This is a genomic window from Streptomyces zagrosensis, assembly GCF_014203645.1.
GTDB lineage: Bacteria > Actinomycetota > Actinomycetes > Streptomycetales > Streptomycetaceae > Streptomyces > Streptomyces zagrosensis.
This window is the reverse complement of the sequence record NZ_JACHJL010000004.1, coordinates 1-115,343: the sequence shown is the minus strand read 5'-3', so window position 1 is coordinate 115,343 and position 115,343 is coordinate 1. Positions and strand designations below refer to the sequence as shown.

The 115,343-nt window shown below is 69.1% G+C and carries 79 protein-coding genes, 2 tRNA genes and 4 pseudogenes (1 of these 85 running past the window's edge); 48 read left to right on the top strand and 37 right to left on the bottom strand.

From position 1 onward, the window contains the following. From FHS42_RS39355 to FHS42_RS39490, 5 genes and pseudogenes are all read right to left on the bottom strand, one after another. Positions 1 to 1,615, bottom strand: the 5' portion of a protein-coding gene (locus FHS42_RS39355) for an FHA domain-containing protein (protein ID WP_184570976.1). Its footprint begins 431 nt before the window's first position; 1,615 of the gene's 2,046 nt are visible here — the first part of the coding sequence; it begins with the start codon at positions 1,613 to 1,615; its stop codon lies off the left edge, out of view. A 200-nt stretch (positions 1,616 to 1,815) separates the two neighbouring features. After that, complete coding sequence (locus FHS42_RS09515; protein WP_184570974.1) at positions 1,816 to 3,174, bottom strand: vWA domain-containing protein; 1,359 nt, start codon at positions 3,172 to 3,174, stop codon at positions 1,816 to 1,818. A 340-nt stretch (positions 3,175 to 3,514) separates the two neighbouring features. Continuing rightward, positions 3,515 to 4,888 (bottom strand): PP2C family protein-serine/threonine phosphatase, encoded by a 1,374-nt coding sequence (locus FHS42_RS09510; protein WP_446696877.1) that lies wholly within the window; start codon positions 4,886 to 4,888, stop codon positions 3,515 to 3,517. A 309-nt stretch (positions 4,889 to 5,197) separates the two neighbouring features. Continuing rightward, positions 5,198 to 7,312, bottom strand: a complete 2,115-nt coding sequence (locus tag FHS42_RS09505; RefSeq protein ID WP_512700939.1) for a serine/threonine protein kinase — start codon at positions 7,310 to 7,312, stop codon at positions 5,198 to 5,200. 45 nt (positions 7,313 to 7,357) lie between these two features. Then, positions 7,358 to 7,588: pseudogene (locus FHS42_RS39490) on the bottom strand (serine/threonine protein kinase); the annotation flags it as partial. On the opposite strand from FHS42_RS39490, the gene FHS42_RS39350 reads away from it, so the two are divergent. Further along, positions 7,578 to 7,907 carry a hypothetical protein gene (locus tag FHS42_RS39350; protein WP_446696875.1) on the top strand — a complete coding sequence of 110 codons (330 nt, stop codon included), beginning with the start codon at positions 7,578 to 7,580 and terminating at the stop codon, positions 7,905 to 7,907. The pseudogene FHS42_RS39490 and the gene FHS42_RS39350 overlap by 11 nt on opposite strands. Positions 7,908 to 7,941: 34 nt before the next feature. On the opposite strand, the gene FHS42_RS09500 is transcribed toward FHS42_RS39350, so the two are convergent. The 11 genes from FHS42_RS09500 to FHS42_RS09450 form a co-directional block, all read right to left on the bottom strand. Continuing rightward, entirely contained in the window at positions 7,942 to 9,348 is a 1,407-nt protein-coding gene (locus FHS42_RS09500) for a coiled-coil domain-containing protein (protein ID WP_246494438.1), read from the bottom strand. 25 nt (positions 9,349 to 9,373) lie between these two features. Then, the gene (locus FHS42_RS09495) at positions 9,374 to 10,543 is read right to left on the bottom strand and encodes a glutamate ABC transporter substrate-binding protein (protein WP_184570960.1); all 1,170 of its coding nucleotides are present in this window, start codon (positions 10,541 to 10,543) and stop codon (positions 9,374 to 9,376) included. A gap of 14 nt (positions 10,544 to 10,557) precedes the next feature. Next, positions 10,558 to 12,075 (bottom strand): GlnX family signal transduction membrane protein, encoded by a 1,518-nt coding sequence (locus FHS42_RS09490; RefSeq protein WP_312866800.1) that lies wholly within the window; start codon positions 12,073 to 12,075, stop codon positions 10,558 to 10,560. 492 nt (positions 12,076 to 12,567) lie between these two features. Next, positions 12,568 to 13,641, bottom strand: coding sequence for a hypothetical protein (locus FHS42_RS09485; protein ID WP_184570959.1), 1,074 nt, complete (start codon positions 13,639 to 13,641; stop codon positions 12,568 to 12,570). Continuing rightward, entirely contained in the window at positions 13,634 to 13,900 is a 267-nt protein-coding gene (locus tag FHS42_RS09480) for a hypothetical protein (RefSeq protein ID WP_184570957.1), read from the bottom strand. The genes FHS42_RS09485 and FHS42_RS09480 overlap by 8 nt, the downstream gene beginning before the upstream one ends. Before the next feature lie 250 nt (positions 13,901 to 14,150). Then, on the bottom strand, positions 14,151 to 15,179 hold the full coding sequence (locus FHS42_RS09475; RefSeq protein WP_184570955.1) for an N-acetylglucosamine kinase: 1,029 nt from the start codon (positions 15,177 to 15,179) through the stop codon (positions 14,151 to 14,153). Next, positions 15,170 to 16,453: a 6-phospho-beta-glucosidase gene (locus FHS42_RS09470; protein WP_184570953.1), complete on the bottom strand. Its 1,284-nt coding sequence runs from the start codon at positions 16,451 to 16,453 to the stop codon at positions 15,170 to 15,172. Before FHS42_RS09470 ends, FHS42_RS09475 begins: the two co-directional genes overlap by 10 nt. A gap of 6 nt (positions 16,454 to 16,459) precedes the next feature. Next, the gene (locus FHS42_RS09465) at positions 16,460 to 17,368 is read right to left on the bottom strand and encodes a carbohydrate ABC transporter permease (RefSeq protein WP_184570951.1); all 909 of its coding nucleotides are present in this window, start codon (positions 17,366 to 17,368) and stop codon (positions 16,460 to 16,462) included. A 3-nt stretch (positions 17,369 to 17,371) separates the two neighbouring features. Beyond that, the gene (locus FHS42_RS09460; RefSeq protein ID WP_184570949.1) at positions 17,372 to 18,361 is read right to left on the bottom strand and encodes a carbohydrate ABC transporter permease; all 990 of its coding nucleotides are present in this window, start codon (positions 18,359 to 18,361) and stop codon (positions 17,372 to 17,374) included. Between the two features lie 12 nt (positions 18,362 to 18,373). Beyond that, complete coding sequence (locus FHS42_RS09455; RefSeq protein ID WP_184570947.1) at positions 18,374 to 19,723, bottom strand: ABC transporter substrate-binding protein; 1,350 nt, start codon at positions 19,721 to 19,723, stop codon at positions 18,374 to 18,376. 101 nt (positions 19,724 to 19,824) lie between these two features. After that, on the bottom strand, positions 19,825 to 20,979 hold the full coding sequence (locus FHS42_RS09450) for an ROK family transcriptional regulator (RefSeq protein ID WP_184570945.1): 1,155 nt from the start codon (positions 20,977 to 20,979) through the stop codon (positions 19,825 to 19,827). A gap of 694 nt (positions 20,980 to 21,673) precedes the next feature. On the opposite strand from FHS42_RS09450, the gene FHS42_RS36785 reads away from it, so the two are divergent. Then, positions 21,674 to 23,683 carry a S8 family peptidase gene (locus FHS42_RS36785; protein ID WP_246494437.1) on the top strand — a complete coding sequence of 670 codons (2,010 nt, stop codon included), beginning with the start codon at positions 21,674 to 21,676 and terminating at the stop codon, positions 23,681 to 23,683. A 293-nt stretch (positions 23,684 to 23,976) separates the two neighbouring features. Here the strand turns inward: FHS42_RS36785 and FHS42_RS09440 are convergent, their stop codons facing one another. Further along, entirely contained in the window at positions 23,977 to 25,065 is a 1,089-nt protein-coding gene (locus tag FHS42_RS09440; RefSeq protein WP_184570943.1) for a mechanosensitive ion channel family protein, read from the bottom strand. Between the two features lie 231 nt (positions 25,066 to 25,296). On the opposite strand from FHS42_RS09440, the gene FHS42_RS09435 reads away from it, so the two are divergent. Further along, positions 25,297 to 25,833, top strand: a complete 537-nt coding sequence (locus FHS42_RS09435; RefSeq protein ID WP_184570941.1) for an HNH endonuclease — start codon at positions 25,297 to 25,299, stop codon at positions 25,831 to 25,833. Between the two features lie 224 nt (positions 25,834 to 26,057). On the opposite strand, the gene FHS42_RS09430 is transcribed toward FHS42_RS09435, so the two are convergent. Then, positions 26,058 to 29,540: a beta-N-acetylglucosaminidase domain-containing protein gene (locus FHS42_RS09430; protein ID WP_184571595.1), complete on the bottom strand. Its 3,483-nt coding sequence runs from the start codon at positions 29,538 to 29,540 to the stop codon at positions 26,058 to 26,060. A 641-nt stretch (positions 29,541 to 30,181) separates the two neighbouring features. Here FHS42_RS09430 and FHS42_RS09425 point away from each other — a divergent pair. The 5 genes and pseudogenes from FHS42_RS09425 (at position 30,182) to FHS42_RS09405 (ending at position 36,382) form a co-directional block, all read left to right on the top strand. After that, a complete protein-coding gene (locus FHS42_RS09425) occupies positions 30,182 to 30,457 on the top strand; it encodes a hypothetical protein (RefSeq protein ID WP_184570939.1) in 276 nt (91 codons plus the stop codon). 61 nt (positions 30,458 to 30,518) lie between these two features. Continuing rightward, positions 30,519 to 33,050 carry a 4-alpha-glucanotransferase gene (gene malQ / locus FHS42_RS09420; RefSeq protein WP_184570937.1) on the top strand — a complete coding sequence of 844 codons (2,532 nt, stop codon included), beginning with the start codon at positions 30,519 to 30,521 and terminating at the stop codon, positions 33,048 to 33,050. Between the two features lie 208 nt (positions 33,051 to 33,258). Continuing rightward, positions 33,259 to 33,501 carry a hypothetical protein gene (locus FHS42_RS09415; protein ID WP_184570935.1) on the top strand — a complete coding sequence of 81 codons (243 nt, stop codon included), beginning with the start codon at positions 33,259 to 33,261 and terminating at the stop codon, positions 33,499 to 33,501. A gap of 592 nt (positions 33,502 to 34,093) precedes the next feature. Then, positions 34,094 to 35,220: pseudogene (alc, locus tag FHS42_RS09410) on the top strand (allantoicase); the annotation flags it as partial. 193 nt (positions 35,221 to 35,413) lie between these two features. Further along, complete coding sequence (locus FHS42_RS09405; RefSeq protein WP_184570933.1) at positions 35,414 to 36,382, top strand: acyl-ACP desaturase; 969 nt, start codon at positions 35,414 to 35,416, stop codon at positions 36,380 to 36,382. Positions 36,383 to 36,520: 138 nt separating this feature from the next. On the opposite strand, the gene pepN (FHS42_RS09400) is transcribed toward FHS42_RS09405, so the two are convergent. Then, entirely contained in the window at positions 36,521 to 39,136 is a 2,616-nt protein-coding gene (pepN, locus tag FHS42_RS09400) for an aminopeptidase N (protein WP_184570932.1), read from the bottom strand. Between the two features lie 382 nt (positions 39,137 to 39,518). Continuing rightward, positions 39,519 to 42,839, bottom strand: coding sequence for a S8 family serine peptidase (locus FHS42_RS09395; protein WP_184570930.1), 3,321 nt, complete (start codon positions 42,837 to 42,839; stop codon positions 39,519 to 39,521). Between the two features lie 748 nt (positions 42,840 to 43,587). Here FHS42_RS09395 and FHS42_RS09390 point away from each other — a divergent pair. The 3 genes and pseudogenes from FHS42_RS09390 (at position 43,588) to FHS42_RS09380 (ending at position 47,258) form a co-directional block, all read left to right on the top strand. Then, entirely contained in the window at positions 43,588 to 45,366 is a 1,779-nt protein-coding gene (locus FHS42_RS09390) for a TIGR03767 family metallophosphoesterase (RefSeq protein ID WP_184570929.1), read from the top strand. Between the two features lie 89 nt (positions 45,367 to 45,455). Continuing rightward, a pseudogene (locus FHS42_RS09385) lies at positions 45,456 to 45,752 on the top strand (GNAT family N-acetyltransferase); the annotation flags it as partial. A 225-nt stretch (positions 45,753 to 45,977) separates the two neighbouring features. Then, positions 45,978 to 47,258 carry a serine hydrolase domain-containing protein gene (locus FHS42_RS09380; protein WP_184570925.1) on the top strand — a complete coding sequence of 427 codons (1,281 nt, stop codon included), beginning with the start codon at positions 45,978 to 45,980 and terminating at the stop codon, positions 47,256 to 47,258. Here the strand turns inward: FHS42_RS09380 and FHS42_RS09375 are convergent. The 5 genes from FHS42_RS09375 to FHS42_RS09355 form a co-directional block, all read right to left on the bottom strand. Next, entirely contained in the window at positions 47,242 to 48,261 is a 1,020-nt protein-coding gene (locus FHS42_RS09375) for a hypothetical protein (protein ID WP_184570923.1), read from the bottom strand. The genes FHS42_RS09380 and FHS42_RS09375 overlap by 17 nt on opposite strands. Positions 48,262 to 48,537: 276 nt before the next feature. After that, positions 48,538 to 51,138: an aminopeptidase N gene (gene pepN, locus FHS42_RS09370; protein ID WP_184570921.1), complete on the bottom strand. Its 2,601-nt coding sequence runs from the start codon at positions 51,136 to 51,138 to the stop codon at positions 48,538 to 48,540. A 330-nt stretch (positions 51,139 to 51,468) separates the two neighbouring features. Continuing rightward, on the bottom strand, positions 51,469 to 52,110 hold the full coding sequence (locus tag FHS42_RS09365) for a superoxide dismutase (RefSeq protein ID WP_184570919.1): 642 nt from the start codon (positions 52,108 to 52,110) through the stop codon (positions 51,469 to 51,471). Between the two features lie 268 nt (positions 52,111 to 52,378). Next, positions 52,379 to 53,863 (bottom strand): amino acid permease, encoded by a 1,485-nt coding sequence (locus tag FHS42_RS09360; protein WP_184570917.1) that lies wholly within the window; start codon positions 53,861 to 53,863, stop codon positions 52,379 to 52,381. A gap of 141 nt (positions 53,864 to 54,004) precedes the next feature. After that, complete coding sequence (locus FHS42_RS09355) at positions 54,005 to 55,447, bottom strand: amino acid permease (protein WP_184570915.1); 1,443 nt, start codon at positions 55,445 to 55,447, stop codon at positions 54,005 to 54,007. A gap of 274 nt (positions 55,448 to 55,721) precedes the next feature. Here FHS42_RS09355 and FHS42_RS09350 point away from each other — a divergent pair, with 274 nt between their 5' ends. Next, the gene (locus FHS42_RS09350; RefSeq protein ID WP_184570913.1) at positions 55,722 to 56,351 is read left to right on the top strand and encodes a biotin transporter BioY; all 630 of its coding nucleotides are present in this window, start codon (positions 55,722 to 55,724) and stop codon (positions 56,349 to 56,351) included. Between the two features lie 164 nt (positions 56,352 to 56,515). On the opposite strand, the gene FHS42_RS09345 is transcribed toward FHS42_RS09350, so the two are convergent. After that, positions 56,516 to 57,964, bottom strand: a complete 1,449-nt coding sequence (locus tag FHS42_RS09345; protein ID WP_184570911.1) for an amino acid permease — start codon at positions 57,962 to 57,964, stop codon at positions 56,516 to 56,518. A gap of 156 nt (positions 57,965 to 58,120) precedes the next feature. On the opposite strand from FHS42_RS09345, the gene FHS42_RS09340 reads away from it, so the two are divergent. The 5 genes from FHS42_RS09340 (at position 58,121) to FHS42_RS09320 (ending at position 61,332) form a co-directional block, all read left to right on the top strand. Continuing rightward, a complete protein-coding gene (locus FHS42_RS09340) occupies positions 58,121 to 58,606 on the top strand; it encodes a ribose-5-phosphate isomerase (protein ID WP_184570909.1) in 486 nt (161 codons plus the stop codon). A gap of 184 nt (positions 58,607 to 58,790) precedes the next feature. Next, the gene (locus tag FHS42_RS09335) at positions 58,791 to 59,642 is read left to right on the top strand and encodes an Fpg/Nei family DNA glycosylase (RefSeq protein WP_184570907.1); all 852 of its coding nucleotides are present in this window, start codon (positions 58,791 to 58,793) and stop codon (positions 59,640 to 59,642) included. Positions 59,643 to 59,758: 116 nt separating this feature from the next. Further along, a complete protein-coding gene (locus FHS42_RS09330; RefSeq protein ID WP_221476324.1) occupies positions 59,759 to 60,118 on the top strand; it encodes a helix-turn-helix domain-containing protein in 360 nt (119 codons plus the stop codon). Between the two features lie 81 nt (positions 60,119 to 60,199). Next, the gene (locus tag FHS42_RS09325; RefSeq protein WP_184570903.1) at positions 60,200 to 60,610 is read left to right on the top strand and encodes a VOC family protein; all 411 of its coding nucleotides are present in this window, start codon (positions 60,200 to 60,202) and stop codon (positions 60,608 to 60,610) included. 134 nt (positions 60,611 to 60,744) lie between these two features. Continuing rightward, complete coding sequence (locus FHS42_RS09320; RefSeq protein WP_246494436.1) at positions 60,745 to 61,332, top strand: hypothetical protein; 588 nt, start codon at positions 60,745 to 60,747, stop codon at positions 61,330 to 61,332. Between the two features lie 6 nt (positions 61,333 to 61,338). Here the strand turns inward: FHS42_RS09320 and FHS42_RS09315 are convergent, their stop codons facing one another. Continuing rightward, entirely contained in the window at positions 61,339 to 62,568 is a 1,230-nt protein-coding gene (locus tag FHS42_RS09315) for a GNAT family N-acetyltransferase (protein ID WP_184570901.1), read from the bottom strand. A 173-nt stretch (positions 62,569 to 62,741) separates the two neighbouring features. Between FHS42_RS09315 and FHS42_RS09310 the strand changes: the two genes are divergently transcribed. Together FHS42_RS09310 and FHS42_RS38145 are read left to right on the top strand one after the other, a co-directional pair. Continuing rightward, positions 62,742 to 63,878, top strand: a complete 1,137-nt coding sequence (locus tag FHS42_RS09310; protein ID WP_184570899.1) for a PP2C family protein-serine/threonine phosphatase — start codon at positions 62,742 to 62,744, stop codon at positions 63,876 to 63,878. Between the two features lie 279 nt (positions 63,879 to 64,157). Next, entirely contained in the window at positions 64,158 to 64,778 is a 621-nt protein-coding gene (locus tag FHS42_RS38145) for a hypothetical protein (RefSeq protein ID WP_184570897.1), read from the top strand. Positions 64,779 to 64,893: 115 nt separating this feature from the next. On the opposite strand, the gene aac(3) is transcribed toward FHS42_RS38145, so the two are convergent. After that, the gene (gene aac(3), locus FHS42_RS09300; protein ID WP_184570895.1) at positions 64,894 to 65,748 is read right to left on the bottom strand and encodes an aminoglycoside 3-N-acetyltransferase; all 855 of its coding nucleotides are present in this window, start codon (positions 65,746 to 65,748) and stop codon (positions 64,894 to 64,896) included. Positions 65,749 to 66,098: 350 nt separating this feature from the next. After that, on the bottom strand, positions 66,099 to 67,304 hold the full coding sequence (locus FHS42_RS09295) for a cation:proton antiporter (protein WP_184570893.1): 1,206 nt from the start codon (positions 67,302 to 67,304) through the stop codon (positions 66,099 to 66,101). A 425-nt stretch (positions 67,305 to 67,729) separates the two neighbouring features. Between FHS42_RS09295 and FHS42_RS09290 the strand changes: the two genes are divergently transcribed. The 4 genes from FHS42_RS09290 to FHS42_RS09275 all read left to right on the top strand — a co-directional run bounded on the left by FHS42_RS09290 (position 67,730) and on the right by FHS42_RS09275 (position 72,692). Then, positions 67,730 to 68,605, top strand: coding sequence for an ABC transporter ATP-binding protein (locus tag FHS42_RS09290; RefSeq protein WP_184570891.1), 876 nt, complete (start codon positions 67,730 to 67,732; stop codon positions 68,603 to 68,605). Beyond that, a complete protein-coding gene (locus FHS42_RS09285) occupies positions 68,602 to 71,148 on the top strand; it encodes an ABC transporter permease (RefSeq protein WP_184570889.1) in 2,547 nt (848 codons plus the stop codon). Before FHS42_RS09290 ends, FHS42_RS09285 begins: the two co-directional genes overlap by 4 nt. A 198-nt stretch (positions 71,149 to 71,346) precedes the next feature. Further along, positions 71,347 to 71,802: an HD domain-containing protein gene (locus FHS42_RS09280; protein ID WP_184570887.1), complete on the top strand. Its 456-nt coding sequence runs from the start codon at positions 71,347 to 71,349 to the stop codon at positions 71,800 to 71,802. A 695-nt stretch (positions 71,803 to 72,497) separates the two neighbouring features. Next, a complete protein-coding gene (locus FHS42_RS09275) occupies positions 72,498 to 72,692 on the top strand; it encodes a hypothetical protein (RefSeq protein WP_184571591.1) in 195 nt (64 codons plus the stop codon). 506 nt (positions 72,693 to 73,198) lie between these two features. On the opposite strand, the gene FHS42_RS09270 is transcribed toward FHS42_RS09275, so the two are convergent. Continuing rightward, a tRNA-Gly gene (locus FHS42_RS09270) sits at positions 73,199 to 73,272 on the bottom strand. A gap of 218 nt (positions 73,273 to 73,490) precedes the next feature. Between FHS42_RS09270 and FHS42_RS09265 the strand changes: the two genes are divergently transcribed. From FHS42_RS09265 to clpX, 5 genes are all read left to right on the top strand, one after another. After that, a tRNA-Pro gene (locus FHS42_RS09265) sits at positions 73,491 to 73,567 on the top strand. A 342-nt stretch (positions 73,568 to 73,909) separates the two neighbouring features. Then, a complete protein-coding gene (gene tig / locus FHS42_RS09260; RefSeq protein WP_184570885.1) occupies positions 73,910 to 75,370 on the top strand; it encodes a trigger factor in 1,461 nt (486 codons plus the stop codon). Positions 75,371 to 75,871: 501 nt separating this feature from the next. Continuing rightward, complete coding sequence (locus FHS42_RS09255) at positions 75,872 to 76,486, top strand: ATP-dependent Clp protease proteolytic subunit (RefSeq protein ID WP_312866797.1); 615 nt, start codon at positions 75,872 to 75,874, stop codon at positions 76,484 to 76,486. 47 nt (positions 76,487 to 76,533) lie between these two features. Then, positions 76,534 to 77,199 (top strand): ATP-dependent Clp protease proteolytic subunit, encoded by a 666-nt coding sequence (locus tag FHS42_RS09250; protein WP_312866825.1) that lies wholly within the window; start codon positions 76,534 to 76,536, stop codon positions 77,197 to 77,199. A gap of 165 nt (positions 77,200 to 77,364) precedes the next feature. After that, positions 77,365 to 78,651, top strand: coding sequence for an ATP-dependent Clp protease ATP-binding subunit ClpX (gene clpX, locus FHS42_RS09245; protein WP_184570881.1), 1,287 nt, complete (start codon positions 77,365 to 77,367; stop codon positions 78,649 to 78,651). Positions 78,652 to 78,731: 80 nt separating this feature from the next. Here clpX and FHS42_RS09240 read toward each other — a convergent pair whose 3' ends face one another. Then, positions 78,732 to 79,787: a hypothetical protein gene (locus FHS42_RS09240; RefSeq protein ID WP_184570879.1), complete on the bottom strand. Its 1,056-nt coding sequence runs from the start codon at positions 79,785 to 79,787 to the stop codon at positions 78,732 to 78,734. A gap of 138 nt (positions 79,788 to 79,925) precedes the next feature. After that, entirely contained in the window at positions 79,926 to 81,050 is a 1,125-nt protein-coding gene (locus tag FHS42_RS09235) for a hypothetical protein (RefSeq protein ID WP_184570877.1), read from the bottom strand. 142 nt (positions 81,051 to 81,192) lie between these two features. Between FHS42_RS09235 and FHS42_RS09230 the strand changes: the two genes are divergently transcribed. After that, the gene (locus tag FHS42_RS09230) at positions 81,193 to 83,826 is read left to right on the top strand and encodes a valine--tRNA ligase (protein WP_184570875.1); all 2,634 of its coding nucleotides are present in this window, start codon (positions 81,193 to 81,195) and stop codon (positions 83,824 to 83,826) included. Between the two features lie 125 nt (positions 83,827 to 83,951). Here FHS42_RS09230 and FHS42_RS09225 read toward each other — a convergent pair whose 3' ends face one another. Together FHS42_RS09225 and wecB are read right to left on the bottom strand one after the other, a co-directional pair. Further along, positions 83,952 to 85,310 carry an XrtP-associated glycosyltransferase gene (locus FHS42_RS09225; protein WP_184570867.1) on the bottom strand — a complete coding sequence of 453 codons (1,359 nt, stop codon included), beginning with the start codon at positions 85,308 to 85,310 and terminating at the stop codon, positions 83,952 to 83,954. A gap of 190 nt (positions 85,311 to 85,500) precedes the next feature. Continuing rightward, the gene (gene wecB / locus FHS42_RS09220; protein WP_246494435.1) at positions 85,501 to 86,871 is read right to left on the bottom strand and encodes a non-hydrolyzing UDP-N-acetylglucosamine 2-epimerase; all 1,371 of its coding nucleotides are present in this window, start codon (positions 86,869 to 86,871) and stop codon (positions 85,501 to 85,503) included. A 374-nt stretch (positions 86,872 to 87,245) separates the two neighbouring features. On the opposite strand from wecB, the gene folC reads away from it, so the two are divergent. The 8 genes and pseudogenes from folC to rodA all read left to right on the top strand — a co-directional run bounded on the left by folC (position 87,246) and on the right by rodA (position 97,023). Beyond that, the gene (gene folC / locus FHS42_RS09215; protein WP_184570865.1) at positions 87,246 to 88,790 is read left to right on the top strand and encodes a bifunctional tetrahydrofolate synthase/dihydrofolate synthase; all 1,545 of its coding nucleotides are present in this window, start codon (positions 87,246 to 87,248) and stop codon (positions 88,788 to 88,790) included. Positions 88,791 to 88,801: 11 nt separating this feature from the next. Continuing rightward, positions 88,802 to 89,155 (top strand): annotated as a pseudogene (locus FHS42_RS36775) (DUF4233 domain-containing protein); the annotation flags it as partial. Positions 89,156 to 89,741: 586 nt separating this feature from the next. Continuing rightward, a complete protein-coding gene (gene ndk / locus FHS42_RS09205; RefSeq protein ID WP_184570863.1) occupies positions 89,742 to 90,155 on the top strand; it encodes a nucleoside-diphosphate kinase in 414 nt (137 codons plus the stop codon). Positions 90,156 to 90,475: 320 nt separating this feature from the next. Then, positions 90,476 to 91,495: a rod shape-determining protein gene (locus tag FHS42_RS09200; RefSeq protein WP_184571583.1), complete on the top strand. Its 1,020-nt coding sequence runs from the start codon at positions 90,476 to 90,478 to the stop codon at positions 91,493 to 91,495. Positions 91,496 to 91,777: 282 nt separating this feature from the next. Next, positions 91,778 to 92,716, top strand: a complete 939-nt coding sequence (gene mreC / locus FHS42_RS09195) for a rod shape-determining protein MreC (protein WP_184570861.1) — start codon at positions 91,778 to 91,780, stop codon at positions 92,714 to 92,716. Then, complete coding sequence (mreD, locus tag FHS42_RS09190; RefSeq protein WP_184570859.1) at positions 92,713 to 93,462, top strand: rod shape-determining protein MreD; 750 nt, start codon at positions 92,713 to 92,715, stop codon at positions 93,460 to 93,462. Before mreC ends, mreD begins: the two co-directional genes overlap by 4 nt. A 109-nt stretch (positions 93,463 to 93,571) precedes the next feature. After that, positions 93,572 to 95,827, top strand: coding sequence for a penicillin-binding protein 2 (gene mrdA, locus FHS42_RS09185; protein WP_184570857.1), 2,256 nt, complete (start codon positions 93,572 to 93,574; stop codon positions 95,825 to 95,827). Beyond that, entirely contained in the window at positions 95,824 to 97,023 is a 1,200-nt protein-coding gene (rodA, locus tag FHS42_RS09180; RefSeq protein ID WP_184570855.1) for a rod shape-determining protein RodA, read from the top strand. Before mrdA ends, rodA begins: the two co-directional genes overlap by 4 nt. Before the next feature lie 142 nt (positions 97,024 to 97,165). On the opposite strand, the gene FHS42_RS09175 is transcribed toward rodA, so the two are convergent. Next, positions 97,166 to 99,805: a SpoIIE family protein phosphatase gene (locus FHS42_RS09175; protein ID WP_184570853.1), complete on the bottom strand. Its 2,640-nt coding sequence runs from the start codon at positions 99,803 to 99,805 to the stop codon at positions 97,166 to 97,168. Positions 99,806 to 100,359: 554 nt separating this feature from the next. Here FHS42_RS09175 and FHS42_RS09170 point away from each other — a divergent pair. Further along, positions 100,360 to 102,051 carry a CYTH and CHAD domain-containing protein gene (locus FHS42_RS09170; protein WP_184570851.1) on the top strand — a complete coding sequence of 564 codons (1,692 nt, stop codon included), beginning with the start codon at positions 100,360 to 100,362 and terminating at the stop codon, positions 102,049 to 102,051. Here FHS42_RS09170 and FHS42_RS09165 read toward each other — a convergent pair. Further along, positions 102,048 to 102,653 carry a hypothetical protein gene (locus FHS42_RS09165; RefSeq protein WP_184570849.1) on the bottom strand — a complete coding sequence of 202 codons (606 nt, stop codon included), beginning with the start codon at positions 102,651 to 102,653 and terminating at the stop codon, positions 102,048 to 102,050. The genes FHS42_RS09170 and FHS42_RS09165 overlap by 4 nt on opposite strands. 212 nt (positions 102,654 to 102,865) lie before the next feature. Here FHS42_RS09165 and FHS42_RS36770 point away from each other — a divergent pair, with 212 nt between their 5' ends. Both FHS42_RS36770 and FHS42_RS09155 read left to right on the top strand, forming a co-directional pair. Beyond that, complete coding sequence (locus FHS42_RS36770; protein WP_184570847.1) at positions 102,866 to 105,361, top strand: hypothetical protein; 2,496 nt, start codon at positions 102,866 to 102,868, stop codon at positions 105,359 to 105,361. A 287-nt stretch (positions 105,362 to 105,648) separates the two neighbouring features. Next, positions 105,649 to 107,592 carry a TIGR03960 family B12-binding radical SAM protein gene (locus FHS42_RS09155; protein WP_184570845.1) on the top strand — a complete coding sequence of 648 codons (1,944 nt, stop codon included), beginning with the start codon at positions 105,649 to 105,651 and terminating at the stop codon, positions 107,590 to 107,592. Positions 107,593 to 108,091: 499 nt separating this feature from the next. On the opposite strand, the gene FHS42_RS09150 is transcribed toward FHS42_RS09155, so the two are convergent. Next, a complete protein-coding gene (locus tag FHS42_RS09150) occupies positions 108,092 to 109,327 on the bottom strand; it encodes an NsdA family TPR-like regulatory protein (RefSeq protein ID WP_184570843.1) in 1,236 nt (411 codons plus the stop codon). Positions 109,328 to 109,480: 153 nt separating this feature from the next. Between FHS42_RS09150 and FHS42_RS09145 the strand changes: the two genes are divergently transcribed. From FHS42_RS09145 to FHS42_RS09105, 8 genes are all read left to right on the top strand, one after another. After that, positions 109,481 to 109,714 carry a DUF7848 domain-containing protein gene (locus tag FHS42_RS09145; protein WP_184570841.1) on the top strand — a complete coding sequence of 78 codons (234 nt, stop codon included), beginning with the start codon at positions 109,481 to 109,483 and terminating at the stop codon, positions 109,712 to 109,714. 8 nt (positions 109,715 to 109,722) lie between these two features. Next, positions 109,723 to 110,034: a hypothetical protein gene (locus tag FHS42_RS09140; protein WP_184570839.1), complete on the top strand. Its 312-nt coding sequence runs from the start codon at positions 109,723 to 109,725 to the stop codon at positions 110,032 to 110,034. 77 nt (positions 110,035 to 110,111) lie between these two features. Then, positions 110,112 to 110,321, top strand: coding sequence for a hypothetical protein (locus FHS42_RS09135; protein WP_184570837.1), 210 nt, complete (start codon positions 110,112 to 110,114; stop codon positions 110,319 to 110,321). Between the two features lie 440 nt (positions 110,322 to 110,761). After that, a complete protein-coding gene (locus tag FHS42_RS09130; RefSeq protein WP_184570836.1) occupies positions 110,762 to 111,310 on the top strand; it encodes a sigma-70 family RNA polymerase sigma factor in 549 nt (182 codons plus the stop codon). Then, complete coding sequence (locus tag FHS42_RS09125) at positions 111,307 to 111,819, top strand: NUDIX domain-containing protein (protein ID WP_184570834.1); 513 nt, start codon at positions 111,307 to 111,309, stop codon at positions 111,817 to 111,819. The genes FHS42_RS09130 and FHS42_RS09125 overlap by 4 nt, the downstream gene beginning before the upstream one ends. A gap of 1,107 nt (positions 111,820 to 112,926) precedes the next feature. Next, on the top strand, positions 112,927 to 113,307 hold the full coding sequence (locus FHS42_RS09115) for a hypothetical protein (RefSeq protein ID WP_184570829.1): 381 nt from the start codon (positions 112,927 to 112,929) through the stop codon (positions 113,305 to 113,307). 317 nt (positions 113,308 to 113,624) lie between these two features. Continuing rightward, on the top strand, positions 113,625 to 114,509 hold the full coding sequence (locus FHS42_RS09110; protein ID WP_184570828.1) for an ETX/MTX2 family pore-forming toxin: 885 nt from the start codon (positions 113,625 to 113,627) through the stop codon (positions 114,507 to 114,509). 22 nt (positions 114,510 to 114,531) lie between these two features. After that, positions 114,532 to 114,891, top strand: coding sequence for a hypothetical protein (locus FHS42_RS09105; protein WP_184570819.1), 360 nt, complete (start codon positions 114,532 to 114,534; stop codon positions 114,889 to 114,891). The last annotated feature ends 452 nt before the right edge of the window (positions 114,892 to 115,343 follow it).

The following is a 115,343-nucleotide window of genomic DNA, read 5'->3' as shown; positions in this document are numbered from 1 at the left end:
GACCCTGCTGGTACGCCCCATCCGGCCGGTAGCCACCATCGGGCTGCGGCGGCTGCCCGTGCTGGGACGGGCCGGACGGCGGCTGCCCCTGTTGCCCGGGGAAGGGCGGCGGTCCCGGCTGCGGCGGTGCCGCACCCGGGAAGTCGTCGTCCCCGTGGAAGGGGGGCCGGCCCGAGGGTGCGCCACCGGGGCCCTGACCCGGAGCGTTGGGGAACTGCTGGGGCGGCGCAGGCGCCGAGGCACCGGGGTGCGGCGCTGCGGCCTGAGCCGCAGCCTCCGGGGAACCCGGCGGTGAGAGCATCCAGTCGTCGTTGCCCCCGAAGCCCTGGCCGCTCGGCGGGTCCGCGGGCCGCTCGCCCGGCGCACCGCCGTACTGGCCTCCAGCGTGCGGCGGCTGCGGGGGCAGCGGCTCGGCGGGGCGGTTCACCTGGGACGGCCGAGAGCCCTGGTAGTCCATGCCCTGCGGCGGCCCGAGCGGGCCAGGCGGCTGGGATGACTCCGACCCGTGCGGATGCGGCGGCTGGCCGTGCGGGGGTGGCCCCTGCGGCGGTGGCCCCTGGGGCGGCGGGCCCTGGGGCTGGGGCTGCGGGAAGCCGCCTCGGCCGGGAGCCGGCGCCGGGCTGTACGGCGTGTACGAGGTTGCCGAGTGGGTGATGAAGTTGTAGCGGCACTCCTCGCAGAAGGGCGCCTGCGCCTCGCGCGGCGTGCGGCACTGGGGGCACATCTCGACCCGGAAGGTCGCGTCCGGCTGCTCACCGGGGTAGCCATAACCACCCGGAGCGCCCGGGCCGCCGGGGCCTGACGGCCCACCGTGCCCGCCCGGAGCGTGGAAGGGGCCACCGGGGCCACCGGGGCCGCTCGGTCCGCCGTGGCCACCGGGTCCATCAAAACCGCCAGGAGCCGGTCCGGGGCCGGGGCGGCCAGGGCCGTCGAACCCACCGGGCCTGTCGAACCCGCCAGGTCCACCGGGCCCGCCCGGGCCGCCAGGTCCATCGAAGCCGCCGGGGCCCTGCCCTGGCCCGGGGCGGCCGGAACCGTCGAACCCGCCAGGGCTGCCCGGGCCACCAGGGCGCCCATCGAAACCGCCGGGGCCGCCAAAGCCGCGCGGGCCCCCGGGCTCACCGGGCCCCCCGAACCCCCCGAACCCCCCAGGCTCACCGGGCCCGTTCGGGCGGTGTCCACCGGGTCCTCCGTGTCCTCCGGGTCCTCCGCGTCCGTCAAAGCCGCCAGGACCACCAGGACCGTCGAACCCTCCGGGACCGGGGCCGCCGGGGCCGGGACCGGGGCCGGGCCCCTGAGAGCCGCCTGGACTGTCAGGGCCGCCAGGGCGGCCAGGTCCACCCGGGCCGCCGGGTCCATCGAAGCCGCCGGGGCCCTGCCCGGGCGCGTGCCCGCCCGGTCCGTCGTAACCACCGGGGCGGTCATAGCCGCCGGGTCCTCCGGGCCCGGGCGGACCCGGGTACGCGGGCGGCGGCGGCGGGTGCGGTACGCCCATCATTCCGGGCGGCGGCGGAGGCGGGGGAACGGCGCCGGCGGGTGCGGCCGACATGCGGTGCCCGCATACCTCGCAATAGTCCTCGGCCGACGACTGATGGCCGTTTGGGCAAGTCGGCATGTCGGTGATTCCCCCTCGTGTGCCGTTTCTTGGCGTTGGAGCTGTTCGAGCTGGTGGAACGGATGAAGCTGGATGGAACGGGTGAAACAGGTGGAGTTCGGAACCGGGCCGATCTGGCGCCGGTCAGGCCCCGATATGCAGCGGTGCGCGCGGCCGTCTGTGCGGCCACGCGGCGCGTTGTTTCTTGATGCGAACGCTCTTCATTTCTTGACGCGAACGGTCTTCGTCGAGCGCGTTTCGAGCGTCATCTCGTCCGCGTCCGCGACCTTCGCCTTCAGTCGCACAGTACCCGTCACCGCGTCTACGACGTCCACCACCTTTGACAGCAGCTTCGCCGTATCGGCGTTCCCCGAGGCGTTCGCGAGTTGCACCGCGCGGCCCAGTTTCGCGGTCGCTCCGTCCCAGTCGCCCGACTTGCGCGCGTCGAGTCCCTGCTGGATCGCCTGGGCCAGTTCTGCCTGTCCCGTGTAGTGCGCGACCTGCGGATTTATGGAAGTGGAAGCCGCCATGTCGTCCGTCCACACGGCGCGCACGAGGCCCTGCGCCAGCGTCTGTGGTGGGCCGCCGTCCGGGCTTGGAAGGACCAGTGCCACCCGTGCTGCCAGCATCTCCTGGCCCACCGAAGCGATCGGCACCCGCACCGCGAGGTGATAGTCGCGGGACTCGTCGCCCCAGGAGCCCGTTGGATAGTCGCCGGAGCGTGGACCTGCGTCGGCGCGACGGTCGGTGAGGTCCTCGACGGTGGGCGCGACCTGTTTCATGAATGTGACGTCCGTGTCCTGCGGAGTCCATATACGCAAGGCGACATCTGCGACTTCCTTCCCCATAGCGGTCTCCATCATCCGCATGAAGTCGATCGCCAATTCGGAAGGGTTTGCCACGATATCGGCTGTGCCGAGGAGGGCCGAGGCGATGCCTGTGACCTCTTTCACCTCCCAGTCGGTACCCACGCCGCGGGCGTCGCACGTGAAGCGGCCCGCGCAGGCGTCCAGGGCCGCCCGCAACGCCTCTGGCTTCTCGTGCTCGTTGCGGCCGTCGGTGAGCAAGATGCCGTGCCGGATCGTCACATCCGCCGAGTACAGCAAGCGCTCCGCGAGCCGCAGCCAGCTCCCGATCGCGGTGCCGCCGCCCGCGTTCAGTCTGCGCAGCGCGTCCTTGGCCTGCGCGCGGGTGCTGGCGTCGGCGACGGCCAGCCTGCCAGCGCCGGGGTAGACCTCGGCCGCCTTGTGCGTACCGGCGACCACGGCGAAGGCGACTCCGTCGCGCAGCGTGTCGATCGCCGCAGCCGTCGCCTCGCGCGCATTGCGCATCTTCGTGGGCGGATAGTCCATCGAACCGGAACAATCCACCATGATGACCACCGCTGCGTCAGAGCCCGGCCCCCGCAGACCCGCATGGCGGGGATCGAGCGAGGGGAGCGGCAGGCCGCCGGTGGTGCCGCCGCCGGTGGCGGTGACGGTGACGATCGCGCTGACGTCCCGCCCACCTTCCGAGAGGTATTCGTTTTGGTAGACCTCTACCGAGAACTGCGGCACATTCGACTTGGAGAAGTTGGCCATCGGTTCCCCTCCTTGACGTCCTTGACGTCTTTGGCGCTCCGTGTGAACACATCGACACATCGACACATGGGCGGATGGGGACGCGATCGCTGACGGCTCGTTGACTGCTCGCGCGTGCCCTGAGATCCCCCGTGGCCTCGGGAGGCTCCTGCCCCCGTGGCCTTGCGCGTTCCCGTACCGTGCCGTGCTCGGCGCCGAGTCGTACCGGGCCGGGATCGCGTCTCTTCCTCATGGCCCCGCCGCAATCCACCACGGATTGCGGCGCCAGCCCCCGTATGTGGCGCCCCCCGGCGCCGCTCGGCCGTCGCGGGCCGCTGTTCGTCAGGGCCCGCTCCCGCCGTTAGGCCGATCCTGCCCGCCCCGGCGGCACCGGGAACGGCAGCACCGCCACTGTTACGTTGTCGTGGCCCCCGCCCTCCAGTGCGTAACCGACCAGTGTCCGTGCGCTGTCCATCGGCCGGGCCCTGGCATCCGAGGGGACGGCCGCCGCCATCTCGGGGGCCGATTCGGCGTAGTTCCACAGCCCGTCCGTGCACACCACCACCACGCCGGGCCGATCGGGCTTGAATGCGGCGGTGTGCGGCTCGATTTCGTACGCGTCCGCCCCCAGCCAGCCCGTGATCGCGTGCGCGCGTTCGTCCGCGTACGCCTCCGCCTCCGACAACAGTCCGGCCGCCACCATCTGCGCCGCCCACGAGTCGTCCTCGGTGAGCCGCGCGGCCGGTGTGGCGCGGTCATCGGGAACCCAGTACGCACGGCTGTCGCCGATCCAGCCCACCGTGAGAATGCCGGAGGCGATGATGGCGCTGACGATCGTGCAGGCCGGGGCGTTCTCGTGCCGCTGTGGGGCCTGCCGGGCCGGGCCCGGCTCGCGCGCCAGCGCATTGACCGCGTCGGCGGCGGCGACGATCGCCTCGTGCATGGCCTGCTGCGGGTGGGTGCCGAGAGGGAGCGCGGTCAGCAGCCGCTCGCCCGCCACGCGTGCCGCGGCAGCGGACGCGTCGTCGGGACGGGTCGCGGAGGACACCCCGTCACATACGACGGCGACAACGGCGGGCGAACCGTCTGGCAGTTCGGCCTCGGAGAGGGCGAACGAGTCCTCGTTACGGCGGTGCCGCAGCCCGCGGTCGCTGGCGGCGGCGACGAACGCCAGTTCCTCTTCCATGTGGTCCCGTTCCCGAGGTTGAGCGTGCCCGCAGTTCTCGCAGTATCCGTCGTCATCGATGGCACCGGCCCGGCACTCGGCGCACTGGCGCGGCGCCCCGGCACCCGGCGTGCCATCCGCTGGCGCGGCACCAGGCGCACCGCCAGCCGGCGGGCTGCCGGCCGCTGCGTTTCGGTCGGTGCGGCCGTACTCATCGACCACGCCGGCGCCGCTACAGATCACCAGCGTGGGGTCATCCACCCCGGCCGGGGCGTCGAGCGCAGTCGCCTCCCGCGGATCGGGCGGCGCGCCTGCCTCGCCGCCGAGGGGGCCGGCTGTGGCATCGGGAGCCGGCTGCCGCCCGGCTTGCCCTGGCTGTGTTGGCTGGCTTTGCCGACCGTGCGGCCCACCGCTGGCCGGTACGGCCCCGGCCTCGCCGCCCGGGGCAGGGCCATAGCCGGGTGCCGACACCGAGCCGGTGCCCGCGACGGTGCGCGCGATCGGCGTCAGCGAGGGAAACGCCGGCGCCGGCTCCGCAGTGCCTGCGGCCTGCGGCACGCCCGCTGGCATGGGTGGCACGGGCGGCGGCTCGAAAGGCCCCGCTGCGGGCGGCATCTCAGGCCCCCCCGGTGCTACGGGCGGTACCGGCGGCGCCACGGGAGGAGCTGGCGGCATCGGGCCAGGCTGCGGTGCGGGCCCGGGCCCGACCGCGCCGTGCGGGCCGCCAGGCCCGGGTCCAGCGGGCCCGCGGGCGGCTGGCGTCGCCATTGCTGGCGCGACGGCGACGCTGGCCCCGCATGCGCCGCAGAAGTTGTCCGCCGAGTCAAGCGGCTCCGCACAGCTCGGGCAGGCTGACAGCCGAGGCTTCTGCGACATCGATCACACCCACGTCCTTGGGCGGAGGCGGTTAGCCCGCTCCACCAGTTCGATCCTTTCCTCGCCGCGCTGCGCGAGCCTGGCGAGTACCCGGTACGACCGTTCCAGACCGAAGCGCAGCCCGCGCTCGTCTAGACGGTTGCCGAGCAGCGCGGGCCGGGCTCCCGTCGCCGCCTCGGGTCTGGCGGTCTGCGGAATTACGCTGCCGCTGGAGAGTATCCAGTCCAGCGCGCTGCCGAGTACCTCGGTGCTCAGCCGCTCGCGCCGCACGGCGTCAAGCCCGAAGCCCGCGAGCCGCTCCACCTGGTCCGCCGCGGCCGTCAGATCGGCGAGTCGCTCCGTGTCCGCGCCCGGCTTCAGGCCCCCGGCAGGCGGTGGGCCAAGGCGCAATCGGGCCCGTACGGCCGCCACTCGGGCCGCCGTGTAGTGGATGGACGCCTCCGGCACGGACTCCAAGGCGGCGACCGAGCCGGCCCTGTCGCCGGCAGCGAACCGCACACGGGCGAGCCCGAACGCGGCACTGACGAAACTCGGGTCGGTAGCCCACACGAGGTGGTAGTAATCGGCGGCGTTGTCGAGTTGACCCAGCATCTCCGCACACACGCCGAGCGCCAGCTTGGGAGCGGGCTCGCCGGGGAACGCGTCGTACACCGCGTCGAAGGAGAGCGCCGCCGTCTCCCGGTCGCCGGTGACCAGCGCATGCAAGCCGCGATACCAAACGATCCGCCAGTCGTCGGGGTGCAGTGCCCCCAGCGCGTCCAGGCTCTGCCCGGCGAGCGGGTCGTAGCCCAGCTCCAGGTCGGCTCGCACCCGGCGCAACCGCAGCTCGGCGGAGTCGGCAGGGGCGGCGCGGAGGGCGCTGTTCAGCTCGGCGGGGGCCGCGGTGAGCAGTCCGGCGAGGAAGCCGGCGTTGGGGTCGCTCGGGTCGATGCGCGGTACCGGCAGCGCCAACGCGGCGGCCCGGGCGTCCAGCCGCAGGGTCGCCTGACCCAGGCCCGTTGCCGCCGCCGGCTGTGCTGTGCCTGCTGGGCTGGCCGTGACTGCTGGGCTGGCCGGCCCCGAAAGCGGTACCCGTCCTCGCTGGTGTGGAAGCTGCCCGGTGCCCGTGCCTATACCGGTGCCCGCTGCCGCGTGGGGCGTCTCTGGCGCCGTCAGCGACGCACTCGCCGAGCCTTCCGCCGTCACCCCGGGGCGCCGTCTGCGCCGTGCGCCGTTGCCCGCGCCCCGTTGTGCGGGCTCCGCGTGGTCCTCGTCGAACAACTGAGTGTCTACGATGCGCAGTTCAGGACCGAAGAGGGTGGAAAGCGCGGGGCGCGGGTGTCCCGACTGGATGGCGACCACTTCGCGTAGCACGCCTGTGAGCTGGTCGGCCATCTCCTCGGCGGAGGCGAACCGGCGTCCCGGGTCCGGGTCGGTGGCCCGTACCAGCAGGCGGTAGAAGGATTCGTAGCGGCGGAATACCTCGATATTGCTGGGGTCGGGGAGGCTGTCGGCGAAGACGTTGGTGTAACCCTGGAAATCGAAGGTGAGCACGGCCAGGGTGCGGGCCACCGTATACAGATCGGAGGCCACGGACGGGCCGTGCTCGGCGACCTCGGGGGCCTGGTAGCCGACGGTGCCGTAGATCGCGCTGTCCTCGTCGTCCATCCGCCGGACCGCGCCCATGTCGATGAGCTTGAGCTGGTCTCCCTGCTGGATGGCGTTATCGACCTTGAAGTCGCAGTACAGCAGGTTGCGGCTGTGTAGATGGCCGAGTGCCTCCAGCGCCTCGATGCCGTACGCGCACGCCCGCTCCACCGGCAGCGGGTCGCGTCGCCCATCGGCCGCGCGCCGGTCGTTGGCCAATTCCTTGAGCGACTTGCCACCCACGTACTCCATGACGATGTAGCCGTCGAGGCTGCCGGTGCGTTGATCGAGGTGTTCGACGAAGTTGTAGATCCGCACGATGTTGGAGTGCTCGATCTCGGCGAGGAACCGACGCTCGGACAGCGCGACGGCCAACGCGTCCTCGTCGCCGGTGTCGAGCAGGCCCTTGAGCACCACCCAGCGGTCGGACACCGCACGGTCGATGGCGAGGTAGATCCAGCCGAGGCCGCCGTGCGCGAGGCAACCGACCACCTCGTACTGCCCATGCACGACGTCCTTGGGGCCCAGCTTCGGCACGAACGAATACGGGTGACCGCACTTGGTGCAAAAACCCTCGGTGCGGCCCGGACCGTCTTTCCGTGCGCGGCCCACCGGCGCGCCGCAGTCGGAGCGGCTACAAAAACGCTTCCGCTCGGGAACCTCCGGGTCGGCGAGCACGGCCGTGCGCGGGTCGGGGCGCGGCACGGCCGGCATGCTCACCAGGCCGGCGCCCAGCCGGTTGCGGCTGGAGGAGGAGGTGGAAGCCATAGAGCTGCGCACCGACACCGAACGGCTGTTGGCACGCCCCGATGACGTCCGGGACAGCTGGCCCGACACCGATCGGCGCGAGCCCGCGGAACGGGACGTCGATGAGCGTGTGGACCGCGATGACTGCGTGGACTGGGAGGAGCGCCCGGAAGCCCTGGCGCTGGCGGCCCGCCCCGAGCCGCCCGCGCGACCGCTCCCCGCGCCGCCCCCGCCGGCCGCCATGCCGGTGGGTGGTGAGGAGAGCAAGCCGCTGGGCGAGACCACGGGGGCCAAGCCGCAGGTGTCGCAGTACAGCTCCCCGCCGCCCATGTCCTCGTAGGTCCCGGCGCAGTCGGGCCGCTGGCATTCGGCGCTCATCCATGGCCCCCTGGCGCTTGGGAGTGTCCCGGCCGGGTCGGCGCATCCCAGTCGCCGTGACCCGACTCGCCCGGCCGCCCCTGCGGCGCCCGGTCTAGCGGCGGCCCGTCCAGCGGCGCCGGCTGCCGGGGGACCAGCGTCTCCGCCGTCGCCTGCTGGTAGCGCAGCACGCACTGTTCCGCGGCACGCAGGTCACACGGCGCGCTCCACAGCAACCGCCTGGCCGCGTCGTACCGCTCCATCAGCAGCGGGTCCTCGGCCATCCCGTGCCGGGCGACCTTTGCCTTGTACGCGTCGAGCCTGCCGCGCAGCTCCGCGCGGATCGCCAGCGGCGCGGTCACCGACGTCAACGACTCGCGGGCGCGCAGCAGTTCGTCCTCTACCCGCTGTTCGAGGCTTTCAAGGAGTGGCGACAGCCGGTGCCACTGGGAGTGCCTGCGGTAGTCGGCGGCCAGCGCGAGTTGCTCGTGCAGCGCGGTGGGCGGGCCGCTGACCGCGGGCACGTCGGATGCGGCGATCTTCGCCAGCACCTCGCCGCGCGCCTGCCTGGCCTCGGTGAGCGTGCGGTCCGCGCGCGAGAGCACATCGCGCAGCAGCATCAGCCGCCGCTCCGCGTCCTGCCGAACGGCCAGCACGGCCTCGATCTCCCGCCGCACTTCCTCCAGGGCGCGCGCCGCCCGGTCGTAGCGCTCGGTGTTCGGACGGCCGCCGCCGGGCGCCGAACTGAGTGATGCGCCGGACCAAAAGGCCAGCGGGTCACAGATCACCTCGGCGCGCAGGGCATGGAGTTCGGTGGTGATCTGCTCCAGGTCGTCCCCGGAGGGGTGCTCACCGGGCCGTACGCCCACCGAGTGCGCCAGCGAGCGGGTGCGCTGCAATTCGGCGGCGAGCATGTCGATACGCGCGGGCAGCGCCGACCAGATGGCGTCCGAGGTGACGACGACGTCGAGCGCCTGTGCGTACCCGCTGTTCATCCGCTCCACGAGGGCGTCCAGGGTGAACCGTTCGCTCAGCCGGGTCGAGCCGGACAGCGCGCCGCCGGGAACGGTGACCCGCTCGCCGCGCAATATCTCGGTGAGCTCGACGAGTTCGCTCTGGCCGGGCCAGCGGCGGCGGGCGCGCAGCTCACGGGCCTTGCCCAGGGCCACGGTGTAGGCGTCGTAGTACGTCCACAGCATGGAGATCGTCTGTTCGGCGGTGGCCCAGCGCACCTTGGTGGTGCCGGTCAGTTCGGCCCCTTCGAGTAGCCTGCGGCCGGCGTGGTCTTGGAGCGCCAGCAGCGAGGTCTCGATCGCCTCGTGCTCGGCGTTCAGCTTCGCCAACGCGCGGTCCACCTCCTCCCGGTCCATGACCGGAACCTGGGGCATCCCCGACGAGCTGGGGGCGGGTCCCGAGGCCGCCATCGATCACCTCTCCTGTGCGTAAGGTTCAGTCCTTGTAGGCGGGTTGCGGCGGTGCCGTGATCCCCTTCAGGTCGTCCTGGAGCCAATAGCGGTATGCCTGCATCCAGGGGCTGTCCTTGCCGCCCTTGCGGTAATCCTCCAGCACCTTGTTCACCCTGCGCACCAGATCGGTGTCTTCCAGGTTCATGGCCACACCGTACGGCTCTTTCGTGAGCGGTACGCCGACTAGTTTCACCGACGGGTCCTGCGCCGCCTGGCCCGCGGCGAGCGCGTTGTCCGTCAAGACGGCGTCCACCTGTCCGAGCTGGAGCCGTACCAGGCAGTCGAGTTGGTTGGGCACGGTCACCTTGGTCGCCCCCAGCGCCCGCGCGCCGCGCTTGCCGTCGTCATCGAGCAGCCCCTCACCCGTCGAGCTCGTGGCCGTACACACCCGCTTGCCGCGCAGCGAGGGGCCGTAGGAGGTGATGGTCGAGTCCTGGGGCACCATCAGTTGCTGTCCGGCCTGGAAGTACGCGGTGGAGAACGCGACCTTCTTGATCCGATCACAGTTGATCGTCATGGTCCGTACGACGATGTCCACCGTGCGTTGTTGCAACGCGGGGATGCGCTGACTAGTGGGAATCGTACGGAAGATGACCGCGTTGCGATCACCGAATATCTCCTGGGCGATGGCCCGCACCAGATCGATGTCGAAGCCGGCGAGTTCGCCGGTGGCCGGGTCGCGGTAGCCCCAGCGGAAGCTGTTCTGGTCCACCCCGGCAATCAGCTTTCCGGGCTTCCGGTTCTTGATCCGGCGCACTGCGTCACCGGTGATGGGCAAGGGGCGCAGGCTCTCCTCCGGGCGCTGGCAGCTCTCGCTCGTCTCGGATGTGCCGTCCCGCGCTGGGGCCACCGCCTGCCGGCTGTGCGCCCGTTGGCCGCTCTGTTCTCTGTGGCTGCTGTGACCGCTGTTGTTGAAGGCGGCCGGGGCCAGCAGCGCGGCCGTCACCGCCAGGGCGCAGCCCGCCACCGACAGGGCCACCGTCCGTCGTCGGCCGGCCGGCCGCTGCCCCGCTCGCAGCGTGCCCGCCGCACCGTACGTGCTCGCCGCAGCATGCTCACCGCCCGGGCTCGCCGTGCCACCCGCGGCCTCTCCGGCTGCTGCGGCCTGTGTGCTGCCTGTGCTGCCTGTGCCGTCCGTGCTGCCCGTGCGCATGTCCCCGCCCCCCGTCACCGGTACTCCGACAGCCTGCGGCCCACGCCGAGCACCGTGCCCACGGCACCGAGCACGGCCAGCACGGCGGCGCCGATCGGCAGGGCGTTCAGCAGGCCGCGCCCATCATCCGCCGCGCGTTTGAACTCGCCCTGCTCGTGGCCGATCGCCCTGGCCAACGCGTCATCCACGCGGTCGAAGGACTCACCCGTGCTGCCCTTGCCGCCGGTGACCTTGGCCAACGCTTGCTCGTAATCGCCCTGGTCGTCGGTCTTCCTGGCCTCGCCGTGCCGCCGCTGCCATTCCCATGCCTCGTCGATCGCCTCGGCTACCGGCCCGCGTCCGCCGTCGTTGTCGGCCAGTGCGTCGGCCCGACCCAGCAGGCTGTCCCGGGTGGCGACCGCAGTTTCGGAGGACGATGCGTCCGGCCCGGATGTGCTGGCCGAGTCCAGCGCTGACGCACCGATGAGGGCCTGCATCCGGTCGTTGTAGCCCACCTCGTAGGCGTCCTTGCCCCGGTCCGGGCCCTTCTCGACCACCACAGCGCCCCGCGCCACCAGCGTCAGGTTCTCATCGCCCCGGGCCTGTAGCACCGCGATGCGCGCCGCGCTCAGCGCCCGCAGCGACCGTGCAGCGTGCTGGTCGGACTTGCTCAACCCAGCGCGCGCCACGCTGTGGCCCACCACGAGCCACAGCACGACGGCCGCTGTTGCCGCGGTGGCGGCCAGCAGGCCGAGGTTGAACACCCGGTTCGTACGGCGGTAGTTACGGCGCTGCGCCCACACCAGTGCGCCAAGAGCCAGGGCGCCCACACCGAGCGCCACCCAAGGCCATGCCTTCGCATCGTCGTAGTCCGCTTGGAGCTGCCCGCTTTGTGCCTCGTACAGTTCGCTCGCCGCCGGCAGCAGGCGCTCGCGCATGGTGTCGTTCGCGTACCGCAGATAGGCGCCGCCCAGAGGCAGCCCCTGCCGTTCGTTGGCGCGCGCCGACTCCACCAGGCCCGTGTAGATCGGCAGCACGCGGTTGAGCTGATCGATGCGCGCGCGGGCCGTGGGCGAACCGCCGCTGTTGGCCGCGGCCTTGACCAGTAGCTTGGAGGCGAGCGCGATGTCCTGGTCGTAACGCTTGCGTATGTGACGTGGCTCGGGCCCATCCGCCAGGAAGCCGCTGGCGACCGTGGTGTCGGCGTCGGCCAGCGAACGATAGATGTCGGCGGCGTCCGCGCTCAGCGGCTGGCTGCGCTCCACGACGGCCTCGGCGGCGTCCGAGCGGTCGGCGACCTGCCAGGCCGTCAGTGCGCCGAACACCACGAGCAGGGCGGCCAGTAGGGCGCCGATGGCCCGCAGCCGACCCGGCTCGGTCACTGCCGCCGCGCGTAACCGGTCGAGGGCCTCGCGCCAGGCCGCGTGCGGCGCGCCGGGCGGCGCAGGCGGCCCGGACAGCGTCGGCGGCGCGGAGGTGTACGCGGTGGCAGCCGGGGCCTCGGGCGCAGGCGCAGCCATGGGCGCGATACCGCCGGTCGGCGGGTGTGACACGAGACCTCCCCCTGGTTCGCTGGCAGTGGACCGGCGCCCGGCGGGCCGGGACGGTGCGCACCCCCGGCAGCAGTATGGCGGCAAGGGCTGACAACCACACCGGTCGTGAACTGATCTTGCAGGAGAAGCCGCCTCGCCGCCGTATCCCCAGGGCTTCGCCCGCGTTCTTGCCTCCCATCACGCCGGGAGGCGGTGTTCGGTTCCGGTACCAGCGCCGTTACCGTACGTTATGCCCTGGTGCCCGGAGTGCGGACGGGTCGCAGAGGCGTGGCGCCCTGGGCGGTTCGTACTGCGCGTACGTGATCCACGGCACGGTGAACGGCGCCTTGGCGGGGCCGAAACGTGAGAGAGCGAGAAAAAGCCGAAGGAACGCATATACGCGTTTTCCAGCCACCTTCCGACTTCGCCCCTGGCGCCCCGTACGGCGGTGGGCCCCGGCCCGCGCCGTCCGCATCCGCCACCCGGGCCGCTGGCAGGCCGTGGTGGGGAGCATCAGCGCCGCGGCGCCCCGTGCTGACCGGGAACGGAGCGGCGGGGCGGCCTGGTCAGGGTGATCTGGCGGACCAGTTGATAAAAACAGGCCAGCGCGGCGAGGGCGGGCAGCGCGGCGACGGCGATGCCGTTGACGGTCCGCGGTGCGTGCGCCACGCAAAGGACGATGGAGAACGCGCTGAACAGCACCACGATCGTCCATGCGTGGGGGGCCCGCCGGTGGTGCACCGCGTGCCGGACGATGGACAGCGAGGCTGCCAGCCACGGACCGTAAATGAGCACTGGCCACCAGATGGCGAGGCGGCGCGCCACGTCGGGTGCGACAACTTGTTGCAGCGGCTGGTGGGCGAACATCCCACCGAGCACGCTGACTACCGCCACGATGACCGCGACCAGCACAGCGAGCAGGAAGCTCAGCACCTGCGCGCGGGTCACTCCCCGGTGGGGTTTGCGCAGCGCCTTTCGCAGCCGCCGAAAGCGGCGGCGGCGATGGGTGGCGTGCGGCTGGGACAGGCGCGGCGCGGGGATGACCGGGGTCGGTACGAAGGGGCTGAGGGATTGTGTCTCGGCCGACTCCCGCAGCAGATTGGCCAGTTCGGCCTCCGAGTCCCAATGCCCGCCAAGTACCGCGAGATCGGGGGCGGTGAGCGGCTGGGCCCCGGCAAAGGAGCCGTCGGCGGGGAACGAGCCACCGGTGGGGAAGGGGCCGTCCGCAGTGAAAGCGGCACCGGTGGGGAAGGGGCCGTCCGCAGTGAAAGCGGCACCAGTGGGGAAGGAGCCGTCTGCACTGAGGTTGGTACCGGCGGAGAAGGAGCCGTCTGTAGGGAAGCCCGTACCGGTGGCAAAGGAGTCGTCAGGGAAGGAGCCGCCAGCGGGGAAGGTGCCGGCGGCAGGGAAGGAACCGCCGGCGGGAAAAGAGCCGTCCGCGGTGAAGCCGGCACCGGCGCCCATGTCGGGACCCCCGCCGAACCCACCCCCACCAGCGCCGGGCCCGCCCCCGCGGTCGGTCCCGACGTCGGGGTGGGGAACGGCCCCCGGGATGCCTAGGCCGTAGGGATCGTAGGGCTCATGCATGGTGGTCCTGCCGCAGATACGAGGAACGTGGCAAGACAGCCCCCGGCTCGTGCGGATGAACCATTTCGGTGGGAGCCCGGCGCAACTCGTCGCAGCCCTGGATGAACTCTGTCTCGATACGCGCCACGGTCGCGGCCAGCTCGACCAACTCGGCCAGGCAATATCGCACCTCGACGCGTTCCACGCCGCGTTGCAGATGAGCGCGGGTGAAGCCTCGTGGGCCGTTGGTGGGCACGGCCGTGAGCACCCAGTCCCCCATGCGGTGAGACTCCGTAAGGGGCGCGGCCGAGTTCATCGGACCGGGATGCGCGGTGGATGAAGTCACGTGGGGTTAAACGAGGGGCTAGCCCGATTGGGCGTGCTCCGACTGGGGGACAATAGATGGGAAGTTCCTATTCATTGCCTTTCGGTGATTAAAACGGACTAGCCGGATAAGACGGGCGCTTGCCGTTCGGTGGTGCGCGCCGGGGCTCCCGCGCCCGAGAGCCGCCGGCGCACATCGGGTCTTCTTACGCGGCAGCCCCGTACGCCCCCCGCAACTGCGCGTACAGCGCGGGCGCCGCTCGGGTGTGGTCAAGACCGAGCAGAGCGGCGCCGAGCACCGGTGGCGCCACCACCACGCGGGGCACGGCCTTGGGGGCGCGCTCGGCGAGGAGTTCGCGTACCCCGTCGTCGAGCAGCCGGTGTTGAGCGGCGAGGACGCCGCCGCCCAGGACCACCGGGGTCTCCTCGCCGAGCAGGTCGAGCTTGCTCAGCGCGACCGTGGCCATGGTGACCACCTCGTCCGCCTGCCGGGCCACGATCGTGCGGGCCACGGCGTCGCCGGCGTCGGCCACCGCGAACAGCACCGGGGTTACCTCATGGCGCCGGCTGCGCGGCACGCTGCCCAGATGCAGCGCGCTGATCAGCTCCAGCATGTCGGACAGCCCGAAGTGCGCGGGGAGTTCGTGGGCGAGCGCGGTGGGTTCGCCGCGGCCGTCCCAGGCCCGTGCCGCCCACCACAGCGCCTCCTCGGACAGGAATCCGCCACCGCCCCAGTCGCCGGAGATCCGGCCGATCGCGGGGAAGCGCGCGGTGCGCCCGCCGGGGGCAAGCCCCGCGCAGTTGATGCCCGCACCGCACACGACGGCGACCCCGGTGGGCTCCCCGCCATCCGGCAGCCCGGAGCGCAGCAGCGCGAAGGTGTCGTTGGTGACGGTGACCGTACGGCCCCAACCGCGGACCGCGATGGCCTCCGTCAGCTGCTCCTCCTCGCTGGGCAGATCGCAGTTGGCCAGGCAGGCGGAGACGTGCTCGGTCAGCGGCGGCGCGCCCGCGGCCAGGGCGTCCGCCTCGGGCGGCCCGGCCACGCCCGCGTCCGCCGCCGCCTGCGCTACGAGTGTGGCCAGGCCCGCGACGGCCCGTTCGGTGCCGACCATCGGCGGCTGGAAACCGCCGCCGCGCGCCCTGCCGAGCACCGTGCCATCCGGGCCGAGCAGGGCCACATCGGTCTTGCTGTTACCCGCGTCGATGGCGAGTACGGAACCGGTCAGGCCCACGCCAGGTGCTCCCGGTTGTGCGCGATCAGGGCATCGGTGAGCTGGTCCGCGTACTCGATCTGGCCGACCAGCGGGTGTGCGAGCAGAGCGTTGAACACCGCGCGCCGCCCCGCCGCAGCCCCGGCGCCCGCACCGAGCAACGCGGCGTCCAGCGCCAGGTGTTCGTACGCGGTGACATGGGCGGTGAGACCGGCGTACAGCGGCTCCAGCGGCGCGACGGGCAGCGGCTTGGCACCGTTCGCCCCGACCGCGGCCGGGACCTCGATCACCGCGTCATCGGGCAAGAAGGGCAGTGTGCCGTTGTTGAAGGCATTGACCACCTGGACGTCGCCCGTGTCGCCGAGCAGCGAGGAGGTCAGCGAGACGGCGGCCTCGGAGTAGAAGGCACCGCCGCGCTTGCTGAGCAGCTCCGGCTTCTCGTCGAGTGCCGGGTCTGCGTACATGTCGAGCAACTCCTGCTCGATGGCGGCGACCTCGGCGGCCCGGGACGGCTTGGACTTCAGCTCCCGTACGACGGCGTCGTGCTCGTAGAAGTAGCGCAGGTAGTACGAGGGGACGACGCCGAGCCGGTCCACGAGGTCCCGCGGCATGTGCAGGTCAGCCGCGATCGCCTCGCCGTGCTCGGCGAGCAGCTTCGGTAGCACATCGTCGCCGGTGGGCCCGCCGATCCGTACCCCACGCTCCCAGGTGAGATGGTTGAGCCCCACGTGGTCCAGGTAGATCTGGTCGGGGGCGACGTCGAGAAGCCGCGCGAACTTGCGCTGGAAGCCGATGGCGACGTTGCACAGTCCGACCGCTTGATGGCCCTCGGTGAGCAGGGCGCGGGTGACGATGCCGACCGGGTTGGTGAAGTCCACGATCCACGCGTCGGGGTTGCGGCGCCGTACCCGCTCCGCGATGTCCAAGACGATGGGCACCGTACGCAGCGCCTTGGCCAGGCCGCCGGCGCCGGTCGTCTCCTGTCCGACGCAGCCGCACTCAAGCGGCCAGGTCTCGTCCTTGTTCCGGGCGGCCTGGCCGCCGACGCGCAGTTGCAGCAGCACGGCGGCGGCGCCGTCCACGCCCGCGTCCAGGTCCGAGGTCCACGACACCTTGCCGGGGTGCCCCTGCTTGGCGAAGATGCGGCGTGCCAGTCCGCCGACCAATTCGAGCCGGTCTGCTGCCGGGTCGATGAGGACCAGTTCCTCCAGGTGCAGCGCATCGCGCAACCGGGCGAATCCATCGATGAGTTCGGGGGTGTAGGTGGAGCCCCCGCCGACCACTGCGAGCTTCATAGCTATTTAGCCCTTTACTCCGGTGAGAGTGACGCCTTCGACGAAGGCCTTCTGTGCGAAGAAGAAGACGATGATGACCGGCGCCATGACGAGCAGCGTCGCGGCCATGGTCAGATTCCAGTTGACGCTGTGCGCGCTCTTGAAGGATTCAAGACCGTAACTCAGCGTCCATGCGCCAGGATTTTGCGCCGCATAGATCTGCGGGCCGAAATAGTCGTTCCAGCAGTAGAAGAACTGGAACAGGGCGATGGCCGCGATGCCAGGCTTGGCCATCGGCACGACGATGGTGAGCAGCGTACGCAGTTCCCCGCAGCCATCGACACGGGCGGACTCCAGATATTCCTTGGGGATGGTCAGCAGGAACTGACGCAGCAGGAAGATGGAGTACGCGTCACCGAATGCCATCGGAATGATGAGTGGCCACAGCGACCCGGAGAGGCCGAACTGCTGAGCCCACACCAGATACATGGGGATGACGATGACCTGCGGCGGCAGCATCATGGTCGAGATGACCAGGATCATGGCGCCGCGCCGGCCGCGGAAGCGGAACTTGGCCAGTGCGTACGCCACCGGTATGGACGAACAGACGGTGAAGAGCGTGCCGAGACCCGCGTACAGCAGCGAATTGCGCCACCAGGTCAAAAAGCCTGGTGTGTTGAACACGTCTGCGTAGTTCGACCAGCGCCATTCGTGCGGCCACAACTCGCCGCTCATCGCCTGGCTGTCGCTCATGACGGAGGTCAAAAAGACGAAGACGAAAGGCAGTAGGAAGAACAGCGCGACGGCCAGCGCGCCGGTGTGCACGGCGATCCAGTGCAGGACGGACTTGCGGCGCGCACGGGACGCGGCCTGTGCGGGCGTCCGCGCGGGGCCAGGCGTGCGGGTGGCGCGCGGTGGGAGTGCGGTGGTGGTCATGGGTCAGTCCTCCGCCGTCAGCAGCCCGGCGCGCTTACGCATCAGCAGGGTGGTCACGGCCATGGCGATGGCGAACAGCACGAGGGAGAGCACGCATGCCGCGCCGGTGTTGAAGTTCTGGAAGCCGAGCGAATAGACGAGTTGCGGCACGGTGAGCGTGGAATGGTCGGGATAACCGGGCTGAATGGTCGAGCCGGGTCCGATGCTCACGCCAGAAGCGAGCTTTCCAGCGACCAGCGCTTGCGTGTAATACTGCATGGTTTGCACGGTCCCGGTGACCACCGCGAACATCACGATGGGCAGGATCGATGGCCAGGTGACATAGCGGAACTTCGCCCAGGAGCCCGCGCCGTCGAGCTCGGCAGCCTCGTACTGTTCCTTGGGCACATCGAGCAGTGCGGCCATGAAGATGACCATCAGGTCGCCAATGCCCCACAGCGACAGCATGACCAGCGACGGCTTGGCCCAGTTGGGATCGTTGAACCAGTTCGGCGCGTCGATGCCGATCGTGCCGAGCATCTCGTTCACCGGGCCGGTGCCCGGGTTGAGCAGAAAGACGAAGGCGACGGTCGCGGCCACGGGCGGCGCGAGGTAGGGCAGGTAGAACGCGGTACGAAAGAAGCCGACACCGGTCTTCAGCTTCGTGATCAGCAGCCCAATGCCGATGCCGAAGGCGACACGCAACGCCACCATCACCACGACCAGCCACAACGTGTTCCACAACGCGGGGCCGAACAACGGCATCTGGTCGAACACGTACTTCCAGTTCCGCCAGCCCACAAAGGTGGCCGGCTCGATCTGGTTGTAGTGCATAAACGAGAAATAGACGGTGGCGATCAGCGGATAGCCGAAGAAAACGGTGAATCCGATGAGCCAAGGAGAGAGGAAGCCAAGCGTACGCAGCCGGTCGTTGCGGTGCTTGCGGCGCAGCGCCTCAGCGTGGCCCGGTATGGCGGGTGGGGCGGCTTCCGATGTGGTGTGTGATCTTGCCATGGCTGGGCTCCGTCAGTTCTGCGCTTGGAGGTTGTCGGCGTCTATCTGGTCGTCGAGTTCTCGCAATCCCTTATCGAGATTGCCGACCTTTCCGGCCTCCGCCGCATATGCGAAGTCCTGGAGGGCCAGGACGTACTGACCACCGTTGATCGAGGGTGGCAGCGCGACACTGTCCCGGTGCCGGGTGATGTCCAAGAAGGTGCGGAACGTGGGGTCGGCGTCGAGCTTCGGTGAGGTGAGTGCCGCCTTGGTGGACGGCACGTTGTGAATGGCATTGGCGAAGGCGACCACCTGGTCGGTGTCCGATGTCAAAAAGCGCACCAGTTCCCACGCGGCGTTTTGGTGCTTGCTGCTGTGGGCGATGCCGGCGACGGTGCCCGTGAGATAGCCGCGGCCATAGGTGTCGGCCTGGTCATCGGGTACCGGCATCGGTGCGGTGTCCCATGCGAAGTCGGCCTTGGCGTCGTTCAGCATGAGGCCACGCCATTCACCATCCATATGCATGGCGAGCTTGCCGGTGAGAAAGGCGTTCTGGGACGACATTTCGTCCCCGAAGGTGGTACGGAACTTCTCCAATGCCCCGTACCCGCCCAGCGCCTTCACCATATTGCGCTGGGTGGTGAAGAACTCCTTGGCGGCCGGCTCCTTGGCCAGCCGGGCCTTGCCGGCGGCGTCGAAGTAGCGCGGGTCCCACTGCGCGAACAGCCGGTCCGGGCTGTTTTGGTACATCCGGAAATTGGGCATGAAGCCGAGCTGTTCATAGCCGCCGCCCTTGGTGCGCTGGGTCAGCTTCACGGCAGTGCGGTGGAACTCCGACATGGTGCGCGGTGCCCGCTTGATGCCCGCTGCTTCGAAGGCGTCCTTGTTGTAATAGAGGCCGAAGGCATCGGCGAGGAGCGGTAGGGCGCATTGCTCGCCTTCGAAGCTCGTGTAGTCAAGGAGCGTCTTGGGGAAGACCTTTTTCTTATCGAGGCCGGTCTTTTTCATGAACGGGTCCAGATCGACCCACATGCCCGATGAGCAGTATTGCCCGACGTTGTTCGTAGTGAAGGAGGACACGACGTCGGGGGCGTCGCCACCGCCCGCGCGCAGCGCTTGGTTCATGGTGGCGTCGGTGACGTTGCCGACGGCCTTCACCTTGATGTTCGGGTGCTGTTCCCGAAAGCGGTCAAGGCTGTCATTGATGGCCTTGACTTCGTTCTTCTCTGCCCAGCCGTGCCAAAACTTCAAGGTCACGGGCTTGGTTGGGTCGTCCTTCGCACTACCGGTGCTGGGGTTGGCACATCCCGCGAGCAGCAGCCCGGTGGTGGCGAGCATGGCGGCGAGGACGGCCGGAGCGCGATGCGTACGCGTTCGCGGCATGGCGGACTTCCTTAACGGCGGGGGACGGGTGAGGGAGGGGCGCGGAAGGGGCGCGGGGAGGGGCGAGTCCGGGGTCGGGGTCGGGTCGGGGCTTGAGGTGCTCAGGCGGTGTCGAAGACGGTGTGACGGGCATCGGCCAGCGCGGTGCGCAACGCGCCGACGAGGATGGGCCTGCCGTCGAGCGCGCTCAGCCGTAGCTGTGGCCGAGGCAGCGCGAGGCCGGTCAACTCATCCTCAACTAGGGCGAGTAACCGCTCTCCGCCCGCTTGTGCCACCTGGCCGGAAAGCACGACCAGGTCCGGATCGATGACGGCGATCACGGAGGCGAGGCCGGTGGCGAGGCGGCGGGCGAGTTCGGCGAGAACGTCGTCGCCCGCGCCGGGAGTGGCGAGCGCATCGGCCAGCGCGCTGGGGGCGTCCGGGGCGCTGAAGCCGTGTGTCTGGGCGAGTGCGACGACGGCCGGTGAGGAGACCAGCCGCTGGAATCCGCCGCCGCCGTCCGGAGCGGCGGTGGCGGCGAGCCCGTGCGCGAGCGGGGCGCCGGGCAGCGGCATATAGCCGATCTCGCCCGCGCCACCGGTGGCGCCGCGCAACAGGGCGCCGCCCAGCACGATCGCGGCGCCGACGCCCTCATCGGCCCACACCAATACGAAGTCGTCGAAGTCCTGGGCGGTGCCCCGATCGTGCTCGGCCAGTGCGACCAAGTTGACGTCGTTCTCGATGTCGACCGAGACCCCGAGCACGGCGCTGAGCTCGGTGCGTAGCGCACGAGATTGCCAGCCGGGCAAGTGCGGTGCGTAGCGCAGGGTCCCGGTGCGCGGGTCGAGGGCGCCGGGGGTGCCGATGACGGCGCGGTGCAGCGCGTCCCGGCCGAGCCCCGCGGCGCGCAGCGCCCCGTCCACGGCCTCGGCGACCAACTCGGGGGTGCGACCGCGTACGTCATCGGCCGTCGCGTCGGCCGCCACGTGCTGTTCGCCGACCACCGTGCCGGCGAGGTCGGCGACGACCGCGGTGATGCCGAACGGGTTGACCTCCAGCGCCGCAACATGCGCGATGGCCGCATTGACCTCGTAGAGCTGCGCATTGGGGCCCGGCCGTCCGGTGGCGGTCCCGGTGGCGCGCACCAGGCCGGCCGCCTCCAGCCGGCTGAGCAACTGGGATGCGGTGGGCTTGGACAGGCCGGTCAGCTCGCCGAGTTGGGTGCGGGTCAGCGGCCCGTGGGCGACCAGAAGGTCCAGGGCCGCCCGGTCGTTCATTGCCCGCAGCACGCGCGGCGTTCCCGGAGTGCCGGCCACGTCTGACCACCCGCCCTTCACCGATCAGACGCCGGGCCCCATTGCCGCGATCATCTGTTAGGAAAGTTTCCTAATGGTGAACAGGAAGGTAGGCGGCCATCGGCGGCTCGTCAATGGTTCGGCCCGGGCGGACACACCCGATCGCCCAAAGTGTTATCGAACATCGCCCCCGCGTGCACCCCGTGCGACCCCTCGTCGGCCCAGCGGGCCCGCTTTCTTCCTCACGGGCATCCTCCCGTCCGTACGGGTCGATCCGGCGCGGCCAAACCCGTGCTCCTTCCATAACGTGCCGGCATAACACGGAAGTTGCCCCTATTTGACAGGGTCGCAGCGCGGAAGTCCCGTTCGTTGACGCCGCCCATGGGCGGTGCGAGGGTTCACCTCACCCGGTCGGGACTCGTCATGGACATGACCTGCGTGTCGTCGGGTCACGTTCCCGGCCGGGCGGGGCTGCGGCTTCGGCCGTGCTCGGTGTTCCCGTCCGCCACGCGGCTGTCCGTCCCGCGCGGCGGACGGGGCACGCGGCGGGCCGGGTGGCGGCACGCCCGGCCGGCGTGACTCCCTCGCACGCCGCCGCGCCCCCGATGGAGGGCGGCCCCCACCCGACGTCATACCCCCTCGTACGACCCACAGTGACGCACAGTGAGGACGATTCATGCAACGAAGATCCGCACGCGTTCGCCGACTTGCGACCACGGGAGCGCTGGTGACGGCGACCGTGACCGCCATGCTCGCCGGCGCCGCCGTGACCGCACCCGCGCAGGCGGCCGGCCCGCCGCAGGGCCGCATACTCGCCGCCGACAGCCCGCACCGCGTTGACGGCAGCTACGTCGTCACCCTCAAGAACACCCCGTCGGTGGCGGCGACCGCCACGAGCCTGGCCGACACCTACGGCGGCGAGGTCACCCGCACCTACTCCACCGCCCTGAAGGGCTTCGCCCTCCGCGCGGACGAGGAGTCCGCACGCAGGCTCGCGGCCGACCCGGCGGTACTCCAGGTCGAGGCCGACCAACGGATGCGCGCCCTGGGCACCCAACCCAATCCGCCGTCGTGGGGCCTGGACCGCGTGGACCAGGAGGAGTTGCCGCTGGACAAGAGCTACACCTACCCGGACACCTCGCAGGGCGTGACCACGTACGTCATCGACACGGGCATCCGCGTCACCCACGAGGACTTCGGCGGGCGCGCCAGCTGGGGGACCAACACCGTCGACAGCGAGAACCGCGACTGCAACGGCCACGGCACCCACGTGGCGGGCACCATGGTCGGCGATGACTTCGGCCTGGCCAAGAAGGCCAAGGTCGTGGCCGTCAAGGTGCTGGATTGCGAGGGGTCGGGCACCACCGCCGGTGTCATCAAGGGCATCGACTGGGTGACCGCCAACGCGGCCAAGCCCGCCGTGGCCAACATGAGCCTGGGCGGCGGCAAGTCCGAGACCTTGGACCGCGCGGTGACCAACTCCATCAACGCCGGCATTCCCTATGCGGTCGCCGCGGGCAACGAGAACGAGGACGCCTGCACCGGATCGCCGTCCGGCGCCCCGGCGGCCATCACGGTTGGCTCCACCACGCGCAGCGACGGCCGCTCCAGCTTCTCCGACTACGGCTCCTGCCTCGACATCTTCGCGCCTGGCAGCGACATCACCTCGGCGTGGATGACCGACGACACCGCGACCAGCACCATCAGCGGCACCTCGATGGCCTCCCCGCACGCCGCCGGCGCCGCGGCCCTGGTGCACGGCGCTCACCCGAACTGGAGCCCGCAGCAGGTCCGCGATGCCCTGGTCCAGCGCGCCACCAGCGGCGTCGTGACAGACCCGCGCCCCGGCTCCCCCAACAAGCTGCTGCGCGTCACGGGCGAGGACATCCCCACCCCCGACAACGACTTCGCGCTGGCCACCGGGCCCGCATCGGGCACGGTCGAGGCCGGCCAGGAGATCGGCACCAAGGTGACCACGTCGGTGGTCAAGGGCGACCCGGAGAACATCACCCTGACCGCATCCGGCCTGCCGAACGGCGCCGAGGCCAGGTTCGACCCCGCCTCGGTGCAGACGGGCCAGTCGGCCGGGCTGGCCATCTCCACCTCGGCCAACACGCCATCGGGGACCTACCAGGTGGCCGTCAAGGGCACCTCGCCGTCCGCCTCGCACACCGCCACGTACACCCTCACGGTGACCGGCGGCGACACCGGCTGTGAGCCGGGCCAGAAGCTGGCCAACCCGGGCTTCGAGTCGGGCGCGACCGGTTGGCAGGCCACGGCCGACGTCATCGGCCAGTGGCGTGAGCAGCCCGCACGCACCGGCAGCTACAACGCCTGGCTCAATGGCCGGGGCCGTACGGCAACGGACAACGCCCGGCAAAACGTGACGCTACCCGCCAACTGCTCCCAATACGCACTGAACTACCACCTTCACATCGACTCGGATGAATCACCGACCAGGGCGTGGGACACGCTCAAGGTGCAGGTACTCGACGCGGGCGGCAGCAGCGTCCTGGCGACCTTGAAAACGCACTCCAACCAACAGGAGAACAGCGGTTACGCCCGGCAGACGGTGGACCTGTCCGCGTACGCGGGCCGGGAGGTTCAGCTTCGCTTCCTGGGCCAGGAGGACGCATCCGTCCAGACATCCTTCGTCCTCGACGACGTCACCGTAGACGTCTCCTGACGCCAACCGGCGCCGCCTGACATGGCCCTGTCGCCGCGGGCCCCGGTCCGTCAGCTGACTGACGCGGGCCGACCCGAGCTGGGCCGATCTGGGCCGAAGTGAGGTGACGGTGAGATGAGGTCCGGGCCCGCTTCGCCCGGGCCGCGCGGGGCGTCCTGCCACGGTGTGGCGGGGCGCCCTTCATCATGCGGCGGGCATTGCCGCGCCTACGGGGTTGCCGGGGCCGTACGGGAAAGCCGAGGTCGCGTGGGGCCTCGGGAGCGCGCGAAGTGTGGGGACCGGGTGGGGCCGGGCTACTTTTGTAGGTTGGTGGGCGGTGGTATCGGTGACGCCGCGACGGATTGGGGCGACGTGGGGAGGGCCAGGGCCGAGGGCGCGGACATGCCCGCGGTCGGGTCGGCCGGGAGCGTGGTGCCGGCGTCCGGTGGCGGACCGCCCACGATCCGAATGCCTTGCGCGTCCAGCGCCCGCTTGATCCGCCAGCGCAGTTCCCGTTCCACGATCAACGCCTTGCCCGGCATGGTCTTCGCCGTGACGCGGATCACCACCGAGTCGAGGTACACCGCGTCCAGGCCGAGCACCGACACCGGCTCCCACAGCGCCTCGTCCCACGGCTGGGACGTCCCCATCTCCGCACCGGCGCCGGCGATCACCTTCCTGACCTTCTCCAGGTCCTCGTCGTAGCGGACCTGGACATCGACGCCCGCTGTGGACCAACCCTGGCTGAGGTTCCCTATGCGCTTGACCTCGCCGTTGCGTACGTACCAGATCTCGCCGTCGTCGCCGCGCAGCTTCGTCACGCGCAGGCCGACCTCGATCACCTCGCCGGAGGCCACGCCCGCATCGATGGAGTCGCCCACCCCGTACTGGTCCTCAAGGATCATGAAGACCCCGGAGAGGAAGTCGGTGACCAGGTTCCTGGCGCCGAAGCCGATCGCCACGCCCGCGACCCCCGCACTCGCCAGGAGCGGCGCGAGGTTGATGTCCAGGGCGGAGAGGATCATTAGCGCCGCCGTGCCCATGATCATGAATGAGGCGACGCTGCGCAGCACCGAGCCGATCGCCTCGGACCGTTGACGCCGACGCTCCGCGTTGACCAGGAGTCCGCCGAGTGCCGTGCCGTCCACGGCCTGGGCGGTGCGGTTCATGCGTGAGATCAACCGGGTGATCGAGCGCCGGATCACCGACCGCAACACGACCGCGATCACCACGATGAGCAGCATGCGCAACCCGAGGCCCAGCCAGTCGGACCAGTTCTCTCCGATCCAGCCCGCGGCGTTCTCCGCGGACTCTTGCGTCTCGTCGAGCGCCGTGGCGCGTGGCGTCGCGTCAGGGGACGGTGCGGCGGACCGGAGCACAGGGGACAACCCTTTCGTGGACATGCCCGGCACTTTGGCGCACGGGCAGACCATCCACACTAACGGGGCGCGGAGGGTGTCTCGTTGTGATGTTCGAGAGACAACAGTGAGCGGCCCGGGCAAGAAGAGGGTGTGGTCGAAAACACTCTTGGTCCGTTACCTGGCGGTGGTGGCGCTCTCACCAGGGGTGCATAGACACTAAGGGGAGATCGTCCCGGCGCGAGCCACGCGCCGCCGGCGTACAGGGAGGCACCCGTGCCGCATGTTCTGGTCCTCAACGCGTCGTACGAGCCACTTGGCGTCGTACCGCTCCGCCGCGCGCTCGTACTCATCCTCAACGAAAAGGCCGTCAGCCTTGAGGAGTCAGGCGCCCTGATGCACAGCGCGACCCGCGTCATACCCGCACCCAGCGTCGTCCGCTTGAAGCGGTTCGTGCGAGTCCCCTTTCGGGCTCCTGTTCCGCTGACCCGCCGTGCCCTGTTCGCCAGGGACGGCGGTCGCTGCGCGTACTGCGGTGGCGTCGCAACCAGCGTCGATCACGTCATCCCGCGCAGCCGGGGCGGTCAGCATGCCTGGGAGAACGTGGTCGCGGCGTGTCGCCGCTGCAACCACGTCAAGGCTGATCGCCATGTCGCGGAACTCGGCTGGCGGCTGCGTCACCAACCAGCTCCACCATCCGGCCTCGCCTGGCGGATCATCGGCACCGGGCATAGGGACCCGCGCTGGCTGCCATACCTACAGCCGTACGGGGCGGACGATGTGATGGCTCGGATCGACGGCGTATCCGCCTGAGAACCGGGCCATCAGCGTGTGTACGCCGCGCCGCGCACCGGGTGCGCGGCGCGCTGAACGCCCGGGGCACAGCGCGAGGCCCGGGGCACAGCGCGAGGCACGGGCGTGCGGGACGCCGGGGCACGGCGTGCGGCTTACGGCGTGCGGCTTATGCCCAACACCGGATGCTTCCGTGACGCGTGCGCCCCGCGGCCTCCCCGGCACCCGCGACCCCTGCGGCGAGGTCAGCCGGCAGCGGACGGCGCTGGTGATGTCTCGGCTGGGGCCGCTGTGCCAGCCGGGTCGGGGGTGCTCCGGATGCGCGGCTGCCCTCCGTCTGTTGCCTCCGCTGGTGTTTGTGTCGCTGCTGGCACGCTTGCTGCCCCCGGTGTCTTCGTCGTCCCGGGCGCTACCGCGTAGACCCGGACCGACCTCAGCGAGTATCCGAAACGCGTCGCCCGCTCCTGCCCCTGGACGCGTACGAAGCGGGTGCCGGGCGCGTCCATGCGGACCGTTTCGCGTCCGCCCGCACTGTCGCGGACCGTGGCCGCCGTGCGCCAGGTGCGCCCGTTGGACGAGACCTGTATTCGGTACCGGGCGGCATGGGCGTCTTGCCAGTGCAGGTCGAGGCGGCCGAGCCGGGTCGGGCCGGCCAGCTCCAACTGCCACCAGGCGTCGTCATCGGCGGGCGAGGACCAACGAGTTGCCGGATCTTCATCGATCGCGGCCGATGCGGGGAAGTCCTTCGTCTCGTCCGCCGACGAGGTCGCGCGCGCGTCCCGCGCCAGGTCCGGGCCGCCGGTTCGCGGATACGCCCGTACGGTCAAGGTGGTCTCCTGTGAACCGAAGCGGATCGGCAGTCGATACGAACCCGGCTTGGTCCCCGCCGGCACTGACACCTCCACCTCTGCCGTCGCCGTGCCCCCGCGCGGAGCTGTGATCTGGGACGGAGCCGTGACCTTTAGCCCGTCCTTGGTACGCACCGTGAGATCGCCGCGAACGTCACCGGGCCGCCGGCCGACCAGCGAGACCGTCACCCGAGCCGGAGGGCCGCCGATCTCCGCGTCCGCCTCCGTACGCGACACGCGCAGCTCCGCAACCGGCCCATCGGCGAACCAGGGGGTGATCTCCTGCACGGCCGGCGGTCGCACGCCCGCTGCCCAGCGCAGCCGCACCGCGTCGGCGTGCACGCCCTTGCCCGGTGCCTGGGTCCACCCGCTGGCTGATAGCTCGCCGAGCCGCCGCCAACCGTGCCCGGGCACCCGCGCCTCCACGGTCCCGATCGCGCCGGTGGGCCGCTTGGCGTCCTTGCCCGTGGCCGCTTGGGTCAGCACCGTGACGGCGCTGAGCGGTCGGCGGTCGCCGAAGGCCACCGTCACCGGATCGGCCAGACTCGTCCCGCCGCCTGGGTCGCTGCCCGAGTCGCCGCCGGAGCTGCCCTCTGGGGCACCGGCCGCCCCCGGCGCGCTCGGCCAAAACGCCGTCATCGGATCGCCGTCGCTCGCCTGCTCAGCGCCCTCGTCCGGTGTGAGGGTCTTCGCCCGCTCCTTGCCGCCTGCGGCGTCCAGGCCCCACCACGCGTCGGATTCGGTGATCGCGCGGGTGAGGAAGTCGGGCAGCACTCCCTTGCCGACCGTGGCCGGACTGGCGGCACTTTGCGCGCGCAGCGTGCGCAGCTCGCGCTGGGCCCGCCAGGCGGTCGCGCCGTCGCCGCGCCCCTGTGCGGTCAGTGCGGCAACGGCGCGCTCACCGGCCGCGCCATAGCGGCCCAACTGCTCCAACCATGGCGTGACCTCACCGTCGAAGGTGTCGCCCAGCAGCTTGGGCGCATCGCGCAGGGTGCGGAACTCGACGCGCAGCCGCTCCGCCGCCCTGGCGAACCGTCGCTCGCCAGGGCGGCTCATGGTGCCGGTGCCGGTGCCGGTGCCAGTGCCGGTGCCAGTGCCGTCACCACCGCTCGTGCCAGTGCCATCGCCCGTGCCGCTCGCCCCAGTCGCGCTGCCACCATCGCCCCCACGGTTCGCACCGGTTGCGCCGCTGGAGCCGCCACGTGGAGCGAGGGCGTGGCCGCCGTCTTGGGCCGCCGCCTTGCGTGCCGCCCAGAACTCGTCAAGCAGGGGGCGCAGATACGCGGACTCCGGCACGGTCTGCGCCGGGTCTTGCCCCCAGCCGCCGAGGAGTGAGGAGGCGTCATTGCCCGCGAAGGCCCGCATCGCCGCGCGGGTACGCGCATCATCGCCCGCGAGGTCGTCAATGGCGGCTTGCCAGGACTCCTGCGGCCGATACCTCTTCGGATTCCATGCGAAGTCCGCGGTGGTGAACAGCGGGATGCGGGACGCCGTGGGCTGTTTCATCGCGTTGGCCAGCAGCGCCGCAGAGCCGCTGGCCACGGCCGGGTCGCGACCCGAGTACGGGCCAAGGAAGATCCGGTCTTGCGCATAGTCATTGATCGGGTAGTTGTCCATGGTGACCAGCGGGTGCCGAAACGCCGTGCGGGCCTCGGCCATTTCCCGGCCCGTGATCGTCTTCGGCACCACGCCCACCCCGGTCCAGGCCACCTCGATCTGCGGATCGAGCGCACCGGCCAGCGCCGCACGGAACTCGGTCGCACCCTTTTGGAAATACTCGGTCGGCAGCAGCGACAGCGCCTGCGCCCCGGGGTGCCGCTCCGCCAGATGCGCGGCCAGCGCGTTGGTCACCGTTGCCTGCGCCTTCGCGGCGGCCTCTGGCCCCGAGCCGAAGGCGTCGGCATCCGCATCACAGTGCCATTCGCTGTAACTCACGTCCTGGAACTGGAGCTGGAAGGAGCGCACCCCCAGCGCCCACATCGCATCCACTTTGCGCTTGAGAGCCCGCACATCCTCATCCGATGAGAAGCACAGGTCCTGCCCGGGCGCCACCGCCCAGCCGAGCGTCACATGGTTGCGCCGGGCACGCTCGGACAGCGCGCGGAACTCGGCGCGCTGCTCGGCCGGATAGGGGTCGCGCCAGCGGGCCTGCCGAAAGGTGTCCTCCTCCGGTGCGTAGAGATACCGGTTCTGCTTCGTACGGCCCAGGAAGTCGAGTTGGTCAAGCCGCTCCCGGTGGGTCCACGGCCTTCCGTAGAACCCTTCGGTGAGGCCGCGCGCCGGCGTCGCGGGCCAGTCCCGCACGCTCACCCCGGGCAGCTCCCGGTGCCCAGCGGGCTGCCCGTCGCGGTCGATGACGAGCTGGCGCAGTGTTTGCGCAGCGTGAAAGAGGCCGTCCGGGCCCACGCCGTCCAGGGCGAGCGTGCCGCGTCCGTTCACCACACCGGTCGCCAGCCGATAGCCGCCGCTGGGCAGATCGCCCCGGGCGGGTGCGCGCAAGGCCCGCAGTGCCTCGTCCGCACCCCGCCCGCCCACGTAGACCACGAGCCCCCGCGGCGGCGAAGGCGCGCCCGGACTCGCATCGGTCACCGTACGAGCCCCGGCGGCGCGCAGCACGGAGCGCAGCACCTCCAGCGCGTGCGGGTCGGTGTCCGCATCGGCTACCAGCGTCACCTCGTCGGTGACCGCCAGCGAGGCGCCCGCAGCGCGCATCGACTGTGGGCGCGGCCACACCGATGGCAACCCACTGGCGGCACTTTCGGGAGTTTCGGCGCTCTTGGTGGCCCCGGTGGCGCGACCCGCGTCACCTCCTCCCGGCGCAGGCGTGGCGACGGCGCCCGGCACGGGCCCAAGCAGCCCACCGATGACGGCGGCGACCATGGCGGTCGCCCCTGCGGCGCCTGCGGCCCGCGCCGATCGCGGCTTGTCCCGCCGGATATCCCCCTGGCTGTTCCCCCGGACTCGCACGGCCCCCTCCTTACGTCTTCCAACGCCTCATTCGTCTTCCGCTGTGGACTCCGCCGACGCGGCGGATACAGCGACTGCGGCAGACACAGCGATTGCGGCAGGTACAGCGATTGTGGTGGATGCGGCAGATGTCTGCCGGTGCCTGTGGATAACCAGTTGTCGGACAAACGGACAACGCCTGTGTGGGGGTGGATGGCCGACTGTCGCACGCCATGGCTGGCGCCTTAAAGGGGGTGGCGAGCCGCCGCGAGCCGAGCCCACCACCCGGCTGGTCGGGGTGTCAACGGCGGTGACCGAAGTGCCGTGATTGCGGTGTGCGGGACTACCGGGGGCGGGGGACGCGGTCCGGATAACTCCGTAAATCCGTCGTTGGAGCGCTCGGGTGGGCTCACATCTCGCGGTGATCGGCCTCGATGCGCGAGAAATCGTCCGCTGGGAAGAGAATGTGACCTGGAGCACGTTAGAGGATGAGATGCGTCTGCCTCCGCTGGCATTGGGTAGGGCTCGACGTGTCTGACTGCCGACCGACCCCAGACCGACCCCAGGAGGCCCGAGTGGCCGCGTCAGCTCAACTTCTTCCGTCCGCCCTTGCCAAACAGGTGGAGCCTGACCTCTACGAGGGGGTGTCCGATCCCGAGTCGGGGCTAGACGGTTCCGGTTCCTGTGGGTTCGCCGAGCAGCCACTGACCAGCGAACCGCCCCTGTCCGACGCCGCCCCCCTGACAAGCGAGCCACCGCTGGGCGCCGAGCTGCCGCTGACCAGCGAGCCGACCGCCGCTGCCTACCCGGTGGGACGCGCCGACACGGGGCAGGAGCCAGCGGCGTACTGATGACCGCGGCACCATGACCTCAGCGCGTGCGGGAGACCGGGGCGGACAGCGGGGAGGTGGCATGTGCCGCGACCAGAGCAACCAGCGCCAGCACCGGGAGCCAGCCCCCGCACGCACCAAGCCGCGTAGCGCCGGCTGCGGCAGCGAGCGTGGCAACCTGGCGCGGCTCGCCGACCTGCATGGCGTATCCACCTCCTACGCCCCGGCGCCGGGGCGCATCCGGCACGTGCCCGATGACACCGTTGTGGCGGTGCTCGCCGCGCTCGGCGTGGACGCTTCTACGCCGCGCGCCGTGCGAACCGCCCTCGACCAGTACACGCACGACGTATCGCAACTGTTGCTGCCGCCGTACGTGGTGACGCGCCCAGGGCGGCCGGCCCGGCTCAACGTCCCTGACGGGACCGTGCTGCGGGTGGACACCGAGGACGGCGGTGTACGGGGCTGGGGGCCGGAAGCGGACGACGTGGCCGCGGGCCGCGGCACCCGACAAGACCGCGACCAGGACCCCAACTCCAACCGTGACCCAGAGCGGGCCGACCATCGCGACCCGCGCCGTGACCCGAACCGGGTGCGAAGCGCAGAACGCCATGGACAGCAGGAATGGGACAGGGCCCGAAGACACGGGCAGGGCGACGGCCTGGACGCAGCCCTGCCGTTCGGCTGCCATACGCTGCGAGCCCACGCGCCCGGTGGGCGCTCCGCCGTCTCCCGGCTGATCGTGGCCCCGGACCGGATGCCCGAGCGGCCAGGGCGTACGCATGGCTTCCTTGTGCAGCTCTATTCGCTGCTGTCCGCCCGCTCCTGGGGCATGGGCGACCTCGGCGATCTGGCCGATCTCGCCGCCTGGTCAGGCCGCACCATCGGCGCCGGATTCCTCCAGCTCAACCCGCTCCACGCGGCGGTGCCCGGCGCCCCGACCGATCCCTCCCCCTACCGGCCTTCCTCCCGCCGCTTCCCCGACCCCAGTTATCTGCGGGTCGCGGACGTGCCGGAGTACGCGCAGCTTCGCGGCGCCGATCGGGCTCGCGTGGATGAGCTGCTGGTCCGGGCCGACGCGCTGCGCGACGCCGTGCTCGGCAAGGGCGCCCTCATCGACAGGGACGCCACCTGGGACCTTAAGCGGGAGGCCCTAGAGCTGGTCAGAAAGGTTCCACTCAGCCCCGGACGGCGCGCCGCGTACTGCGACTACCTCGCCGAACGCGGTCAGGCGCTCGACGACCACGCCACCTGGTGCGTACTGGCCGAGCGGTACGGGCCCGACTGGCGCTCCTGGCCGAGTGGCCTGTCCGACCCGCGCTCCGGCCGCACCGCGCGGTTTCGGGGCGACCACCTCGACCAGGTGGACTTCCACTGCTGGCTGTCCTGGCTGACCGACGCGCAACTCGCTGCCGCCCAGCGCACGGCGCGCGACGCGGGCATGGGCATCGGCCTCATCCACGACCTGGCCATCGGAGTCCATCCCTTTGGTGCGGACGCCTGGGCACAGCAGCACGTCTTCGCCGCGGGCATGTCCATCGGCGCGCCGCCCGACGCCTTCACCTCCCGCGGCCAGGACTGGGGGCTGCCCCCGTGGCGCCCCGACGCGCTGGCGGCGTCGGCGTATGCCCCGTACCGCGAACTGCTGCGTGGCATGCTCCGGCACGCGGGCGCGCTGCGCATCGACCATGTGATGGGCCTGTTCCGGCTGTGGTGGGTGCCGCAGGGCCGGGAGCCGATCGACGGCTGCTACGTCCGCTACGACGCAGAGGCGATGCTCGGCATGCTCGCCCTTGAGGCCCACCGGGCCAACGCGTTGGTCATCGGCGAGGACCTGGGCACGGTCGAACCGGGCATACGCGAGACGCTCGCCGAGCGCGGTGTGCTGGGCACGTCGGTGCTGTGGTTCGAGCGGGCGTACGCACAAGGTGCCGTGGCACGGGATGGTGCGGCACACGACGACGGGCCGCTGCCCGACGCGGCGCACGGCGACGTGGCACAGGACGGCGCGGCGCACGGTGGCGCGGTGCTGGCCGGCGCCCGCGCCCCCGAAGCTGCTGCCCCCGAGGCCGCGGCGGGTCGCCGAACGCCGGCGCGCGCTCCCCGGCCGCTCGCGCCGGGGGAGTGGCGTACGGACTGCCTGGCCACGGCGACCACGCATGACCTGCCGAGCACCGCAGCCCGGCTGACCGGCGAGCATGTGCAGTTGCGACACCGGCTGGGCCTCCGCACCAAACCGCTCGCCGACGAGCAAGCCAGGGACGCCGTGGAGACCGCCGAATGGCTGAGCTTGCTGCGCGGCCTCGGCCTGCTGCGGGAGGGGCTCGGTGACGACGAGGCCGCGATCAGGGCGGTCTACCGCTTCTTGGCCAGGACCCCGGCCCGGCTGGTCGGCGTATGGCTGCCCGATGCGGTGGGTGATCGGCGGCCCCAGAACGTGCCCGGTACCTCGGATCAGTACCCGAACTGGCGGCTGCCCATCGCCGACGCCACCGGGCAGCCGATGTCGCTGGAGCAACTCCTCGCGTCACCGCGGCTGCGCGCGCTGCTCGCGGAGGTGCGGACGGAGGTGCGTGCGGAGGCCGCCGCCGAGCGGGCAGCTCACGGGCCGACGTGAGCGCCTACCGAGGCAGGCGCGCGCCGGGCGCCGGCCGGGTGACGGGAGCGCGTCAGCCCGGGCGGCAGGAGCGCAGCGCCGGGCGCGTGGCATCCAGGCGATGGGGCCGGCCGATGGGGTCGGCCGACGGGCTTCGAGGGGCGCGACGCGCGGCGCCTTCCGGCACCCCGGGCGCGCGGCATGTGAGTGGGTTCGGTAAGTTGCTGCCGTGAGCACTAAGGCCAAGAAGAACGCCCTGCGCGCCGGTACGGTCACCGCCGGGCTGACGTTGATGCTGCTGATGTCGTCCCCCGCGTTCGCGATCAGCCGCGACGATGGTGATGACCCGGGTCCGGGCCTGAGTGTCGTGGAGACGCTCGGCCTCTACGTCGTTGCTCCCATCGTCGCGTTCCTCGTGATCGCTGGTCTCGTGATGATCGGCAGCAAGAGCGACAAGCAGACCACGAGCTGATTTTTCGCTCCGCCATGCGCCTACGGCTTCGCGCCGTGGGCGCTTTTGGCGTGGAGAAGCGCGGGTGAGGGCGCAGGCGGGCGCACCCCCCGGGCCGAACGCCCCCGCACTCGCCCCACACGCTGACCGGTGTCGCCCGCTGTCTCGCTCCGTACCCGCCCGGCGTTGCCGCCGGAGTCGCCTTCGCTGGGTAGCTTGCCCCCATGTCCGACTGGGATCTCAGAAAGCTCCGCGTGCTGCGTGCCCTCAGCGAGTGCGTTCGGCCGCTGCGACAGTCGTAGGCAAGCCACTTCGGTGACCAGGAGGGGCCCGCGGCTCAGCACCCCCCAGGCTCCGCACCAGCCCTCGGAACCGGAAATGCAACTCGCCGGACCGCGGACCAGCACCCGCGCGACCCAGCACCGCTACCGAAAGGCGAGGCACGGCCCCTAGCCTCGCCCCGCAGCACCCCGCCCCGCCCCGACGCGCACGGCGAAGACCAGTCCGGCTCAGGCCAGTCCTACTCAGGCCAGCCCGGCTCAAGCCAACCCGGCAGCTCAACGCAGCCCCACGCAGGCGCCACTCCCCACACAGACGGTGACCCCCACGTCATAGCGACCCGCACGCCAACGACACCGCCCCCCACCCAGGCGGCGACCCGTACGCCGACTATCGAAGCGGCGACTTCCCGTTCACCCAGTTGGTCGATCTGGCCGACCGCCAGTTGGGCGCCGGTGTCATCGCCGCCAATGACGAGTTCTTCGCCCAGCGGGAGAATCTGCTGGTGCCTGAGCCGGCCGTGTTCGATCCGCAGGCGTTCGGCCACAAGGGCAAGGTCATGGACGGCTGGGAGACTCGGCGCCGCAGGGGCGCCGATGCCGATCATCCCTTTCCGGCCGATGCCGACCACGACTGGGCGCTGATTCGGCTCGGCGCGCCCGGAATGGTGCGCGGACTGGTCGTGGACACCGCCCACTTTCGGGGGAACTATCCGCAGCGCGTCAGCGTCGAGGCCGCGGCGGTCGAGGGCGCGCCGAGTCCGGAGCATTTGCTGTCGGGCGCGGTGCCCTGGGAGGAGATCGTGCCGCGTACGCCCGTACGGGGCCACGCTGCCAACGGCTTCACTGTCCGCGGTGAGCGGCGCTACACCCATCTGCGCCTCAACCAGCATCCAGACGGCGGCATTGCCCGGCTGCGGGTGTACGGCAAGGTGGTGCCCGCCCCCGAGTGGCTTGGCCTGCTCGGAACCTTCGATCTGGCCTCGGTGCTGCACGGCGGCGCCGTCGAGGACGCGTCTGACTGCTTCTACTCCTCTCCCACCAGCATCATTCGACCCGACCGCGCCCGAAAGACGGACGACGGCTGGGAGAACCGCCGCCGGGTGCGGGAGACCAACGACTGGGTGCGGTTCCGGCTCGCGGGGCACGGTCAAATCCGCGCCTGGAGATCGACACGGCCTACCTCAACAAGGGCAACGCCGCGGGCTGGACCGCGGTCTACGGCTGCGACGCCACCGCCGCCGACCCATACGACGATGCGTCCTGGTTCGAGATCCTGCCCCGCACCACCCTTCAGCCGGACACCCCACACCGATTTCGGCTCGCAGCGCCTGCCATTGCCACGCATCTGCGCCTCGATGCCTTCCCGGATGGGGGCATCGCCCGGCTACGGGCCCATGGCACTCTCTCCGCCGCAGGTCAGGCCCGTCTGCTGGAGCGGTACGCGGCCGTGAGTGACTGACTGACCGGTTGGGGGGTACTCCGGATGCGGGTAAGAGAAGGGCAGTAGCGGGGTAGGAGGGGAGCGGCAGCGAGGTGGGTAAGTGCGGCTTGGCGTTTACAGACGCTTTAACCTACGTTGACGTAACCTACGGAACCGTAGGTCGGACACATCCCCAGGAGTCCGTCACTCCCCGTCCCCAGGAGTTCCCGCTGTGACCACCGCAATACCACGCCCTACGGGAAGGGCCGCGTGGAGCGACAGTCAGTTGTTGTACGCGCTCGAAGAGGTCGTCGAGACAGAGCTGAATCGCCATTTGCACGTTGCCAAGGAATGGATGCCACACGAGTACGTGCCGTGGAGCGACGCACGTAACTTCGACGGCATCATGGGCGGCGACGCCTGGGCCCTGGAGCAGTCCAAGGTCACCCCGGTAGGCCGGGTGGCGCTCGTGGTGAACCTGCTCACCGAGGACAACCTCCCCAGCTATCACCACGAGATCGCCAGTCTCTTCGGCCGTGACGGCGCCTGGGGCACCTGGGTGCACCGCTGGACCGCGGAGGAGGGCCGGCACGGCATCGTCATGCGCGACTACCTGCTCGCCTCGCGCGCCGTGGACCCGGTCGAGCTCGAACGCTTCCGGATGTCGCACATGTCGGAGGGCTTCCAGTCCGACAACGCGCACAGCATGCTGCACTCCGTCGCGTACGTCGCCTTCCAGGAGCTCGCCACCCGCATCTCGCACCGCAACACCGGCCATGAGTCGGGCGACCCGGTGTGTGATCGGATGCTGGCTCGCATCGCCACTGACGAGAACCTGCACATGGTTTTCTACCGGAACCTGCTCGGCAAGGCGTTCGAGCTGGCCCCCGATCAGACGATGTGTGCCGTACGCGATGTGGTCGTGGACTTCCGGATGCCCGGGCACGGCATCCCCGGCTTCGAGCGGGCGGCGGCGCAGATGGCCATCGGTGGCATCTACAACCTGCGCATCCACCACGACGATGTGCTCCAGCCGGTGCTGCGCTACCTCAAGGTGCTCGACATCTCTGCGCTCGGCCCGGACGGGCTCAAGGCGCAGGAGGAGCTCGGCATGTTCATGGGCGGCCTCAATGAGCAGGCCACCCGCTTCGACGAGCGGCGCGAGGCCCTGCTGGCCCGCCGCGCCGCGCGGGGCCGCTAGCCGGCCCGAGTGCCCAGCGGCCGGGACCTACCCGCCCCGGCCGCACCGGCGAGAGCCCCGCTCGGCTCCCGCCAGCACAACCGAACACGGCCCCGTCCGCACACCAGGACGGGGCCGCTGTGTCCCAGCCGCTTGTGCCTAGCCGGCTTGCGCCGCCGCCGCGGCGTCCGCGTCGGCGCGCTGCGCGCGCAGGGCCCGCTCCACGCCCGCGCGGTTCTCCGTCACCACTCGGCGCAGGGCCGCGCTCGGCTCGGCGCTGTCCAGCCAGGCGTCCGCCGCGTCCAAGGTGGCCTGCGAGATCTGGAGCGAGGGGTAGAGGCCCACCGCGATTTGTTGGGCGATCTCGTGGCTGCGGTTGTTCCAAAGGCCCTTGACCACCGCGAAATACTTCTCCGCGTACGGGGCGAGCAGCTCGCGCTGGTCGGTCTGGACGAAGCCGCCGATGGCGGCCTCCTGCATCGCGTTGGGCAGCGTGTCGTCCTCCACGATCGCCGCCCACACCGCGGCCTTGGCCTCCGGCGTCGGGCGTGCCGCCCGGGCGCTGGTCGCGTACTGCTCGCCGGCTGAGGTCTGGTCGCGCTGAAGCTCGGCCGCGATGGCGTCCTCGTCGGCCCGCCCCGTGGCGGCCAGCCGCTGAAGGAGCGCCCAGCGCAGGTCCGTGTCGATGGCCAGGCCCTCGATCGTCTCGCTGCCGTCGAGCAGCGCGGCGAGCAGGTCGAGGTGGGCCTCGATGCGGGCGGTGGCGGCGAACGCGCGGGCCCACGCCAACTGGTGGTCGCTGCCTGGCGCCGCGGCCCGCAGGTGCTCAAGCGCCGCATCGCTCCAGATGGCGAGGCCGCTCTCGCGCCAGCCCGGCGCCGCGTACAGGTCCAGCGCCAGCTTCACCTGGCGGTGCAGCGACTGCACGACGCCGATGTCGGTCTCCTTGCCGATGCCGGAGAGCACCAGCGCCAGATAGTCGCGGGTGGCCAGCTCGCCGTCCCGCGTCATGTCCCACGCCGAGGCCCAGCACAGCGCCCGCGGCAACGACTCGGCGAAGTCGCCCAGGTGCTGGGTGACCACGCGCAGCGACTCCTCGTCGAGCCGCACCTTGGCGTACGACAGGTCGTCGTCGTTGAGCAGCACCACGGCCGGGCGCGGTTTGCCCACGAGCTGCGGCACGGGGGTGAGTTCGCCGTCCACGTCCAGCTCCACCCGCCCCCAGTCCTCGGTCGCGGGGACGCCGGCGCCGCGCACCAGCTTGCCGTTCGCGTCCAGGTCGTAGGCGCCGACCGCGATCCGGTGCGGGCGCAGCGTCGGCTCGCCCTTCGCACCGGTGGGCAGCGCCGGGGCCTCCTGCCGGATGGCGAAGGAGGTGATGATGCCGTTCGCGTCGGTCTCGATCTCGGGGCGCAGCACGTTGATGCCCGCCGTTTCCAGCCATGCCTTCGACCAGGTCTTCAGATCGCGGCCACTGGTCTCCTCCAGCGCGCCGAGCAGGTCGCTCAGCCGCGTGTTCCCGTACGCGTGGCGCTTGAAGTACGCCTGCACGCCGCGGAAGAACTCGTCCATGCCGACGTAGGCGACGAGTTGCTTGAGGACGCTGGCGCCCTTGGCGTAGGTGATGCCGTCAAAGTTGACCAGCACATCGTCCAGGTCGCCGATCTCGGCCATGATCGGGTGAGTGGACGGCAGTTGGTCCTGCCGGTACGCCCAGGTCTTCATCGAGTTGGCGAAGGTGGTCCACGAGTGCGGCCACTTGGAGCCGGGGGCGTAGGCCTGGCAGGCGATGGAGGTGTAGGTGGCGAACGACTCGTTCAGCCACAGGTCGTTCCACCACTCCATGGTCACCAGGTCGCCGAACCACATATGGGCCAGCTCGTGCAGGATGGTCTCGGCCCGCACCTCGTACGCCGCGTCCGTCACCTTGGATCGGAAGACGTACTGGTCGCGAATGGTGACCGCGCCCGCGTTCTCCATGGCGCCCGCGTTGAACTCGGGCACGAAGAGCTGGTCGTACTTGGCGAACGGGTACGCGTAGTCGAACTTCTCCTCGAACCAGTCGAAGCCCTGCCGAGTGACCGCGAAGATCGCGTCGGCGTCCAGGTACTGGGCGAGCGAGGGACGGCAGTAGATGCCCAGCGGCACGGCGCGCCCGTCCTTCTCGTACGAGCTGTGCACGCTGTGGTACGGGCCGACGATCAGCGCGGTGATGTACGAGGAGATGCGCGGCGTCGGCTCGAAGTGCCAGACGTTGTTCTTGGGCTCGGGCGTCGGGGAGTTGGAGACCACCGTCCAGTTGTCGGGGGCCACCACGGTGAACTGGAAGGTTGCCTTCAGGTCCGGCTGCTCGAAGGAGGCGAACACTCGGCGCGCGTCGGGCACCTCGAACTGGGTGTACAGGTAAGCCTGTTGATCCACCGGGTCCACGAACCGATGCAGACCCTCACCGGTGTTGGTGTACTCGCAGTCCGCGACCACCCGCAGTTCATTGCGGCCGGCCAGCAGCCCCGGCAGCGTGATCCGGGAGTCGGCGAAGACCTCACCCGCATCGAGCGCCTCGCCGTTGAGCACCACCTCGTGCACCGCGGGGGCGACCAGATCGATGAACGAGGACACGCCGCTCTCGGCGGAGTCGAACCGCACCGTGGTTACCGAGCGGTAGGTGCCTCCTTCCTGTGCGCCGGCGAGATCGAGTTCGATCGCGTATGCATCGACGGTGAGCAGGCGCGCCCGCTCCTGCGCCTCTTCGCGGGTCAGATTCGTGCCAGGCACCTGGGCATCTCCTTAACGACTTTAGATGTACTGCCATCCTTCCACGCCCCCAGAGACGGCCCCGCTGATTAATCGGGTCCGCGCGAAACGGTGCGGCCCGCGCGGGGGAGCGGCTGGGTCTTGCCGGCGCGCCACCGCAACCGCGAGAACAGGCGCAGCCGCGGCCACAGGCAGAGCTGCGGGCAGGCGCAGCCGCAGCCGCGGACGCAGGCGCGGGAACAACACGGCGGGGCGAGCCGAAGACACCGGCTCGCCCCGCCAAACAGGCACATCCCGTACATCTCGCACATGGCGCATGATTCGCACATGGCACCCGTTGCGTGTGCCTCGTGCACAGCGTGTATCCCGCGCGCAGTACGCGTACTGCGCGCGGGAGTGCGCGTTAGGGGATGACCTTCTCGATCTTCACGCTGCCGCCTCCGGTGCTGGTGCCGGCCTGGTTGACCAGCGACAGCTCACCGAAGAACGTCCGGCCGTCCGGCGCCGGACCTGCGACCACGACATCGGCCGTGACCTGGGCCGACTGACCGTTGGCGAGCTTGACCGGCTTGGCGTCGTCGGCCTTCAACTCACCCAGCGAGGGGGCGAAGAACAGGTCCTGGTAGTCGAAGGCGGTGCTGCCCGCGGGCACCGAGTAGCCGGCGACCTCGATGGTGTACGTGCCCGCCTTGGGCGTACGCAGCGACACCTTCTCATCGGAGCCGGACGACGTGGAGTCGCCCACCACCTGGCCGTTGAACACCACGGCCAGGTCCAGGTCCGACTTGGCGTCGGCGGCGCCACCGATGGTGACGTCGAGACGCGAGGTGCCTTCGGCGACCGTGACCTGCGTCTTGCGGGTCTCACCCTGCTTGATGGTGGGGCGCTCGGTCTTCGCAGAGCCGAGCGGGCCGCCCTTCAGCTTGCCGTCGATGGGGCCGAACCCGTTGGTGACCTTCCACTCCACGGGGGTGGCCTTGCCGACCTTCGCCTCAGCGAGGGTCTGCGTCTCGGGCGCGAACGTGCTGCCCAGCGCGTTCACGGTGAGCTGGTACGGGTTGTCCAGGATCGGCGATGTCCGCCGGGCCTCGACCTCGATCTCCCACACGCCCGGGATCGGGTTGGCGTACGCGCGCCGGTCGGGACGGCAGGTGTTGTTCGGGTTGTTGTAGTTCGGGTAGCAGGCGATCGACGAGGTCGAGTCCACCGGAATCCCGTACGGGTTGATCGCGATGAAGCGCGTCTGGCTCTTGCCCTTCAGTGCGCCGAGCGCCACCTCAAGGGTCTTAGCGCCCTTGGGGACGTTGACGAAGTACGAGGTCGGGGCGCTGCGCTGCACCGAACCCGACTCCTTGACCGTGTACGACGGAGCAGCAAGCGGCTTCGCGACCACGACCGTGTTCAGGATCTGGTGGTCAACGCCCTCGGTCCTGCGGTCGTTGACCTCCAGGATGGCGCTGTGCACGCCCACCGCGCGAGGCTTGGCGGCAATCTTGACGGTGACCGGCTTGTTCAGCGGCAGCGACACAGTGCTGCGGCCGTCGAGCCGGAAGGCACCGCTGTTGTTGCGCCAGTTCAACTGGTGCGACACGGCGCGGTCCGGGCCTGTGGTGCGGGTGATGGTGACGTCGTACGTCTTGGACTGTCCGGCCTTCAGACCGCTCTCGCGGTCGTAGACGCCGGTGCCAAAGCCCGGGGTCTTGAGGTAGTCCGAGAGCGCGGATTTCACCGGCGCCTTGACCGTGTACTCATGCGCCTTGGCGCCCTTGCGAATCGACTTCCAGGCATCGACGATGTCCATCCGGCCAGCGCCCTGCTCGTACGCCTGCACGCCCGGAATCTTGTGAGCGGTGCTGGTCAGCGCCGTGCGCAGAGCGGCGGGGGTGAGCTTGATGCCCTGCTGCTTGGCTGCCGAGAGCAGCAGCGCCGAGGCGCCGGCGGCCTGCGGGGACGCCATCGAGGTGCCTTGCAGCATGCTGTAGCCGACCGGCAGGTCGTATCCGGCCTCAGCTACCGGCGAGCCGGGCAGCCAGGTCTGGGTCGTGTTGATGGACGAACCCGGGGCGACGAGGGTCGGCGTGAAGCCGCCGTCCTCCCGCGGCCCGCGCGAGGAGAACGGGAAGAGGTTGTAGGTCCGCTTCACCTCGGAGCCGTAGTTGGCGGCCCAGGTTTCCTTGGACACGCCCGCGCCGACGCTGATCACCTTGTTGGCGAGCGCCGGGTCACCGATGGTGTTGGCACCCGGACCGCTGTTGCCCGCGGAGATGATGAGCTGCACGCCGTAGGTGTCGATGAGCCGGGTGTACAGCTCGGAGCGCGCGTTGTTGCCGTCGTTCAGCGGCGGCAGGCCGCCGATCGACATGTTGACGACGTTCACGCCGCGCTCGGTGACGAGGTCGATCATGCCCTCGGTCAGCGCCACGTTGGTGCAGCCGCCGCTCCAACTGCACGCACGCGAGGAGACGATCTTGGCGCCGGGGGCGGCGCCGTTCATCTTGCCGCCGAACAGCTTGTTGGCGGCCGTGATGCCCGCGACGTGCGTGCCGTGCTCGGACTCGATGATGCCGACGTTGACGAAGTCGGCCTTCTTGCCGACGTTGCTGCCGCCCAGCGGGTCGAGCGGCACGTTCTTGCGGATCTCCACGACGAACGGGGAGCGCTCCGCGATCGGCGTCTTCGGGTCATCGGTGCCGAAGTAGCCGACCTGGTGCCCGTCCCGATACGGCTTCATCGGCTTGTCGTCCGCGAAGTCGCCGTTGTCGTTGAGGTCCACGCGGACGGTGCCCTTGGCCGCGTCGTACAGCAGGGCCCACGAGTCCGTCTTGTCGCCGTCCCGGTTGACGTCACCGTGGTAGTCGCTGCCGTCAGGGCCGCCGTCGGTGATCTTCTCCTGGAAGACATTCACCTGGTACGAGCCCTCGGGGGCTTTGTAGGTGCGGCCGTTGAAGGAGAAGCTGGGGCCGGCGACGTTGGTCGTCATCGGGCGCCAGGTGCCGTCCTGGTCGGTGATCGGGTCGGTCGCCGTGACCCAGTCCGTGATCTTGCGCTCGCCGGTGGTGGTCTTCTGAAGCGCGGGGTGCGCGAGATCGACACCGGAGTCCAGGACGCCGATGGTCACGCCCCGGCCATCGGCGCGCGGGTTCTTCTTCACGAAGTCCACGGCGCCGGTCTCATGCGCGGGCTGGTACGGGTTCTTGGCGGGGGTCTTCTTGCCCGGAGCCGGGTACGAACCGGCCTTCGCGGACGTGCCGCCGCGCACCGAATCGGCGCCGGGAGTCGGGTCCGGCAGCTTGATCTCGTGCTTGAGGTCGATGCCGTGCACATCGGACAGCTGCTTGGCCTTGCTGATGGCCTGATCGGCCTGTCCGATGGGGACGGTGGCGCGGACGTAGCCGAGCTTGTCGTACGTGCGGCCAACGGACGCGCCCTTGACGGCATCCAGTTCGCTGGCGACGCGGTCGGTCGAACCCGGCTGGGCCGCGACCATCATCGTGATCGTCTTGTCGCCCTCGGCCTTGGCCTCGGCGAGCAGCTTGGCATCGGCCGCACCAAGCTTGTCCTTCGCCGGCTTGGCGGGAACGAGCGGGGCGGGAACGGGGCCGGGCTCATCAGCGAGCACGGGCGCCACCCCGGCAGCGGACAGCGCCGCCACCAGGCCAGCAGCGAGCACGATGCGAGTCGTGCGTCTCTGACGTCGGGATATATCAACAGGTGATCGGGACATGGACATCCTTGTTCGGAATGCGGTGCCAACTGACCGTTCACCTTTGTGTAAGAACACATTGTTTGGGGAGTGCTACCCAAGCCAGATGTAGTGGTTGGCATATTCCCGCCATGCGGCATACCTGACGAATGCGATATAGAGCCCCAAAGGGGGCCGCCCGGGCCGAAGCGAACGGGCGCGGTAGGGCGCGGTGCGGTGCGGTGCGGCGGGGCGCGGTGCGGTGCGATGGGGCGCGAGCGGCCCGCGGGCGGTATGGCGCGGGCAGGGCGGGGCGCCCGGCCGCAGCGGCCGAGCGCGAGCGGCCCAGCGACGGTGATCAAGCTAGTTGCGCGAAGGCTCCGCGGCGCGGGCGGCGCGTCAACCGGGGCTCACAAGCGCCACGTAGCCCGTCCCACTTCACCTGCCGGCACCGGGCCCGGCGCCCCGCACGCGGGGGCCGTGCCGCCAGTGCGTTCCCCTCTTCGGTGAACACGCGGTGGCCGGCAAAGCTCCCGCGGGCGAGCGGTCGATGGCCGTCCCTGGGGCGAGAGATCCACGTGCGGAGATGGGCGTCACACGTTGCTGTCCCGTTTACGCGCAGGCCATTCCCACTGCCAACGATCCAAGTGACGGCGGTGGCCAGCCGCCTGCCGTTGCTCCTACCGGCCCCATCCCTCGTGCTCCCATCACCCGCCCACCACACCCGTCGTGCCCAGCACTCGCCCGTCACGCCCCACTGCTTCCGCGCATTGACTCGGGGAGATCGCGCATGTCCCGTATGGCCCGGTCCCGTATCCGTTCCGCCGCATCGGCCGCCACGTCCACGGTGGCCGCGGTCAATCGCCGCACCCTGCTCGCCGCCGCCGGGGGCACCGGCGCCGCCGTCGGACTCGGCCTGGCCCTCGGCCCCGCCACCGGGTCGGCCACCGCGTCGCCGTCACCGCCGGAGCCCGTACGCGGCGCCGAACGCCGCGTCGCTCCGGCGCCCGCCGCGGCGGCCCGGCCATCGGCCGCGGGTACCACGCTGCAAAGCGTCGCCGCCCCGCGCGGCTCCGGCGCGTATCGACGGCTGGGTGACGGGCCGGGCTGGCCGCGCAAGGTGCGCGGCGAGCTGGCCGCCGCCAAGGCGGGCCGCGCCGACCGGCGCACCACGCTCGCCTCCTTCGTTCAACTCACCGACCTGCATCTGACCGATGTGCAGCACCCGCTGCGGTACGAGTTCATGCGCTCGGGCCGCGTGAACGCCTGGCGCCCGCACGAGGCGCTGTCGGTCGTCGGCGCGGTCTCCCTCATCGAGCGGGTCAACGCGCTACGGCACGGCCCGGTGACCGGCGCACCGCTGTCCTTCGCGATGACCACGGGCGACAACACCGACAACAACGCCAAGGTCGAACTCGACTGGTACCTCACCGCCATGAGCGGCGGCCGGATCTCCCCCAACACCGGTGACCGGCGGCACTACGAGGGTGTCCAGGACAGCGGTCTGCGCGAGTTCTGGCATCCGGAGAGCGCCCTGCGCGACGCGGACAAAAAGCTCGGCTTCCCGCGCCTGGACGGCTTCTTGAAGGCTGCGATGCGCGACGTCAACAGCCCCGGGCTGCGGATGCCCTGGTACTCCACCATCGGCAACCACGACGATCTGTCAGGCGGCGCCTACGCCTTCGGCGGCAGCTACCTCGCCGACGTCGCCACCGGCAAACGGAAGCTCCAGATCATCCCGGCCGCCGAGGCCGAGAAGATGTACCAGGCCGAGCGGAAGGGTGATGACCCCACCGGCAAGCGGATGAAGGAACTGCTGCGCGCGCACTCCAAGCGCATGCGCACCGTCACCCCCGACGAGCGCCGCGCGCCCTTCACCCAGCGCGAGTACCTGGCCGCCCACCTCGCCCCGCAGCACACGGGCCCCGGGCCCATCGGCCACGGTTACACCCGCGCCAACCTCGACGCGGGCACCCTGTACTACACGTTCCGCATCTCCGCTGACGTCGTCGGCATCAGCCTGGACTCCACCGACCCCGGCGGCCACTACACCGGCTCCGTCGGCACCGCTCAACTCCGTTGGCTGGAACGCACCCTCAAGGCGCACCGAGACGAGCACATCATCGTCTTCAGCCACCACTACAGCCGCGGCATGAAGAACATGAACCGTGACCCGGCCCGCCCGAAGGAGGCCCGGCACAGCGGCGCGGAGCTGGTCGCGCTCTTCAACCGCAACCCCAGCGTGCTGGCCTGGATCAATGGCCACAGCCACACGAACGAGATCACCCCGCGCAAGACGTTTTGGGAAATCACCACGGCCTCCCACATCGACTTCCCGCAACTGGCCCGCATCGTCGAGCTGGTGGACAACAACGACGGCACCCTCTCGCTGTTCACCACCCTCATCGAGTCGGCCGCGCCGCACCGTACGGACTACGCCGACCTCTCCCAGACCGGCCTCGCCGCCCTCTACCGCGAGCTGTCGTTCAACGCCCCGGCACGCAGCACAGCACTCGCCGGTGACCCGCACGACCGCAACACCGAACTGCTGCTGCGCAAGCGCCGCTGACCCACCGACTTCCGCATCGCGGCTGTGCTGCGCTGTGCTGCGCTCGACCGAGCGGTCCTGCTGCATACGATCCGGCAATGAACGCTCCCGTCATACTCAAGGCCGCCGCACCCGGCAAGCCGTCTGCCGAGGTCGGCTACTGGACGGCGGCACAGGCTCGCGGGCGAGGCGTGGCCCCACGAGCCCTGCACACCCTCACCGCCTGGTCCTTCGATGCCTTCCAAGCAACTGGTCTGGAACGCCTCGAACTCCTCCATCGAATGGACAACTTGGCATCCTGCCGCGTCGCCGAGAAGAACGGCTACCAGTTCGACAAGATCCTGCCGTCCGCTCCTCCCTCCTACCCGCTCGATGGTCATCTCCCTATACGGCGCGCAGCCGCCTGACCTCGTCCCGTCCCGTCCCCGGCACCGCCCGTGGCCCTGCCCTGGCGAGCGTCCCGTACGAAGCCACGTACGGGTGTCGCAAAAACGATCAACCCGTGCGCCGTGCGCGACGTCCTGTCCCTATGACCGAGGGCCATGACGCGTGGGTCCCTGTGACCAGGGGACGGCGCGCGGACGCATGGCCCAGCGACGCGCGGCAGCGCGCGGAGGAGGGGTTGATCGCAGATGTCGGCACAGGCGATACGGACCGCGGTGGTAGGGGCGACGGTGGTCGCCACACTGGGAGCCGCCGCACTGACGGCACCCACCGCGGGGGCGACCGATGGTGCGGACGGCGCGAGCCGGGACACCGGGCACGCGGCCACCCAGGCCGCCATGGACGCGCAGGTGGCGGATGGTGTGCCGGGCGTGGTGGGCCAGGCCCGCGACAAGCACGGGGTATGGAACGGAAACGCGGGCGTGGCCGACCTGACCACCGGCAAGCCGCGCGGCAAGAACGACCGCTTTCGGGCGGGCAGCATCAACAAGACCTTCACGGCGACCGTGCTGCTTCAGTTGCAGGCCGAGGGAAAGATCGACCTCGACACATCGGTGGACACCTATCTGCCTGGCCTGGTCCGCGGCAACGGCCACGACGGCCGGAAGATCACGGTGCGCCAACTCCTCAACCACACCAGCGGGATCTTCAGCTACACCGCTGATTCGACGTTCCAGCAGAAGTACGCCACCAAGAAATTCCTTGCCCACCGCTACGACACGCTGTCGCCCCAACAGGCGGTGGCCCTCGCCATGCGGCACCTTCCCGACTTTCCGGCGGGCACCGACTGGAACTACTCCAACACCAACTACATGCTCGCCGGCCTCATCATCGAGAAGGTGACCGGCAAGCCGTACGCAGCCGAGGTCCAGCGGCGCATCGTGCAGCCGCTGAAGCTGCGGTCCACCACCTTCCCCGGCACCAACCCGAACGTTCCCGCGCCGAGCGGGCGCGCCTACGGCAAGTTCCAGGGCGACCCGCAGGGCAAGGTCTACGACGTCACCCGGCTCAACCCTTCTTGGGGCTGGGCGGCCGGCGAGATCATTTCCAACTCCGCCGACCTCAACCGCTTCTACGCCGCGCTGCTGCGCGGCAAGCTGCTGCCCCGCGCGGAGCTGGCCGAGATGAAGACCACCGTTTCGACCGGTGCGGGCAGCCCGCTGCGGTACGGCCTTGGCCTGGCCCAGCTGCGGCTCTCTTGCGACAAGGCGGTGTGGGGCCACGACGGCGGCATCCACGGCTCCGCCTCGTTCGCCTTCGCCAGCGAGGACGCCAACCACGCCATCGCGTTCAACCTCAACAGCGACTGGGTCGGCGACGGCGTGGCCGTGGTCGAAGCGGAGTTCTGCGGCCCCACCGACACCACACCGGACAAGGGCCACGACAAGGCCCATCCGAAGGGTGACGACCAGGCGAGGCGTACCGATGTGACCTCGCCCATCAGTGCGTCGGTCAGCGCGGCAGGATAGTGACATAGGCGGGGGGCTCGCGGTCGGCGGACGCCAACAGGGCGGCCCGCACGGCTGCGGCCCGCCGCTCCAAGCTCTCCCGCAGCCGCCGCGCCGTGAGCTGGATGACCGTGATGCCGAGCTCTTCCAGGTGCTCGCGGCGGCGCGCGTCCTGCGGCCAGGGCGTGTCCTCGTCGCCCTGTGGCCCGCGCGCGATCAGCTCGACGGCCACGGCCTGGTCCGGCCAGTAGGCGTCCACGGTGGCCAGGTACGGACCGCCGAGCCGTCGCAAGCCCACGTTCCACAGGGGTTCCGGCAGCCCGTACTCGCGCACCATCCGGTAGAGCAGCCCCTCCGCGACCGCCCGACTCTCGGCCAGCAGCCCCTCGATCGCGCCCCTCACCTGCGGCCGGTCCAGCAACTGGGCCGCCGTCAACTCCCTTACCACCGTGCTGGCTTCACCATGCCCATCGCGTACCGCCTCCAGCAACAAGGCGCGTACGTCGTCGGCATCGCTCAGCGAGCCGACCACATCCGCGAGAGCGCGGGCCACCGGCGCCACCGGGAGCCCGGTGATGTCTCGCGGGCGGGGTAGCGCACCGGTGGACAGTAGTTGGGCAAAGGCGGTCGAACGCGGTCGCTGGAGGGAGCGCGACACCAAGATGTCGATCCGCTCCAGGGCGGCCAGCGGCGGCATCGAGGCGAACCCGTGCAGTGCGAGCGCTGCCGCCCCGGTCACCAGCGCCGCCGGGTGCGCACCGTGGTCGGTGCCCGGTGGCGCCGCGTACAACAGCGCAGCCTGTACGCGTTCGGCTCCGCTGGGCCGGCCCGCATGGAGCAGGTACACGCCCGGCAGCACCTGCTGCCATGGCCCGCCGGGGCGTCCGCGCTCGGCGACCACGGCGGCGGGCACCCCGTGCTCACGCAGCTGGTTGACCGTCATTACCCGGCGCTGGACGGCGGAGAGGTGGCGCAGCGGGAGCGGAGCGGCGACTCCGCGGGGCGCCATGAAGTCATGAGTCATGCTCCGCACGTTCCCGCGCTTGCGCGCCCCCGTATCCGCTGTGACAGAACTGTCGGAAAACCGGGACGATCCCACACTAAAGCATATGAGTTCGACTCCCGATAACGCTCCCGGACGCCGCCGGCAAACACCACCCCGTGAGCCACGCCACCCACACTGAAAGCCAGCAGCCAGCAGCCAGCAGCCGAAAGCCCGCAGCCGGCGGGAGGGCACAGCCTCCCGCCGGCCACCGGTCGGCTATTGCCCCGCTCAGGGGGCGCCACCAAGGGCGAGTGCTTACGCCGCGGGCACCACGTCGCAGGACTGGGCGTGCAGGGCGCGGGCCAGGTCGTCGCGACCCTCCGCGACCAGGCGGCGCAGGGCCGGGGCTGCGTCGGCGTGCTTGGTCAGCCACTCCTCGACGGAGTCGAGCGTGGCCTGGTCGCCCTGGAGGATGGGAAACAGGCCGTTGACGATGGTCAGCGCGATCTCGATGGACCGCTCCTGCCACACTCGCTCCAGCGCCTGAAGGTACGTGGGTGCGAACGGGGCGAGCAGCTCGCGCTGGTGCGGCTGGTTGAGCCCCGCGATGGTGGCCTCCACCAGCGCGTTGGACAGCTCGTCACGGTCCACGATCGACGTCCATGCCTCGGCCTTGACCTCGGCCGATGGGCGCGCCGTCAGGCACCGGACCTGGTGCCGCTTGCCGGACGCGGTGTTGTCGCGGGCCAGTTCGGCATTGATCTGCGCGGCGTCGGCGGCGCCGTACGCGGCGAGCGTGGTCAAGAACGTCCAGCGCAGCTCTTGATCCACCTCCAGACCATCCACCTTCGCGTTGCCGGCGAGCAGCCCGCTCAGTAGCTGAAGGTCGGGTTCGGTGGAGGCGACGCCGGCGAAGAACCGGGCCCAGGTCAGTTGGTGGCCGCTGCCCGGCTCGGCCAGCCGAAGTTCTCGCAGCGCACCCTGGGCCAGGGTCTGCCCGGCCTGCTCGCGGGTTCCCGGCGCGGCGTAGTGGGCCAGCGCGTACCCGGCCCAGGACTGCACCATGTGCAGCACGCCGATGTCCGTCTCCATGCCGCTGAACGCCTCGACCAGGGCGAGGAAGTCGCGCGCTGGCATCAGCCCGTCCCGGGTGAGGTTCCACAGCGCGGACCAGCACAGGGCGCGGGCCATGGGGTCGGCCAGCTCGCCGAGGTGCCCGCGCAAGGTGGCCAGGGACCCCTCGTCGAAGCGGATCTTGCAGTACGTCAGGTCGTCGTCGTTGACGAGGATCAGGTCGGGTCGCTCGGCCCCCGCCAACTCGGCCACCACCGTGCGCGGCCCGGCCACATCCAACTCGGCCCGCGCGTACCGCTTCAACTCTCCGTCCGCGCGCCGGTACAGGCCCACCGCGACTCGGTGCGGGCGCAGCGTCGGGTGGGAGTCGGAGGCCTCCTGGAGCACGGCGAGCTCGGTGATCGTGCCGGCCGCGTCGTAGGTGGCCTGGGGGGTGAGCGCGTTGACGCCGGCGGTCTGGAGCCAGGCGGCGGACCAGGCGGCCATGTCGCGGCCCGAGGTCTCGTGGAGCACCGACAGCAGATCGGCGAGGGTGGTGTTGCCGTAGGCGTGTCGCTTGAAGTAGCGGCGGGCGCCTTCGAGGAACGATTCCTCACCGACGTACGCGACGAGCTGCTTGAGTACCGAGGCGCCCTTGGCGTAGGTGATGCCGTCGAAGTTGAGCTTGGCGTCCTCCAGGTCCCGGATGGTGGCGGTGACCGGGTGGGTGGAGGAGAGTTGGTCGGCGCGGTAGGCCCAGCTCTTGCGGCGGTTGGCGAAGGTGATCCAGCCATCGGTGAAGCGGGTCGCGCCGACCAGTGCGTAGGCACCCATGAAGTCGGCGAAGGACTCCTTGAGCCACAGGTCATCCCACCACTGCATGGTGACCAGATCGCCGAACCACATGTGGGCCATCTCGTGCAACAAGGTGTTGGTGCGGGCCTCGTAGGACGCCTGGGTGACCTTGCCGCGGAAGACGTATTCCTCGCGGAAGGTGACGCAGCCCGGGTTCTCCATGGCGCCGATGTTGTACTCGGGCACGAACGCCTGGTCGTACTTGCCGAACGGGTACGGGAAGTCGAAGCGGTCGTGAAAGAAGTCCAGGCCCTGTTTGGTGACGGTGAAGATGTCGGCCGCATCGAAGTGCTTGGCGAGCCCCTTGCGGCACAGTGCGCCGAGCGGGATGTCGAGCGTGGTGCCGTCCTTGAACGTGCGGCTGTAGTGGTCACGCTCGTAGTGGTAGGGGCCCGCGACGACGGCCGTGATGTACGTGGAGATGGGCTGGGTCGTCACGAAGCGGGTGTGGGTGCCCCCGCCGTCTGCTGCGGTGGGTTCGCTCGCGCGGTCACCGTTGCTCAGGACGGTCCAGCCATCGGGCGCGGTCACCGCGACGGTGAACGGGGCCTTGAGGTCGGGCTGTTCGAAGCTGGTGAAGATGCGCCGAGCGTCGGCGGGCTCGACGTGCGTGTAGAGGTAGACCTCGCTGTCCTCGGGGTCTACGAAGCGATGCAGGCCCTGACCGGTCTTGCTGTAGGCGCACTGGGCGTCCACGGTCAGCACGTTGTCCGCGGCAAGGCCGGTCAGCGCGAGGCGGGAGCCGTCGTAGACCGTGGCCGGGTCGAGGTCGCGCCCGTTGAGCGTGACTGCCGTGATGGAGGGGGCCAGCAGGTCCGCGAAGGAGGAGGCGCCCTCCTCGGCGCAGCGGAACCGGATGGTGGTGGTGGAGCGGAAGGTGCGTGGGCCACCCGCGGGGTCGCGGGGGCCGATCGCGCTGCGCAGGTCGAGCGCGATGTCATACGCGTCCACGGTGAGCAGGTCAGCCCGGCTACGGGCCTCTTCTTGGGTCAGGTTCTCACCGGGCACGACGTGACTCCCTTGTCTGCGTCTCATGTATTGGTCAGCAGGATCATTCCATGCGTCATGCACGGAGGTAATGAAGGGAGGGGATACCAACATCGGGGGGTGGGGGAAACACGGCGGTGTGGTGTCGGAGCGGTGACTGTTACCCCTGGGTCGTGGGAGGGTCGAGCGCAACAAGGCCCCCACGCGCGTTGACCGCGTGGGGGCCTTGTTGTTTTCCACCCGCTTACGTGAAGGGTGAGAAGACGATCACGTCAGCAGGAGGTCGGTGCGGCCGAGGGCCTGGGAAGCGGCGGTGGTCGCCGGTCGGCCTCGCGGCGCGTGCGGCGTCGCTCAGGGAGCGAGCAGCAGGTTCCCGGCGCGCTTGGTCGCCGACCGGTAGCGCTTGGCGACGTCCTGCCAGTTGACGACCTGCCACATCGCCTCGATGAAGTCCACCTTCTGGTTCTTGTACTGGAGATAGAAGGCGTGCTCCCAGGCGTCGAAGACCAGGACCGGCACCGAACCCTGACCGACGTTGCCCTGGTGGTCGTAGACCTGCTCGACCACGAGACGGCCGCTGACCGGCTCGTACGCGAGGACGCCCCAGCCCGAACCCTGGGTGGTGGCCGCGGCCTTGGTGAGGTGAGTCTTGAACTTGGCGAAGGAACCGAAGGACTCGGTGATCGCGTCGGCCAAATCGCCCACGCCGTCCTTGTCCAGCGGCTCGCCGCCGCCCTCACCGGTCATGTTGTGCCAGTAGATGCTGTGCAAAATGTGCCCGGACAAGTGGAAGGCCAGGTTCTTCTCCAGGCCGTTGATCGCGCCCCACTGGTCCTTGTCCCGGGCCTCCGCGAGCTGGTCCATGGTGTCGTTGGCGCCCTTGACGTACGCGGCGTGGTGCTTGTCGTGGTGCAACTCGATGATCTCGGGGCTGATCACCGGGGCGAGCGCCGAGTAGTCGTACGGAAGTTCAGGAAGTGTGTAGATGGCCATGCCGAGCCCTCCGACTGCTTATTGCAATTAACTTGCATGTGCACGCTACCAGCAAGACCATTTCGCGCCACGGACTGGCGCTGACCTGGTCCAAAAGACGGAGGCGGGGTGGTCCCTCCGTCTGAGGAACCACCCCGCCTCCGGGGTGTGCTGGTGTGTCGTCAAGGGCCCGTCGCGCCCACTCGGCCGCTCTCGCCCGCCGTCCGAAGACGCCGTGGGCCTGGCCGGGCCGGGCACGTCGTGGGGGCGCCGCGCCGATCGGGCGTGCTCAGCCGGCCGGTGTGTCCTTGGTCTTCGCGGTGTCATTGGACTGCGGGGCGCTCGCGGCGGCTGCGGTCCGCTGCCGTACGTAGCCGACGATGGCGAAGACCACCGTGAGCCCGGCGGTGAAGAAGAGCTGGGTGCGGGTGTCGTCCTCGCGCAGCATCAGCAGCAGTACGCCGATCGTGCCCGCGAGTGCCACCCAGGTCAGATACGGGAAGAGCCACATCCGCACGATGAGCTTCTCCGGCGCATCGCGCTCCAACTGCCGGCGTACGCTCAGTTGGGTCGCGGCGATGAAGGCCCACACCACGAGCACGGCCGCGCCCACCATGTTCAGCAGCCACTTGAAGATGGTCTCGGGCCACCAGTAGTTGAACAGCACGGCCAGGAAGCCGAACGCGGCCGATGCGATCACTGCGCGGCGCGGCACCCCACCGCTGAGCACGTTGAGGAACCGCGGCCCCTGGCCGCGCGAGACCAGCGAGTAGGCCATGCGCGAGGAGCCGTAGATGTTGGCGTTCATCGCCGAAAGCAGCGCGATCAGCACGATGACGTTCATCGTCTCGCCGGCCGCCGGGATGTCGAGGTGGTTGAGCACCGCCACGTACGGGCCGTCGCCGACGACCGCGGGGTTGTCCCACGGGATGAGGGTGACGATGATCAACATCGAGCCGACGTAGAAGAGGCCGATCCGCCACATCGCGGTACGTACCGCCTTGGCGACGCCCTTGCGCGGGTGCTCCGACTCGGCGGCGGCGATGGTGACCGTCTCCAGGCCGCCGAAGGCGAAGACCGACGCCAGCAGGCCGACGACCAGGCCATCGACGCCGTTGGGCATGAAGCCGCCGTCACCGGTGAGGTTGTCGGTGCCGGGCGCGTCGGAGCCGGGCAGCGCGCCCACGATGGCCAGGACGCCCAGGATCAGGAAGATGGCGATGGCGGCGACCTTCATCGCGGCGAACCAGAACTCGAACTCGCCGAAGTTGCTCACCGCCGCGAGGTTGGTGCCGGTGAAGATCACCATGAACAGGGCGACCCACATCCAGGACTCGGTGTCCGGGAACCAGCCGACCATGATGTCGGCCGCGCCGATCGCCTCCGCGGCCACCGCCACGCACAGCAACAGCCAAAACATCCAGCCCGCCGTGAAGCCGGCCCAGGGGCCGATCGAGCGGTCGGCGTGCACGGAGAAGGAGCCTGATGCGGGGTTGGCGGCGGCCATCTCGCCCAGCATCCGCATGACCAGCATCACCAGCAGGCCGGAGACCGCGTACGCACAGACGATGGAGGGCCCCGCCGCCGCGATGCCCGCGCCCGAGCCGACGAACAGGCCCGCGCCGATCACGCCGCCCAGCGCGATCATCGACAGATGCCGCTGCTTGAGGCCCTGGCCAAGATGGGCGGGGTTGGCAGCGCCGGCTCCGTCGCCGTCCGTTACTTTGTCGGTCGGCTCGCGCTCCGGTGCGGAGGACGCTGGTGTCCGGTTCATGGTGATAGAGGTCCACTCCGTGAGAGCCTAAAGGTGCGCATGAAGGCCCCAGTTTGAGGCGCGTGTCCGCTCAGGACAACAGTTCGGACAGCTCTGTCCGATATCCAGACGCCGATATGACGTTCCGTGCCCGACCGATCGTCAGGTGGGTGATTGTTCACCCGCAGCCCGCCGGGCGAGCCACTCCCGTACCCCCGCGACGGCCAGTACGGCGGCGGTCGCGCCGGCCGACCAGAGCAACTGCGGACGTGCCGCGTCGTCGGTCAGCATCAGCACCAGGACAGCCGCCATCGCGATCAGCGCCCCCCGGGTCAGCCAGGGAAAACCCCACATCCGCAGCGGCAGCGCCGAAACCGCTGCCGGGTCCATGCGGCGCCGCAGCCGAAGCTGTGACGCGGCGATCAGGGCCCAGACGAACAGCAGGACAGCGCCGACCGCGTTCAACAGGTACTGAAAGATCGAATCCGGCCACCGCAGGTTCAGTACCACCGAGGCGAACCCGAAGGCCACCGAGGCGAACACCGCCCGGCGCGGCACCCCGCCCGCCGTCACCCGCAGCAGCGCCCGCGGCGCTTCGCCGCGCTCGGCGAGCGAGAAGATCATTCGTGAGGAGCCGTAGAGATTGGCGTTCAGTGCCGACAGCAGCGCCACGAACACCACGATGTTCATGATCTGCCCGGCCGCCGGAACGCCGATGTGGTCGAGCACCGCCACATACGGGCTCTTGCCGGGCGACATGTCCGTCCACGGCAGCACGGTGACGATCACCAGCATTGAGCCGATGTAGAAGAAGAGGATGCGCCACACGGCGCTGCGCACCGCGCGGCCCACCGCACGCGCCGGGTCGTCCGACTCGGCCGCCGCGATGGTGACCACCTCAAGACCGCCGAAGGCGAAGACCACCGCCAGCACGCCGGAGACCACGCCGCCCCAGCCCTTGGGCACGAAGCCGCCCTCCCCGGTGAGATGGGAGAGCCCGACCGCTTCGGTGTCGGGCAGTACCCCGAAGATCGCCAGCAGTCCCAAGATGAGGAACAGCACGATCGCGCTCACCTTCAGCGCGGCGAACCAGAACTCGAACTCCCCGAAGTTGCTCACCGCGACCAGGTTGGCGGCCGTGAACACCACCATGAACAGCAGCACCCAGGCCCACTGCGGCACCTGGGGCGCCCAGCCATGGGCAATGCCCGCCGCCCCCGTGGCCTCCACCGCCAACACGACCACCAGCAAGAACCAATACAGCCAGCCCACCGAAAACCCGGCCCAGCGCCCCAGGGCACGCTCCGCGTGCACCGAGAACGCCCCGGAGGCCGGCATCGCCGCCGACATCTCGCCCAGCATGCGCATCACCAGCATCGCGAGCCCGCCCGCGATGGCATAGGACAAGACGATGCCGGGCCCGGCCACGGAGATCCCGGCGCCCGAGCCGACGAACAGCCCCGCACCGATCACCCCGCCGAGGCCCAGCATCGTCATGTGACGCTGCTTGAGCCCCCCGGCTAGCGGTTCTGCGGTGCTGGCGCTGCCGGCACCGCTGGCACTGTCGGTGCTGTCGGCGCTGCCGGGTGTGGGTCTGTCATGCATCGCGCTCGTACTCTCGTATTGGTGGGAGCCCACAGTGTTGCCGTCCTATACGGCGGACCGCAAAACGATTCCCCTGACGCCGAGCGCTTCGTGACGAGCATCACGCGACCAGCCGAAACGGCGAATGCGCAGCGTGCTGCGGGTCTTCGGCCCAGGTGCCGAACCCGCCAAGGTGCGGGCAGCGGCTTTGTGAGCAGTTCACGGTGAGTGCGAGATAAGGGCTGAGTTAACGTCGCCCTGTTCCTGCTGTCTGCTTGATCTACGGGGAGAACCGTTGAGCACTGTCACCGCCTCCACCACCAGGACCGATTCGGTCCTCGCCGACCTGCTGCACGCCTCGACCTCCGGCCGCGCCCGGGTCAGGGATGCCGCCCTCATCGTCGGCGGCGCCGCCCTCACCGGCATCGCCGCGCAGATCGCCGTCCCGGTGCCGGGCTCGCCGGTGCCGGTCACCGGCCAAACCTTCGCCGCCCTGCTCGTCGGCGCCTCGCTCGGCGCGGGCCGCGGCCTGCTCTCACTGCTGGTGTACGCACTGGTCGGGATGGCCGGCATGCCGTGGTTCGCCGAGGGTGCATCGGGCGCTGCCGCGCCGTCCTTCGGCTACGTCATCGGCATGATGCTCGCGGCCACCGCCGTAGGCGCGCTGGCGCGGCGCGGCGGGGACCGGGGCATGCTGCGCACCGTGGGGACCATGGCCGTTGGCTCCGCGATCATCTATGCCATCGGCGTGCCGTACCTGGCGCTGGCCGCTGACATGTCGCTGACCGAGGCGGTGGCGGCCGGCCTGACCCCGTTCCTGTTGGGCGACGCGCTCAAGGCGGCCTTGGCGATGGGCCTGCTGCCCGCGGCGTGGCACGTGCTCAACCGCTCCGGTGCGGACAGCGCAGACCGCTCCGGCTCCTGACAGCGCGGGCCGCGGCTGCTGAGCGCCGCAGGCCCGGGGCCTGTTGCTGATGGGCGCCCCGGGCCGCTGCCCGGGGCGCCCGGCCGCACGCTCGCGCGCACCCGCCGTGGCGGTCGGCGCGCACTCACCATGACGGACGGCCGTCCGTGGGCAGGCCCGGCGGATCAGGACGAGCTGGCCGCGCGCTGCCGCTTACGGTCCAACAGCAGACCGGTCACCAGCACCAGCGCCCCCACCACCAGCGAGAGCACCATCTTTTCGCGGCCCTCATCGTCGTAGAGCATGTAGCCGAGGATGAAGATGATCAGCCCGATCGCGGCGTACGTCAGATACGGGTAGAGCCACATCCGCACCGTGTGCCGCTCCGGCATCTCGCGCTCGATGACCGGCCGCATCCGCAACTGCGAGAAGCAGATGACCAGCCACACAAAGAGGGCCACCGCGCCGGAAGAGTTGAGCAGGAACTCGAAGACGGTGTCCGGCGAGGTGTAGTTGAAGATGACGGCGACGAAGCCGAAGGCCACCGACGACCAGATCGCGGCGGCCGGCACGCCCCGCTTGTTCACCCGCGCGAACGCCTTCGGCGCATCGCCGCGCTGACCGAGCGAGAAGGCCATCCGGGACGCCGTGTACAGGCCGGAGTTCAAACAGGACAGCACGGCCGTCACCACGATCACGTCCATGATCGTCCCGGCGTGTGCGATGCCGATCTCATTGAGCGCGGCGACGTAGGGGCCATCGTCCAGCAGAGCCTGGGAGTTCCACGGCAGCAGCATCACCACGAGCGCGATCGAGCCCAGGTAGAAGATGCCGATGCGCCAGATGACGCTGTTGGTCGCCCGGCTGACCATCTTCGCCGGCTCGGCGGACTCGCCCGCTGCCAACGTGACGATTTCGCTGCCCATGAAGGAAAAGACCACCAGAAGCATGCCCGACAGGATCGTGCCGGGGCCGTTGGGTAGGAATCCGCCGTCACCGGTCAAATGCGAGACGCCCACCGCCTCCGTATCGGGCAGCACGCCGAACACCGCGAGCCCGGCGATCACGATGAACGCGGCGATCGCCACGACCTTGATCCCGGCGAACCAGAACTCGAACTCTCCGTAGGAGCCGACCGAGGCCAGGTTGGTGACGGTGAGCACGATCATCACCAGCAGCGCCCAGGCCCATTGCGGAATGGTGGGCACCCACTCGGTGAGGATCGCCGCCGCCGCGGTCGCCTCGACGGCGAGCACCACGACCCAAAAGAACCAGTACAGCCAGCCGATCGTGAAGCCCGCCCAGTGCCCGAGCGACCGGTCCGCGTACGCCGAGAACGACCCCGAGCTCGGATCGGCCGCCGCCATCTCACCCAGCATCCGCATCACCAGGACGACCAGCAGCCCGGCGATGGCATACGAGATCAAGATGCCGGGCCCGGCCTTGGCGATGCCGGCGCCGGAGCCGACGAACAGGCCGGCGCCGATCACCCCGCCGATCGCGATCATCGACAGATGCCGGTTCTTCAGGCCGGCTTTCAGGCCCTCGCCGGCAGGTGCGGCATCCGGGGCTTCGGGCGTGTCCTTGGCCCCTTTCACCGTTTTCACCGTGCCGGGAGGCGGCTGCGTACTCATGCACGATCCTTCGCTTGGGTGGTGCTGTGTGCGGCCCCGGCATTCAAACTCAGGGCGAAGCTGAGCGGAAGATCTGATTCCCAATCGTTGCCTGCTGGGGGCCGCCTTCCGCACCCGCGCGCTCTTACCCGCCTGTGCTCATGCCACACTCAGCACATGCGCGTGTACCTCGGCTCCGACCATGCCGGTTACGAACTCAAAAACCACCTCGTCGAATGGCTTGAGGCCAACGACCACGAGCCCATCGACTGCGGCCCGCACCTCTACGACGCTCAGGACGACTACCCGCCGTTCTGCCTCCGCGCCGCCGAACGCACCGCCGCGGACGACGAGAGCCTGGGCATCGTGATCGGCGGCTCGGGCAACGGCGAGCAGATCGCCGCCAACAAGGTCAAGGGCGTACGCGCCGCACTCGCCTGGAGCGAGGAGACCGCCCGGCTCGGCCGCGAGCACAACAACGCCAACGTCATCAGCGTCGGCGGCCGGATGCACAGCCTGGAGGAGGCCACCCGCTTCGTCGAGGTCTTCTTGGACACCCCGTACTCGGGTGAGGAGCGGCACACGCGCCGCATCGACATGCTCGCCTCGTACGAACTCACGGGCAAGCTTCCCCCCATCCCGGCCCACCACCCGCAGCCCTAACGCCAGCGGCCGACGCACCCGCAGGTCCGGCGGCCCGCAGGTCAGCGACCCGCAGGCCAGCGGCCTGCGTGGTCCCGGCGTGCGACGGCTCGGGCCTGCGACGGCTCGGGAGGTGACGCCCCGGGCCGGCCGGCGGGCGCCCCGCCCGCCGGCCCGGGGCCAGGTTCAGCCCGGAGGAATCAGCGTGCCAGAGGGGCATACGATCCACCGTCTCGCGGCGGACTACCGCGAGCGCTTCGCCGACCGTCCGGTACGTGCGAGTAGCCCCCAGGGCAAGTTCGCGGACGGCGCGGCACTGATCGACAGGCAGCCGCTGACCGACGCCGACGCCCACGGCAAGCACCTCTTCCTCGGCTTCGGCGCCGCCGGCTGGGTCCACATCCACCTCGGCCTGTTCGGCAAGCTCACCTTCGGCGCGGCCCCCGCGCCACCGCCCACCGACACCGTTCGGCTGCGCCTCAGCGGCCCCGACGCGTACGCCGATCTCCGCGGGCCGACGACCTGCGGGCTGATCACCGACGCCGAGAAGCAGGCGATACACGACCGGCTCGGCCCTGACCCGTTGCGCGCGGCCCCCGCGCACGCGAACGCAGCCGGTGCGGCGGGCACCCCGAGCGACGACGGCGAGCCCGCCTGGCAGCGGATCTCCCGCAGCCGGACCACCATCGCCACGCTGCTGATGGACCAAAAGGTGATCGCGGGAGTGGGCAACGTGTACCGCGCCGAGGTGCTCTTCCGGCACGGCATCGACCCGTACCGCGCCGGCCGCGACCTCAACCGCGCCGAATGGGACGCCATCTGGGCCGACTTGATCGCCTTGATGCGCGAAGGAGTCAGAAACAACCGCATCGATACGGTCAGGCCCGAGCATCTACCCGAGGCCATGGGCCGGCCACCGCGCGTGGACGACCATGGGGGAGAGGTCTACGTGTACCGCAGGGCGCGGCAGCCCTGCCATATCTGTGGCGGCGAGATCCGCACCGCCGAACTCGCCGCCCGCAACCTCTTCTGGTGCCCGGGTTGCCAACGCCGCTAGGGACCGTCGCGGTGGGAGAAGGCGGACCGCACCAGGTACCGGGGCCGCCATGGACGACGAGACACTCGTGGGGGGATGGCGTCGTGAGTCACGCCGTAGAAGACAGCAACCGCCGCATGCTCCGGGCGCGGGATGCGATGGACCGCGACTACGCGCAGCCGATGGACGTCCCGGCTCTGGCCGAAATCGCCCATGTGTCCCCGGCGCACTTCGCCCGCACCTTCCGGGCCACGTTCGGCGAGACGCCTCACCGCTACCTGCAACGCCGCCGCGTGGAGCGCGCGATGTTCCTGCTGCGGGAAACCGATCGCAGCGTGACGGACGTGTGCTGTGAAGTCGGCTTCAGCAGCCTGGGGAGCTTCAGCCGCACGTTCCGCGACATCGTCGGCCGGTCGCCGCGGACGTACCGCAAAGAGGCGGTGGCCACGGGCGTACCAACGTGCTTCGCGATGGCTTGGATGCGACCGAGCGCCTGATCGTCCGCACGGCCCGCACTGGCTGTCAACCGAGCAGTTTTGGATAAGTTTTCGGCCGCTGTGCCCAGTAACGTGATGCACATGTTCAACGCCATCACGCAGTCGCAGATATACGTCCTCGATCAGAACGAGGCCCTCGATTTCTATGTAGGAAAGCTCGGTCTGGAGGTCAACGCCGACGTTGACATGGGCTTCATGCGCTGGCTTACGGTCAGCGTCCCCGGCCACCCGGAGCGCCAGATTCTGCTGGAGAAGCCGGGCGCTCCGGCGATGTCCGACGAGACGGCACAGCAGGTCCGTGAGTTGGTGACCAAGGGCGCGATGGGTGGGTGGCTCATTTTCACCACGGACGACTGCCGCACGACGTACGAGACGCTGCTGGGCCGGGGCGTGGAGTTCACCGAGGAGCCCACCGATCGCCCGTACGGAACCGACTGTGGCCTCCGCGACCCCTTCGGCAACCGCATTCGTTTTTCCCAGCCAAGGCGCTGAGGGCCGGTTAGACGCGGCACCGAGCGGGTCCAGCGTCCGCGCTGGTTCGCTCGCCGCCAGATCCGGTGCGCTGAGCAGAGTGAGGGACGCGTGCGCGGCACGTCACGGGCCTGCTCGTCTGGGGTGGCCGAGGGATGAAGGAAGCGATGACACTGCGGCGCGATGTGGCCGAGTTGCTAGCGGGGGCCGGCATCGTCGATGTGGCCATCGACGATGCCGTCGCGGACGAGCACGTGCGATCGTCCGCGTACCAACGCGTTGTCTCGGTGACCGCTTCCTCGCGCAGCCGCGACCGGGACCGCAAGATCGTGGCCACGATCTTGCGCGACCCCAACGAGCTGGGGTCCAAGACGGCGGTGGTCGCCCTCGTGGACGCGATCGCGGTGAAGGTGACCGGTCCTGCCGAGTTCCGGCAGTGGTCGGCCGAACTACTGCCGGAACTTGACCAGCTCCCAGCGGAGGGACACCGCCAGTTCATCCGCCACCGCATCCACGACTGGCTGTTCTACCTGTCCATCAAGGACGGTCACCTGCCGACGCCTGCCGAGTTGGCGGAGGTCTCGAACTGGATGCAGCGCGTCCTCGCCGAAAAGGCGACGTCGCCGGCGGTACTCGCCCTGCTCGCCGAGTCGGCCAACACCAAGAAGACACGAAACATCGCGAAGAACCGATCCGGACTCTCTACTGCAAATGACCGGCTCAAACCCACGCTTGGACGGTAGGGCACATCAGAAGTTGTGGGGCAGCCAGGGCGCCAGCTCATGGCCGAAGGCCACCGCTGCCTCGGAGAGCGCGCCCTTGCGCAGCTCCTGCACCCGGCCCGCTTGCCCGAGCACGGCCAGTGAAACACCGCCCAGATAGGCCGAGCTCAACTCGCGTACGGACAGCGCGAGGTCGGCCGCGTCCGTGGTCCGCGCACACGTGGCGCCCGCGCGGTCGCCACTGAGCCGCCACCGCCCCTCGTTCCACGGGCAAAACGGGTCCGTCACCTCGAAGACCAGCTCGACTGGCGCCGCGTACGTCCTGGCCGCCAGTGCCGCGCCCACCTCGACGAGCCGTACGTACATCCGGTCGGTGATCCGCACACTGCATCGCCGGATGTCCGACACCAGGTGCAACAGGGGATCGTCCACCGGGCGGTTGCGCAGCACGAGCGTCGAGGTCAGGTCGATCTCGCTCAGGAACCGCCACAGCGCCGCGTAGGCCCGCGGGTGCAGCGCCTCGATATCGCGCAGGTGCACGCTGCCCTGTGCGCCCGTCAGTTGCCATTCGAGCTTGATGGCGTAGCGCGCGTACCCCACCGGCTGGCCGTTCTCCTGGACCAGTACGCACTTCAGCGGTGAGGTACCTGCCCGATCCGCCGGCGGGTCGAGCAACGCCAGTCGCTCCCAGCCGGGCCGTCGGGCCAGGCCACCCGGGCGTTGTATGGCTCGCTCGGCGTAAATCGCCTCGCAGATGTCGAGCACCGACTCCGGGGCGGCGAGCCGCAGGGAGAGGGCGTCGGTGCCGTCCGGAACGGACAGCCGTACCTGGGTGAGGTCGATGCTCGCGTACAGGCTCTGCGTCGCGAAGCCGTACCCGAAGCGGCCATAAATGTCCGGTTCTGATGCGGTCAACGCTGCCAGAGGCTCGCCCGCCGCGCGAACGTCATCGAGCTGCCGCCGCATCATCGACCGCAGCACGCCGCGCCGCCGGTGCGTCGGCTGCACGCTCACGAAACTCACACCGGCGGTGGGCACCGCCGCCCCACCGGGCACGGCCAGTTGGAAGCTGAACGCCGTGGCGGTGCCGACGCATTCCGCACCGTCCCAGACGGCGAGAGACCGCTCGGTCTCGGTCAGGTCGTGCCACAGTTGCCGTTTTTCGGGTGCCTCGGTGATCCCGCCGAAAGCGTCTTCCAATTTCGTGTACCACGCGCCCCATTCGGCAGGGCGCAGCACCCGCAAGTCCGTTGTCATATGCCATGCCTAGCAAGGCCGAACCCGCACAGGCGAGCGTATTTCGCTTAGGATTCCCCTCTCGACCGGTGACCCGAGGCGCGCGAGGCGTTGCGCTGGGGGCGGACCATGCGAAGCGTCGGAGACGGTGAAATGTGCGGAGCATGGCGAAGGGTGGATAGGGTCCCGATGCGATGACTGGCGGCGTGGAAAGCCCGACGGCCCGGATGCGCAAGGCTCTGCACCGGGCCCGCACCGGTGTGCGCAAGGCCGGGGTTGACTACTTCCGCGGTGACGGCTCCGACTGGCTGGTCCTGGTGACCCTGCTGGTCTCGGTGCCGGCCATCGCGGCGGGCACCGTCGCCCAGCCTGACTGGTGCGACCCGGCCGCGCTCGTGTTGCCGATCGTCGCGGGCGGGCTGCTGCTGCGCCCCGCCAGCCTGCTCGGGCTGTACGCGGCGTCGGCGGCGGCCTTGATCGTGGAGGCCGCGGTCCTTGGCCCGTACACCGGTGGCGAGGACCGGGTGACCGCCGGCACCATTTTGGTGGTTGCGGCGGTCGGGTTCTTCGGCTTGCTGATCGCGCAGTTTCGCAGCCGGGTCGGAGTGCCCTGGCGCGGTGGCGGGACCATGCTCTTCGACCTGCGCGAACGCATCCGGGTGCAGAGCAAGTTGCCCGGTCTGCCGCGAGGCTGGCACCGCGAGATGTCCCTGCGCCCGGCGGGCGGCCAGTCGTTTTCGGGTGACTTCGTGGTCGCGGCCCGTACCGGCGGCGGGCGCACCCTTGAGGTCGTACTCACCGATGTGTCGGGCAAGGGCATGGACGCGGCGTCGCGTGCGCTGCTGCTCTCCGGCGCGTTCGGCGGGCTGCTCGGCTCGCTGCCCCCGCACGGCTTCTTGCCCGCGGCCAACGGCTATCTGCTGCGCCAGGACTGGGACGAGGGCTTCGCCACCTCGATCCATCTCGTACTCGACCTCGACAGCGGCGACTACGAGCTGTACTCGGCAGGCCATCCGCCCGCGCTCCACCTCAACGCGGGCTCGGGGCGCTGGGACGAGATGGCGGCCGAGGGCCCGCTGCTCGGTGTGTACGACGGGGCGCAGTTCGATCCGATCAAGGGCAGCCTGCGCTCCGGTGACGTGCTGATGCTGTTCACCGATGGCCTGGTGGAGACCGCCGAACGTGACATCACCGATGGCATCGACCGCCTCACGGGCGAGGCGGACCGCTATGTCGCCAGCGGCTTCCACGGCGCGGCGTGGCATCTGATCGAGTCGGTGGCCAAGGACGTCAACGACGACCGGGCGCTGCTGCTGATCTGCCGAGACTAGGCGCAGGGTGCAGGATTGCCGCGTTCAAGGGGCCTGCCCCGATGCCGTGGTGACGGACGTACGCCGTCGAACTCCTGGGCTCCGGCGAGGCATCGGCAACATCCTCACCAAGCTGGGCCTGCCTTCGAGGATGCGGATTACTTACCGGCCAATTTCTAGTTAATTTGGCGTTTTAAGACATTTGATCATTATGTAGCGTGCGGTGTAGATAATTCATACTTAGGGTGAATGTTGTCAGTCGGGGTATTCCTTCGACTGAACAACCGAAAGGCGTACCTCATGCGCTTCACGCGCAGCACCGCCGCCACCACCCGGACCCTCCTCGTCGCCGCGCTCGCTGTAGCTGGCCTGGCCGCTACCCCTGTCCTCGCTTCCGCAACAGCTCAGACCAACGCGGGCAGCGCTCGCAGCCTCGGCACCCTGGGGCTTCCCGGCGGTAACGGAGCCAATGGCGTGGGGAGTAACGATGGGCTCGGTGGCCTGGGCGGCACCGGTGGCGCGGCCGGCGCCAACGGCAACGGCGGCGATGGCGGCGTCGGCGGCGACGCCAACGGCAGCGCGAGCGTCGGCGGCGCCGGTGGCGCGGGAGGCGCCGGCGGCGCCAACGGCAACGGCGGCATCGGCGGGTCCGGTGGCGCCGCCACACTCGGCGGCACCGGTGGCAAAGGCGGCGTAGGGGGCGTCGGCGACGCCGGGACCGGCGTCTTGGGCGGCAAGGGCGGAGACGGCGGCGCCTCCACGGCGGGAGGCAGCCACAAGGGCGGTACGGGCGGCGCTGGCGGCGCCGCCAGCCCGGTATGTCCGGGCCAGCCCGGCGGCAACGGCACCGCCGCCACGTTCAACGCTGACGGCACCACAGGTGCCACCGGCGCCGCCGGTCACACCACCCTCCCCTGCTGATCGCGTCCCACAACCAACGAAGGGCCGGTTCTCCCTCAAGGGGGCCGGCCCTTCGCCCTGGGCCACGGCGAAGTGAGCTTCACGACAGGCCCCGCGCCGATCGTTTAGCGGGTGGTCACCGGCCCTCGCCCAGTTTGTCCTCGATCCAGGTACGGCCGAAGTCCACGACGTCGCCGGCCTCGAAGAGGTAGCTTGTCGCGGCGCCGACCAGGCCGTGGCGGCCGATGCCGGCGGCGAGCATGTCCTGGGCGATGGCCTCGAACGGCCACTGGCCATCGGGCACCACGGACGAGTAGTCGAACGCCCCGTCTTGTGAGTCGATGTCGTGGAAACGCCGCCAGCTGCGCTTGCCGTCTTCCAGGATCGGCTGCTCGTAGTCCACGAACCGCTTACCGGGGGCGTCGGCGAGTGCCTCGGCGTGGTGCAGCAAGGTGATCGAGTCCAGCGGGGCCCCCAGGAGCAGTACCCGGCCGCCGTGCTGGACCAGCCGCGCCAGGGGACTGTCGGGGCCGTGCGGGCCGTCCCAGGGGTGGTCGGCCAGCAGGGCGGTCGCCGCTGCGCCGATGGCGGCGAAGCTCGCGTCGGGATGCCGGCTGCGGACGGCGCCCGGCCAGCGGCGCAGCGCTTCGGGGAGCCGGCCGTTGTTGTGGTCAGCCTCGCTGAGCAGGGAGTCGTACGCGGGGTGCTCCGCGCGCAGGGCGTCTTGCCAGGCCACCGGCCAGTCGGTGAAGTCGTACGGTGGGGCGTCGTTCCAGCCGCAGGTCACCATGAGTGTTCCGCTGGCGCCCACGACGTCACTGAGGCCGCCGATGACCGTCTCCGGGCCGCCCGCTACGTACCCGATGGCGGACATCTGCGTGTGGAACATCACGGTGTCACCGTTGGCGAGGCCGAGCGCACGCAGATCGCGGCTGAGTCGGCTGCGGGTGACCGGGCCGTCAGAGTGCTTGAGGAGGGCCAGTTCGTCCATGAGCGTGAACGTATCCCCTCCCCGTGGACCCACGGCAACCGATTAACCTCCCCCGACGCGGGGCGGGTTGGTGCGCGTGCCCGCCGTGAGAGGCGGCCCCCACCGTGCTGGGTGGCCACCGTGCTGAGCACCGCTGTGGTGAGCACCGCTGCGGTGAGCCTCGCCGTGCTGGGCCTCGCCGTGTTGGGCCCCCCGTGTTGGGCCGAGGCGCACGGCGGCCGGGCACCTCGCGAAGGGCCGACGGGTGCCGAGCCGTGCAGGGCGCCAGGTCGTGCAGGGCGCCGGGCCGTAGGGGCCGCCGCATCGGGCGCAGCCGGTGGGTGGCCGCCGTGACGCGCGCAGCAGGCCGCTTAGTCGCGCGGGGGCGTGCCTTTTTGCGGCTGTGCCTGCGGATGTTCCTGCGGCTGTGCCGCAGGGCCGCCCCGGTCGGGGAGTACCCGGGCCAGCCAGTGTGAGTTGCCTGCTGCCAGGGGGCCGAGCACCGCGAGGATCAGGACGTAGCCGGCGATGAAGGGGGCGAGCCGGTCGTCTAGGCCGGCCCCCGCCGCCATGGTGGCCAAGATCAGTGCGAACTCACCGCGGGCCAACAGCGCGGAGGCGATGTTCGCCGCGGGGCCGGGGCCGAACCCGTAGAGCCGGGCGGCCACCAAGCCGGCCAGCACGTTCATCGCCAGCGTCACCACGACCGCGATGAGAACGGGGACCAGCACCGTTGGCAGGTCGCCGGGGTCGATGGAGAGCCCGAAGGCGAAGAAGAAGATGGCGCCGAACGCGTCCCGCAGTGGGTGCACCAACTCCCGGATGCGGTCGCCGGATGAGGTGCTGCCGAGCATCAGGCCCACCATGAAGGCGCCGATCGCGTCCGCGACCCCGAACCACTCGGAGACTCCCGCCACGAAGACGGCGATGCCCAGGAAGGAGATGACCAGCAGTTCGTTGTCCCGGGTGGCGACGAGCTTGCCGATCACGCCGATGCCCCAGCGCGCCAGCGCCGCGAGCAGCAGCAGGAAGCCGAACGCCTTGCCCGCGTCGAGCGCTGCCGCCCCCATGCTGTCGGCGCCGGAGATCACCGGCTGGAGAGCGGCCAGGTACAACGCCAAGAAGATGTCTTCGACGACGATGATGCCGAGGATGGGTTTGGTCTCCGGGTTGCCGATCCGGCCGAGGTCCACGAGGACCTTCGTCACGATCGCCGATGAGGAGATGCCCAGCACACCGGCGAGGACCAGCGCCTCCGATGTGCCCCAGCCAAGGGCGAAGCCGAAGGCAAGGCCGGCGCCCACGTTGAGTGCGAGATACGAGCCGCCCGCGATGGCCATCTTGCGACCGCCGGTCTTGAGGTCGTCCAGATGGAACTCAAGACCGAGGTAGAAGAGGAGCAGCACCAGGCCGAGCGCGGAGAGCATCTCCAGCTCGTGCGGGTCGTCCACCAGGACGAAGCCCGGCGTGTTGGGGCCCAGCAAAATGCCGGCCAGGATGAACAGGGGAATGGTCGGCAGCCCGATCCGCGCGCCCAGGCGGGCGAGCACGGCGGCGGCGAGAAACGCCCCGCCCATCGCGATGAGAGTGTCCGCGTGCCCGATGGCTCCTCCAGAGGTTGGCCCGACGGTAAGTCAAGGGGGAGTCAAGAAGTCGTATGTAATTAGTTTACCAAACGATTATTGGGCGCTCGTACGACCATCCGGACGAGGCCCTTCCGCGACGTACGCACCCATGCGGGAAAGCCTCCCGGCGTCCGGACCCCCGCCCGGCCATCGGGTTTTCCCCACCATGCATCCGCCAGCGACCGCCATGGCTCCGACGCGCCTTCACTCCGTACGTTCGAGGTGCTGAAAGACCACGTGAGGCGCAGGCACACCGCGTCCACCTCCGGCACTGGCGCGCTACGCGCCAACGGAGCGCACCACCACCCGCGCCACGACTGCCACGTCGGGCTGCGGTTGGCTGCGGCTGGCCATGACTACGAAGGACGGGACTGACCATGGGGCTGCGGAACAGGCGTCGCAAGCAGCGGACTGCGGGGTACGCGGCACCCGCGTCGGCCGACGCCGGGCATCCCGCCGGCGACTGGGCCGTCGAACTGCGCGGTGTGAGCCGACAGTACGGGCGCGGCTCCAACGCCGTGCACGCGCTGCGCGGCATCGACCTCGCCCTGCCCCGCGGCAGTTTCACCGCCGTCATGGGCCCGTCAGGCTCCGGCAAGTCCACCTTCCTCCAATGCGCCGCCGGGCTCGACCGGCCCACCGCGGGCTCGGTGCGGCTCGGCGGCACCGAGATCACCGGCATGAACGAGAACAAGCTCACCGCGCTGCGCCGCAGCCGCCTCGGCTTCGTCTTCCAAGCGTTCAACCTGCTGCCCTCGCTGACCGTCGAGCAAAACGTGCTGCTCCCGTTGCGCCTTGCGGGGCGCCGCCCCGACCGCAGGGCCGCGGCCGATGTGCTCGCCCAGGTCGGCCTGGACGCGCACGCCAAGCGCCGCCCCGGCCAGCTCTCGGGCGGCCAGCAACAGCGCGTCGCCATCGCCCGCGCCCTGGTCACCCGGCCCGACGTGGTCTTCGCCGACGAGCCAACCGGCGCCCTGGACACCGGCACCGCCGCCGAGGTGCTCGCGCTGCTGCGGCGCGCCGTGGACACCGTCTCCGCCACCGTGGTCATGGTCACCCACGACCCGACCGCCGCCAGCTTCGCCGACCGGGTGCTGTTCCTGGCCGATGGCTCCCTCGCCGACCACCTCGTTCGGCCGTCCGCCGAGCAGATCGCCGAACGGATGTCGGCCCTCACCGCACGCGCACGCCGCACCGGCGTCCCGACGATGCCGCTGCCCCCGCACCACCCCATGGCAGGAGCGGCAGCATGACGGGCCGGCGCTCCCTCAGCAATGGGCTGGCCCGCGCGGCCATCCGCTTCAAGCCCGCAGCGTTCGCCGGCACCTTCGTCGCCTTGATGATGGCCCCGCTGATCGTGTCCGGTTGCGGCATCCTCCTGGAGAGCGGCATACGAGCCTCTGCGCCGCCTCAGCGCTACGCCGATGTGCCCGTGGTCGCCGCCGCCGATCAGCGCGTGCACGTGATGACCGGCAGCGGCAAGGACGGCGAGGACCAGGACGAACTGGTGCCCGACGCGGCCCGGCTCGACGCCGCGCTCATCACGAAGATCGCCAAGGCGCCCGGCGTCGCCGCAGCCATCCCCGACGTCAGCTACCCGGTCCGCGCCCGCACCGGCACCGTCACCGCGGGCGGCTGGGGCTCCACCGCCTTCACCGGAGTCCGCCTCGCCACGGGCACGGCGCCACGCACCGCCACCGAGGTCGCCCTCGACCCGGCCACCGCCCAGGCCCAGCGGGTCAAGGTCGGCGACCAGGCCACCGTGACCACCGCGGACGGCGCCCACCGCTTCCGGGTCACCGGCATCACCAAGCCGCTGACCCGCGCCGCCCTGGACGGACCCACTCTGTGGTTCACCGACCAGCGCGCCATCCAACTCTCGGGGCACCCCGGCAAGATCGACGCGGTGGCCGTCCTCGCCGCGCCGGGCACCGCCACCGCTGACCTCGCCGACCAGGTGAAGAAGGCCGTAAACGGCAAGGCCAAGGTGCACACCGGCGATGACCGCGGCGGCGTGGAGGAGCCCGACCTCGCCGAGGCCAAAGAACTCCTCATCGCACTCGGCGGCTCCTTCGGCGGCATGGCCACCATGGTCGCCATCTTCACCGCGTCCGGCACCGTGGCCCTGTGCGTCGGGCAGCGCTCCCGTGAGTTCGCCCTGCTGCGCGCCATTGGCGCGACCCCGCGCCAACTGCGCCGCTCCATCGCCACCGAGGCCCTGCTGGTCGCGCCGATCGCCGGCCTGGCCGGCTGCCTGCCAGGCATCGCGCTGGCCCACTGGTGGTTCGGCCAACTCCAGGACAAGGGCGCCATCCCCGAGCCCGTGCGGCTTCAGGTCTCCTGGATTCCGCTGGTCGCCGCGGTCGGCGCCGGCGTGCTCGCCTCCGTGTTCGCCGGGCTGCTCGCCGCCCGCCGCCCCGCCAAGATCAAGCCAGGCCAGGCGCTGAGCGAGGCATCCGTCGAACGCTTCAACCCCGGCATCATCCGTACGGTCCTTGGCGCCGCTGCCCTGGTCGGCGGGATCGTGCTCGCTTCGATCGCGGCCAAGGAGAGCGGCGAGGACGCGGCCAACGCGGCACTGGGTGTCGTCATGCTCTTCATGCTCGCCGTCAGCCTGCTCGGGCCCCTCATCTCCCGCGCCTGCTCCTGGCTGATCGGGCTGCCGCTGCGTACCGGCGGCGCGTCCGCCCACCTCGCCGCCGCCAACACCCGCGCCAACTCCCGCCGGCTGGCCTCCGCGATCACCCCGATCACGCTGGCCATGGCCTTCTCATCGACCCTGGTGTTCATGCACACCAGCGAGGACCACGCCATGGCCGACCAGCGCCGGGCGGGCATCGTCGCGGACCACATCGTCACATCCCCAGGCGGCCTGTCCGCCGACACCACCGCACGCGCCGCCCGAACGAAAGGCGTGGACACGGCCGTTGGGCTGCTACGCACCGGCGCCCTGGTCCCGGTCGGCTCCGGCGACAGCCGCTACCTGCTCAGCAGCTCCGCCCAAGGCATCTCGGGCACGGGCAATGACCTGCGAGCCGTACAAGACCTGGACTTTCGCGCCGGAGACCCGGCCGCCATCGGCCGCCCCGGCACCGTCGCCGTAGACGCGCTGCTCGCCGAGTCCGCGAAGGTGGACGTCGGCGACCGGCTGCACATGGCGCTACCGGACGGCTCAGCCGCCCGTCCCAAGGTCGTCGCGATTTACGGACGCGGCCTCGGCGTAGCCCAACTCACCCTGCCCAGGGCCGCCGTGGCCGCACACGTCACCGCCGCCTACGACAACGACGTACTGATCAAGGACGCACCGGGCAGCGACCCGGACAAGGTCGCCGCGGCACTGGCCCCGCTCGGCGACGTCACCGACCGCGACGGGTACGCCGCGGCCCAGGACAAGGATCGCGAGATCTCTGCCTGGGCCAACACGACCATGGCCGCGGTCCTCGGCGGCTTCGCCGCCATCGCCGCCGCCAACACCTTGATCATGACCGTGCTCGACCGCCGCCGCGAACTGAGCACCCTGCGTCTGATCGGCTCCACCCGACGCCAGATACTCGGCATGGTCCGCTGGGAGGCACTGCTGGTGGGGGTCGCCGGCATCGTGCTCGGCACCGCCATCGCGCTCATCACCCTGAACCCGATGATGCACGGCATCACCGGCTCGGCCCCACATGTCCCACCCGGCCTGTACGCCGCCTTCGCCGGCGCGACGCTGCTCCTGGGCCTCGTCTCCACCACCCTCCCGGCGCGGCTCGCGCTGCGCACGGCGGGCCTTGGCGGCGCGGGCGAGAAGCAGTAACCGCTGCCCGCCAGGGCACCCGCGCCAGTGCCGGATGAGATGGATCGCACAGCGGCGCATGCCGACGCGGAAGCCGGAAAACCGGATACGGGAGAGGCCGGCGGGACCGGAAACCTGCGACGGGGAACATGCGAGCTGAAACGCCGGGCCCGAAACTAGGAACCGGCCACCAGAAGCCAGGAAATGAGGACAGCGGACATGCCGGTTTTGACGCTGGACGAGGTCGAAGCGCTGGCCCGCAGGGCACACGCGGCCCAGACCGACAAGGCAGGCAGGCCATATGCGGAACACCTGGTCGCCGTGGCCGAAGGCGTACGCGAGCGCGGCGGTAGCCAGGAGCAGATCGCGGCGGCGTGGCTGCACGACGCCATCGAGGACGGCGTCGTCTCCCGCGAGTGGCTGGCCACGGCGCCACTGACGCCGCACACGAAGGAACTGATCGACGCGATGACCAAGCGGCCCGGTGAGTCCCTGGAGGAGTACGCGGTCCGGCTGTTGGCCACTCCCGGCGCGGTGCTCATCAAGGAGGCCGATGTGGCCCATAACGCGGACCCGGCCCGGCTGGCCCGGCTCGACCCCGCGACGCGGGAGCGGCTGACGGCCAAGTACGCCCGTACCAGGCAGCTTCTTGGGCTGCCGGCGACCGAGAGCTGAGAAGCCGAGAAGCTGAGAAGCCGAGAAGGGGGGCCAGGGCCGCAACGGACGGCCCCGCCCCCTGGCGCCTTGTCCCTTTTGCCCACCCCCGCCTAAGGCCACATCACAATCCGTCGAACGCGGATAGCCCCGCCCGCGGGTTCCGCGCTGCGCGGCCTTGGCCGGGTCGCTACGGAACGCCCTGGCCGTCGTCGGCTCCATCGCGCACCGGAACACCCGCCGCACTGGCGGTGTGTACGGCGTCACCTTTTGCCCCATTTAAGGGCCTAGTGCCCTCTTAAGGCAGTCATGACATCTCGTGGGTAGCTCTAGGTGAATTCATGGGCTATGGAAGCTTTAGTCGCTATAGCATGCAGCGCCGAAATCACTCGGAATTCCCGTTAGCAATGTGGCTGTAAGGGCCACCAACGTAGGTGATCAAGCCGATTTCTTACGGTGACTATCGGCTGGATCGAGCCCGCCGAGCCGTCCGGTACGCCCGGAAACCGGGCCCACCGTCACGCCAAGAGGCGTCCCGCGTCACCGTGTCGGGCTCTCGTGGACCGTCTCCGCGGCATACGCGGTTGGCCAATGATTCGTCACCTGGCCCCAACCACCACTCACTTGGTGGCACGATGGTTCAGGCGGGGGTGTGCGGGGTCGTGCTCCTCCCCGGGCCGGAGAGACGTGTTGCGACTGAGGGCGAGGGATCAGTTGTGGTTATTTCCCTGTCTGTTGTGCTGCTGGTTGGCATAGTTTTGGTGTTTGTCTACAGGGCTGGGAAGATCAAGGCTGGGCCCATGCTCATTGCCATGCTCTTTGGGTTCCTGCTCGCATCGACCGATGCGTCCCCAGACATTCAGGAGTTCCTGGACAACGTGGCCGAGGGGCTCAGCGACATCGACTTCTAGCCGGGGCACACCTGCATCCCTCGCGTCCGCAAAGACGCCGGGAGGCAAGGTCAGCCCCGAGCGAGAGCACGCGGCCGTAACGGCCGGCACGGTGCGGCCTTTTTGGCATGCCCTGGCCCGCATGCAAGGAGCCCGCCGGCCAGCGCTGGACGGCGGGCGCAGGTCGGGCTGGGCGATCCGGGCTGACCTCGCCGGGTTGGGCGACAGGTGCGTCGGAGTCCGCTCACGTCGTGCCACTGCCGCCGAGTCCCCAGCGGCCTCCCATCGAAACGACCCGGAAAACGACCCCAAAGCGGCCTCGTGCGGCCCGGTGCGGAACCCGCACGCCGCCGCCTCCGCCCAACGCACGCCACCGAAGAGCCCAAGGGTGCGCGAGACGTGCGAAAGCCGGCACGGGATGCCCTCAAGCCGATGAGTCGGCCGATGCCCGCAGGAGCGTCACGCGCTGGGCATACGCCAACGGCCCGGCGGCGGAGAATCCGCACGCCGGGCCGTTGGCCACGCCATGGAGCGGGCGACGGGAATCGAACCCGCGTAGCCAGTTTGGAAGACTGGGGCTCTACCATTGAGCTACGCCCGCGCGCACCGGCACACCAGGTGAGCTGATCGCGTGAGCAATCACATGAACACCGGTCCGTACGAGCCCTCGCGGGCCCGGCCGTGGCACGAGGTGCATCGTAGCGGGTCAGCCCCGACTTCCGCACACTCCGGTCTGCCCAGTGGATGAGCCAGTGGACAGCCAATGGGTAAGTGGCAACCATGGAGGCCGGCGGGCATGTACCCTACGTGTCGCACCGACGGGGTGTGGCGCAGCTTGGTAGCGCGTCCGCTTTGGGAGCGGAAGGTCGTCGGTTCGAATCCGGCCACCCCGACCAGCACCACCTAGGCGCCACCGCAGCTACAGCGGTGGCGCCGTTTCATTTCGCGGCGGCATGGCGCCGGTGTGATGGCTCGCCTAGGGCCTGTGGGGCGCGCCGGCCGCGAACGGGCATGATCCCGTTAGGGGGCTGCTCGCGCTTGCGGTTACTATGCAAACTGCGCGCCTATGTCTGTGATGATGGGAACGGGCCCGCCCCTGGTACTACGGCGGGCCGCTTCGTCAAGGGGCGCGATCCGCAGCGTCACTGCTGACTGCCACGTGTGGCAGTACACACAGGTGCGTACCTTCAGATACAGAGCACGAACCCCAAGAAGTCAGCCCCCAAGGAGACCGAACCGTGAAGAGCGCCGTGGAGACCCTGAACCCGACCCGGGTTCGGCTCACTGTCGAGGTGCCCTTCGAGGAGCTCAAGGCCAGCCTCGACGCGGCGTACAAGAAGATCAACCAGCAGGTCACGGTGGCGGGCTTCCGCAAGGGCAAGGTCCCGGCCCGGGTCATCGACCAGCGGTTCGGCCGTGGTGCGGTGCTGGAGGAGGCTGTCAATGACGCGCTCCCGAAGTTCTACACCGATGCGGTCAACGAGGGTGAGCTGAACGTCCTCGGTCAGCCGGAGGTGGACATCACCGAGCTGAAGGACGGCGAGCTGCTGGCCTTCACCGCCGAGGTGGACATCCGCCCGGAGATCGTGATCCCGGACTACTCCGGCATCGAGGTCACCGTGGACGCGGTCGAGGTTTCCGAAGAGGACATCGACGCCGCGATCGAGCAGCTTCGCGACCGCTTCGCGACCACCAGCGTGGTTGAGCGCGCCGCAGCCGAAGGCGACACCCTCACTCTCGACCTGGAGGCCAAGGTCGATGGCGAGGTGCTGGAGGACGGCGTCGCCCAGGGTGTCTCGTACACCGTCGGCTCCGGCCAGCTGCTCGACGGCATCGACGAGGCCGTCACCGGCCTGGAGGCCGGCGCCACCGCGACCTTCACCTCCCAGCTCAAGGGCGGCTCGGCCGAGGGCAAGGACGCCGAGGTCAAGGTCGATGTCAGCGAGGTAAAGTCTCGCGAACTGCCCGCCCTGGACGATGAGTTCGCCCAGCTCGCCAGCGAGTTCGACACGCTGGAGGAGCTGCGCGCGGACAGCCGCAAGCGCCTTGAGCAGTCGAAGAAGTACGAGCAGGCCACCCAGGCCCAGGAGAAGGTGCTCGAAGCCCTTCTGGAGCTGGCCGAGGTCCCGATCCCGGAGAAGCTCCTCCAGGACGAGATCGAGACCCGCAAGCACAACCTGGTCAACCACCAGCTCGGTCAGATGGGCCTCGACCTCAAGAAGTACCTGGAGATCCAGGACAAGACCGAGGAAGAGTTCGACGCCGAGACCAAGGAGCAGGCGGAGAAGGGCATCAAGACCCAGTTCATCCTCGATGAGCTGGTCAACAAGGAGAAGCTCCAGGTCGGCCAGGAAGAGCTGACCGAGCACCTGATGCGCCGCGCCCAGTCCTCGGGCATGAGCCCGGACCAGTTCGCGCAGGCCGTGGTCGAGGGTGGCCAGGTGCCGATGCTCGTCGGCGAGGTCGCCCGCGGCAAGGCGCTCGCAGTCGTTGTCGAGGCCGCCAAGGTCACCGACAGCAACGGCGAGGTCGTGGACCTGGAAGACGAGGAAGACGAGACTGCCGAGACCGTCGAGGCGGTGGCACCTGTAGACGGTGCAGACGCTGAGGGCGCCGAGGCTGTCGAGGCCGACGCCGAGAAGCCCGCGGCCGACGAGGCGCCGAAGGACAAGAAGGCCGAGGAGAAGACCGAGGGCTGAGCCCCGGCCTGATCTCGGTACGGGATGCCACGGCACGGGTCCGGACGCGCACGCGCCCGGACCCGTGCCTGTCCCCGCCGCCGGATGGCCGCTACGGCCGCAGAGCCTTCCGCTTGGGTGTCGAACCGGCGCCCACCGGCCGTACGGGCGTACGGCTGGATGGACGCGGCCCTACGGCAAGGTGACGAATGCCCGCGGGGCGGCGCTGAGTGGCCCTGCGCGAGGCTGAGGGCGCCCTGCGCGCCCTGCGGCCCGGCATGCGGGCTCACCGGCGCTCAGGAGAGCGCACAGCGCCCCAGAGCCTGCGCTCACAGCGAACAGTTCCTGATGCGGGATGGTGTTGTCCGACCTGCGCGTTAGGGTCCGTAAGTACGAGGGCAGGGGTGGCGCTACGGGAGCCCCCAAAGCGCGCAGGGTGAAGTTCCAGCGGCGCCGCTAACCCCGCGCCCACATAGACGCTGAGACGGCTCGCGGCCGTCGAATCAACGAGCAGGTGGATACGTGACGAATCTGATGCCTTCCGCCGGCGAGCCGACCGTAGGCGGCGGCCTCGGCGACCAGGTCTACAACCGGTTGCTCGGGGAACGAATCATCTTCCTCGGCCAGCCGGTTGACGACGACATCGCCAACAAGATCACCGCGCAGCTACTCCTGCTCGCCGCGGACCCTGACAAGGACATCAACCTTTACGTCAACAGCCCGGGTGGCTCCATCTCCGCGGGCATGGCGATCTACGACACCATGCAGTTCATCCCGAACGACGTGGTCACCATCGCCATGGGACTCGCCGCCTCGATGGGCCAGTTCCTGCTCAGCGCAGGCACGCCGGGCAAGCGGTTCGCGCTGCCGAACGCCGAGATCCTGATCCACCAGCCCTCCGCCGGCCTGGCGGGTTCGGCCTCGGACATCAAGATCCACGCCGAGCGGCTGCTGCACACGAAGAAGCGGATGGCGGAACTGACCGCCTTCCACACCGGCCAGTCCGTCGAGCAGATCACCCGCGACTCCGACCGCGACCGCTGGTTCTCCGCCGAGGAAGCCAAGGAGTACGGCCTGATCGACGACGTCATGGCCTCCGCCGCGAGTGTTCCTGGCGGCGGTGGCACCGGGGCCTGAGCGGTACCCGAGCGTCCACACTCAGACCACCGAACGCCATCAGGATGGTGAACACGCAGATGAACAACAACGTCGGTAGTGGTCTCTACCAGGGGCCGGCCGCCGAGTCCCGGTATGTGATCCCCCGCTTTGTGGAGCGCACCTCGCAGGGTGTGCGCGAGTACGACCCGTACGCCAAGCTCTTCGAGGAGCGGGTCATCTTCCTCGGCGTCCAGATCGACGACGCCTCCGCCAACGACGTCATGGCGCAGTTGCTGTGCCTGGAGTCGATGGACCCCGACCGCGACATCTCGATCTACATCAACTCGCCCGGCGGCTCGTTCACGGCGCTCACCGCCATCTACGACACGATGCAGTTCGTCAAGCCCGACATCCAGACGGTGTGCATGGGACAGGCCTCCTCGGCCGCAGCCGTGCTGCTCGCGGCCGGTACGCCCGGCAAGCGGATGGCGCTGCCCAACGCCCGCCTGCTGATTCACCAGCCGTACAGCGAGACCGGGCGCGGTCAGGTCTCCGACCTGGAGATCGCGGCCAACGAGATCCTCCGGATGCGGGCGCAGCTTGAGGACATGCTGGCCAAGCACTCCACCACGCCGATCGAGAAGATCCGCGACGACATCGAGCGGGACAAGATCCTCACCGCCGACGAGGCGTTGGCGTACGGTCTGGTGGATCAGATCGTGTCCACCCGCAAGACGTCCGTTTCGGTTTAGTCCCGCCGTGCCGGGAGCGGCTCCCCTTGGTGTGCGACTCGATGCCCACTCGGATCGAGTCGGGCCAAGGGGGGCCCGTACGGGGGGCCCGGCAAGGTACCGTCGATAGGCAAGCACCCGGGTCTGTGCAAGTGTTGCAGATCCCAGGCGAAGGGGAAGCACCTCGTGGCACGCATCGGTGACGGCGGCGACCTGCTCAAGTGCTCGTTCTGTGGGAAGAGCCAGAAGCAGGTGAAGAAGCTCATCGCAGGACCCGGTGTGTACATCTGCGACGAGTGCATCGATCTCTGCAACGAGATCATCGAGGAGGAGCTCGCGGAGACCTCCGAGGTTCGCTGGGAGGAACTGCCCAAGCCGCGCGAGATCTACGAGTTCCTTGAGGGCTACGTCGTGGGGCAGGAGTCCGCGAAGAAGGCGCTGTCCGTGGCGGTCTACAACCACTACAAGCGCGTTCAGGCAGGCGAGGCCGCGAGCAGCCGCGACGACGGCATTGAGCTCTCGAAGTCCAACATCCTGCTTCTGGGGCCGACCGGTTCGGGCAAGACGCTGCTGGCGCAGACGTTGGCCCGGATGCTCAATGTGCCCTTCGCCATCGCCGACGCCACCGCACTCACGGAGGCGGGCTATGTCGGCGAGGACGTCGAGAACATCCTGCTCAAGCTGATCCAGGCCGCTGACTACGACGTCAAGAAGGCCGAGACGGGCATCATTTACATCGATGAGATCGACAAGGTCGCTCGCAAGAGCGAGAACCCGTCGATCACCCGCGACGTCAGCGGCGAGGGCGTGCAGCAGGCGCTGCTGAAGATCCTGGAGGGCACCACGGCCTCCGTGCCGCCGCAGGGCGGACGCAAGCACCCGCACCAGGAGTTCATTCAGATCGACACGACGAACGTGCTGTTCATCGTGGGTGGTGCCTTCGCTGGTCTGGAAAAGATCATCGAGTCTCGTGCGGGCGCCAAGGGCATCGGCTTCGGCGCCACCATCCGCTCCAAGCGCGAGATCGCGGCCAGCGACCAGTTCCAGGAGGTCATGCCGGAGGACCTGGTGAAGTTCGGGATGATCCCGGAATTCATCGGACGGCTCCCCGTCATCACCTCGGTCCACAACCTCGACCGCGAGGCGCTGCTACAGATCCTGGTCGAGCCGCGCAACGCGATCGTCAAGCAGTACCAGCGGCTGTTCGAACTCGACGGTGTGGAGCTGGAGTTCGACCGCCCGGCCCTGGAGGCCATCGCCGACCAGGCCATCTTGCGCGGTACCGGCGCCCGTGGCCTGCGCGCCATCATGGAAGAGGTCCTCCAGTCGGTGATGTACGAGGTGCCGTCCCGCAAGGACGTGGCCCGCGTCGTCATCACCGAAGAGGTCGTGCACTCGCATGTGAACCCGACCCTGGTGCCGCGCGAGCCGCGCATCGTCGGCAAGGACGAGCGGCACGAGAAGAGCGCGTAGGCGCTCGCAGCACCCATCAACGCGCGAGGGGCGCCCGGCCAAGAACTGGCCGGGCGCCCCTTTCGTACGCAGCCGCTGGGCTACTTCGCCACGCGTGCGTCCTTGCGGACCTGGGCCGTGGTGTCGGCGACCTGGCTGAGGTTGACCGATCCGGGGTTGGTGACCGCGGCCGGGTCGCCGAGGATGACCGCGCCGATCGTGCTGGAGTCGCCCCACGCACAGGTCTGGATCGGCACCGACTTCGATACGATCACCTGGCACTTGAGGACGTCGCCGTCGAACCCGGCCGGGGTGAACTTCTGCGGCGAGCCCTTGGGCGTACCGCTGCCGGTCGCGAGCTGCTGGAAGAACCAGTCCACGCCGGCCTCCGGGTTCGATGACGTGCCGTAGGCGCCGCCGAGGGACAGGCGCTTGCCGCTCGCCTCGTAGTCCGCGGATATCGAACCCTCGCTCGTGAAACCCGTCGGCTGTGCGCCGCCCACGCCGAGACCGCTGTCCGTCTCGCCCTCGCCCTTGCGCTGGTAGACGGACGCGACGGTTGGCGGCGTCGTCAGCTTGTACTGCTGGGTGTCCGGCGCATCCGGCTGGCCGCCGTTGGCATCGTCGCTGTCGCTGTCGCTGTTGCTGTCGTCGGAGTCCCCGCTGCCGCCCGAGCCCTTTTGACCGCCGTTGTCGCCGGCGACAACGTCCTTCTTCTTGCCGCTCTTCGCCGAATCGGCGTCATCGCCGCCGCTGACGCCGATGATGGTGCCGACGATCGCGGCGACGACCACGACCGCGCCGACAACGATGCCGATCGTCTTGTTCCTGCTGTTTCCGCCCTGTGGCGGCACCGGCGGGCCCGGCTGTGAGAACTGCCCCTGCTGGCCGTACGGGCCGGGCTGCTGCGGGTAGCCGTAACCCTGCTGTGGCGGCTGCCCGTACGGGCCTGGCTGCGGTTGTTGCCCGTACGGTCCCGGCTGTGGCGGCTGCCCGTACGGTCCCGGCTGTGGCGGCTGCCCGTACGGGCCTGGCTGGGTCGGCTGCTGCGGGTAGCCGTAACCGGGCTGTCCAGCCGTGCCGCCCTGACCGTAGGGCCCGGGCTGTGGGGGTTGCTGGGGCGGCTGACCGTACGGGCCGGGCTGGTCGTCACTCATGGGGGTCCTTTGCTCTCCTGCGTACTGCGGTGGTGTGGGGCGGCTACCGGGCGCGGTGTGGGGCCGCGCCTGGCGCGCGAGGTGCTGCGTGCGGGCCTGGCCGGGGGCCGGCCCAAGCCCTGCTACTGGATCGGCTGGTCAGCCGGTCTCGACGCGGGCGTCGGTTCGCACTTTGGCCGTGAGCGTGGCGGCTTCATCCAACGTCATGCCGGCTCCGGTGACGACGGCCGCCGGGTCCGCCATGACCGTCACGCCGACGGTGCTGTCATCACCCCAGACGCACGCGGGGGCGGTGATGGCTCCCTGGGGCGAGGTGAATTTCAGTTCCTGGCACTTGAGGACATCGCCGTCGAAGCCAGCCGGCGTGAATTTTTGGGGACTTCCGACCGTTTCGGCTGTTCCGTCCTCCACGAGGGCCTTGGTGATGACGGCGAGTGCGAGGTCTGCCGCTCGCTCCGAGTTGGTGACCTTGCCCCACACCCCGCTGAACTGAAGCTTCTTCTTCCCGGGCGTCTGGTAGTTGGCCGAAACCGGGTGCGCGTCCTCCACCACCGGTATCTCCTTGAGCTGCGCCTTGCCCGCTGGGGTCAGGTTGCTCTCGTCCTTGCCCTCGCCGACGCGCTGGTAATTGCTGGCCACCGTGTCCGGCGTACTCAGCTCGTACGGGCCGCCCCCGTCACCCCCGCCGAACAGCAGATAGCCCCCCACCGCGGCGACCACCACGGCGATTGCCGCACCGATCGCCAGGCCCGTCTTCTTACGCCGCCCACCGGGCCCGGCCGGCTGACCGTACGGGCTGGGCCCTGGCTGCGGGAACTGAGGCTGGCCAGGCGGCTGCGGCTGGGCGTATGGGCTGTGTTGGTAGGGCTGCTGCGGCTGGTACGGCGCGGCGGGCTGGGCGCCCTGCGCGTACGGGGAAGGGCTCTGCTGGCCGTAGCCGCTCGTCCCGTAGCCGCCGCTTTGGGCGTACGGGTTCGGTTGCTGGCCGTAGGAGCCTGGCTGCTGGTACGGGGCGGGTTGGCCGTAGCCGCCGGGTTGGGCAGACCCTCCCGTGGAGCTCGGTTGTTGCTGGCTGGGCTGGCCCGCTGGGGCTTGATCCTGCTGGCTCTGCTGGCTCTGCTGCCCTGGTTGGCCGGGAGCATTGGGGTAGCCGTAACCCGGCTGGCCCGCATAGGGGTTGGGCGCCTGGGGCTGGCCACCGCCGTTGCCGTACGGTCCCGGTTGCTCACCGTAGGGCCCAGGCTGCGGATGGTGGTGGCTCATAGGGCGTCTCCCCGGTGTGTCGAAGGCCACGCGCGGCAGTGCGCGCCTCACTCGGCCATCCTCCCGGACGCCTTGAGGGCGTCTCACCCCGGGGCGAACAACGGGTTCGTAACGGAGTCTCCCCGGCCCGTAGAATCGCCTCGTGACCGACAACACTCAGCGCCCGCACGACGGGCTCAACAGCGCCGCCCGCGAACTGCCGACCCAGTATGTGCCGGCCGATGTAGAGGGGAAGCTGTATGAGTGCTGGGTAGAGCGCGGTTACTTCGAGGCGGACGAAGCGAGCGACAAGCCGCCGTTCACCGTCGTCATCCCGCCGCCCAACGTCACCGGCAGCCTCCACCTGGGCCACGCCTTCGAGCACACGCTGATCGACGCCGTCACCCGCCGCAAGCGGATGCAGGGCTACGAGACGCTGTGGCAGCCGGGAATGGACCACGCGGGCATCGCCACGCAGAACGTCGTCGAGCGCGAGCTCGCCAAGGACGGCAAGTCCCGGCACGACCTGGGGCGCGAGGCGTTCGTCGATCGGGTCTGGCAGTGGAAGGCGGAGTCCGGGGGGCAGATCTCCGACCAGATGCGCAGCCTTGGCGACGGCGTCGCCTGGTCGCGTGAGCGCTTCACCATGGACGAGGGGCTGTCGCGCGCCGTCCAGACCATCTTCAAGAAGCTCTACGACGACGAGCTGATCTACCGCGCCGAGCGCATCATCAACTGGTGTCCGCGCTGTCTGACCGCCATCTCCGACATCGAGGTGGAGTACCAGCAGGACGAGGGCGAGCTGGTCTCCATCCGGTATGGCGAGGGCGACGCGTCGCTGGTGGTGGCCACCACGCGCGCCGAGACGATGCTCGGCGACACCGCCGTCGCCGTCCACCCGGACGACGAGCGCTACCGTCACCTGGTCGGCACCGAGATCGAGCTGCCGCTCACCGGCCGCCGTATCCCGGTGGTCGCCGATGCGCACGTCGATCCCGAGTTCGGCACCGGCGCGGTCAAGGTCACCCCGGCGCATGACCCGAACGACTTCGAGATCGGTCAGCGGCACGACCTGCCCGCGCCCGCGGTTCTCGATGAGCGCGGCGTCATCACCGCGCACGGCCCGTTCCAGGGGCTCGACCGCTTCGAGGCGCGCAGCGCCATCGTCGCGGCGCTGCGTGCCGATGGCCGGATCGTTGCCGAGAAGCGCCCGTACGCGCACTCTGTCGGGCACTGCTCGCGCTGCAAGACCACCATCGAGCCGCGGCTTTCGATGCAGTGGTGGGTCAAGGTCGGGCCGCTGGCGAAGCCCGCGGGCGACGCGGTCCGCGACGGCCGGGTCGCCATTCACCCGCAGGAGATGACCAAGCGGTACTTCGGCTGGGTGGACAACCTGCACGACTGGTGCATCTCGCGCCAGCTGTGGTGGGGCCACCGCATCCCGGTCTGGTACGGGCCGAACGGCGAAACGGTGTGCGTCGGACCGGACGAGCAGCCGCCGTCCGGCGACGGCTGGCACCAGGAGACCGACGTCCTGGACACCTGGTTCTCCTCCGGTCTGTGGCCGTTCTCCACCCTCGGCTGGCCGCAGGAGAGCGCGAGCGTCCAGAAGTTCTATCCGAACTCCATCCTGGTCACCGGCTACGACATTCTCTTCTTCTGGGTCGTGCGGATGATGATGTTCGGCATGTACGCGATGGACGGCACGCCGCCGTTCCAGACCATCGTGCTGCACGGCATGGTCCGCGACCAGGTCGGCAAGAAGATGTCCAAGTCCTTTGGCAACGCGGTCAATCCGCTGGACTGGATGGAGTCGTACGGCTCCGATGCCGTTCGCTTCACCCTCGCCCGGGGCGCCAACCCCGGCACCGATGTGCCCATCGGTGAGGACTGGGTCCAGGGTTCCCGTAACTTCGCCAACAAGGTCTGGAACGCGACCCGCTTCGCGCTGATGAACGGTGCGACGGTTCAGGGGCCGCTGCCCGCGGCAGCCGAGTTGTCGGCCGCCGACCGGTGGATCGTGTCCCGGCTGAACTCGGTCGTCGCCGAGGTGGACGCGCTCTACGAGGACTACCAGTTCGCCAAGCTCTCCGACACGCTGTTCCACTTCGCGTGGGACGAGGTCTTCGACTGGTACGTCGAGTTGTCCAAGACCGTCTTCCAGGCGGGTGGCCCGGCCGCGGACGTCTCGCGGCGGGTGCTGGGCGAGGTGCTCGACGTGACGCTGCGGCTGCTGCACCCGATCGTCCCGTTCGTCACCGAGACCCTGTGGACCACGCTCACCGGGCGCGAGTCCCTCGTCATCGCCGAGTGGCCGACCGACAGCGGCTTCAGGGACGCGGCGGCCGAGCGAGAGATCGCGGTGCTCCAGGAACTGGTCACCGAGGTCCGCAGGTTCCGCTCCGACCAGGGGCTACAGCCGGGTCAGAGGGTTCCGGCCCAGCTTGACCTGGAGGGCGCCGGGCTCGCGTCGCACGAGGCAGCGATCCGCTCGCTGCTGCGGCTTCAGGCCGCGGATGAAGGCTTTACGGCGACGGCTTCGCTGCCGGTCGTGGGCGCGACGGTGGCACTTGACCTGTCGGGCGCCATCGATGTGGCGGCCGAGCGCAAGCGGCTGGCGAAGGACCTGGCGGCGGCTGAGAAGGAGAAGGTCCAGACGACTGCGAAGCTCGGCGACGAGGCGTTCCTCGCCAAGGCGCCGGCGCCGGTGGTTGACAAGATCCGCAAGCGGCTTGAGTCGGCCGAGGCCGGCATCGTTCGGATCACGGCCCAACTCGCGTCGCTGCCGGAGGCGTAACGGCCGTACCGTAACGGGCGAACGTAGCGGCCGAACGGGCCTCGCACCACTGTGGTGGTGCGGGGCCCATTTGCGTGCGGCGGCGGGGGTGGCGCGGGCGGGGACGGGGCAGTTGGCGCGGATGGTCAGCTTTCGAGGGCGGCCGGACCCGCGGTGACCACCTCCGCGTTACGGCGTGTCTTCGCCCAACCGCCGCGGCCCCGGAACATCCGGCCCAGCGCCCGCGCGGACGCGGGGAACAGGTGGTACGCGTACAGCCACAGCGCCAGCCCCCACAGCAGCGCGACCAGCAGCGACCGATCGGGCGCGCGGTCGCGCCGGTAGATCGGGCCCCACAGCACGAACGGGCCGATCGAAACGACCGCGAGTGCGATGGCCAGCGGCCAGGCCGCGGTGATCGTGCCCAGTGCGTCGCGCACGCCGTCGTCGGCGATGTCGGCGCCGTGCGCCGCGCACAGCACGGCGCACAACACGAGCGTGAGCAGGTGCGCGACCGGCTGGAAGAAGGTGTACAGCGTCTCCAGGACGCCCCGGCCGCAGAAGTGGCGAGAGGCGATCACGCGCGGTGCGTAGCGCACGCACTGCAAATTGCCCTGGGCCCAGCGGGTGCGCTGGGTGAGCAGCCGGCGGGTACGCGGCAGGCCCTCCTGGGAGACCCAGGTGTCGGCGACATGGGTGATCTGGTAGCCGCCGAGGATCATGTGCAGGCCCAGCTCGTAGTCCTCCAGGAGGGCGCCGCGCTGCCAGGGGCGCCGCTCGGCTTCGGCGATCCGGTCCAGCGCGATGAGCCGGGTGAACTGGCCGTTTCCGCCGAGGCCAACCGATCCGGTGCGGGTGCGCAGGAGTTGCATGCCTACGTTGGATACGGAGAACTCCATGTCTTGCAGGCGAACCAGGAGCCGGGCCAGGGCGTTGCGTAGCCGCCCGTGCTCGGGCAGCGGGCGCCGGTCATCCACATTGCGCATCCGGACGTTGATCTGCACACCGCCGATGTCCGAGGAGCCGAAGGCGGCGGGTCCGCAGACGTGTGCCAGGGCCTGCGGCGCGAGTTGGCCGTCCGCGTCGATGACACACACGACAATCCGTGCGCGGTCGGCGCCCCCGGGAAGAAACTGGTTGAGCTGGTCATACGCGGCGTTCAGCGCGGCCCCCTTGCCGAGACGGGCGTTCGGTCGCTGCCGGCGTACGAGGTGTACATGTCCGTCATACGCGGCGAGGCCCGCGACGATCTCGGCCGTCCGGTCGTCGCTGTCGTCATCGATCGCCCAGACATGGCCAGCGGGGAAGTCACGCCGCAGTCGCGTGACGGTGGCCTCGACGACGGCCTCCTCATCGCGGCAGGGCACGAAGAAATGCCAGTCGAAGTCCCGCGGGTCACCGGGCACGGTCTTCGGTTGGCGCAGATAGGAGAGCCGGGCGCCGGCCCAGTAGAGGAGGAAGCAAAGAAGCAGGGCGACGGGGAAGAACAGCAGCACGAGGGTCATGGAGTGGACTTTCTGGACGGGCTGCGGTGGCTTTGGCGGCAGTGCGGATGGCAGGGGCGGGTGGCACCGCGGGGCGCTGCTGGGGTCGCCCCGCGAGGTGGTGGTTCGATGGGGCGGCGCGGGTGGCGCCTGGTGGCGCCAGAGGTACTGCTGTGGCGGCGGTGGGGCGTGTGGGTGCGGCCGGGCGGTCTTACGCCGCCGTGGTGAACTCCGCGCGGGCGGCGATCTCCGCGAGCAGCCCGACGATCCGCTCCGATGCCCGTCCGTCGCCGAAGGGGCTCGGCAGGGCGGCCAGGCGGCGCAGGCCGAGCTCGCAGTCAGCGAGCCGGTGGCGGGCGAGTTCGCCGATGCCGGGGCCGGGGGTGACCAGGTCGGCGAAGTCGGCCATCGCCTCGGGCCGCTCGGTGGAACGGCGTACGACGATCAACGGGCGGCCCAGGACGGTGACCTCCTCCTGGATGCCGCCGGAGTCCGAGACGATCAGCGCGGCGTGTCGGGCCAGGGCCAGGAAGTCGCCGTAACCGAGTGGTCGGGTCACCGTCAGGCCAGTGAGCAGCGCATCGAGGCCCGCCGCCTCGATGCGGCTGCGGGTGCGCGGGTGCAGCGGCAGCAGAACCGGCCTGCCGGTGGCGGCGATGGAGTTCAGCTCGTTCACGATGGCGCGCAGTGCGGCGGGATCGTCGGTGTTCTCCGGGCGGTGCACGGTGGCCAGGACATAGCCGTCCGCGGTGAGCCCGTACCGCTGGAGGAGGTCGGCCCGCTCGTCGGGGCCGGGGAGCTGGGCGTGTACGGCCTCGACGACGGTGTTGCCGGTCACGGCGATCCGCTCGTCGCTGAGCCCCTCGGCGAGCAGGTTGGCCCGGTTGTCCTCGGTTGCCGCGCACAGTACGTCGGCGATCCGGTCGATCAGTACCCGGTTGTGCTCCTCGGGCATGTTGCGATCGTGGCTGCGCAGCCCGGCCTCCACATGGAGGAGGGGGATGGTCCTGGCGTTGGCGGCGAGCGCTCCGGCGAGCGCAGCGTTCGTGTCGCCCTGGACGACGACCGCGAGCGGCGGCTCGGCGGCGAAGAGTGCGTCGAGTTGCCCGAGTGCGGCCGAGATCTGCCCGGCGCGGGACTGCCCGCCGACGCCGATCAGGAATGTCGGCGCGGGCAGCCCGAGTTCGGTGAGAAAGCGGCCCGACAACTCCTCGTCGTAGTGCTGGCCGGTGTGCACCAGGTGTGCCGCGGGGCCGAGGAGTCGCACGAGATCGGTGAGTTTCACCAGCTCGGGGCGGGTGCCGAGGACGATGGCGACACTGCGCGCGGGGAGGGAGTGCAAGGGGTCTCCAGGAGTGGCTGACGGGCGCTGACAGTCGTGGAGTGTGTGTGCGGCCGGTCGCCGGGTCGGGTGGCATGCGGTTGCTGAGTGGCTCACCCGGCCCGCCAGCCGGAACATGCGCCCGCACCGGCGGTCGGCTGCGACCGCCCGACCATCGACGCCCGCCCAGATCACCGCCGTGGGCAGTGCGCCGGGCGCCGCCTCCGGCCGGAACGGGTCGTCGTTCGGGGGGTGTGGCATCCAGCCCTCATCCAGCCCTCACCCAGCGTTCGCCGGATGACGATGGGCTCATCACATCAAGGGGAGCGGTCGCGTCCAGGGGAACGATGCGCAAGATATCGGCGACTACCCCTTGCTATCCGCAGTTATCGGTGCAAACCGTATGTCCCGCTGGCACCTCGTCCACTGAACACGGCCGTGGCGGGCCGTCGTGTCCCACGCGTATCCCACCGGTGCCGCACCCGCGTACCCCCCGCATCGCATCGGTGCCGCATGCGGGCACCCCCGCATTCCACCGGCGTTGGCCCCGCTCCCCTCGGTGCGGGGGCATCCTTCGTCGAGCGTTGGCCGGGCGAGAGCTCGTGCTGTCGTACCCGCCTCGTAGACTGGGCGCCGTGAGCGAGCGCCCCCCGAGTGACGAATCCGAGCCCGATGGGCTCGACGGCTTCGACGAGATCGTCAAGGCCGAGACCGAGCGCGACCCCGACCTCGCCCTGATTGAGGCGGGCAGTCGCACCCTGCGTACCCAGGCGGGGCCGCCCCAGGGCGATGGTGTGCCATCTCGGCCCCATGACCCCGAGCTAGATCGCGCGCTGCGCGAGGTCGAGGTGGAGCTCGCCGGGCGCTGGGGCGAGACCAAGCTCGACCCTTCGGTCGAGCGCATCAAGGCCGTGCTCGACATCCTGGGCGACCCGCAGCGCGCGTATCCGGCGATCCACATCACTGGCACCAACGGCAAGACCAGCACCGCCCGCATCATCGAGGCGCTCCTCGGAGCCTTCGACCTGCGGACGGGCCGTTACACCAGCCCGCATGTGCAGTCGATCACCGAGCGCATCAGCTTGGACGGCGAGCCGATCTCCGCGGAGCGGTTTGTCGAGACGTACCGGGACATCCAGCCGTATGTGGAGATGACCGACGCGCAGCAGCAGTTCCGGCTTTCCTTCTTCGAGGTGTTGACGGCCATGGCGTACGCGGCGTTCGCCGACGCGCCGGTGGACGTCGCGGTGGTCGAGGTCGGCATGGGCGGCACCTGGGACGCGACCAACGTCATCGATGGAACGGTCGCCGTGGTCACTCCGATCTCGCTCGACCACACCGACCGGCTCGGCACCACTCCCGAGCAGATCGCCGTCGAAAAGGCCGGAATCATCAAGGCCAGGGACGCGGCGGATGGTGGCGCGGGCTGCACCGTGGTGCTGGCCCAGCAGCCGGTGGATGCGGCGTCGGTGCTGCTCAAGCGTGCGGTCGAGGTGGACGCCACGGTGGCGCGGGAAGGCATGGAGTTCGGCGTGCTCGCCCGGGAAGTCGCGGTCGGCGGTCAGCTCTTGACGCTGCGCGGGCTCGGCGGTGAGTATCCGGACATCTTCCTCCCGCTGCACGGGGCGCACATGGCGCACAACGCTGCCGTCGCGCTCGCCGCCGTTGAGGCGTTCTTCGGCATCGGCTCGCAGCACGCCCGCACCCTCGACCTGGACATCGTGCGGGCCGCCTTGGCGAACGTCAGCTCGCCTGGTCGGCTTGAGGTGATGCGCCGCAGCCCAACCGTGGTGCTCGACGCGGCGCACAATCCGGCGGGTGCGCGGGCGGCGGCCGAGGCGGTCACCGAGGCATTCAGCTTCAGCCGGCTGATCGGGGTGGTGGCCAGCAGCTCGGGCAAGGACGTGCGGGGCATCCTGGAGGCGTTCGAGCCGATCTTCACCGAGGTCGTGGTGACGCGGTATGCGCACGACCGGGCGATGGACGTGGATGAGTTGGCGGCCGTCGCCGTGGAGATCTTCGGGCCCGACCGCGTTCAGGTCGAGCCGCGTCTTGACGAGGCGCTTGAGGTGGCCGTGACGCTTGCCGAGGAGGATTCCGAGTTCGCTGGCGCCGGCGTCCTGGTCACCGGTTCTGTCATCACCGTGGGAGAAGCCCGGCTGCTCCTTGGGAGGGACTGAGCGTGCGAACGCTGCGAATGCTGTGTGCGACCACCTTGATCAGCGAGTTCTTCGTCATCGGCTTCGCTGGGCTGGTCGCCATGAAGTCCGACCTGTCCATGGCAACGGTGTGGACGGTCAGCGGCATCGCCATGGGACTGTGTGTGCTGCTGTGCGGCATGCTCCGCTGGCCGTGGGCGCTCCAGGTCGGTTGGGTGCTGCAATTCGGCCTGGTGCTGAGCGGTTTCGTGGTGCCGGTGATGTTCTTCCTGGGCGCCGTGTTCGCAGGTCTGTGGTGGGCGTCCATCCACTACGGGCGCCACATCGACGAGGCGAAGGTCCGCTTCGCGGCGATGGACGCGGCAGCGGAGGCGAAGGCAGCGGCCGAGGCGCAAGCTGCGTCGGAGTCGGAGTCGGAGGTGGAGGCGGAGGCGGAGGCGCGAGCGGGAGCGGCGACCGGCAGGTCCGCTGCGGACGGCACGCCCGAGGGCGGACCGGCCGGGGACGGACCGGCCGGGGGCGGAACGGTCAGGGGCGGAACAGTCGGGGCCGGGCCGGCCGGGGATGGCGCACCCCGCGCGGCGTCTGACTCTGCGTAAGCCGGTCGGGCCAGGGGCCAGGTCGGGCCGCGTGCCCCGGCCTGCGGGGAGTCTTGCCCCTCTCCCTCGGTGGTGGCCGCGACCGTAACCCCGCACGGGCTGGCCTTTCGGCCCGCATCGGGCGACCCGTACCTCAGCGCAGAGCTCGCGCACCGCACCGGAATGCGGGCCTGTGCGCCATACCGGCATGCGGGCTCCCGCGCCGCACTGACACCGGGCCCGTGCCGCGCGCCGCACCGACAGCCGGGCTTCCGCCGTCACCAGCACGCGAGCTCGCGCAGCTCGTCGCGCGCGGGCCCTGTGCGGCGGCCCGCTAGGGCCCCTGTAGCCTCGGGCGCAATAACCCACGTCACACCGCCAAGGAGCCGCGATCATGAGCCAGCGCACCCTCGTCCTTCTCAAACCCGACGCGGTCAGGCGTGGTCTGGTGGGCGAGATCTTGGGCCGCATCGAGACCAAGGCGAACTGGCAGATCGTCGCCCTTGAGCTGCGGACCCTGGAGCGCGAGGTGCTGGAGCAGCACTACGGCGAGCACATGGGCAAGCCGTTCTACGAGCCGCTGATGGAGTTCATGGCGTCAGGCCCCGTGGTGGCCCTTGTGGTCAAGGGCGAGCGGGTGATCGAGGGCGTACGGGCGCTGGCTGGGCCGACCGACCCGATCGCCGCCGCGCCCGGCAGTATCCGCGGTGACTTCGGCACCATCGTGCGGGAGAACCTCATTCACGCGTCGGACTCCGAGGAGTCCGCCGAGCGAGAGATGAAGATTTTCTTTCCCGGTCTTGCCTGACGAGACGACCATATTTTGATCGGTTTCCTCACTTCGCTGACCACAGTGAGCCCCTGTTGACCAGGGAGCGACCGTGTTTTTCCGGTTGCTCCCTGGCATATGCCCATCGTTTGAGGGAACGCATCACCGCGACACGACGTCCCCATAGGTAGGGGCCAGCCCGTGTTCCGCCGACAATGGCGGAGGAACCCTCGCGCCGTGCAGCCACGGGCGAGACTACGATGGAACCTCGCGCGCCTCGTAAGCGCACCCACCACGCCGACCTCAAGCAAGCATTCGCTCCAGTTGGGAAGGCCAGACGCATCCTCATGGGGAACAACATGTCGTTCATCGGCCGTGACATGGCTGTCGACCTCGGGACCGCCAACACGCTGGTTTACGTCAGAGGCCGTGGGATCGTCCTCAACGAGCCGTCTGTTGTCGCGATCAATACGAACACTGGCGGGATTCTCGCCGTGGGCGCCGAAGCGAAGAAGATGATCGGCAGGACGCCGGGGAACATCGTCGCCGTGCGACCCCTGAAGGACGGCGTTATCGCCGACTTTGAGATCACCGAGCGTATGCTCCGCTATTTCATTCTAAAGATTCACAAGCGCCGTTATCTGGCCCGGCCGCGCGTCGTGGTCTGTGTGCCCAGCGGCATTACCGGAGTCGAGCGCCGCGCCGTCATTGAGGCGTCCACGCAGGCCGGTGCCCGCCAGGTGCACATCATCGAGGAGCCGATGGCGGCGGCGATCGGCTCCGGGCTCCCGGTGCATGAGGCGACCGGCAACATGGTCGTGGACATCGGCGGTGGCACCACCGAGGTCGCGGTCATCTCGCTCGGCGGAATCGTCACGGCACAGTCCATCCGGGTGGCCGGCGACGAGCTCGACAACGCGATCATCCAGCACATCAAGAAGGAGTACAGCCTGCTGCTCGGCGAACGCACCGCCGAGAGCATCAAGATCACCATCGGTTCGGCGTACGAGTCCGAGCAGGAGGAGCACACCGAAATCCGCGGCCGTGACCTGGTCAGCGGGTTGCCCAAGACGGTGGTCATCTCCGCCTCCGAGGTGCGCAAGGCCATCGAAGAGCCCGTCAACTCGATTGTCGATGCGGTGAAGACCACGCTCGACAAGTGCCCGCCCGAGCTCTCCGGCGACGTCATGGACCGCGGCATCGTGCTCACCGGCGGCGGCGCGCTGCTGCGCGGGCTCGATGAGCGGCTGCGCCGCGAGACCGGAATGCCGATCCACATCGCCGAGGACCCGCTCGACTCCGTGGCCCTCGGCGCGGGCAAGTGCGTGGAAGAGTTCGAGGCGCTTCAGCAGGTCCTCGACTCCCAGCCACGGCGCTGAACCAACGGTCGGGTGAACGGATGCCGCCGCGCAGGTGACCACGTCCTGGAGCGGTGGAACCTCCGCATAATGGGTCGCGTAAACCTCGTATGACGTCATAAAACCCGCATCACCGGTACAGCGCATGCCGCGTCACTCGTAGCCGCACATCGCGCGGTACGCAGCAGGACCCCCCAACCCAGGACGCGGTCCGTACGGACAGCGTTTCCATAGAGGCAGGACGCCCCGACCGGCCGCCGCCCCGGAGTGGCCGGTCCGACGAGGAAGGCACGGCCGCCGTACGTGAGGGACACCCGAGAGAGCCGGCTGCTATTGGTGCTGCTGGTCGCCATCGCGTTCGCACTGATCACTGTGGATATCCGCGGTGGCGAGGACTCCCCGCTCGACAAGCCGCGCACGGCGGCACAAACGGTATTCGGTCCGGTGGAAGACACCGTGGCCACCGCCGTTGACCCGGTTGGCAACGCCATCGCCGCCGTACGGGACTCCGATGATCGACACGATCGGATCAGCAGCCTTGAGCGCGAGAACGCCGTGCTCAAGCAAAAGCTCGGCAGCGACGACCGCAATCGCGCTCGCGCCGCCGAACTCGACACGATGCTCAAAACAGCGGGCCGAGGCCAATACGGCATTAAGGGCGCCGAGGTCATCGCGATAGGAGCGGCCCAGGGCTTCTCCTGGACGGTCACCATCGACGCCGGCAGCAACGACGGCATCGCCCGCGATATGACCGTCATCAACGGTGACGGCCTGGTCGGCCGGGTCACCACCGTTGGCCCATCCACCGCCACCGTGCTGCTCGCCAACGACCCCGACTTCACCGTCGGCACCCGGCTGGAAAAGACCAGCGAGATCGGCTTCGCCAACGGGCAGGGTGACCGCTCGCTGCGCGTTCAACTCCTCAACGGCAAGGCCAAGGTGAAGAAGGGCGACCGGATGGTCACCTTCGGCTCCCGGGCCGACCGGCCGTTCGTGCCCGGCGTCCCGGTCGGCGAGGTGGTCCGCGTCGACCCCTCGCGCGGTGACCTCACCCGCACCGTCCAGGTCCGCCCGTACGTGGGCTTCACCAAGCTCGACATCGTCGGCGTCGTCGTCAAGCCGCCGCGTACCAACCCGCGCGATGAGGTGCTGCCGCCCAAGCCCGCGAAGAAGCCGACTCCGAAGATCACCGTGACGGTCCCCCCCAGCGCGAACGCGACGCCCGGAGGCGCAGCCCAGTGAAACGAATCACCCTTTCGTCCTTCCTGGTGGTCGTTGCCCTGATCCTCCAGGTCACCGTGCTGGCCAGACTGCAACTGCCGGGCGCCGTGCCCGATCTGCTGCTGCTTGTCGTGCTCGGCCTCGCCCTCGTCTACGGGCACACCGCGGGCTCCGTGATCGGCTTCTGCGCCGGACTCCTGGTGGACTTCGCCCCGCCGGCCGACCACGCCGCAGGCCGGTACGCGCTGGTGCTGTGCGTCATCGGCTACCTGGCCGGGCTCGCCAAGCCGGAAAAGGGCCAACTCCGCTCGGCCACCGGCCCGATGTTGGTGGTCGTGGGCGCCGCGATCGGTGCCACGCTGCTGTACGCGGCGGTCGGCACGCTCGTCGGAGACGATGCGGCCCGGCACGTGGGCCTGAGCAAGCTGCTGTTCACCGCGGCCCTCTACGACCTGCTGCTCGCGCCCTTCATCGTGCCGTTGGTGATGGCACTTGCCCGACGCACCGAGAAACATCCGCTCAGCGACGGTGGCGGCACCTCGTCGGGCGGCACCAGGGACCGCTCGCCGAACTGGCTGACCCCCGGCTCCGGCGCGGGTGGCAGCGTCGGCGGTTGGGGCAAGGCTGCCCAGCTCGGCAAACCCAGCCGGTTCGGCAAGTCCATTCGGCTGGGCAAGTCGGTACGCATCGGCAGCCAGCGCGGCGGCCTGCTGGCCAAGCCGGTCAAGAGCAAGACGGCACGCATCAAGGGGGTCAAGCGCCTGTGAGGCAGCACGCATCTGCGCGGGGCCCGCGCGGCGGCTCGTATGGCGGCCCGGACGGCGGCTCGTATGACAACCGATACGCGCTCCGGTACCAACTGGTCAGGGGGACACGGTGAGCAACATTCCGGAGACCGGGCGGACCACCCGGATCACCATCCGGCTGGTGGCCATTCAGATCCTGGTGTTCTCGCTGCTGCTCACGCTCGGCGGCCGGCTGTGGTACCTCCAGATCCGCAACGGCGACGAGTACGCCAACCAGGCCAGCAACAACCATGTCCAACAGGTCGTCGAGCCGGCCGTACGCGGCTCCATCCTCGACGCCCGCGGCGTACCGCTGGCCGACAACCAGACCCGGCTCGTGGTCTCCGCAAGCCGCACCGAGTTGATAAAGATGCCGGACGACGGCCAGGCCGTGCTCGGCCGGCTCGCCGAGGTGCTCGACATGGAGCCCACGGAGGTCGCCGACAAGGTACGGCTGTGCGACGCGAAGACTCCGCAGCCCTGCTGGAACGGCTCCCCTTACCAGCCGATCCCGATCACCGACGAGGCCACCACCCAGCAGGCTCTCCAAATCCGCGAGCGGGCCGAAGAGTTCCCCGGCATCAGCGCCGAGCCCACCGCCGTACGCCGCTACGCCGCGCCCGGCGAGGCCAACACCGCGCAGGTGCTCGGCTACCTCTCGCCGGTCACCGACGAAGAGATCACGAAGGCCAAGGACAGCGAGTCGCCGCTGCTGCGGTCCGACCAGGTCGGCCGCTCCGGGCTTGAGCGCACCTACGACAGCCGCCTCCGCGGCAAGGCCGGAGTCACCCGCTATGAGGTGGACAACCTCGGGCGCGTCATCGGCAAGGCCAACAGCGACCAGGCTGAGCCCGGCGCCAACGTCGTCACGAGCATCGACGCGCGCGTGCAGGCCATAGCGGAGAAGGAGCTCAACAAGGCGATGAAGGCCGCCCGCAAGGTGCACGACCGCAACACCAACCGGAACTACAAGGCGGACGCGGGCGCCGTTGTGGTCATGGAGTCCAAGACGGGCCGCATCGTATCGATGGCCTCCAACCCGACCTACGACCCCAACGCCTGGGTCGGCGGCATCTCCGGCAAGGACTACAACAAGCTCACCGGCAAGAGCTCCAACTATCCGCTGCTGAACCGGGCCATCCAAGGACAGGCGGCGCCCGGCTCGATCTTCAAGGTCATCTCGGCGACCGCCGCGGTGAACGCGGGCTACGCCTTCGACAACACGTACAACTGCAGCAGCGCCTTCAACATCGGCGGCCAGGTCTTCAAGAACTTCGAGTCCAAGGGCTACGGACCGATCAACATCGGCCGCGCCCTAGAGGTCTCCTGCGACACCGTCTTCTACGACCTCGCGTACAAGCAGTGGCAAAAAGACGGCGGAAACAACCCGAAGAAGAAGCCGGGCGACTATTTCTACAAGACGGCCCATCAGTTCGGGCTCGGTGACGAAACGGGCATCGACCTGCCCAACGAGGTCCCCGGCCGAGTGCCCGACCGGCAGTGGAAGAAGGACTTCTACGAGGCCAACAAGGACGCCTGGTGCAAGCAAGCGAAGACCAAGAAAGAGGACTACGCCACCCGGGTCGCTCGCGAGAACTGCGCCGAGGGCATGAAGATGCGCGCCGGTGACAGCGTCAACTACTCGATCGGACAGGGCGACACCCTCGTCACGCCGATACAGATGGCGTCGATCTACAGCGCGATCAGCAACGGCGGCACGCTGTATGACCCCACGGTCGGCAAGGCCATCGTCAGCCCCGATGGCAAGAAGGTCGAGGAGATCGCCCCCACCTCGCACGGCAAGCTGCCGATGCGCGGCGAGACCCGCAACAAGATCGATAAGGCGCTGGCCGGTGTGGTTACCAACGGCTCCGCCGCCTGGCGGTTCGGTGGCTGGCCGCAGGACAAGATCCCGATGCACGCGAAGACCGGCACCGCCGAGGTGCATGGCAAGCAGACGACCTCGTGGTTCGCCTCGTACACCAAGGACTACACGATCGTCATGACGATCTCGCAGGGCGGCACCGGTTCCGGTGCGTCGGGCCCGGCCGTACGCAACATCTACAGCGCGCTGTACGGCGTGGACGCCAAGGGCCAGATCGACAAGAAGAAGGGCCTGCTGCCCACTCCGCAGCAAAAGCTGCCCACGATCGAGAAGGACGGCACGATCGAGGCGCCGCGCATCAAGCCTCCCAAGGAGAGCGTGCCGGTCGAGCAGACACCCGTACTCGCCGCACGCGAACTGGACCAGCGGCCGGTGACGACGCTGGCGGCGGGCGATCGCCCTGTCTCCGCGCTCACCCCCGCCGCACCGCCGTTCGTGGCGGCCGGGAGGCGAGGACAGTGACCTCCTGGGACGGCTTCTTCGTACGCCGCTTCAGCCCGGAGCCCGGCGCCTGGGGAAAGCTGACGGCACGCGACTCGATCGTGCGCCGACTGGACTGGACGCTGATGATCGCGGCGCTCGCGCTGTCCGCGATGGGCGCGATACTGGTCTACTCCGCCACCCGCAACCGCACCGAGCTCACCGGCGGCGACCCGTACTCCTTCCTTTTCCGGCACACCCTCAACACCGGCCTCGGCCTTGGCATGATGGTTGCCACCATCTGGCTGGGCCATCGCACCTTGCGCAGCGCGGTGCCGGTGCTCTACGGGCTCTCGGTGATCCTCGTGCTCGCGGTGCTCTCGCCGCTGGGCTCCACGGTCAACGGAGCGCACTCCTGGATTCAGCTCGGGGGCGGCTTCTCGCTCCAGCCTTCCGAGTTCACCAAGATCACCATCATTCTGGGCATGGCGATGCTGCTCGCGGCCAAGGTGGACGCGGGCGACCGGCAGCATCCCGATCACCGCACCGTGCTCCAGTCCCTGGCCATCGCCGCCGTGCCCATCGCCATCGTGCTGCTGATGCCGGACCTCGGTTCGGTGATGGTGATGGCCGTCATCGTGCTGGCCGTGTTGCTGTCATCCGGTGCGTCCAACCGCTGGATCGCCGGCATCCTCGGCGCGGGCGTGCTGGGCATCGTGCTGATCTGGCAGCTCAACATCTTGGACCAGTACCAGATCGACCGCTTCGCCGCGTTCGCCAACCCGGCCCTGGACCCCGCCGGCGTCGGCTACAACACCAACCAGGCCCGCATCGCCATCGGCTCGGGCCAACTGACCGGCTCGGGCCTGTTCAAGGGCAGCCAGACCACCGGGCAGTTCGTCCCCGAGCAGCAGACGGACTTCGTTTTCACGGTCGCGGGCGAGGAACTCGGCTTCCTCGGCGGCGGCCTGATCATCCTGCTCGTGGGCGTGGTGCTGTGGCGCGCCTGCCGCATCGCCCACAGCGCCCCCGAGCTGTACGGGACCATCGTCGCGGCCGGGATCATCGCCTGGTTCGCCTTCCAGTCCTTCGAGAACATCGGCATGACGCTCGGCATCATGCCGGTCACCGGCCTGCCACTGCCCTTCGTCTCCTACGGCGGCACCTCGATGTTCGCCGCGTGGATAGCGATCGGCCTGCTTCAGTCGATCAAGGTACAACGGTCGATATCGGCGTAACGGCGGTCGCTGCGCACCGCTGAGTGGCCTTGGCGCGCGCGGTCGCTGCGGTGATCGCTGCGCTGGCTGGCTGGCGCCCTGGGAACTGTCCGTGACGGACGGCGCCCGGGGCGCCTGTGCGTGGGGCGCGCCTGGGTTGCGATCAGGAGGGCGGGGTGGGGCGTACCGCGAGGATGGCTAGGTCGTCGGCGTTGTCGGCGCCTAGGCCGATGAGGAGTTCGTCGCAGAACACGTCGAGGGGCTCGCGTGCCAGGGTGGCGGTGAGGCGGCGCAGTCGGGCCATGGCGTGGTCGAGGGATTCGCCGCGGCGCTCGATGAGGCCGTCGGTGTACAGCAGCAGGGTCGAGTGGGGCGGCAGGTCGCTTGTGCCGTCGGGGCGGGGCATGTCGGGGTCCATCCCAAGGAGCAGGCCCGCGCCGTCTTCGAGGTAGCAGGTGTCGCCTTCCGCGGTGGTCAGCAGCGGTGGTAGATGCCCCGCGGAGGAGAAGTGAAATTCCCAGGGACCGTGGGCGGGGCCCTTGAGGAGGCCGTACAGGCAGGTGGCCGTCGCCTCTTGGTACAGGCTGTGGTTGGCCAGGTCCAGGCGGCGCAGGACCGCCTGCGGAGGCTCTTGGCGATCAATGGCGATGCCGCGGAGCATGCTGCGCAACTGGCCCATCATGACGACCGCGTCGAGGTTGTGCCCGGTGACATCGCCGATGACCAGCGCCGTGCCCTCGGAGACGAGGAAGCTGTCGTACCAGTCGCCGCCGACCTGCGCGGTGGCGGACGAGGCGACATAGCGGGCGGCCAACTGTAGGTGCTCCACAACCGGAAGTTTGGGGAGCAGTGAGTGCTGGAGGCGTTCGGCGACGTTGCGGGTGTCCTGGTACAGGCGGGCGTTGTCCACTCCCAGGGCGAGGGTGCGGACCACGTCGTCAACGAGGGACAGTTCGTCCGCGGTGAACGGCCGGTCCGCACCCATGCGGGCAACGGTCAAGGCACCGAAGATCTCCCGGCGCGCCCGAAGCGGGGCGATGATGGCGCTCGTCGTGCCCAGTTGCTCCAACAGCTCCACATACTGGGTGTCCAGGGGGCTCTCGGTCTGGGGCGGCGGGGGAGCCTCGGTGAGCAGCAGCGGGCCCGCGCCGCGCAGCACTCGGGCCAGGGGGCCTCGCGCGACCTGGGACATCGGGGGAAGCCTGCCCTCGTACTCCTGGGGGAGCAGCCCCTGGGGCGGACGGCGGTGGACGACGCAGGCCCGGTCCACTTGGGCATGGTTGTCGAGCAGGTCCACCGCGCACCAGTCGGCCAGCTGTTGCGTCAAGATCCGGCCCACGCTCTGCAACCCCTCGTGCAAGTTCATGGTGTTGCTCAGCGCGTTGCCGATGCCAGCCAGCAGGGTGAGCCGCTCTAGCGCCGACATGTCCGTATCGGAGCCGCTCGGCCTGCTGTCGCGTTCCGGGACGATCGGGCGGTATGGGCCGCCTGGCTCCTGGGGCGCCGAGGGCTGACCTTTCTCGGGAGCGCTCTGCGCATGCACGGGTTCGGTCGCCCTGGGGGCCAGTTGGGCGACGAACACGGTGCGGCCGTCGGTCGTCTCCTGGGTCTGGATGATCAGCCGGACAGGGACCAGGTGGCCATCGTGGTGCAGCGCGGGAAGCGGCACCGAGCGGCCCAGGATGCGGGCCTGACCGGTGAGCAGCAGCGAGGTGAACGCCGAGATGTGGCGTTGCCGCAAGTGCTCCGGAACGATGGTGGTGAGCCTGTGTCCGACGAGCTCGTCCGCCTTCCAGCCGAGCAGGTCGGCCGCCGGCCCGTTCGCTGCGACGATCCGGTTCGTCTCGTCGGCGGCAATGGTCGGGACCCTGCTGGCCCGCACATGGCTGTGGTCCCACGGCACCAGTTCCGAGGGGCTGACGCCCGGCTCGTGGGGCACCAGCGTCCATGCGGTGGGTGATCCGCCGTTGAGCTGGCCGATGATCTGGTCTAGCAGCCATTGCTGAAAGGCGCGGCTACGCGGCAGAGCCGGCAGAGTGAGCAAGCGCTCTTCCCGGGCTGCCGTTTCGGCCAGTTCGAGCACCTGACGCAGGGCCGCCATCGATGGTGCGGCGTCCGCCGGTACCGGCAGGGGCAGGGAGTGGATGTCCGTAAGGGGCGGATGCTGCTTCAGCGCGGCCGTCACACAGGCGCTGATGACATTGTTCATGTCGTGAGCGGCGGCAAGATCCTCCGGTTCGACACCGAGTCCGTCTCCGGCGGATGCGGCGAGCGCGAGCTCGCCCAGCAGCGCGTGCCGATGCTGTTCGGATGCCGAGTACAAGGTGCTCGGCATGTCCACCAGCATGACGGTCTCGCGGGAGCTGAAGGACGCCGGCAGGGCGGGCTGCCAGCCGGAGGACGGCGGTGGCAGGCCATCGGACCGCAGCTCGAACCACACCGTCTTGTGGTCTTCACCGCTTTCGAACCCGTGGCGGTACGCGAGCAACTCGACCATGGCCAGGCCCTGTCCCGTACCGGCGTACGGAGGGCTTTTCCGCGGCGTCAGGCAGCGGGCGGGCCGAGCGTCGCTGACCTGCACGCACACCCTGCTGCCAACGGTTCGAACCGACACGTGCACATCGGTGGCCGCATGGAGCACCGCATTGGTCACCAATTCGCTGACCAGAAGCTGAGCGGTGTCGACTACGTGTGGCGCGGCTCCGCCCAAGGCGGTCCGGACGAAACGCCGAGCCGACGCGACGCTCTCCGACCGCTGCGGAAAGTGCCGCGACTGTGCTTTCGGCGGATCTGGGTTGCCCATGCGTCCAGCCTGCCTCACGCTGAGTGTCCTTGCAGCCGCGCTCTGCACGTTTGCACTAGTCAGCGCGTTGGCGGTGCCCGCAGCCAGGGAGGAAACCGAGGCGGATTGCCACGTTTCGTCAGCGGGCCATCCGCCTCGCGTACCACTGCTGTGGGCCAGGTGGGGGAGCCTGCGGGGCCAGGCGGGGGCGTGGGGGAGCTGGTGCGTTCGGGGTGTTAGCGCTCCGTGATGACGCTCGCTTCGGTGGCTGCTTCTGCCGCACCCCGCGCCCTGCGTCCCGGTGTATGCGTGCGGTCAACTGCACGCCCCTGCTGGGTAGTTGGCCGCTAACTCGGCGGCGTCGGTGCCGCGCTGGCGCTCGCAGCCCCCGTGACCCGCAGTTGCGGGTACTCGCCGGTGCGCGGACGAACCTCACGCCGGGTGCCGCGGCGGGAGCGCGGCCGAGTTGGTGCGCCGCCGGATATTGGCGGAGAAAGCGCGGTACTTCGAGCCGTAACGGGGTAAGTAATTTGGCCTATTCGCCGATTCAGGTGATTCGCGCGTAAGGTCACGTCATGGTACAGACCGTACGAGAAATCGAACGGAAGTATGAGGCCGAGGACGGCGCGGAGCCGATCGGTCTCACCGAACTGTCCGCCCTGAGCGAGTTGCCCGGCGTCGCCTCCGCCACGGATCAGGGCACCGTCGCGCTTGACGCCACGTACTACGACACCGCCGATCAGCGGCTCGCAGCGGACGGTGTCACGCTCCGCCGCCGCACCGGGGGCTCCGACGAGGGGTGGCACCTCAAGCTCCCCGTACGCCCCAAGGGCACCCCGCGTACCGGCGCCGGCGATGACGTGGTCAGGGACGAGGTGCGTGCACCGCTCGCCGACAGCGCGCCGGCGGACCTCGTCGCCCTGGTGCGCTCGCGCACCCGCGGCGCGCCGCTGGTCCCGCTGGTGCGGCTGCGCACCGAACGCGCGGCGTGGCACCTGCGGGACGGCGGCGGGCACCTGCTCGTCGAGATCAGCATCGACCGCGTCACCGCGCAACCGCCGGCCGGTGAAGGCGCCAGATCCGCCCGCTGGACCGAGGTCGAGGTCGAACTCGCCCCCGGACAGGACGCCGCCTTGCTGGACACTATCGAGCAGCACCTGACCGCGCTGGGCCTGCGAGCCGCGCGCTCCCGATCCAAGCTCGCCCGCGCACTGGACGAAACGGGCTCCCGACCGGGCGAGCACGCGCCGCTCACCGACGCACGGCGGGAAGAACAGCGGAAAACGGACCCGAAGAGCGCCAAGAAGGCCCGTCAGCGCAAGGGCGCGGACGCCCTGTTCGGCGGGGGAGACACGGCCGCCGAACCCACGGCCGCAGACGTCGTGCTCGACTACGTCCGGCGGCAGATCGCCGCCATCGTCGCGCTTGATCCCGCCGTGCGGCTCGACACCCCCGACGCCGTGCACAAGATGCGGGTCGCCACGCGCAGGCTGCGCAGCGTCTTCCGCTCGTACCGCAGGGTCATCGACCGATCCGCCACCGATCCCGTGGGCGCCGAACTCAAGTGGCTGGCCGGTGAGCTGAGCGCCAACCGCGACCGCGAGGTACTTGCGGCCCGGCTCGGCGCCGGACTCGACACGGTGCCGGGCCCGCTGCTGCTCGGCCCGGTGCAGGCCAGGCTGCGCATCTGGTCACACGCCGAGCATGCCCACTCGCGCGAACGGCTGCTCGCCGCGCTCGACGGGGACCGCTATCTGGCGCTGCTCGCCGCGCTCGACGCCTTCCGCGTACACCCGCCCGCCACCGCCGCCGGGATGCCCCTGCTGCGCTCAGGCGCGGCGAAGCCACCGGGCGGCGTGCTGCGGAAGGCAGTGTTCAAGGACTGCGATCGGCTTGCCGCCCGGGTGGCCGCAGCCCTGGCGCTGCCCGCAGGCGCCGAACGCGATGGCGCGCTGCACGGCGCACGCAAGGCCGCCAAGCGGGCCCGGTACGCAGCTGAGGCCGCCGAGTTGGGGCTCGGCAGGGCCGCGAAGGAACTGGCCGCCCGGGTGCAGGAGGTGCAGCAGGTGCTCGGGGACCACCAGGACAGCGTGGTGGCGCGCGCCGCGCTGCGCGACATCGCGGCGCAGGCGAATGTGGCGGGGGAGAGCACGTTCACGTTCGGGCTGTTGTACGGGAGGGAGGAGGCCGCGGCGGCGGCCCTGGAGCGCGAGTTGCCCGGCGTGTGCGCCCGCGTCACGGACCCGGGCCCGGCGGGCCCGATCTAGCTCCGGGCACCGTCCGCGCCGTGCGTATCGGCCGCGTCGGCCGTGTCGTCTGTGTCATCTGTATCGGTCGCGTCATCTGTGTCATCTGTAGGGCCCGCGTCGCCCGCGTCGGCCTCCAGGAGGTCTGGCAGGTGCGCGTCGTGCGGCTCGCCGGCGTCATCCACCCCGGAGAGCAGCGTGTACAGGGCGCCCATCGGGGACAGCGCCTCATCGATGTCCGCGTTCGCCGCCCCGACCTGCGGGTAGTCGATCGTCCCCGGCTCGTACGCGGCGGCGAAGAGCGGTGGCAGCGGTGCGCCGTGCAGGGCGAAGGGCTCGAACTTCCACACCTGCCCCTTCGCCCTGCACACGACCTCTCCGAGATACCAGCAAGCGCCTTGCAGGAACGGCTCTCGCCGTGCGGCGAACAGCTCCTCCGGGTCCGCATACCGGTCGCGTACGAGATCTTCCAGGGCGGCCAGCGACTCGGGGCTGAAGTCCCACGTCCGTGGCGTGCCTGTTTCCCGCGCCCACTGTTCGAACCCGTCGGCGCGGGCGGTGCGCCAGGCCACCAACTCCGGGTGCCGCTGTGCGGCGCGGCCGTGGTCCATGCGATCACTCATGGGAGCCGAGTGTAGGAAGGGATGGGGAGGAGTGGCGAACCGAACGCTCCCGTAACCGAGTTGCGTCCGTAACCGAGTTGAAACGCGACACGTTACGGCACGTCACATCAGCTGGCTCAGCTGCCTCTAGGGTGACCTTGGCGGTGACATGTCACGGGGGCCCTGTGCCGCCGAGTTTTCTGTCCCACGAGCCCCCCAACAGGGGACACGAGTTGAGTACACCCATACGAGAACGGCTCAGGATACGCCCGGGCTTCGCCCTCGCGGCCTGCGCTGCCGCCGGCATGCTGCTCACCGGACTGCCCGCTCTTCAGGGCGATGCCGATGCCGCGCCCGGGCCAGGGAGACGCTGCGATGAGAAGTGGTTGGGCCGCACGTACGACACTCCGGTCGCGGGTTCGGGGATCAAGGGGAAGAACCAGCCCTACAGCGTCAACCCCGACAAAGAGCGGGGTTCCTACCCGGTGGACAACCCTGCCCACGCCTTCGACGGGTTGAAGGCCCCTTCGGCGGCGCAGCAAAAGCTCGCCGGCGACACCACGGCCGACATCGAGAAGTGGAAGGCCAAGTACGAGCAGTCCAAGAACACCAAGTACCGGGTCCTTGAGTATTACGCCCGCTACGGCAACCACCTGCGCACCAGTGGCAAGCCCACCCGGGACTTCTCGCGGTACATGGACCGCTGGATCATCGGCAACGAGGTCAACCGGGTCAAGGGCGACTCCTTCGAGCGGAAGATCGTCAAGGACTTCAAGCTGGTCGGACCGGACTGGATCTGCCAAAAGGAAGTGCCCGTCCGCGGCAAGGACGGCAAGCCGGTTGTCGATAAGGACGGCAAGCCGGTCGTGCGCCGATATGACGCGTACAACGCGAGGACCAGGGAATTCGTCGAGTTCAAGTCCAACGGCAAGCACATCGCGCGCCAGTTCGGCTATGACCGCCTGGTCCTGCGAGACCCGCAGTGGCGGGACCACAGCCTGCGCCTGATCACCGGCGAGAAGACCACGAGCAACACGGTCAAGCAGTTCGACGCCCTCAACCGCCAGCTCGCCAACGAGCGCGGGAAGCCGGGTTCCACTCCGGTGACCATCCGTGAGCAGCGCAACACCCCGGCCCCGCGGTGGAGGCCGAACCAATACACCCGCTACGACAAGGTCTTCAACCCCGACCCCCGCCGTGCCGGAACCCTCGGACCGATCAACGACGCCGCTTGGCGCTCCGGTGACACGCCCGACCAGGCACGTCAGGTCCAGCGCCAGTACCAGGGCGCCAACACGCGCGGCGGCCTCGGTCGCGGACCCGGCGGCGTGGACTTCACCACCCTGGAACTCTCTTACGTCGGCAATCCCGTCAAGGGCAAGGCCCTCGACTATTCCTTCAAGGCCGATTACGTCAAGGACGAGGAGGCCAACCCGGGTTGGGGTGGAAAGGCCAAGCTCCAACTCGCCTCGGACGCCTTCTTCACCTGGCTCGCCCTGAGCCCGGACAAGTTCTGGGTCAATCTCAATCCGGACCAGCCGGACAGGATCATGGACAACGCGTTCGCGAAGACGGACGCCGGCCGGACCCTGCTCGAAGCCGACCTCGCCATGAAGCACGACTTCGCCGCGGCCATCAACCCCGACAAGCACCCGAGCGCCCGCACCTTTTGGGACAATGCGCCTCGCCGTGCCGGGCTCCCCTGCTTCCCGGAGACAAGGCTGTGGATCGAGCCGAAGACCGCCAAGGTCCGCGAGCAGGACGGCGGCATCTACATCCTCGACGCCCCGCTCAAGGTGAGCGCCGAGTGGATGGACGTCGAGTGGCATCCGCCGGGCGCCCGTGTATGCGACCTCACCGACCCGGAGAAGCGGACCAGCGAACGGCTGCTGCGGCAGCACGTCATGCCCGAGGTCGAAAAGCGCGTCAACACCTCCCCCGGGTACGCGGACCTGCGCCGGGTGTACGCCTCCCGGGTGGCTGCCGAGTGGACCCGCCAGCAAGACGCCAAGAAGCCGACCGACTTCCGGTCGATCATCAACAGCAACGACGCTTCCCGCTGGCCCCTGCGCGGTGAGAACGCCAACTGGTCCAAGCACGAGACCTATGAGCGGTACATGAAGTCCGGCCGTGAAGGCGTCGAGTGGTTCAAGTTGGAGTACGGCGGCCAGGTCTACAACCAGGGCGTAGGCGGCGTTGACTTCTCCAAGTCGCCCAAGCGCAACATCACCAAGACCCAGTTCACCGTGGAAAAGCCGCGCCTGGACACCACCACCAAGACCTCCGTCCATGCGGAGACGTCCTACCGGGACACCGAAACGGCCTACCTCGGCGGCAACGGTTCCGGCCCGGAGCAAGGCGACGGCAACCCGACGCCGAGCCCGACCCCCACGCCGACCGGTACGGGCGGGCCCACGCCCACCGGCTCCGGAGAGCCCACGCCGGCCCCCACGGGCACCGGAGGACCGGACCCGACCCCGACCGGCACCGGCGGGCCGAGCTCAACCCCGACCGACAGCGGCGGCCCGACCCCGGCCCCAACAGGGACCGGCGGCACCGATCCCACGCTGCCGCCAACCAGCGGCCCGAAGGACCCGGGCGGCGGCCTCGCCGACACCGGCAGCAGCGCCCCAGTCGGGCTGATCGCCGGTATCGCCGCGGCCCTCGCCGCCGCCGGCGCGGCCCTCACCTGGTGGGTCCGCCGCCGCAGGAACGGCGGCACCGGCTGACCTCAGCACCGGGGCCGGCGCTTTTGGTGCGCTTGGCGCCCCGGTGACCACACAGCCGGCTCCGTGCCCACGGCAGACGCTGCGGGGCCGCCCGGAGCGGAGCCGGCCACCCGGCCCCGCCGTTCCCTTGATCGGCGGGGCCAGGCGCTGCGCGACGGCCGGTCCGGGGGCCGGCGAGGCCGCTGCGGGTGGGGGGACTTACAGCGATCGCGTTAGGCTTGAGGGTCACCCGCTCTCAGCCTCCGGCTGGGGGTGTGCTCCCCGTCAGCTCACGAAGGTTCCCGGGTATGTCTGCCGAATCGGTCTTCCCGCAGCTCGAAGCTCTGCTCCCGCATGTGCAGAAGCCGATCCAGTACGTGGGTGGAGAGCTGAACTCCACCGTGAAGAAGTGGGACGAGTGCGACGTCCGCTGGGCGCTCATGTATCCCGACGCGTACGAAGTCGGGCTCCCCAACCAGGGCGTCATGATCCTCTACGAGGTGCTGAACGAACGCGAGGGCGTGCTCGCCGAGCGAACGTACAGCGTCTGGCCCGATCTCGAAGAGCTGATGCGCGAGCACAAGGTGCCGCAGTTCACCGTGGACAGCCATCGGCCGGTGGGGAAGTTCGACGTCTTCGGACTGAGCTTTTCCACCGAGCTCGGCTACACCAACATGCTCACCGCGCTCGACCTCGCGGGCATTCCGCTGGAGGCCGCGAACCGGACCCTCGATGACCCGATCGTGCTCGCCGGCGGTCACGCGGCCTTCAACCCGGAGCCGATCTCGGACTTCATCGACTGCGCGGTCATCGGCGACGGTGAGCAGGCAGTCCTGGAGATCACCGAGATCATCCGCGCCTGGAAGGCGGAGGGGCGCCCCGGGGGCCGCGAGGAGGTGCTGTTCCGGCTCGCCAGGACCGGAGGCGTCTACGTTCCGAGCTTCTACGACGTCGAGTACCTGCCCGATGGCCGCATCGGCCGCGTCGTACCCAACAAGTCCGGCGTCCCGTGGCGGGTGTCCAAGCACACCGTCATGGACCTGGACGAATGGCCCTACCCCAAGCAGCCGCTGGTCCCACTCGCCGAAACCGTGCACGAGCGCATGTCGGTCGAGATCTTCCGCGGCTGCACCCGGGGCTGCCGGTTCTGCCAGGCGGGCATGATCACTCGGCCGGTGCGTGAGCGGAGCATCACCGGCATCGGCGAGATGGTGGACAGGGGCCTGAAGGCCACCGGATTCGAGGAGGTCGGGCTGCTCTCGCTGTCCTCGGCGGACCACTCCGAGATCGCCGATGTCGCCAAGGGGCTGGCCGACCGGTACGAGAAGGACAAGATCGGCCTGTCGCTGCCGTCCACCCGCGTGGACGCGTTCAACATCGACCTGGCCAACGAACTGACCCGCAACGGCCGCCGCTCGGGCCTGACCTTCGCCCCCGAAGGCGGCTCGGAGCGCATCCGCAAGGTCATCAACAAGATGGTCTCCGAAGAAGACCTGATCCGTACCGTCTCCACGGCGTACGGGAACGGCTGGCGGCAGGTGAAGCTGTACTTCATGTGCGGGCTGCCCACCGAGACCGACGAAGACGTCCTCCAGATCGGCGACATGGCGATCAACGTGATCGCCAAGGGCCGCGAGGTGTCGGGCTCCAACGACATCCGCTGCACCGTGTCCATCGGCGGCTTCGTACCCAAGCCGCACACACCGTTCCAGTGGGCGCCGCAGCTCTCAGTGGAGGACACTGACGCACGCCTGGCGAAGCTGCGCGACAAGATCCGCGGCGACAAGAAGTACGGCCGCTCCATCGGCTTTCGCTACCACGACGGCAAGCCCGGCATCATCGAGGGCCTGCTCTCGCGCGGCGACCGGCGCATCGGCGCTGTCATTCGCGCCGTGTACGAGGACGGCGGCCGGTTCGACGGCTGGCGCGAGCACTTCTCGTACGAGCGCTGGATGCGCTGCGCCGAGAAGACGCTGCCTCAGTACGACGTGGACGTGGACTGGTACACCACGCGCGAGCGCACCTACGAGGAGGTCCTGCCCTGGGACCACCTGGACTCCGGCCTGGACAAGGACTGGCTGTGGCAGGACTGGCAGGACTCGCTCGATGAGACCGAGGTCGAAGACTGCCGCTGGACCCCGTGCTTTGACTGTGGCGTGTGCCCGCAGCTCGACCTCGACATTCAAGTCGGGCCTACCGGCAAGAAGTTGCTGCCGCTGACTGTGAAGCAGCCCACCGACCAGGGGAGCTAGCCGTGGACCGGGCGGTGGCCGAGCGTGTGGCGAAGACGCTGACGGAAGTTTCCGGAGGCTGAGCGCCACGTCGTTCTGCGCTCTCTCGGGACGCCGAGGAGGGCTGAGGGGACCAGGCCGGGGGCGCGGACGCCTTTGCCTGCGCCCCGCGCCGGTCGGGACCGCCACCCCCTGCCTAACTACTAGCAAAAGGGCCCCCTGACCAGGTGTTCTGCCGCCTGTTCAGGGGGTCATCGTTGTTGTGGGGTGGAGTCCTTGACCAGGCGTTTCTACCCGTTCCTGCCCGCTGTTGGTCACGCGTTGGTCATGTGGCCAACGGGCCGAAGCGGGCGGGACGTTACGCACGACCATGAAGGTTTCATGCTCCACCTGTCGTAGAACCAACTAAAGCGCTCGCGAGAGTGGAAGGGGTCGTTTGATCCGTCGTGAACAGCGCCGTGCATGTCGAGGATCATGTCTCGAACGTCGGCGGCTTCCGCGCTGGTGAAGGTGCTGAGGTTCACCTGTTGCTCCTCTCCAGGAATTCACGCACACAGCCGTCTTTTGTCCCTGCTAATGCCACAATCTCCCTTACCCTTACCAAAGGTCTCGTGGCCAGTTTCGTATCGACGCCCTGGAGCATTTCGAGCGCTTGACTCCCTGTATGGGCGGCTAACTCTACTTCCCCTTGCTCTGCCTGGGCTTCCGCTAGCCTCCCCGTGTAGAGTAGACGGCTATACGCATAGTTATCGGGGATCGCTGCTAGGGTGCGGTGGAAGTGAGACTCTGCCCGCTCTGGTTTGCCCGCGCGCAACCATGAGAGTCCTGTTAAGCCTTCGAATTGGGATCGGCCATAGAAAGCGATCCATGGCGCCCGCTCCTCTACTGCCGTATGGCGATCAAAGGAACGCTCGGCTGCACTCAATGCCCTTTCGAGGCTTGGCAGGTCGCCGGCCCGAGAGTGAGCATTGGCGGCAGCTCGCATGTGAGCCAGAGACTTGTAGAGAGGGTCCCTCTTAGAAATGGCTTGCCTGAGTGCTGCGTCTGCCGCGGCTGCGCCTTCGACCAAATCCCCGCGCCGTGCGGCCAGTGTTGACGTACTGGTCCATACGTGAAATTGGGCGTCACTGCTGCCTGATAGTCCCGCCAACATGCCAGCTTTATGCATGTGCATCCGGGCGCGCTCCAAGGCCATGGCGTGGGAAGCGCAAGTGGCCGCAGAACAGGCCACATCGGACATGAGGTGATAGAGCATTGTGCGAGACCGCTCGGACATAGCACTTCTCGACAGCTCTGATTGCATTCGTGCTAGGAGGTTCGTGGCGCGATCTTCAAGCGCCTGGTTCCCTCCGCGCGACCGGTAGTCACTATTAATTGACAAATACTCGCCGCGTAGGCGCTCGATGTCGCTCGCGCCAATGCGCGACGGGGCGGACGCCCCTATTGCGGCGGAAACGGTTCCAGCGGCAGCGTTCACGAACGTACGGCGGCGCAATGAGTCCTCCTTGACTGACTTGGTCCGAGGCTTGAACCCTAGTTCTACCGCCGATCGTTTGAACACAGCTTCCAGCGCCAGGCGTTGCAGCTCCTGCGGCCACTTCGCCTCACCCCTGACCCAACGCCGCACCTGACGTTCCGTCAGTTGTGTGTCCCTGCCCGTGATGCGCCGAATTTCGTCATCCAACCTGCGTGCCAGATCGGCCTGCTTGAGACCCTCGGCGTCCATGGCGGCGACTAACGCCGCGTTGTGCTCCATCAGCTCAGAGTAATGGCCCACGGGCTCACCACAATAGTAATGAGCAGGCAAAAAAGACGGAGGGGTGGTAGTCGATCGGCCCCGTTTCGTCCTGTCGTCCTCATGCGCGCTTGGCCCATCGTGGGACCCCCGACATAGACAAGGGGGCGCGTCGTGAGCGTCGTCGGCGACGAGGTCATCCGTCAGGGCCGGGCGGCCGTCAAGCAGTTCGAGGCCGCGTGTGTGGCCCCCGGATGCCGTGACCTGTTCGGTATCTGGGGAGACCAAGCGGATGAGGAGGGCGAACGGGCCCTACGGGACTGGTGCTTGGCGCACGCGAGTCGCCACCCGGGGCACGACCGTTTCCGGCGCACGGTCATCGACTACCTGACTGTGCGTCCTGAGTGAGTGAGCACGTGTCTAAGGCGAGTCAACTGCGGGACATCAGTGGACGATTGCGTTTCGGCAGTGAGACCACTTTCGGTGAGGCGCTGGCCGATGCCGGGCCAGCACTGAAACGGGCCCTGGAAAGTCACCGCCTAGACAAGCCGGTGGGCCTCCTGGTGAACCTCGCAGAGCGACGCATTGCCGACGCCGGGACCGAGGTGACCCAGTTCAAACGATGGTGGCTAGCCGAGTCGCTGGACAGCGTGGCGGATGCCTGCGACGCGTACGACAGGCGCGCGGGCAGGATCGAGAGAGAAAGGAGGCGCCGCGATGCACATTGAGGGAGTGGCGGGGATTGTCGTCGCAGTCCTTATAGCGGCGCTCACACGTTTGGCAGTGACTGACTAAAGGATCTCCTATGGTCACGGTTGAGGACATTGGTAAAAGGGTCGAAGACGACGAGGGCCGAGTCGGTATCTTGCGCGACGTGATACCGGATTACGAGGACCCTGCCGAACTCCCATGGCGGCGCCGTAAGCAACCCATAGCGTTCCTGGGGCCCGAGCAAGGGGGCAGGGAATGGCTCGTCCCGCCCGGACACGTGGAACGCCTCGAAACTCAGGCATAGTGAGGTAAGAAAATGTCTGAACGGGTTCGACTGAATCTCGTCACGCCGCGAGGTGGTCAAGTGGACCCCCGGACATGCATTCAGTGCGCCCAGCTTCTGAAGGACCTCATACAGGCAAGCGGCATCGGTGATCATAACGCCGTGTCTCTGGTGCTAATCGCGATGGATGTGCACATGACTCGCGGTCACCCTGAAGACACCCGGTAGCCTTCAGGTCGGCGTGCGGTGCATTTCACATCAGCTACCACTTTCCGGCAGCCTGCCCCCCATGATGCTGCCGGAAAGTGGGTCCAGACGAGGGCGCTAGGCATGAATCCAGACGTGAAAGTGGCTCTTTTATGGGTGGTTATCGTCGTGTTCTTTTTCGGGGTGGCAGGGCTGCTCGTACTCCTGTAATTCTCGACAAGACCCCGTCCGCAAACACCTCTAGCCGAGGAAAAGTGCGCTACACCGCTAAGGAGAAGGCAGCCGCGATACAAGAGCTCATCAAGGGGCTTGCGGCTGGAAAAACCGTCGGAGAGATCACTGTGTCGTTCGACATGAGTAGCAGAACAGCAAGGAGATGGCTCAACGAGGCGGGAGTAAAACTTCCTGGTCGTTACTCCTCCGGCCGTACGAGTTCACAACCCATCAGCCCCGAATCGGCGTCACTCGCCGCGGAACTGTACTTCAATAACGGCCTGTCTCTAGCCCAAATTAGCCGGCAACTGGGCATGAGCTCCGAGTCCGTGAGGAAGCGGGTTGAGCGAATCGGGGAGGTGAGAACCGGCGAGGTAGCAGAACGTAGTAGGAGGGTCCGGGAGGCGTTAACTCCCGTTGCGAAGAAAATGTATCTCGAAAACACAAGCACAACCGTCAAGGAATGTGCGTCGCGTCTCGGCGTATCAGTGCCATACACGCGTCATCTTCTGCGTGATGCGTGCGTGGTCATCCGGCGCCCCGGCAGGCCCCGGAAGCGACCGGACGAGTCGAAGGAGGAAAAGAAATGAATTCCGCAGACGTCAACCCGAACCGGCTCCCCCCGCCTCTAGACGTAGGGGCTAGCGTGCTCCTCACAGGACCGCAGGACAGCGTTCTCATGGTCTTGGTCAGCTACGGAGACGCGAAATGGCACCTTCCGGGGGGCGCCCGCGCCAGGGATGAGGCCCCGCAAAAAGCGGCTGAGCGGCGACTGATGCGGGAAACGAACATTCGGCGCACTGTCCGGGACGTACTTGCGCTGGACTACCGCACGGCTTCCTCGGCTGAGGACAAGGGCGAGGGACTGCACATCGTCTACGACGGGGGCACGCTGACTGACGAAGAGGCGTCGAATCTGTCTCTTCCCGAGCGTGCCCGCGCAGCGCATCGCGAGATCGGTCTCATTCCCAGTAGTCATCTCTATGAGCAGTGCTCACCGCGCATTGCAGAGCGAGTGACACAGGCACTCAGCAGTAGGCGGCAAAGGCGCTATCTTCCCCTGTTGATTGACGGCAAGTCCAGCCCACGCAGCACCTAACCCCCGCAACGAGACGCCTGTACGGCAAGTGAGATAGCGAATCGTGAAAGAAGAGGCAAGGCGCTATGGGTTTGGCCGAAGGACGTAAAACGTCCCCAGAGTGGAACGTCAACATCTTGGTGCAAAGCCATAACATGAGAGCCGTTCTCATGCTCCACGCCCGCCACGGTGACGGGAACTGGCTTCTTCCCGGCGGGCAACGCCTGGAAGACGAAACAGTCGGTGAAGGCGCGACGCGGTGTCTTTTGCGAGACACCGGGCACGAACGCTCTATGTGGCAAGTCCTGGCCGTGGACTCCTGCACTATCGAAGACACAACCGTTAACGTCGGAGAGCTCCGCCTCGTTATCTATGGCGGTGTACTCAGCAAGGACGAGGAGCGGACACTTGCTCTCCCAGACACCGCTAGCAGCGACTACAGCACAATGGCTCTCATCCCCTACAAGAGGTAAGCAGCCACACCAGCGCGCATATCGCGCGCCGGATCGATAACGCGCGGCGCGCTCAACACTTACGAGAGGGCATTCCGCTACTCACCAACGGCTACCACTCGTAAAACAAGGCTCGCGAAACGAGCTCACCACCCCTAGCACCCGTCTCAGTCGCCGCGGTAGTGTCCGGCGACTGAGACGGGCCACCAGATTCCCACTAACCCCTATTCGGAGAGGCGTATGGGCAACTTCTCACCTGGACCAGATTTCTGGTCCCTCATCCATCCGCACACCGGGGATTTACCCATCATGAGCTTCACCGAACTGGGATTCGACTCCGACTTAGGGGCCCTCGTCCACTGCGAAAAAGGGCCCTCTTCGTCAAAGCGATGCGCAATCGCTCTGGCCCACGCTGTGACTCCATCCTGCGTGAGCGAGACATCGCAGCCACTGTGGGAATCGTGTTCCCTAATCTGCTATGAACCGCACACGATGATAAATGGATCGCTCTCGGTTTCGAGGCCGTAGAGGGCAGGAAACCGGACTTTGCGCGCGGCTCCTGCGACTTACCCGCCGTACTCAATTCCCTTGCCAAAGTCCAAAACTTGCAGCCGCCTGCCGCGGCAACAGACTGGACTGAAACCCGGTGGGACCGATTCGCTGATCCTGCGGACGTATGTCTCTTCCGGGGCCGGACCCTGCCCATACCGACATCAACCCAGGTGATTTCATCATCGGCGCGCGTGACACATGGATCGTGGACTGGTCCTGGCCGACGATCGGCGCTGCCTTCATCGACCCGGCCTGCCTCGTGGTCCAGCTCGTAGCGGCTGGGCACTCTTCGGGCGACGCAGAAGCCTGGGCCGCCTGGTCGAAGGGGTGGGCCCAGGCCAACTCAGTAGCTATCGACGCCTTCGCACGAGCCACACACCGGATGCACCAAAAGCGAGCTGACCGCAGCCTTGGTGAGGCCCAGCTATGCGCCATAGCCGAAGCCGCGCGCACCTGGTTTGAGTACCGCAAAACCCTAAGAGAAGCCAAGGCGGCTGCTTCCTAGGCGGCGAGAACAGCACCACCCATGGCGACCGTATCGGGTCAGGGTCGCAGCACCACCCCCTCATCTAGTGCGGTGCACGCCGCAGGAGTCAAAAAGCGCCGCGTCAGCGGCTCGACCGCCCAGGCGCTGCTGACGGCGATGCCGTCCAGGCATTGAGCCTGCTACGGCGCATACACGGAGGATGTGGCAACGCATCTGGTCGGGTGAGGCGCGCACGAGAAAGTTTCGGCGTACGGACTGGCGTTAATCGTAAGGACGGGCGTGAGACTCGGACATGTCTTGCGACTGAAACTCAGACCCGAAAGAAAGGCACGACCGTGGCCTCTTTGCAGGAAATCACAGATGCCTGGGGTGACTGGATGGCCAACACCCAGTATCCGGACTCTGGCGGCTACTGGTACACGGCCAGCACCGACTACTCGTCACAGAGTTCTCTCGACGCCTACCACCAGCACCAAGTTGGCGTGAAGTTCCTGGGTATCCAATATGATCCGGCCTCAGTGCCAACGCCCGGTTCTTTCAACACCGGCGACGTTGTGTACGACAATCAGACGGATGTCGAGCAATCAGTCACCTACAAGCAAGGTGCCTCCACGGAGCAATCATTCACGCAGACCACGAGCAAGACACTGAAAATTGGTATCGAGTTGAAAGCGGAAGTCGCAGCGCCAGAAATCTGCAAAGTCAGCGCCACTTACAAGATGGAAGTCAGCCTTACCGATACAAATTCGAGGGCGAAAACCGATAAGCAAGAATGGTCGGTCGAGCTTCCGGTCAAGGTGCCCGCACATTCGCAGGTGGAAGCGTATATGACGGTTGACACCGCCACGTACGACGTCAACTGGACGTCGAATGCCGGCCTGGACAATTGCGTTGCCATCTGGTTCAACAACAAGGTTGACCTCAACCACGGCGAAGACTACCACTGGCTCTGGTTCTACCCCATCGGCTGGGTAATCAGCGACTGCGTCAACAACAACCTCATCGACACATCCGGCTATTGGGCCGACGACGGTAACGCGGTTGCCGCAGCCACCGGTTCTTTCACCGGTGGTCAGGGCGTGTCGGTCAAGGTCGTAACCAAGAATCTCAAGCGCGATAATGGCGGCGGCAACGTGCTCACTCACCGATTCTCAGCGCCAGCTAAACGCAGCCGGGACGGAAAGATGCCGATCGGCGCCAGCCCCACGAACCCAGCGTGAAACTCTCGAATGGAGGGCCGTCATGGCCACCGCACTAGCGCAGCTCAAGGACAACGAGACCAACTCCGGGATCTACGATAACTGGGTCGCGCAATTCGCCCTCGGGCCGGTCACCTACCGGTGCGCGTACGTGTCCGACCCCCCTGCTATGACTGTCGAAGGCACGCTGTTCGGAATGCCAGTGCTGCACTGCATCCTCAGCCCTTCGCAGCCTCATTGCGAGGGCGATGCCAGCGTGATGGGATACAAAACCCACTCCGTGGTAGATGTGGACTTCACCAGTCATGACATGAAGGTGAAGCTCGATCTGGCGACACCGGACGGCGAGGTCCACTCCTATGCCTACACATGCCACTGGGAAACAGAGAGCGGCGCTGTATAAATCAGATCCCCGGGGCGGCCACCGTACCGCCGGGTCGCTGCCTTAGCCTCGATCGTTCGCGCGCCCAGCAGGCTCGGAGGTCTTCGTGATGTAGCTGATCTTGAGTCGTAAGCTCGTTGTCGCCTGCCGGTGTGAGTCCGGTCCGGGTAGCTGCCAGGAGGCCCGGTAGCAGACTGGCGGCGTCGGGGGGAAACGCCCGGTGTCGAAGCCCAGTGTCGAAAGCCCTTCAAAGGGGGAGCAAAGCAGCGGTCCGTAGCATGAAGCGAAGCCTGCGGCGTCGTTAGAGGCCCGTCCTTCGGGGCGGGAACAGGGAGTGCCGAGCCCCCGAAATCAGGGCGAAGGCCATGGAAGCGGCGAAGGTCCTGGATATGCAGCCGTGAAGGACTCCCCGGCGTATGGGGCATGGAACGTTGCGACGGTGACAGCGGGAACTGGGGAGGCCCTCCCCGGCC

Bases quoted from the DNA above. Each gene is read 5' to 3' on its own strand.
- FHS42_RS09515 (WP_184570974.1), bottom strand. From the start codon at position 3,174: ATGGCCAACTTCTCCAAGTCGAATGTGCCGCAGTTCTCGGTAGAGGTC.
- FHS42_RS09510 (WP_446696877.1), bottom strand. From the start codon at position 4,888: ATGCCAGCGGGCGTGCCGCAGGCCGCAGGCACTGCGGAGCCGGCGCCG.
- FHS42_RS09500 (WP_246494438.1), bottom strand. From the start codon at position 9,348: ATGGCGGCCTCGGGACCCGCCCCCAGCTCGTCGGGGATGCCCCAGGTT.
- FHS42_RS09495 (WP_184570960.1), bottom strand. From the start codon at position 10,543: ATGCGCACGGGCAGCACGGACGGCACAGGCAGCACAGGCAGCACACAG.
- FHS42_RS09485 (WP_184570959.1), bottom strand. From the start codon at position 13,641: ATGCATGAGCCCTACGATCCCTACGGCCTAGGCATCCCGGGGGCCGTT.
- FHS42_RS09480 (WP_184570957.1), bottom strand. From the start codon at position 13,900: ATGGGGGACTGGGTGCTCACGGCCGTGCCCACCAACGGCCCACGAGGC.
- FHS42_RS09470 (WP_184570953.1), bottom strand. From the start codon at position 16,453: ATGAAGCTCGCAGTGGTCGGCGGGGGCTCCACCTACACCCCCGAACTC.
- FHS42_RS09465 (WP_184570951.1), bottom strand. From the start codon at position 17,368: ATGACCACCACCGCACTCCCACCGCGCGCCACCCGCACGCCTGGCCCC.
- FHS42_RS09460 (WP_184570949.1), bottom strand. From the start codon at position 18,361: ATGGCAAGATCACACACCACATCGGAAGCCGCCCCACCCGCCATACCG.
- FHS42_RS09455 (WP_184570947.1), bottom strand. From the start codon at position 19,723: ATGCCGCGAACGCGTACGCATCGCGCTCCGGCCGTCCTCGCCGCCATG.
- FHS42_RS09450 (WP_184570945.1), bottom strand. From the start codon at position 20,979: ATGAACGACCGGGCGGCCCTGGACCTTCTGGTCGCCCACGGGCCGCTG.
- FHS42_RS36785 (WP_246494437.1), top strand. From the start codon at position 21,674: ATGCAACGAAGATCCGCACGCGTTCGCCGACTTGCGACCACGGGAGCG.
- FHS42_RS09440 (WP_184570943.1), bottom strand. From the start codon at position 25,065: ATGTCCACGAAAGGGTTGTCCCCTGTGCTCCGGTCCGCCGCACCGTCC.
- FHS42_RS09430 (WP_184571595.1), bottom strand. From the start codon at position 29,540: ATGGTCGCCGCCGTCATCGGTGGGCTGCTTGGGCCCGTGCCGGGCGCC.
- malQ (WP_184570937.1), top strand. From the start codon at position 30,519: ATGTGCCGCGACCAGAGCAACCAGCGCCAGCACCGGGAGCCAGCCCCC.
- FHS42_RS09395 (WP_184570930.1), bottom strand. From the start codon at position 42,839: ATGTCCCGATCACCTGTTGATATATCCCGACGTCAGAGACGCACGACT.
- FHS42_RS09390 (WP_184570929.1), top strand. From the start codon at position 43,588: ATGTCCCGTATGGCCCGGTCCCGTATCCGTTCCGCCGCATCGGCCGCC.
- FHS42_RS09380 (WP_184570925.1), top strand. From the start codon at position 45,978: ATGTCGGCACAGGCGATACGGACCGCGGTGGTAGGGGCGACGGTGGTC.
- FHS42_RS09375 (WP_184570923.1), bottom strand. From the start codon at position 48,261: ATGACTCATGACTTCATGGCGCCCCGCGGAGTCGCCGCTCCGCTCCCG.
- FHS42_RS09365 (WP_184570919.1), bottom strand. From the start codon at position 52,110: ATGGCCATCTACACACTTCCTGAACTTCCGTACGACTACTCGGCGCTC.
- FHS42_RS09360 (WP_184570917.1), bottom strand. From the start codon at position 53,863: ATGAACCGGACACCAGCGTCCTCCGCACCGGAGCGCGAGCCGACCGAC.
- FHS42_RS09355 (WP_184570915.1), bottom strand. From the start codon at position 55,447: ATGCATGACAGACCCACACCCGGCAGCGCCGACAGCACCGACAGTGCC.
- FHS42_RS09345 (WP_184570911.1), bottom strand. From the start codon at position 57,964: ATGAGTACGCAGCCGCCTCCCGGCACGGTGAAAACGGTGAAAGGGGCC.
- FHS42_RS09340 (WP_184570909.1), top strand. From the start codon at position 58,121: ATGCGCGTGTACCTCGGCTCCGACCATGCCGGTTACGAACTCAAAAAC.
- FHS42_RS09330 (WP_221476324.1), top strand. From the start codon at position 59,759: ATGCTCCGGGCGCGGGATGCGATGGACCGCGACTACGCGCAGCCGATG.
- FHS42_RS09325 (WP_184570903.1), top strand. From the start codon at position 60,200: ATGTTCAACGCCATCACGCAGTCGCAGATATACGTCCTCGATCAGAAC.
- FHS42_RS09320 (WP_246494436.1), top strand. From the start codon at position 60,745: ATGAAGGAAGCGATGACACTGCGGCGCGATGTGGCCGAGTTGCTAGCG.
- FHS42_RS09315 (WP_184570901.1), bottom strand. From the start codon at position 62,568: ATGACAACGGACTTGCGGGTGCTGCGCCCTGCCGAATGGGGCGCGTGG.
- FHS42_RS09310 (WP_184570899.1), top strand. From the start codon at position 62,742: ATGACTGGCGGCGTGGAAAGCCCGACGGCCCGGATGCGCAAGGCTCTG.
- FHS42_RS38145 (WP_184570897.1), top strand. From the start codon at position 64,158: ATGCGCTTCACGCGCAGCACCGCCGCCACCACCCGGACCCTCCTCGTC.
- FHS42_RS09295 (WP_184570893.1), bottom strand. From the start codon at position 67,304: ATGGGCGGGGCGTTTCTCGCCGCCGCCGTGCTCGCCCGCCTGGGCGCG.
- FHS42_RS09290 (WP_184570891.1), top strand. From the start codon at position 67,730: ATGGGGCTGCGGAACAGGCGTCGCAAGCAGCGGACTGCGGGGTACGCG.
- FHS42_RS09285 (WP_184570889.1), top strand. From the start codon at position 68,602: ATGACGGGCCGGCGCTCCCTCAGCAATGGGCTGGCCCGCGCGGCCATC.
- FHS42_RS09280 (WP_184570887.1), top strand. From the start codon at position 71,347: ATGCCGGTTTTGACGCTGGACGAGGTCGAAGCGCTGGCCCGCAGGGCA.
- FHS42_RS09240 (WP_184570879.1), bottom strand. From the start codon at position 79,787: ATGAGTGACGACCAGCCCGGCCCGTACGGTCAGCCGCCCCAGCAACCC.
- FHS42_RS09235 (WP_184570877.1), bottom strand. From the start codon at position 81,050: ATGAGCCACCACCATCCGCAGCCTGGGCCCTACGGTGAGCAACCGGGA.
- FHS42_RS09225 (WP_184570867.1), bottom strand. From the start codon at position 85,310: ATGACCCTCGTGCTGCTGTTCTTCCCCGTCGCCCTGCTTCTTTGCTTC.
- wecB (WP_246494435.1), bottom strand. From the start codon at position 86,871: ATGCCACACCCCCCGAACGACGACCCGTTCCGGCCGGAGGCGGCGCCC.
- ndk (WP_184570863.1), top strand. From the start codon at position 89,742: ATGAGCCAGCGCACCCTCGTCCTTCTCAAACCCGACGCGGTCAGGCGT.
- FHS42_RS09200 (WP_184571583.1), top strand. From the start codon at position 90,476: ATGTCGTTCATCGGCCGTGACATGGCTGTCGACCTCGGGACCGCCAAC.
- FHS42_RS09175 (WP_184570853.1), bottom strand. From the start codon at position 99,805: ATGGGCAACCCAGATCCGCCGAAAGCACAGTCGCGGCACTTTCCGCAG.
- FHS42_RS09170 (WP_184570851.1), top strand. From the start codon at position 100,360: ATGGTACAGACCGTACGAGAAATCGAACGGAAGTATGAGGCCGAGGAC.
- FHS42_RS09165 (WP_184570849.1), bottom strand. From the start codon at position 102,653: ATGAGTGATCGCATGGACCACGGCCGCGCCGCACAGCGGCACCCGGAG.
- FHS42_RS09155 (WP_184570845.1), top strand. From the start codon at position 105,649: ATGTCTGCCGAATCGGTCTTCCCGCAGCTCGAAGCTCTGCTCCCGCAT.
- FHS42_RS09150 (WP_184570843.1), bottom strand. From the start codon at position 109,327: ATGGAGCACAACGCGGCGTTAGTCGCCGCCATGGACGCCGAGGGTCTC.
- FHS42_RS09135 (WP_184570837.1), top strand. From the start codon at position 110,112: ATGGTCACGGTTGAGGACATTGGTAAAAGGGTCGAAGACGACGAGGGC.
- FHS42_RS09125 (WP_184570834.1), top strand. From the start codon at position 111,307: ATGAATTCCGCAGACGTCAACCCGAACCGGCTCCCCCCGCCTCTAGAC.
- FHS42_RS09115 (WP_184570829.1), top strand. From the start codon at position 112,927: ATGTCTCTTCCGGGGCCGGACCCTGCCCATACCGACATCAACCCAGGT.
- FHS42_RS09105 (WP_184570819.1), top strand. From the start codon at position 114,532: ATGGCCACCGCACTAGCGCAGCTCAAGGACAACGAGACCAACTCCGGG.